Raw genomic sequence first — 113,271 nt, forward strand, 5'->3', positions numbered from 1 at the left:
CCTGATCGACCGGCCGGCTTGGCCGTAGAGCTTGGCTACGACGCGCGCCGGCCGGTCGATCAGGCGGCCCGTTTCAGCCAACAGAATGTTGCAATCTGACCGGGAAAGGCTCTAGTCGTAGGAAAAGACAGGAGGAATGCCCTTTGAACGGTTACGTGCTCGACCCCAGGCTGGAAAATGACAGCGTCAGCATCATGGTCACCGGCCTCTGCGATCTGAGATTGTCGAAGGACGCCCGCTGGCCCTGGCTCATTCTCGTGCCGCGCCGGGCTGACATCACCGAAATCTTCGAGCTGACGCCGCTCGACCAGGTGCTGCTTGCCTTCGAGACGGAGCTGGTCGCCAAGGCGCTGAAGAAGATCACCGGCGCGACAAAAATCAATATCGGGGCTCTTGGCAATATCGTCCGCCAGCTTCATGTTCATGTCATTGCCCGCTTCGAAGGCGATGCCAACTGGCCGGGTCCCGTCTGGGGCTTCGGGCGCGCGGAGCCCTACGAAGACGGAAAGAGAGACGAATTTACAGCGAAGCTGCGGGAAGCCCTTTCATGAGTCATTCGCTTTTCGATTCGGATGTGCCGCATCCGGAACCCAGCAATCTCACGGCCTTTGCCGCCAACGACCTCAACCGCGATTCCGAGCATCGCGACGAACAATCCGTCGAAAAGGCGCTGGCCAAGGAAGGCACCCATATCTTCGCCTTCACCAGGGATAAGCTGGTGCTGAAGCATGACGGCCAGGTGCTCGACCCGCTCTTTGCCCGCTACGAGCTGCAGGAATTGCAGCCGGATTGGGACGAGACCGTGCTTCTCGGTTACCGCAAGACCGGCGAGCCGCGCCTTGCCGTTCCCGTCGGCATCGACGTCGACGACCTCACCAGCCACTATAAGCCTGCCGACGGTCGCACCCTGTTTCGCGAAATGCTGATCGACGAGGTATTGCTCGGCGAATTCGCCCAGGCCGCGAGCCTCATCCGCTGGAATGGCGACAATCGCTTCTGCGGCCGCTGCGGCTCGGCGATGGAGATCCACATCGGCGGCTACAAGCGCGTCTGCGCCGCCTGCGAACACGTGATCTTCCCCCGCACCGACCCCGTCGTCATCATGCTGACGGTCGACGAGCAGCGCGATCTCTGCCTGCTCGGGCGCAGCCCGCATTTCGCGCCGGGCATGTACTCCTGTTTGGCCGGCTTCGTCGAACCCGGCGAGACCATCGAGAACGCCGTGCGCCGCGAAACGCTGGAGGAATCGGGCATCCGCACCGGCCGTATCCGTTACCACGCCTCGCAGCCCTGGCCGATGCCGCATTCGCTGATGATCGGCTGTTACGCCGAGGCGAAATCCACCGAAATCAGCCGCGACGAGACCGAGTTGGAGGATTGCCGTTGGTTCACCCGCGAGGAAACGATCGAGATGCTGGAACGCCCGAGCGCGACAGGCAGGGCCTCTCCGCCGAAAGGGGCGATCGCCCACCGCCTGATGCGTGATTGGGTGGAGTGGAAGCGCTAGCGCCATGCCGATCGCCCGCTCGGAACGGCTGCTGACGCTGCTCCAGACGCTCCGGCGTTACCGACGCCCGGTGACCGGCACGGTGCTGGCACAAGAGACCGGCGTCAGCCTGCGCACGCTCTATCGCGATATTGCCAGCCTGCAGGCCCAGGGCGCGATGATCGAAGGTGAAGCCGGCATCGGCTATGTGCTGAAGCCCGGCTTCATGCTGCCGCCGATGATGTTTTCCGAAGAAGAGCTGGAAGCATTGGTGCTCGGCTCGCGCTGGGTGGCCCGCGCCGCCGAGCCGCGCCTTGCCGGCGCCGGCGCCGATGCACTGGCCAAGATTGCCGCCGTGCTGCCGGCCGATATGCGCGAGATGATCGATTCGGCGGCACTTTTCGTCGGTCCCAAACGCAGGGACGAGGACAAGGCTGACGTTTCGGCCATCCGCAGGGCGATCCGCCTGGAGCGTATCCTCGAACTGCATTATGGCGACGAGCAGGGCCGTATCTCGCGCCGCCGCGTCTGGCCCTTCGGGCTCGGCTATTACGAGCATGTGCGCGTCCTCATGGCCTGGTGCGAACTGCGCCAGGATTTCCGCCATTTCCGTACCGATCGCATCATCGACATGGCCTTGCACGAGGTGCGTTATCCGCGCCGCCGCACAGTGCTCCTCAAGGAATGGCGCGAGACGCAGGACGTGCCGATGGAGAACTGAACGCTGCTGCCATAAACTGTCAGCAGATGGAGTTATTATCAGTGCCAATCCACCAGGAAGGAGTACTGATCATGGTAACGCCTCCAGCCATTCATTTCACCAACGACCGTTTTGCGGCCGAGTCCTTTGCCGATGTCATTTCGGCCGAGACTTTTGCCGATGTCCACCAGTCAGCGCGCTCCGGCCTGCTGCACCTGATCATGAACATTTTCCGATTTCGCAGAGGAGACCGCACCGGCCTCGACCTTGAAGCGACACCGGATTACCGGAAGCGCGACCTCGGCTTCATCGACGGACGCGACCCGCGCCGCGAGGACCGTTTTCCGCTTTAGGCCGTGCCTATCCTTATTAACATTCCACCCGACGAGAACGGGGCGTTGCGATCGCTGCGCCCCGTGCACTCTGCTGCCATTCATTGTCAGCAGGTGATCTCTCGCGGCGCCATTCCACAACAACGGGAGAACCAAAATGACCAGCCCCAATCTTATCATTCTTTACGTCAAGGACCCGGGTGAAAGCGCCAGCTTCTACCGGAACCTCTTGAACCGCGAACCGGCCGTGGAAGCGCCGAATTTCGTCGCCTTTCCGCTTGAGGGCGGCTTCACGCTCGGCCTCTGGCGGCGCAGCAAGGTCGAGCCGCAACCCTCCGCCATCGGCAACCGCGGCGAAGTGGCGTTCATGGTCGAAGGAGAAAATGCCGTCGCCAAACATTACGAAGACTGGCGCCAGCGCGGTCTGCCGATCGCCCAGGAACTGACCGAACTGGATTTCGGCCCGACCTTCGTCGTGCTCGATCCGGATGGGCATCGGCTGCGTGTCTGTGAACCGGATAAATGAATTTTGGCGCTCTGATTGTGGGGGCTTTGTCTCACAATCTCGTCGTGCCACATCCGCCCCCCTCTGCCCAGCCGGGCATCTCCCCCACAGGTGGGGAGATTGGCTGGCCGCACCGGCTTCCCAAGCAATCAGCGTTGCAGCACGGCGAAACGGTAGATGAGCAGGAAGGCCAACCCACTTGTGATCTCCCTCCTTGTTGTGGGGGAGATGCCCGGCAGGGCAGAGGGGGTCTACTTGCACCCCTGGACCCGCTGTTTAAAGCAGGCCTCGCATCGCATGCCCCTTGTAGACGCCGAGGATGCGGACTTTCTCGGAAAAGAACCGCAGTTCCTCCAAGGCCCGGCGCACGTTCGGATCGTTCGGATGGCCTTCGATATCGGCGTAAAACTGCGTCGCCACGAATTTTCCGCCGAGCTGGTAGCTTTCCAGCTTCGTCATATTGATGTTGTTGGTGGCAAAGCCGCCGAGCGCCTTGTAGAGCGCGGCCGGGATGTTGCGGACGTTGAAGACGAAGGTGGTGACGACCTTTTCTTCCGCCGAATTCCGTTGCGCCCATTCCTCGTCTCGGGACAGGACGACGAAGCGGGTCACGTTGTTTTCCGTATCCTCGACATTTTCGGCGATGATCTCGAGCCCGTAGAGATCGGCGGCAAGGCGTGGCGCCAAGGCGGCCATCGAGCGGTCGCCGGTTTCCTGCACGAGTTTCGCCGCCCCCGCCGTATCGCCGGCGATCACCGGCTTCCAGCCATTGGCACGAACGATCTTGCGGCACTGGCCGAGCGCGTGGATATGGCTGTGCACCGTGCGGATCTCGTCCTTGGTAACACCGGGCAGCACCATCAGCTGGAAACGGATGGGCATGAAATATTCGCCGATGATGTGCAGCCGCGACTCCGGCAGCAGATGGTGAATATCGGCGACGCGCCCTGCGATCGTGTTCTCGATCGGGATCATCCCGATATCGGCGTCGCCGTTGTCGACCGCCGTGAACGCGTCCTCGAAGGTCTGGCAGGGCAGCGGCTCCATGGTCGGAAACATGTCGCGGCTGGCCATGTCGGAATTGGCGCCGAATTCGCCCTGAAAGGCGATCCTGTTGGTCTTGATGTTCATGATGGTTCCGTCAGTTCGACTTTGCGGAGAGGATGCGCCGCGCTTTTTCGAGGTCGGCGGGAGTATCGACACCGAGCGGAACCGTGTCAACGATCTCGGCGTCGATGCGCATGCCGGCTTCCAGCGCCCGCAGCTGCTCCAGCGATTCGCGCTTTTCGAGCGTCGAGGGGCCGAGCGAGACGAACCGTTCGAGCGCCGCGCGCCGATAGGCATAAAGGCCGATATGATGGTAGAGCGGCCCCTGGCCGTAAGGCGCGGTTGCCCGCGTGAAGTAGAGCGCGTGCAGCCGGTTGGCGGAAATCGGCGAGCCGACGATCTTGACGATGTGCGGCGCGGTTTTGTCTTCCTCATTGTCGATTTCGGTCGTCAGCGTACCGATATCGACCGCCTCGATCTCGAGCGGGCGCAAAGCCGCGCGCACCGTTCCCGGATCGATCGTCGGCAGATCGCCCTGGATGTTGACGATGATTTTCGCCTTTCCCTCCGGATCGACTTTCGTCAGCGCCTCAAAGATCCGATCGGAACCCGATTGGTGGTCCACGCGGGTCATGACGACTTCGAAGCCGGCGGCGGCCACGGCCTCGAACACTCGGACGTCGTCGACGGCGACGACGACACGGCCGATGGCTGCCTCCCTGGCGCGCATCGCCACCTGCACGATCATCGGCAGACCGCAAATATCGGCCAGCGGCTTGCCCGGAAGCCGGGTGGAGGCCATGCGTGCCGGGATCAATACGAGCACGCCGTCTAAATTTGAATCACTCATTGTTCGGGCCTTCTATTCCGGGCTGAAAAGTGTCAAAAAGTCTCACGCACAAGACCATTTAGACAGTTGCAACGATCAACCAAAAGACATAGGTTCCGCGCGATTTCAAGATGGTCCGGTTTATGGTCTGCCGGCTGCAAGGGGAGCATTGCAGATGAATTCATACGTCAATACGGCCGTTGGGGCGCTGCTCGGAACGATTTTCGTTCTGATGTCTGTCTCCATCGCGTCCGAAGGGATCTTCCATTCCGAAGCACCGGAAAAGGAAGGTTTCGCGATCGTTGCCGAAGAGGCGCCCGCTGCTGGCGGTGAGGCTGCGCCTGCCGTTGCCGTTCCGATCGCGCAATTGCTCGCTTCTGCAGATGCCAAGGCCGGTGAAACTGTCTTCAAGAAGTGTCAGGCCTGTCATGACGGCGCCAAAGGGGGACCGAACAAGGTCGGTCCCAACCTCTTTGGTGTCGTAGATCGCCCGATCGCCTCGCATGCAGGCTTCGCCTATTCCGCTCCCATGAAGGATTTCTCCAAGGGTGGCAGCGAGAAGTGGACCTTCGAAAATCTCAACAAGTTCCTGCTGGCGCCAAAGAAGGACATTCCGGGCACCGCCATGGGCTTTGCCGGTCTGGCGAAGGATCAGGACCGCGCCAACGTCATCCTCTACCTGCACACGCTTGCCGATTCGCCGGGACCGCTGCCGGATCCGAACGCCGCGACGCAGTAACGCGCCAGACAATCGCAAGACATCGAAGCCCGGCCCGCAAGCCGGGCTTTTCTTTGGTGCGGATATCAGCTCAGGCGCCGAGGAAATAGGCCCAGAGCGAGACCGTGATGGCGCCCAGCGCCGTCGTCACGGTGATCGTCGAGGCGGCCAGGCTGTGACCGACGCCGAAGCGATTGGCGATCAGCCAGGCGTTGACGCCGGTTGGGACAGAGGAGGTCAGCACGATCGCTGCCGTCCATTCGGGGCTGAGATCGAGCAGATGGCTCGCCGCCCAGACGCAGCCGGGCAGCAGCAGCAGCTTCAGGCTCGAGGTAACGCTGGCGATGCCGAGATTGCCGGAGACGCCGTATCTCTCCAGCGCCATGCCGAGCGATATCAGCGCCGCCGGACCGGCAATGCCGGCGATCTGCCCGACGACCGTTGCTGCCGTTGCCGGCATGGTGAGACCGGAAAGGTGCATGGCCATGCCGGCTGCAAGGCCGATCACCAGCGGGTTGCGCACGAGATTGACGGCGATCTGGCGAAGCACCAGTACCATGCTGCGATCGCTCTTGCCGGCGATCTTGCGCTCGGCATGCTCCATCAGCACCGTGCCGGCGACCATCATCACCGGCAGATGCACGGCAAGCAGGATCGACAGCGCCACCAGCCCTTCGTCGCCGACAGTCCGCTCGACCAGCGGCAGGCCGATGAAGATATTGTTGGCGAAGGCCGAGGAAACGCCGGCCAGCACGCCGATCCGTTCGTCGCGGCCGAAGAGGCGGGTGGCGGCGATATGGCCAGCCGTCCAGGTGATGGCGACGCCGGAAAAATAGACGATCCAGAGGCGGAAGGGCGAGGCGCCATGAAAATCCGCCTCGGCGATGGTGCGGAAGAGCAGAAGCGGTACGGCGATCTTGAAGACGAATTCGCTGAGCGCTTCGCCGACATTCGACGCCATCAATCCGCTGCGAACGATCACCCAGCCGATGAGAATCAGGATGAAGACGGGAAGGACGTCGAAAATGATGGCTGACATAGGGGAGGCTGCTCTGCGCGGGGGAGTATACGACCTCTACAGCGCCGCGTCTTTTCGAGAGGCGCAAAGGACGCTGTAGTACTTTTGAATTAAGGATTATGCAGTAGCAGCAAACGGCTTGGAATGAAAAGGCAATAGCCGCCCGATCCGGCAGCCCGGGCATCCGAAAGCAAAAAAAGCGGGCACAGCCCGCTTTTCCGCTCCGGCCTTTGCCGGATATCCGGATCACGAAGCTGCCAGTTCATCCGTGGTCAGCATCGCGCCGGTAAGATCGAAGGGATCATCCCTCGTGCGCCCGGCTGCAACTGAAAGCTGCTTCATGCCGGTCTTCCTGCGAGGATTTCTAGATATTGAAAATGACAGGGACATGACGAACAGGCGGCACTTTTGCGAAGAAATAGAGAAGCCATCCACCATTTATCCTTCCAAACCGCGGAAATTTCGCTAATACCAAACCCCGGCTATCACAAACTCCGGGACCCCCCATTTCATGACAAGATTCGATGTTCTGACAGTCGGCAACGCAATCGTGGATATCATTGCCCGTTGCGACGACCAGTTCCTCATTGACAACCAGATCACCAAGGCGGCGATGAACCTCATCGATGCCGAACGCGCCGAACTCTTGTATTCGCGCATGGGACCGGCGCTCGAAGCTTCCGGCGGCAGCGCCGGCAACACGGCGGCGGGCGTGGCGAGCCTCGGCGGCAAGGCTGCCTATTTCGGCAACGTCGCCCAAGATCAGCTCGGTGACATCTTCGCGCACGATATCCGCGCCCAAGGCGTCCATTACCAGACCCGGCCGAAGGGCACCTTCCCGCCGACGGCGCGTTCGATGATCTTCGTCACCGAGGACGGCGAGCGTTCGATGAACACCTATCTCGGCGCTTGCGTCGAGCTCGGCCCGGAAGACGTTGAGACCGACGTCGTGGCCGACGCCAAGGTTACCTATTTCGAAGGTTATCTCTGGGATCCGCCACGCGCCAAGGAAGCGATCCTCGATTGTGCCCGCATCGCCCATGAAAACGGCCGCGAAATGTCGATGACGCTGTCGGACAGCTTCTGCGTCGACCGTTATCGCGGCGAATTCCTAGATCTGATGCGCTCCGGCAAGGTCGATATCGTCTTCGCCAATCGCCAGGAAGCGCTGTCGCTCTACGAGACCGACGATTTCGAGGAGGCGCTGAACAGGATCGCCGCCGATTGCAAGATCGCCGCCGTGACGATGAGCGAGAATGGCGCCGTCATCCTGAAGGGCCGCGAGCGTTTTTACGTCGATGCGATCAGGATCAGGGAAGTGGTCGATACGACAGGTGCCGGTGATCTTTTCGCCTCCGGCTTCCTCTATGGCTACACGCAGGGACGCTCTCTCGAGGATTGCGGCAAGCTCGGCTGCCTGGCTGCCGGTATCGTCATCCAGCAGATCGGCCCGCGCCCGATGACCTCGCTTTCCGAGGCCGCCAAACGGGCAGGGCTTATTTGAAGGCTTCGCCGGGATAGGCACCCCAGATTTCCGACTGCGCCACCCAGCCCGAGGCGCCGTCGGATTCGGCACGGCACCAGTCGCCGTTGCATTCGCCGATCGTCAGCATCACGCCGGGTTCGAGCTTGGCGACGATCGAGGCGGAGGGCTGCGCCTCGCGGCGCAGATTGACATAGATGCCCTTGCCCTTGGTCTTCATCCACGGGGCGGCAATCGCCGCGCGCTGGCCTGACAGCAGCGACTGGTTGACCCAGCCTTCGGTGCCGTCGGCATCGCGGATGCGGCGCCAGTTGTCGTATTCCTGGATGATCTCCACCGGCAGGCCGGATTTCAGGTACATCCACGACACCGCGTAATCCGTTCCCGGACCGATGCGCAGGTTGACGCGCTTGGATTTCAGCGTGACGAAGCGCGGCAATGGCAGTCCGCTTGGCCCCTTGGCCGCCTGCGCATGGGCGAACCCGACGGTTCCCATGGACGCAGCCAGAGCGACGGCAAGGGCGAGGCAGGACTTCAGGACTTTGCTGCGCATGGAAGTTTCCGTTTGCTCGAATTCGCGGGCAGGCCCGGCCTGCTCGCGCTCCGGGCTCTGACATTCCCCGGCTGCACCACGAGTTTTGTTTGTCTTCGCGTGCGGGTCTGGTAGAAAATGCCCGGAATGGGAAAATTATCACCCCTCTTGGTTAAAGACCTCTGAACAAGGCACCACAGGCAGCCATGACAGCGAAGAAAAAACCGAAGGTCTACATCACCCGCAAGCTGCCGGATGCCGTCGAAACCCGCATGCGCGAACTCTTCGACGCCGAGCTGAACATCGACGACGCACCGCGCTCCGTTCCCGAGCTGATCGCTGCGGTCAAGACCGCCGATGTGCTGGTGCCGACTGTCACCGATCGCATCGACGCGGCGCTGATCGAACAGGCGGGACCGCAGATGAAGCTGATTGCGAGCTTCTCCAACGGCACCGATCACATCGACGTCGAGGCGGCGGCGCGCAAGGGCATCACCGTCACCAACACGCCGAACGTCCTGACCGAGGACACCGCCGATATGACCATGGCGCTGATTCTCGCTGTTCCGAGAAGGCTCGGCGAAGGTGCGCGCGTGCTGACTGACAAGCCCGGCGAATGGGCAGGCTGGTCTCCGACCTGGATGCTCGGCCGGCGTATTCACGGCAAGCGGATCGGCATCGTCGGCATGGGCCGCATCGGCACGGCGGTGGCCCGCCGCGCCAAGGCTTTCGGCCTGTCGATCCATTACCACAACCGAAAGCGCGTCAATCCGGCCGTCGAGGACGAGCTGGAGGCGACCTATTGGGAAAGCCTCGACCAGATGCTTGCCCGCGTCGACATCGTTTCGGTCAATTGCCCGTCGACGCCGGCGACCTTCCATCTGATCTCGGCTCGTCGTCTGGCGCTGCTGCAGCCGACGGCCTATCTCGTCAACACCGCGCGCGGCGACGTGGTCGATGAAGCTGCGCTGATCAAGTGCCTGAGGGAAGGACGGATCGCCGGCGCCGGCCTCGACGTCTTCGAGAACGAGCCTGCAGTCAACCCGAGGCTCATCAAGCTCGCCAATGAGGGCAAGGTCGTGCTGCTGCCGCATATGAGTTCGGCGACGATCGAAGGCCGCATCGACATGGGCGACAAGGTCATCATCAATATCCGCACCTTCATCGACGGTCACAGACCGCCGAATCGGGTACTGCCAGGGCGTTAGAGCGCATCTCAGGATCGAGATGCGCGAGGCGCATCAAGACACAAGGACCTTGCGCATCTCGATGAACGTCGTCCTGGCAAAGCCGGGATGGGCCTTTTCGGCGGTTCTGGAAAATCCCCAGGCGGCAAAGACGGCGTGGTTGTCGGTAAGTTCGATCCGCGTTTCCAGCCGCAAGGCGGGAAGGCCGAGCGCCGCAGCGGTCTCCTCGGCAATTGTCAGCAGCCGTTTGCCGAGGCCCTTGCCCTGCACCTCAGGCAGAACGGCGAGCTTGCCGACATACAGACAATCGGCCTCCGGCCGCAGGAAGAGGCAACCAATCAGTTTTTCGCCGTCGATGGCGACATGGCCGATCTCGGTCCCGGCCTTTTCGGCCAGTGATGCGGTCGTCAGCTTGAGCGCCGAAGATGGCGGGTCGATCCTGCCATTCATGGCGGCGAAGGCGGAAAGGATCAGCGCCAGCAGTTCATCCCAGCGCGTGAAAGTCTGATCAAGCGGAAGAATCGTCATCCGGCCTGTCTCTCTGTTGTACGGCGTCGTTTGTAGCGGATGGTGTCGAAGCGGGCCGAGAGTGCGTCGTAGAGCAGCAATCGTCCGACCAGCGGTTCGCCGGTGCCGGTGACGAGTTTGATCGCCTCCATCGCCATCATCGTGCCGATGACGCCGGTCAGCGCGCCGATGATGCCGGCCTCGGCGCATGCGGGAATCAATCCGGCCGGCGGCGCTCCCGGAAACAGGTCACGATATCTAGGGTTGGGCGTTCCGTCCTCAGCCGTTTCATAGGGCTTGAGAACCGTCAACGAGCCGTCGAAGCGCCCGACGGCGCCGGTGACGAGCGGAATGCGCGCTTCATCAGCCGCATCGGCGGCGGCATAACGGGTGTCGAAATTGTCGGAGCCATCGATCAGCAGATCGAAGCCTGAGAGCTGACGGCGGGCGGCCCCCGGGCAGAAGCGTTCCTCGAAGCGGATCAGTCGGACATGCGGATTGAGCCTGGCGATGGCGAAAGCAGCGCTCTCCGTCTTCAATTCGCCGATCGTACCGGAATCATGGATCACTTGGCGCTGCAGGTTCGACAGCGACACCCGGTCGTCGTCGACGATCCCGAGCGTGCCGACACCGGCTGCGGCCAGATATTGCAGGACCGGCGCACCGAGGCCACCGGCGCCGATCACCAGCACGCGGGCGGCTTTCAGTTTCTGCTGGCCGGCGCCGCCGATCTCGGGCAGCAGGATGTGGCGGTGATAGCGAGCGATTTCTTCCGGGCTGAGCGGTTCCATGGCGCCGATGTTATCATGACGCCCGACGCCTGGAAAAGCCGCCTCCGTCATTCGAACACCCTTCCGTCGGCCACCGTGAAAAATTGCGCCCTGTCGCCGAGTGCTGAAAACATCGCGCGATCCGTTCCGGTCATGAAGGCCTGGCCGCCGAGCCCGTCGATAAGGTCGAAGAGCGCGGCGCGGCGGCCCTCGTCGAGATGGGCCGCGATCTCGTCGAGCAGCAGGATCGGCGCATGGCCGGTGAGATTGCCGACGAGCCGGGCATGCGCAAGCACCAGGCCGACAAGCAGCGCTTTCTGCTCGCCGGTGGAGCAACGCTCCGCCTCCATCGCCTTTTCGCGGTGATGCACGATGAGATCGGCCCGGTGCGGCCCCTCAAGCGTGCGCCCCGCGCCGGCATCGCGGTAGCGGCTCTCCGCCAGCATCGCCGCATAGTCGTCCTCAAGGTCGACCGAGGGGCGCGAGAACTGACCGTCCATGAAGCCCGAAAGCTGCAGCGATGCCGAAGGGAAGGGCGACGTTTCGCGGGTTTCCTCGATCAGCCGGGTCAGCAGGCCGAGCATCTCCTGCCGGGCGAGCGCCATGGCGATGCCGAGGCTTGCCATCTGCTCCTCGATGCCGGCAAGCCAGGAGGGATCGAAGCGGCCTTCATCCAGCAATTTGTTGCGGCTGCGCATGGCGCGCTCGAAATCGCTGGCGCGGCGGCCATGGGCGGGATCGAGCGATAGCACCAGCCGGTCGAGAAAGCGGCGCCGGTCGGAAGAGGCGCCGGTAAAGAGGCCGTCCATCGCCGGTGTCAGCCAGAGAAGACGCAGATGGTCGGTCAGTTCGTCGGCAGTCTTTGCCGTCGTGCCATTGATGCGCAGCTTTCGGGCGGTGGTCTCCTCGCCCGTTTCGATGCCGGTGCCGATCTCGACGTCGCCCTCCATGCCGTCGAGCGCGGCGAAGATCGAAAAGCCGCCGGCCGCGCCGACGCGGGTAATGTCGCCATAAGCAGCGCGGCGCAGACCGCGGCCGGGCGAAAGCAACGAGACTGCCTCCATGAGATTGGTCTTGCCGGCGCCGTTGTCTCCCGTCAGCACGGCATGCCGACCATCAAGGGTAAGGGCCGCCGCCACATAGTTGCGGAAGTCTGTCAGCTTCAGACGGGAAAGAGAAACCTTGTGCGGCATCGAATGTCCGGAATCGTAAAGCGTGACAGCTAAGCCGAAGCGGCGCTGATGGCAAGGCTGGCAGCTATTTGGCCGCGGATCGCGTACCGCCGGTGCCGCAACGCAGAACATATATTCCAGATGATCCCGTGACCGAAATCCCTGTGTCCGACGCCGATGGAACGGCTAGGACGCTTTGGAAATTCATTTAAAAATACAACCATCGTAGATGGCCTGACATCGCCAAACCGATCCGTCGACAGTCATTGCCAATGTCTTCCAGCGCCGGATATTCAAGGTTTGCCGCCATCCTCCAAGGCTACTGACGTAACGTAAAGCCCAAAAAAAGTTGGTTGAATTTTGCAACTGCAGGGTTGAGTTATCCGGTGCAAACGATATGGTAAACGGACCGTTTATGTATAAGAGAGTGATGAAGTGCCAGATCCGGTTGATATTATCGTCGGTCGCAACGTCAGACAGTTTCGCGCCCTTCGCCGTGTTTCTCAGCTCGAGCTTGGCGAAGCACTCGGACTGACTTTCCAGCAAATCCAGAAATACGAAAAGGGGGCGAACCGCGTTTCCGCCAGCAAGCTGCATCAGATCGCGGTTTTTCTCGACGTCGAGATCTCTGCTCTCTTCGAGGGTGCCGGCATGTCGCCATTCGGCAGCCGTGTCGAACTCAGCCCCGACGCCTATGCGCTTGCGCTGAGCTACGACAAGCTGAACTCACCGGCAGGCAAGGAAGCGGTCAAGACCATCGTCAACCTCATGACGGGCGAAGCGGCCGAAACCGCCGCCTGATTCCACCGCAGCAGGGATCACGGTTCGCACGGAAAAGCACGACCTATTCAAGGTCTGGATGATTTCCGGACACCTGCGGGTGTGTGCAGCAATATTGGGGGGATGACGTGCATCAGGACAAAGACCGGAAGCAGACCGCCTGATTGAGGTTCGATGCCGCGCGCTTCAGTGAATCTCGCATTCGTGCAGCGCCATCAGCAGATCGTCCTGCGTCTGGTGGCCGGCATGATAGAGGTCGATCGCGATGTTGGCGATGGAAAGGCCTTGCTGGCTGCGAAGCTTGATGTTGCGCTCGGCGCACCATGTGTAGATGGCGCCGGCAAGAACGTCGACGTCTTCGGACTGAGATGAAAAGGCTGGCGCCATGGCTGATACCCTTGGTTTGTTTGTTCCCGCTAGCGCTAAGGACGCTCTATCACTTTGATTTTGTGCATGACCCCGAAATCGATTCTGATCCCCGGGGTCATGCACTGACGGCAGAGACTGAATTCATTTGGAAAACTTGCAAGCGACATTATCTGGCTGCGTTAACGCAAGTCGTCGTCCCGCCCGCCGCCGTATCGATCCGGGACAGATTCGCCAGCATGGACGGCGAATGTCGCAAATTGAGGCATGTCGCGCGAAACTGTAAAGCGGTCTTGCGATAACGACATGCGTAAAAACAAAGACTTAAAGCGCAAGGAGCGAATTTGAAAGATCGCGTCGCGCTTTAGGATTCCTGGAACAAAAAAGCCGGAGACGTTTCCGTCCCCGGCTTTTGTAATGGGCATGTCGATCGCGGCTCAGCCTTCGAAGAATTCCTTCATCCGGGCAAAGAAGCCCGTCGATTCGGGATTATTCTCCTTGGAGGAAAGCTGCTCGAATTCCTGAAGCAGTTCGCGCTGACGCTTGGTGAGCTTTTGCGGCGTCTCGATCTGGATCTGGATGTAGAGGTCGCCTGTCTGCACCGAACGCAGCACCGGCATGCCCTTGCCCTTGAGGCGGAACTGTTTGCCGACCTGGGTGCCCTCGGGCACGGTGACGCGCGACTTGGTGCCGTCGAGCGTCGCCACGTCGAAGGTGCCACCGAGCGCGGCCGTCGTCATCGAGATCGGAACGGCGCAATAGAGATCGGCTCCGTCGCGCTGGTAGAATTCATGCGGTTTGACGGACAGGAAGATATAAAGGTCGCCTGCCGGTCCGCCGCGGGCCCCGGCCTCGCCTTCGCCCTGCAGCCGGATGCGGGTGCCGTCCTCGATGCCGGCGGGAATATTGACCGAGAGCGAACGCTCTTCCGTCACCCGGCCCTGGCCGTGGCACTTCGGGCACGGATCGGGAATGATCTGGCCGCGGCCGTGGCAGGTCGGGCAGGTCCGTTCGATCGAGAAGAAGCCCTGTGCCGCGCGCACGCGCCCCGTTCCCTGGCAGGTGCCGCAGTTCTTCGGCTGCGTGCCGGGCTTGGCGCCTGAACCCGAACAGACGTCGCAGGTGATCGACGTCGGAACGCGGATCTGCGCCGTCTTGCCGGAGAAAGACTCCTCCAGCGTTATTTCCATGTTGTAGCGAAGATCGGCGCCGCGTTCGCGGCCGCCCGACGAGCGCTGGCGCGCGCGCCCTCCACCCATCATCTCGCCGAAGATATCCTCGAAAATGTCGGAGAAACCGCCGCCGGCAAATCCGCCGCCACCGCCGCCCATGCCGCCATGCTCGAAGGCCGCATGACCATAGCGATCATAGGCCGCCCGCTTCTGCGGGTCCTTGAGCATCTCGTAGGCTTCGTTGATTTCCTTGAACTTCCGTTCGGCGTCCTTGTCATCCGGGTTCTTGTCCGGATGGTATTTCATCGCCAGTTTGCGAAAGGCGCTCTTCAGCTCTTTCTCGTCCGCCGACTTGGCTACACCCAGAGTTTCGTAAAAGTCCGCTTTTGCCATTAAGGATTAAACCCCGGAAATGGATTTCCGGCTGCCATGGTGAGCAGCCGGATCAGATGTTGAAGCATAGCCACGCCGTCGCGGATTACGCGGACTTCTTGCGGTCGTCGTCCTTGATTTCCTCGTAGTCGGCATCGACGACATTGTCGCCATCTTCCGCGGAGGCATCACCGGCAGCGCCGCCTTCGGCCTGCTGTGCCTCATAGATCGCCTGGCCGAGCTTCATCGACACTTCCATCAACGTCTGGGTCTTGGCCTTGATGTCGTCGGCATCGGGCTCGGACGCTTCCGACGCCGTCTTCAGCGCGGCGATCGCATCCGAGATCGCGGTGCGGTCGGCCTCGGAAACCTTGTCACCGTAATCCTTCAGCGACTTTTCCGAGGAATGGATCAGGCTTTCGGCCTGGTTCCGGGCTTCGACGGCCTCGCGGCGTTTCTTGTCCTCGGTGGCATGGGCTTCGGCATCCTTCACCATCTTCTCGATGTCGGCGTCGGAAAGACCGCCGGACGCCTGGATGCGGATCTGCTGTTCCTTGCCGGTGCCCTTGTCCTTGGCCGAAACCTGGACGATGCCGTTGGCGTCGATGTCGAAGGTGACTTCGATCTGCGGCATGCCGCGCGGCGACGGCGGCAGACCGACGAGGTCGAACTGGCCGAGCAGCTTGTTGTCGGCAGCCATTTCACGCTCGCCCTGCGAGACGCGGATGGTCACGGCCTGCTGGTTGTCTTCGGCGGTCGAAAACGTCTGGCTCTTCTTCGTCGGGATCGTCGTGTTGCGTTCGATCAGGCGGGTGAAGACACCACCGAGCGTCTCGATGCCGAGCGACAGCGGCGTCACGTCGAGGAGCAGGACGTCCTTGACGTCGCCCTGCAGAACGCCGGCCTGGATGGCGGCGCCAAGCGCTACCACTTCATCAGGGTTGACGCCCTTGTGGGGCTCCTTGCCGAACAGCTGCTTGACGACTTCCTGTACCTTCGGCATGCGGCTCATGCCGCCGACGAGAACCACTTCGTCGATTTCGGCAGCAGTGACGCCGGCATCCTTGAGCGCTGCCTTGCACGGCGCGATCGTGCGCTGGACGAGATCGTCGACCAGGCTTTCGAGCTTGGCGCGGGTCAGCTTCAGCGTCAGATGCTTCGGGCCGGAGGCGTCGGCGGTGATGAACGGCAGGTTGATTTCGGTCTGCTGCGAGGACGAAAGCTCGATCTTTGCCTTTTCCGCAGCTTCCTTGAGGCGCTGCAGGGCAAGCTTGTCGTTCTTCAGGTCGATGCCGTTGTCTCTCTTGAACTCGGCAACGAGATATTCGACGAGACGCATGTCGAAGTCTTCACCGCCGAGGAAGGTATCGCCGTTGGTGGACTTCACTTCGAAGACGCCGTCGCCGATCTCGAGGATCGAAATATCGAAAGTGCCGCCGCCAAGGTCGTAGACGGCAATCGTCTTGCCTTCTTTCTTGTCGAGACCGTAGGCAAGCGCTGCAGCAGTCGGCTCGTTGATGATACGCAGGACTTCAAGACCGGCGATGCGGCCGGCATCCTTGGTTGCCTGGCGCTGCGCGTCGTTGAAGTAGGCGGGAACGGTGATGACGGCCTTCTCGACCTTCTCGCCGAGATAGGATTCGGCGGTTTCCTTCATCTTCTGAAGGATCATCGCGGAAATCTGTGCGGGCGAGTAGCCCTTGCCATTGGCTTCGACCCAGGCGTCGCCATTGTCGCCCTTGACGATGGTGAAGGGAACGAGGTGCTTGTCCTTCTCGACGGTCGGATCTTCGTAGCGGCGGCCGATCAGGCGCTTGACTGCAAAGAGCGTATTCGTCGGGTTGGTGACTGCCTGGCGCTTGGCCGGCTGGCCGACGAGGCGTTCGCCATCATCGGAAAATGCCACCATGGAAGGGGTCGTACGCGCACCTTCCGCGTTCTCGATGACCTTCGCGTCCTTGCCGTCCATAACTGCGACGCAGGAATTCGTCGTTCCGAGGTCGATACCAATTACTTTTGCCATGTCATTCTCTCCTTGAAGCAAGCTGTGGGAACCCCGAGAAGGCATTTCCCTGACAGCCCCTTACGGGATGGGTCTACTTAAGATTACGCAATCGTGATTGCGGTGATGCGGCGTATATAAGGAGCGGTTTTCTGGACTGCAAGGCGAGAAATGGCCCGGAATCCAGCAAAACGAATGTGTTGCATTCAATTTTGACAGTAGCCGGGAAAGAGGTCGCCCTGTGTCCGGAAACCGGCCGATTTCTGAAGCATGTCGCGCAAAACCGTGTAGCGTTTTTGCGACAACGACATGCGTAAAACAAAGACTCAAAGCGCGAGGCGCGAATCCGAAAGATCATGGCGCGCTTTAGAGCATCGGGCGTGGGCCGGGCATGCAGCAAAGATCTCACTGGCCCATGATCAGATCGAGCAGCGTCGTGCGCCGCGGCTGGACGGAAGAGGTTGTCTGCGGGCCCCCGACATCTCCAGGCGGCACCATGCCCTCATAGTTCGAACCTCCGCCTTCGGCAATGTCTGCGGGAGGAATCGGGCCATTGCCGGAGCTCACCGCCTGCTGCCGGGCAGGCGCTTGCGGATAGCGGTTTGCATTGTCGTCGCCGCCGAAGACGCCGGAAATGATGCCGCCGATCGTCGATGGCGGCGCCTCGGCCGTCATCGGTTGTCCGCTGCCCAGCTGCCCATCGCCCGGTGCCTGCACCATCGGCTGACCATTGTTCGGATCGGCGATCAACTGGCCGTTGCCGAAGAGCGGTGCCGGCGAAAGACCCTTGTGAGCGGCGATCATGAATTCCTTCCAGGCCTTGGCCGGCAAGCCGCCGCCGGTCACTTTCTTCATCGGCTTGCCGTCGTCATTGCCGAACCAGACCCCGGTGGTGAGATTGCTGGTGAAGCCGACGAAGAGCGCGTCGCGCGAATTCTGGGTGGTGCCGGTCTTTCCCGCCGCCTGCCAGCCGGGGATCTTGGCGCTCTTGCCGGTGCCATTGTCGATGACGCCCATCATCATCGCATCCATCTGGGCGACGATCTGCTCGGACAGCACGCGCGGCGGGCTGTCATAGGTATTTTCGTAGAGAACCTTGCCCTCGGCGGTCGTCACCCGGCGAATGACGTGCGGCGTCGCCTTGTAGCCGCCGTTCATGAAGGCGGCATAGGAGGCGGTGAGTTCCATCAGCGACACCTCGGACGTGCCGAGAGCGATCGAGGCGTTCGGCTGCAGCTCGCTTTCGATGCCGAGCCGGTGGGCAAGCTTGATTACCTGATCCGGCCCGTCATACATCACCAGCTGGGCGGCCACCGTGTTCAGTGACTTGGCAAGCGCGGTCGCCAGCGTCACTTCGCCATTGTATTTTTTCTCGTAATTTTCGGGCGTCCAGTCGCCGATCCGGATCGGCGCGTCGTTGAACACCGAAAAGGGCGTCAGCCCCTTCTCGAGTGCTGCGGCATAGACGAAGGGCTTGAACGAGGAACCCGGCTGGCGTTTGGCCTTGACGGCGCGGTTGAACTGGCTCGTCGCATAATCCCTGCCGCCGACCAGCGCCCGGATCGCGCCGGTGCCGTCGATCGAGACCAGGGCCGCCTGCGAGGCGTCGAGCTTGCCGCCCTCCTTGTCGAGTACGTCGACCAGCGATTGCTCGGCCTTCTTTTCCAGCGACTTGTCGATGGTCGTATCGACGATGACGTCTTCCTTGACGTCGCCGATCAGACCCGGCAGCGCGTCCATCACCATGTCGGCGACATAGTGCCCGGCGCCCGACCAGTAACTCTTGGCCGAAGCCGGGGTCTGCGACATCGCCGTCTTGACCTCGGAATCGGTGATGAAACCCTGTTCGCGCATCGCCGCGAGTACAAGCTGGGCGCGTGCATTCGCAGCTTCCGCATCGCGCGCCGGCGAAAGCCGCGACGGCGCCTTGAGCAGGCCGGCGAGTACCGCGGCTTCGCCGAGGTTCACGTCACGCGCCGATTTGTTGAAGTAGCGGCGCGAGGCGGCCTCGACGCCATAGGCGTTCGATCCGAAGAACACCCGGTTGAGATACATCGCCAGGATCTGGTCCTTGGTGTACTTCTGCTCCAGCCAGAGCGACAGCAGCACCTCCTGCACCTTGCGTTCCAGCGTTCTTTCAGGCGAGAGGAAGAGGTTCTTGGCAAGCTGCTGGGTCAGCGTCGAGCCACCCTGGACCATATGGCCAGCCGTGAGATTGGTCACGATCGCCCGGCCGAGGCCGAGCGGATCGACGCCGAAATGCGAATAGAAACGCCGATCCTCGATGGCGATGACGGCTTCCGGAATATAGGGCGACATGTTTTCGAGCGACAGCGCCTCGCCGCCGGTCGCGCCGCGATTGGCAATGACGCTGCCGTCGACAGCGGTAATCTTGACGTTCGGCGGCCGCTCCGGGATCGCCCATGTGCTGGCGCTCGGCATGCGCGAGCCATAATAGACCACGAGCCCGGCAACGCCGATGCCGGCCCAGATGAAAAGCACGACGCACCAGTAGATCATGCGGCGCATGAAGCCGAACAACCCGCCGCCTTCACGCTCCCGCGGCTCGCGCCGTCGCCGGGGGGCGGGGCGCTGCGGCGGGGGTTTCGAGCCGCCGCGGCGCGGAGATCGGCCTCCGGCGATGCGGTCGTCGGCATCGAGCGAGAATTCGTCATCGTCGCGTGCCGGGCGGCCGCTGAAGGAGGGTTCTATTCTGTCGCCTGATCTGCTTCTGCCTGCCATCGCGGACCGGTCACACCCCATGTTCGATCGCGAAGCTAGCTTCGCATAACGGCGCTCTTCTGCAGCGCCGCGCGTCTTTTCAGGCGCACAAAGGACGCTGGAGCACTTTGAGTGCCGCCGTGATCATCCGACTGAACTGTAAATGCGGCGATTTAACGGGGTGTTAATAATGGAAAGTAAAGCAGACAGCGCCGCTCAGAACTGGCGGGCCTCGTAATCGTCGAGCGTTTCCGGATCCTGCTTATATTCCCACTCGCCCAGGTGAAAGCGGCGCCAGATCTGGCCGGAAGGGTTGAGGTTAGCCCCATCGGTGAGGCGCACAGGTAGGATAGGGTTGTGTTTATGCCAAACGGTAACATCTGTGGCGGCCGCCCGAGGGGCGAAAAGCCCGAAGAAAGCCAGGTAGTCTTGCGTCATCAGGGTCCAGCCTTGAACGGATCAAGATCGATCCGCAACTTCACAAGAATGCAATAAAGAATCCCGCAAAACAAGAGCATCGCGATGGCCTCACATCAAATTGTCGGTGACCGCATTCGAGGATCGATGCTCCCCCCGGCTCTTATCTTGCGCTCACCGGCCAAGCCGCACGTGCGTCACGTGAATCACTGATGATACGACGCATTTTTCAGTGCCGGGCGTCTTTTTGAGAAACATAAAAAATGCTGCAACACATTGAATTGCCGCATTTTGTTTCGTCAAATCGGTTCTGCTTCAAGGAAATATGCAGCAGGTGGAACCAATAGGCTTCGCGATTGTTTATGAAGAAGCGGGACAGCCCCTCACGTCCCGCGAATGATCGGCCGTCTCCCCTCAACGCGTGCCGATCGACATCAGGCCCGGTGCATCTCTCCCAAGGGAGCGCCGGGCTTTTTCTTGGATGTTTGCCCTTGGCTTGGCAAACTTGGAGGGCGGCGCGGCCGCCCCTTTCTATTCATTCGTCGCAGGTGGGATCGCCGGGGCGGCAATCAAAATCCCTGCGGTCCGGCCTGCGATCATCGCCTCTCCGGTCGTCCCTCTGCCGTTCACCTCTTTGCCGATCGTCCCTTTGATTGTCGTCGCGCCAGTCACGATCTCGGTCGCGCCCATCGCGGTCGCCATCCCGCTCGCGCCAGTTGCGGTCGCGATCCCGGTTATCCCGATCCCGATTGTCGCGGTCGCGGTAGTAATAATCCGGGCCGCGGCTCCAGCGGTCACGGTCGCGATAGAAATCGCGGTTGCGGTAATAGCGGTCCCAGTAATTGTCGACGCTGAAGCGGATAACTGGAATGCCGAGCGGACGGTAATATTGCGGGCCGACATAGATGCGGCGCTGCTGGTAGAGGGCCTGCACGTACTGGCCGGAAACCCAGCCGCGGCCGCCGTAGAATTCGACGTCGCACCAGTTGACGTCGGAAAGGCATCCGCGGATCTCGACGGAAGAACCGGCGGGTATGACGGCAACGGCAGGATATCGGGTGCTCGGACCGGCACGCATGTTGACATTCGCCGTCGAGTAGCCCTCGGCAGCCTGCGCTATGGCGGGGACCAGCATAAGCAGGCCGGCAACTGCGATTTTAACAAAGAGATTTTTCACGCTTCTCAGTCCTTGTTGGCACGTTTTTCAGGCAGCGCTTGGCCGCGTTTCCTTGGCATATGCCACTGAAACAAAAGATAGAGTGATCGCCCGCAGGTGTTTAGGGCGGTATCATTCACCTTATCTTTCAACGGCTTATAGTCGCTCGCGATGAACGTAGCTTGAACGGCGAAATGTCGGTCATCGCTCCTGGAGCCGCGAGTGGTGCTTCCGGCAAGGGCCGATACCGTTAACGGCCCGTTAACCTTTCGGCGGCAGTCTCACTGCAATACCCGCTTGCTCCTTGACCACGGATGAACTGGCACTGAGATGAGCGGATGACGAAAGGCCGGGTCGAACCGGCCTTTTTGTTGTGCGCCTTTGCTGGCACGCCGGCATGCAAGGCGTGCCACTTCAGTTCAGGCAGCGAGCGCCTGAAGAATCCGCACCCAGGAGCGGATGCCCTTGTGGTAGGAGACGAGCTCGTATTTCTCGTTCGGCGAGTGGATGCGATCGTCGCTGAGGCCGAAGCCGACGAGCAGCGATTCCATGCCGAGCATCTTCTGGAAATCTCCGACGATGGGGATCGACCCGCCCATGCCGATGACGATGGCGGGTTTCGGCCACTCGTCGGAAAGCGCGTTCTTCGCCTTGGTGAGAACAGGCGAATCATAGGAGAGATGGATCGCCGGCGAGCCGCCATGCGGATGGAACTCGACCGAGCAATCGGCGGGAATCTTCGCGCTGATATAGCTGCGGAAAGCCTCGCGAATGGCGGCCGGATCCTGCGTGCCGACGAGGCGGAACGAAACCTTCGCCGAAGCCTTGGCGGCGATCACCGTCTTGAAGCCTTCACCGGTATAGCCACCCCAGATGCCGTTGATTTCGGCGGTCGGCCGCGCCCAGGTGAGTTCCAGCACCGAACGGCCCTTTTCGCCGGATGGGATGGAGAGGCCGACTTCGCCGAGGAAGCTCTCCGCGGTCTTGCCGAGCGTTTCCCATGACGCCTTGATGTTTTCAGGCGTTTCCTCGACGCCGTCATAGAAACCGTCAAGCGTAATGCGGCCCGTCTCGTCATGCAGACCGGCAAGAGCCTCGACGAGAATATGGATCGGATTGGCGGCCGCGCCGCCGAAGAGACCGGAATGCAGGTCGCGGTCGGCGGCCGTCACGATCACTTCCTCGCCGACGAGGCCGCGTAGCGCTGCAGCGATCGCCGGCGTGTCGCGGTCCCACATGCCGGTATCGCAGACCAGCGCATAATCGGCCTTAAGCTCTGCGGCATTGGCTTTGAGGAAGGGCTTCAGGGACGGCGAGCCGGACTCCTCCTCGCCCTCGAAGAGAATGGTGACGCGGCAGGGAAGCGCGCCGTTGATCTCCTTATAGGCGCGGCAAGCCTCGACGAAGGTCATCAACTGGCCCTTGTCGTCGGAGGTGCCGCGGCCGGTCAGGATCTTGCGGCCCTCGCCGACATCCTTGATCGAAGGCTCGAACGGGTCGTTTTCCCAGAGCTCGATCGGGTCGACCGGCTGAACGTCGTAATGGCCGTAGAAGAGAACATGCGGCGCATCGGCCGAAGCGCCGGCATGGTGGGCGACCACCATCGGATGGCCAGGCGTATCGCGCACGGAGGCCGTAAAGCCGAGCGTCCCGAGATAGCCGACGAGCCATTCGGCGGCCTTTCGGCATTCGGCTTTATAGGCGGGATCGGTGGAAATCGACTGGATGCGCAGAAGCTCGAACAGCCTTTCGAGACTCGTGGAAAGGTTCTGATCCGCGCGCGCAAGCACCTGTTGTACATCCGTCATTTTCGACTCCTTTTTGAAATTCGGCCGGACGATAGACCAAACCAGGAAGGCAGGCGAGGCGGAAAAGGTAAAAATGGGCGGCGCGAAATGCCGGCCGGGAATAGATTAATATCAGGAAGGTTTGCTGGATAATATAAAAGAGAATTCTAATTCAATTTACAGTTATTTAGCACAACCTAAATAGCCTGACCGAATTCAGCTGTGCGAGGTTCGGATGTTTTCGGTCATTACATGTATTCGGGACAACCACGATTGGCGGCTGGTGCTTGTGGCGGCCGCGGTCTGCCTGGTCGGCGCTATGGCGGCTATGCTGCTGCTTTCCCGCGCCCAGGAATGCGATGCCGGGCGGCGCAAGCTCTGGATCGGCGCCGCGGCTTTTGCTTTCGGCACCGGCGTATGGGCAACCCACTTCATCGCCATGCTGGCCTATGACGGCGGCATGCCGATCGGCTACCAACTGGGCCTGACGGCGCTTTCTTTCCTCCTGTCGGTTGTCGGTTCGTGGGCGGCGATCCTCGTCGCTTCGGAAAGCCGCGGCAGGTTTTCTCGCATCCGCGGCGGCGTCCTGATGGCGCTCGGCATCGCCTCCATGCACCTGACCGGCATGCAGGCGATCGAAACGCAGGCGGCAATCCTTTATGATCCCTTCATGACGCTGAGTGCGGTTCTCGCAGGAGCGCTGTTGTCGAGCGCCGCCTTCCACGCCTTTTTCCAATTGAAGGGACTGAGGCGGCTCCTCGCCTCGTCAATCACTTTTGTCCTCGCGATCTGCGCTCTCCATTTCATCTCGATGGCCAGCATCACGCTCGTACCGGATCCCGGCAAAGAGGTTCCGGCAACGGTGCTCGACGCCAGCCTGCTTGCTGCGATCGTCGTGGTGGCGGCGACGACGCTCATTCTCATTGCGCTCGCAGCGGTCTTTATCGAAAGCCACCTGACGGATCTGAGGGGGCTCGCGAATGCCTCGCAGGAAGGGCTGCTGATCCTGCGGGAAGGCCGGATCATCGATGCCAATGAACGCTTCCAGGGGCTTTCCGGCTGGAAACTTGCCGATCTTGCCGGCAAGGCGCCCTTGGCTGTTTTGTCCGCTATTCAGGGGACTGGGCAGAACAGACCCAGCGAGACGCTGCTCAACACCAGGAACGGCAGGGAGATCGCCGTCGAAGTGACCGCGAGCAGGATCGTTTATCGCGGGCACAATTGCGAGGTGCTGGCGGTGCGTGATCTCACCGAGCGCAGGCAGGCCGAGGAGATGATCGAGCATCTCGCCCACCACGACGTCCTCACCGATCTGCCGAACAGGTCGCTGTTCGATACCCGCATCCGGCAGGCGCTGCAGATGGCAGAACGAAAGAACAGCGAGGTTGCCCTCTTCTATCTCGACCTCGATCGCTTCAAGGCCGTCAACGATATCTTCGGTCATGCCGAAGGCGACCGCATTCTCCGCAAGGTCGCCTCGATCCTGCGCCGCGTGGCCGATGAGAGCGATACGGTCGCCCGCCTCGGCGGCGATGAATTCGCCATCATTCAGCCCGCCGGGCAGCAGCCGGCGGCGGCGCAAAAGCTTGCGGCTGATATCCTCGACGAATTCGCTGCCGAGATGGACACGGCGCGTGACCCGACCGCCGTCGGCGTCAGCGTCGGCATCGCACTCTATCCCGCGGATGGGGCTGCTGCTGAAGAACTCTGCAACAATGCCGATACTGCACTCTACCGCGTCAAGCATGACGGTCGCGGCAAGGTCTGTTTCTTCGACGCGGAAATGGATAAGGCGGCACGGAACCGCCGCCAGATCGAAAGCGAACTGCGCCATGCGATCATCCGCAACCAGATCCATGTCAGCTATCAGCCGATCCTCGATGCGCTGAGCGGCGAGATCGGCGGCTACGAGGCCCTGATGCGCTGGAACCGGCCAGGTCACGGCTTGACCGAGCCCGATATCTTCATCCCGATCGCCGAGGAAAGCGGCTCGATCGTGCAACTCGGCGAATGGGTGTTGCAGCAGGCCTGCAGGGAGGCTGTGCGCTGGCCGCTGCCGTTGATGATCGCCGTCAATCTCTCGCCGGTGCAATTCATGCTGCCGAACCTCTGCGAGCGGATCGAGGCGATCCTCGCCGAAACCGGGCTTGCGCCCAGCCGGCTGGAGCTCGAGATCACCGAGGCGGCCCTCATTCGCGATCGCGACCGGGTGATGACGACGCTGCTGCGGCTGCACAAGCTCGGCGTGCACATCGTCATGGATGATTTCGGCACCGGTTTTTCCTCGCTTTCCAACCTGCGTTCATTCCCTTTCGACAAGATCAAGGTCGACCGCAGTTTCACCGGCGTGCTGGAACATGATGCGGCGGCACGCTCGATCGTGCGCGCCATCATCGGCCTTGGTCATAGCCTCGGAATGCCTGTCGTGACGGAGGGCGTGGAAACCGAGATGCAGCGCCGGATTGTCGTCGAGGAAGGCTGCGCGCAAGTGCAGGGCCTTTTACTCGGCAAGCCGGATATCGAGCCGAGCATCAAGCTTGCCGCCCACGAAAACCTCCTGACCGCACAGATCGAAACCGGCGTGTCCTCATTGCGGGGCGCACATGGTGCTGGCGAGTGATCTTACAGCGCCGCGCGTCTTTTCAGACGCGCGCGAAGGACGCTGTAGCACTTTGTGGACTGCTGCATAATTTTATCCTTAAATCGATTCCGATTTAAGGAATTATGCAGTGGTCAGAGCGTCTTGGCGTTTTCCAGAAGCCGGCGGATATATTCAAGCGTCAGCTCGCGCTCGAAAACCCGGAAACCTTTAAACAGCGCAAGATCGGCCTCGCGCGCGGTTTCGATCGCCTCGGCCTCCACGGCGCGGGCCTTCGGCGTCAGGAAGATCAGTTGCGCCCGCTTGTCGGATGGATGCGGCCGGCGTTCGATCAGCCCGTCGCGGACCATGCGCGAAAGCGTATTTGCCATGGTCGCCTGCTCGATATCGACCCGCTCGAGAAGCTGTTTCTGGGTCAGCCCGTCCTCGGCCCAGAGTTCCAGCAGAATGGGGAACTGCCCTGGAGAAAAACCGAGCCCGACCGCGCGCTGGTGCAGCGAGCGGGCAAAACCCTTCGCCAGCTGGCTGGCAAGGTAGGCTCCCGAATCCATGCGGTTAAATCCCATGACTGCAAGTTAGGCTCAAAACCATGCCGGAGACAATGCAGCAAATCGCATACGATGCTCCATAACATGCAAGCGGCGATCAGAATTTCGAGTGTCTCGAAAAAACAAAAGTCGCCATGGCCTGGAGGTTGGCCATGGCGACTTTAAAGTGGGGACAAAGGCCCGGAGAGGGGGATAAGGCCTTTGTCCAAGCCTGACGCGGCGGGGGACAAGCCGGTAATCAGACCCGCGGCGCGATCAAGCGCCGGTGACATGGATTTGTGGCTTAGAATGTGGTTTTTCAAGGGAGGGCCATCGTTACAAATCGGTAACAGTTTGGTGAGCCGGAATCCCTGCCGCACAATTCCTGAGATCGGAATCGATGGAAGGATAAAATTATGCAGCAACGCCAAGTGCTCAGCATCCTTTGCGCGTCCGAAAATGCGCGTGGCAACGCAGCGCTCCGAACACCATAATCCTTTTCGTGCGCCGAACTTTATGCCGAACTCTATATGGACCTCGTCCCATGCCCGCGCTATCCATGCACGCATGAAAAAAGGCGATCACCTCTTCCTAGTCGATGGTTCCGGATTCATCTTCCGGGCGTTTCATGCCCTGCCGCCGCTGACCCGCAAGACCGACGGCCTGCCGATCGGCGCCGTGTCCGGTTTCTGCAACATGCTGTGGAAGCTGCTGAGGGATGCCCGCAATACCGATGTCGGCGTGACGCCGACACATCTTGCCGTCATCTTCGATTATTCCGCCAAGACGTTTCGCAAGGATCTCTACAACGCCTACAAGGCGAACCGCTCCGCGCCGCCGGAAGAACTCATCCCGCAATTCGGCCTTATAAGAGAGGCGACCCGCGCCTTCAATCTGCCTTGCATTGAGACCGAAGGCTTCGAGGCCGACGACATCATCGCCACCTATGCCCGCCAGGCCGAGGCGACCGGCGCCGATGTCACCATCGTCTCCTCCGACAAGGATCTGATGCAGCTCGTCAGCCCCAATGTCCATATGTATGACAGCATGAAGGACAAGCAGATCGGCATTCCCGATGTCATCGAGAAATGGGGCGTGCCGCCGGAAAAGATGATCGACCTGCAGGCCATGACCGGCGATTCGGTCGACAATGTCCCTGGCATTCCCGGCATCGGCCCGAAAACCGCCGCCCAACTTCTCGAGGAATACGGCGATCTCGATACGCTGCTCGAACGCGCCACCGAGATCAAGCAGGTCAAGCGCCGTGAGACGATCCTCGCCAATATCGACATGGCCAGGCTCTCACGCGATCTCGTGCGGCTGCGCACCGATGTGCCGCTCGATCTCGATCTCGACGGGCTGGTGCTGGAACCGCAGAACGGTCCGAAGCTGATCGGCTTCCTGAAGACGATGGAATTCACCACGCTGACGCGCCGCGTCGCCGAAGCCTGCGATTGCGATGCCGGCGCCATCGAACCGGCGATCGTCCGCATCGAATGGGGTGAGACGGCCCGCGGCCCGGATCTCGATGCGGCCGAGCCTGAGCCCGTTGCCGGCGGCATCCCCGACGTTTCCGGCGAATCCGTGCCGGTGCCGCCGCGTGCAAAGGCGAAGACCGCGGTCGAGGGCGCCTTTTCGCCCGCCGATCTTGCCAAGGCGCGGGCCGAGGCCTTTGCGACGCTGCCCTTCGATCATTCGACCTATGTCACGATCCGCGATCTGGCGACCCTCGACCGCTGGATCGCCGATGCGCGCGCCACCGGCCTCGTTGCTTTCGATACCGAGACCACCTCGCTGGATGCGATGCAGGCCGAGCTTGTCGGCTTTTCGCTGGCGATCGCCGACAATACGGCTGATCCCACCGGCACGAAGATCCGTGCCGCCTATGTGCCGCTCGTCCATAAGAACGGCGTCGGCGATCTGCTCGGCGGCGGCCTTGCCGAAAACCAGATTCCCATGGGCGATGCCCTGCTACGGCTGAAGGCATTGCTGGAAGACGAATCGGTCCTCAAGGTCGCCCAGAACCTGAAATACGATTACCTGCTGATGAAGCGCTACGGCATCGAGACCAGGAGTTTCGACGACACGATGCTGATCTCCTACGTGCTCGATGCCGGCACCGGCGCGCATGGCATGGACCCGCTCTCGGAAAAATTCCTCGGCCATACCCCGATCCCCTACAAGGACGTGGCGGGCAGCGGCAAGGCGAACGTCACCTTTGATCTGGTCGATATCGACCGCGCCACCCGCTATGCCGCCGAAGATGCCGAGGTGACGCTGCGCCTCTGGCTTGTGCTGAAGCCGCGTCTGGCGGCCGCGGGATTGACCAGCGTCTACGAACGGCTGGAGCGGCCGCTATTGCCGGTGCTGGCGCGCATGGAAGCGCGCGGCATCACCGTCGACCGACAGATCCTGTCGCGCCTCTCCGGCGAGCTGGCCCAGAGTGCAGCAAGGCTGGAGGACGAGATTTACGTGCTGGCCGGCGAGCGGTTCAATATCGGTTCGCCGAAGCAGCTGGGCGATATCCTGTTCGGCAAGATGGGCCTTGCCGGCGGCAACAAGACGAAGACAGGCCAATGGTCCACCTCCGCGCAGGTGCTCGAGGATCTGGCCGCCGCCGGTTTCGAATTGCCGCGCAAGATCGTCGACTGGCGCCAGGTCACCAAGCTGAAATCCACCTATACCGACGCACTTCCGGGTTACGTTCACCCCGAGACAAAGCGGGTCCACACCTCCTACTCGCTGGCATCGACGACCACGGGGCGCCTGTCCTCGTCCGAGCCGAACCTGCAGAACATTCCGGTGCGCACCGCCGAAGGCCGCAAGATCCGCACCGCCTTCATCTCGACGCCTGGCCACAAGCTGATCTCTGCCGACTACAGCCAGATCGAACTGCGCGTGCTTGCCCATGTGGCCGAGATCCCGCAACTGACCAAGGCCTTCGAAGATGGCGTCGACATCCACGCCATGACGGCGTCGGAAATGTTCGGCGTGCCGGTGGAAGGTATGCCGGGCGAGGTGCGCCGCCGCGCCAAGGCGATCAATTTCGGCATCATCTACGGCATCTCGGCCTTCGGGCTTGCCAATCAGCTTTCGATCGAGCGTTCGGAAGCCGGCGACTACATCAAGAAGTATTTCGAGCGTTTCCCCGGCATCCGCGACTATATGGAAAGCCGAAAGGCCATGGCGCGCGACAAGGGTTACGTCGAAACGATCTTCGGCCGCCGCATCAACTATCCCGAAATCCGCTCTTCCAATCCATCCGTGCGCGCCTTTAACGAGCGTGCGGCGATCAACGCGCCGATCCAGGGCTCGGCTGCCGACGTCATCCGCCGGGCGATGATCAAGATAGAGCCGGCGCTTGTTGAAGTCGGCCTTGCCGATCGCGTTCGCATGCTGCTGCAGGTGCATGACGAACTCATCTTCGAGGTCGAGGACGAGGATGTCGAAAAGGCGATGCCGGTCATCGTCTCGGTCATGGAAAACGCCACCATGCCGGCGCTGGAAATGCGCGTGCCGCTGAGGGTCGATGCCCGCGCTGCCACCAATTGGGACGAGGCGCACTAACGGCTTCCCCAAAAATCGCAAAGATTTTTCTCGCCACCAGAACTCATTGAAAGTGCAGCGATTTATCCCAAGGGGTCGTATCGGAACGATACGGCTGGAAGGAACTTATTAACCTTCCTTTTCTATCCCGGTAGGGTCGTAATTTGCAAAGCATGAGTGAGTAGCGGACGCATGCGTTTTCCCAGAACCAATTTGACGGATGCCGGAGATTTTTCCAGCGAGATTGAAACGGACCTTCCGGAGGAAAACCCAGGGGAGAAGCCGGCGGCACCCATCTGGCAGAGCAACTTTTCCCTCGCGCCGAATGTCCGTTTCACCCGCACGCCGGAAACGCTGATCAGCAGGCGGCGCGCGCCGAATGAGCCCGTTCGCGATGATTCGCAGATTGGACAGCAGGCGATACGGACAGAGCCGGTTGCCGTCGACGTGCCGTTCGATATCTATCTGCCGGAGCCGGACGACATTTCCGCAGCACCGCACAGGATCGAACTGCAGCAGTCACCTTTGCTTGACGAGCCCAGCGCGCCGGCTTTCCGCGCCAGCGCCGAGCTTTCCTCCATTTCGGATTTCGCCTTCTGGGAAGTCATGGCCTTCGAAGAGGCCGAGCCGGTTCGCGCGTCCCCGTTGATATCGTTCCCGAAGACCGAGACCTCGCCCGAATCGATCACGTCGCTGTTCCGGATCATGGAATGGCGCCCCGGCCGGCCGGCCCCGGCTCCCGTCGTCTCTCGCCCGGCCCCGCAGCCTGCCGCGGTCTCCGCAAAGGTCGCCGTGCGACCTGCGGCCGCAATATCCCTGGAAAAGCCCAGGCGCATTCCTGTCGAGGCACCGGTCATGCTCGCACCTCAGGCGGCGCCAACCCCTCAGCTCGCGCCAGCCCCTAACATCGCATCAGCACCTCAGGCCGCGCCGGCGCCGCAGCGCACGCCGCCCGTCGCTGCGGTCCTGCCATCGCCGCGCCTGGCCGCGAGGCCCGAAAGGATCGACGCATCCGGCTACGAATTCCCGCCGCGTGCCCTTCTACAGGAGCCTCCGGAACGCCTCGGCGAGATCATGTCGCAGGAGACGCTGGAGCAGAATGCCGGGCTTCTCGAAAGCGTGCTGGAAGATTTCGGCATCAAGGGCGAAATCATCCATGTCCGTCCGGGCCCCGTCGTCACCCTCTATGAATTCGAGCCGGCGCCGGGCGTGAAATCGTCGCGTGTCATCGGCCTTGCCGATGATATCGCCCGCTCGATGTCGGCGCTCTCGGCCCGCGTTGCCGTCGTCCCCGGCCGCAACGTCATCGGCATCGAACTGCCGAATGTCACACGCGAAACCGTTTATTTCCGCGAGATGATCGAGAGCCAGGATTTCGAGAAGAGCGGCTACAAGCTGGCGCTCGGCCTCGGCAAGACCATCGGCGGCGAGCCTGTCATTGCCGAGCTCGCCAAGATGCCGCATCTGCTCGTCGCCGGCACCACCGGTTCCGGCAAGTCGGTCGCCATCAATACGATGATCCTGTCGCTGCTCTACCGCATGACGCCGGAACAGTGCCGGCTGATCATGGTCGACCCGAAGATGCTCGAACTCTCCGTCTATGACGGCATCCCGCATCTGCTGACGCCCGTCGTTACCGATCCGAAGAAGGCGGTCATGGCGCTGAAATGGGCCGTGCGCGAAATGGAGGAGCGCTATCGCAAGATGTCGCGCCTCGGTGTCCGCAACATCGACGGTTACAACGACCGCGTCGCCCAGGCCCGTGAAAAGGGCGAAACCATCCATGTCATGGTCCAGGTCGGCTTCGACAAGGGCACCGGCACCCCGATCGAGGAAAGCCAGGCGCTGGACCTGACGCCGATGCCTTATATCGTCGTCATCGTCGACGAGATGGCCGACCTGATGATGGTCGCCGGCAAGGACATCGAAGGTGCGATCCAACGACTCGCCCAGATGGCGCGAGCCGCCGGCATCCATCTGATCATGGCGACACAGCGTCCGTCGGTCGACGTCATTACCGGCACGATCAAGGCAAACTTCCCGACCCGCATCTCCTTCCAGGTAACCTCGAAGATCGACAGCCGCACCATTCTCGGCGAACAGGGCGCCGAGCAGTTGCTCGGTCAGGGAGATATGCTGCATATGCAGGGCGGCGGGCGGATTTCCCGCGTCCACGGCCCCTTCGTCTCGGATGTCGAGGTCGAAAAGGTTGTCGCCCATCTGAAGACCCAGGGCCGCCCGGAATATCTCGACACCGTCACCGCCGATGAGGAGGAAGAGACGGAAGAGGAAGAAGCGGGCGCCGTCTTCGATAAGAGCGCCATGGCTTCGGAGGATGGCAACGAGCTTTACGAACAGGCGGTCAAGGTCGTCATGCGCGACAAGAAGTGCTCGACCTCCTACATCCAACGTCGCCTCGGCATCGGCTACAACCGCGCCGCATCACTAGTGGAACGCATGGAAAAGGAAGGCCTCGTCGGCCCCGCCAACCATGTCGGCAAGCGCGAGATCGTATCGGGACGGGGCGACGGCGAGTAATCGCCGGCTGCCAGGGCGTCTGACGGATTCCTGTTTTACATCATCGAGGCGGCCAGCCGAACCGTCTCGCTGACAAACTCGGTCTTTCCGCCGGTATAAAAATCCCAATCGCCGTCTGCCTCCGCAGCCAGCCGGCGCTTCAGATCGGCATAGACCTTGGCCCTCTCGGGGTGATCCCTGAGATAATCGCGAAACAGAATGCGCTCCCGATGCGCGTAATTATTGGGTCCGCAAAGATAGAGCTTGAAGCCATAAGCTTGATGATCGCGGGTGAAAGCCCATCGTTGCTCTCCTGTATCGCCGTGGAAGACGAAGTCGGCAACGCGCACCATCTCGATCGCTGCCGGCAGGAACGCGTCGGATATCATCACCGCATCGAGGTCGATCTTCGGCTTGGCCGGCAGGCCCGGCACCGAGGTGCTGCCGATATGATCGATGGAAAGCAGGCGATCACCGAGCAAGGCGGAGACCTCGGTGCTGATCTCGGCAAACAGCCGCGGCCAGGAAGGATCGTAGTCGACCACTTTGATGGCGCGCATACCCTTCCTCTCGATCTGTTCAGGTCGCCTTGGTCAGCAATCCGTCGAGGATCTCGATCATCTTCTGCTCGGCCTCTTCGAGCGAGCCGCTATTGTCGAGCTCCACCACGTCATATTCGCCGCGCACCGTCAGCGGTCCGCGGGCAAGCCGGGCCATGATATCCTCATGCGTCTCGCGGCCGCGCGCCTCCAGCCGGCCGGCGAGCACTTCGGGGCGGGCGGTGACGTTGATGACCTTCAGCCGCGGGAATGCGGCCTGGAAACGGTGAAGCGCCGAGCGTGAACCGTTGGCGACGACAATGTGACCTCGTGACAGCGCCACCGAAACCTCGGCCGGAATGCCGTATTTCAGGCCGTGCGCTTCCCACCAGACGGCGAAGGAGCCTGACTGTTCCATGGAGGCAAAACCTTCGAGGGAGACGGAAAGATGGTCTTCGCCGCCGGCGTCACGGTGACGGGTGATGACGCGACGGACGAAATGCACATCGTCGCGGCCCTTGAAACGCCGGGCCGCGAGGTTCATCAGCGTGTCCTTGCCAGCGCCGCTCGGTCCGACGACGACGACCATGATGCCGCGCTCGGCTCCGGCTCCGGGGTGGGGTTCGTGCGACATCATGCGACACGGCGTCCCTGGCGCCAGACCGAGCGTGTCACCGGCACGCCGTGCGAACGGTGGACGCGCACGAGATCGGCGCGCAGCCCCGCCGCGATCCGGCCGCGGTCATCGAGGCTGACGGTACGGGCTGGCGTCGACGTGACCATGGCGATCGCCTTCGGCAGGCTGATGCTCTCGACTTCGTCGGCGAGGATGAAGGGCGCATGCAGCAGGCTGAGCGGCACGTAGTCGGAGGAAAGCACGTCGAGCACGCCCATCTCGGCAAGGTCGCGGGCGGCGATATTGCCGGAATGGGATTTGCCGCGCACGATGTTCGGCGCCCCCATCAGCACGCTCATGCCATGTCCGTGCGACGCCCGGGCGGCGTCGAAGCTGGTCGGGAATTCGGCCAGGCGCACGCCGTTGTCGATCGCCTCGTCGACATGCGAGAGCGTCGCATCATCATGGCTTGCCACGGTGATGCCGCGCTCGGCGCAGACCTTGGCGATGGCGTTGCGGTGCGGCGTCGAATTGCGTGCCGATTCTGCCTGGCGCTTGGCGACGAAACGCGCGAAGGCCTCGTCGCTGAGCCCCCGCTTCTTCTGGTAGTAGAAAATATACTGATCCATCGTCTGGAATTGCCGCTGGCCGGGCGCATGATCCATCAGCGAGACGAGCCGCACATGCCGGTCGTTTTCGAAATCGGCGAAATGTTCGAGCACATTGTCGGCCGAGACCTCGCAGCGCAGGTGGATGAGGTGCTCGGCGCGCAGCCTGCCTTCCGTCTCTGCCGACTGGATGGCATCGGCCATCTCGCGCATCTCGCCATGTTCGAAGCCGCCGTCCTCGTCCGCCCCCATACGCAGGCAGTCGAACACCGTGGTGATGCCTGATGTGACGATCTGGGCGTCATGCGCCTGGATGGCGGCAGTCTTGTTCCAGCGAATGCCGGGGCGCGGCTGATAATGCCCTTCGAGATGGTCGGTGTGCAGCTCGACAAGGCCGGGAATGATGTAGTCGCCTTCAAAATCTTCGCCGGCTACCGAGTTGCCCTCGGAGATATCGGCGATCTTCCCGTCGCGAATGAGGATCGAGCCCGAGAGGATGTCGTCCTCGAGAACGATGCGGGCGTTGGAAAACACGGTCTCTTTGCTCATGGCGTCAGGTCTTTCAGCTTTTGGCGCCGGCAAGCGGCAGCCAGGAATGAACTTTGAATGGGGCGCCGCGCGTCTCCTCGATGAAAACGGCAAGGCCGGAAATCGAAAGCGGCCGGCCGGTGAAATCGGCAAAACGCTCGGTCAGGATCGCTTTCATCACCGCGGCGCGTGTCTCGGGCACCTGGCCGCTCAGTGTCATGTGAAAGCCGAAATCCTCCATGACGTAAGGATAACCCCAGCGTTGCAGATGGGCGCGCTGGCTGTCGCTGAGCTTCTCCGGGTTGCGCCGCACCATATCGGCCTCGGAAAGTGCTGCGCGGAACGGCTCGAACGACCTTACCACCTTCGCGGCGAAATCCTGAAGCGGTTGATGAAGAGAACCGGGAACGAGGGCAAAAAAACGGCCGAGCTGGCCAAGCACCAGCTCAGGAATCTCGAAGGCTTGCGTGCGCCGGGCAAAATCCTCGGCAACGGCCATGAGATCCTTCTCGGTGACGGAGGAGGCGAGCGAAAACGGCGCCTTGATCGTGGCGTGAAAGCCGTAGCGGCGGGGGTCGGCGGTCAGCTCGAACTGTTCTGCAGCACCCAGCTGCTCATATTCCGGTGCAGGATAGGTCTCGCCGGTGAAGGCATTGCGGCCGAGCCAGAGCGAGGCCGCGCCGGTCAGGGGATCATCCTTCGGCGGCGAGAAATAGAGAGCGTAGCGCAAGGCTTTTATCCTGGGGATCGTCCAACGGGGAGCGCACAGTGCAGTGATTTGGCGGCGAACCGCAAGCAGGCTTCCGGCTAAAAGATTTCCGTGACAGAATGATGATGGCGGCGGCAGCGCCACCCCCTTTGATCGATGGATCAGTGGGTTTTCGTGCCCATCAGCCGGTGGCGCAACGCGTTCGAGGCGGCGTCGAAAAGGAAGACGACGATCAGGATCAGGATGACCATGTAGGCGACGTTTTCCCAGTTGGCGTTGGTGCGCATGGCCTCCCACAGTTTCAGGCCGATGCCGCCTGCGCCGACAGCGCCGATGATGGTCGCGCCGCGCACGTTTGATTCCCATTGGTAGAGCGTCTGGCTGACGAAGACGGGAACGATCTGCGGCATAATGCCGTAACGATGAACGAGTATGTTCGATGCGCCAGTCGACCTGACGCCTTCGCGCGGCTTGTTGTCGATATTCTCGAGGCCTTCGGAATAGAGTTTGCCGAGCGAGCCGGTCTCGGTGAGGAAGATCGCACCGCTGCCGGCAAGCGGGCCAGGGCCGAAGGCCCGTGTCAGGAACAGCGCCCAGATCAGCATGTCGACCGAGCGCAGAAAATCGAAGAAGCGCTTCAGCACCTGGTTCAGCAAACGGTTCGGGGTGATGTTGCGCGCCGCCATGAAGGCGAGTGGGAAGGCGGTAAGCGCGCCGAGCAGCGTGCCGAGGAAAGCCATGACGATCGTCTGGAAAAGCTTGGTCCAGACGTCGCCGTGCTGCCACTCGCTGTTGTTCCATATATCGTCGAAGGCGAGCGACAGGTTGGACTGGTCAGGTTTGGTGCGCGGGCCGGAAACGATGAGGCTGACGACCTCGCCGACCGGCTTGTCGAAAAAGGACGATTGCGTGTCGAAGATGAAATTCGCCCAGCCGATGAAACGCTTGCGGATCTTCACCCGGTCGACGGAAATGCTGACATTGCCGGCAAAGCCGAGATCGGCCAGCACATTGTCGTCATAAACAGTCATCCAGCCGGGCACCGGTCCGACGACTTTCGGCGCACCGCTCGAAACTTCGACCGGGACGCTCACGCCATGCGCGGTCACGATCGTCTCGCTCTTCGAGACGGTGACGCTGCGGCTAGTGCCGCTGATCGAAACGGTGATGCTGCCATCCGGGTTGTTGACCAGCCAGTCCGGATGCGGATTGTCGCCGAGCGGCGAGAAGCGCGGATAACGGATGTCGATTGAGCCGTCACCCTCGATGCGGAATTCCGGCTGAACGTCGTAGCTCACCCATTGGCTGAGATAGATGCCGACGCGCTCCCAATGGGCTTCGGCGAAAAGCTTCGGCAGGTCGAAGAACCAGACGGCATAGAGGCTGTAGAGCAGCGTCGTGATGAGGATCATCAGCCCGCCGAAACGCTGGCGGAACGACCGGTGGAAATATTCCGGATAGCGCGTTTCTATCTCGTGCATGCGGTTTGCGTCGATCACCGTCATGGCGGCCTCAATGTTGCAGGAGGAAGGCGTGCTCGCCGACCAAGCGACGGCGCAGCCATGCGGAGAACTGGTCGACGGCGACGATCGTCACGAACAGCAGGAGTACGAGCGCCACCGTCTTGGCGCCGAAGCCGCGCGAGATCGAAAGCTTCAGCTCCTCGCCGATGCCGCCGCCGCCGACGGCGCCGATGATGGTCGAGGCGCGCACGTTGATCTCGAGGCGCAGCAGCGCATAGGAGGTGAAATTCGGCAGCACTTGCGGCAGGGCGGCAAAACGGATGCGCTCCCACCAGTTGGCGCCGACGGCTTTCATGCCCTCATGCGGCTTCATGTCGATATTCTCGGCCACTTCGTAGAAGAGTTTGCCGAGCGCGCCGATCGTATGCAGGGTGATGGCGATGATGGCGGCAACCGGCCCGATCGACAGGATCGCCGAAAACAGCCCGGCAATGACGATTTCCGGGAAGGCGCGCAGGAACTCCATCAGCCGCTTGGTGAAGATGCGCAACGGCCATGAATTCGTCAGGTTGCGCGCGGCAAAGAAGCTCAAGGGAACCGCAAAGACGAAGGCGATGATCGTCGAAATCAGCGCCACGTTGATCGTGACGATCATCAGCTCGAAATATTCGGGAATGTAGAAGGCGCCCCAGACGTAGACGCGGCCCCTGTCGAAATTGAATTCCTCGCCGCCCTTGTCGTTGACGCTCGCTATGTCGAACAGCGCGCGCCAGACGTCGTGCCAATCCTTGGGAATGAGCCAACTCAGGAAGTCGAAGAGATGCGGCAGGCGGTCGAAGAAATGGCCGGCATTGCTCTCGTCGGCGAAGCGGACGGAGCTGATGAAAGCCGCAATCAGGATAACCAGGCCGAGAACGGTGTAGAGGCGGCGCTTGGCGACCATCCGGTCCCAGGCCGTGCCGATCTCCTTGGTGCTCTGCATGTGCGGCTGTGTATCGGCAATAGTCATCAACGCCTCGCCTACTGCATAATTCAAGTGCTTCAGCGTCCTTTGCGGCTCTCGAAAAGACGCCTGGCGCTATAGTCGCAAGATAAAGGGCGGCCGTTTCCGGCCGCCCCGCATTCAAAAGACCGATCAGCCGCCGATGGCTGCCTTGCGGACGTCGACAACGGCGTTGTAGAAGTCGTGCTTGACCGGGGCGTAGCCCTGGTAATCGCCGCCTTCGACAGCCGTGAAGCACTTTTGATCCTTCGCCGGCAGAGCCGTGAAGAAGGCTGCAAGCTTCGTCTGCCACTCTTCGCCGAGAGCGTTGCGAACGACGAGCGGGCCGTTCGGGATCAGCGGCGAACGCCAAACTTCAACCAGCTTGTTCGGATCGACGGCGCCCTTGTCGACTTCCTTGCGGAAGGTGCCGGAGGTGTAGCCGTCCTTGAAATCGCCGATGCCCGAGCTATCGTCGACGGCGATGTCGACTTTGCCGTCATAAGCGGCAAGCAGGTTGTTCTCATGGCCGCCGTTGAACTGCGTCGAGGCGAAAAACTTGTCGTTCGGCATGCCCGTGTCCTTCGGGATCTGGGTCAGCGGAACGAGGTAGCCGGAAGTGGAATCCGGATCGGCGTAGCCGAGTTTCTTGCCCTTGGCGTCCTTGATGGACTTGATGCCGGAGGACTTCAGAGCGAGGCCGATCGAGTAATAGCCCGTCGAGCCGTCCTTCTGCTGCGTCGTCAGGATCGGCGTGACAGCCTTCGGATCCTTGATGTAGACCGCGGCGTAGCCGGAGGCGCCGAGTTCGGCGAAGTCGAGCGTGCCGCCGAGCAGGCCCTGGATCACGCCGTCATAGTCGGCGGCCGGGAAGAGCGAAACCTTCTCGAAGCCGAATTCCTGCTTCAGGTGGTCGGCAAGGCAGGCATAGTTGCGCAGGCGGTCGGTTTCGTTTTCGCCGCCGAGGATGCCGATGCGGAATTCCTTGAGTTCTGCAGCATGGGCAGCGCCGGCGAGCGCGAAGAGCGCCGTTGCCGCAAAGAGTGCTTTCTTCAACATGTTCTCTCCTTTTGACCGGTGTCCCCGGCCTTCCCGTTACGAAGAAGTGTGCCCTTGACGCGGGCGCTCGATCGCAGCCGTCTCTCTCAGAGACCGGCCAGTGCCAGCGGTTGGGTGCCGGCGGATTGATTGTCTGCCCGCTCGGGGGCGATATTGATTGAGGTCGAGGTCACCGTTTCGTCGATGCCGGCGCCGTCCTTGTCGGTCCCGTAGATTTCCTTCACCGCTTCGGCGGTCAGCTCCGAGGGCTGGCCGTCGAAGACGACGCGGCCGCCGGCCATGCCGACGATGCGCTCACAATAGTTGCGGGCGGTATCGAGCGTGTGAAGGTTGGTGATGACAGTGATGCCCTCGCGCTCGTTGATATCGCGCAGGGCATCCATAACGATCTTGGCGTTCAGCGGATCGAGCGAGGCGATCGGTTCGTCGGCGAGAACCATTTTCGGGTTCTGCATCAGCGCGCGGGCAATGGCCACGCGCTGCTGCTGGCCGCCGGAAAGCGTGCCGGCTGCCTGCAGCGCCGTCTGCTCGATGCCAAGGCGTTCGAGTGCCGCGATCGCATGCACGCGTTCCTCGCGGGTGAAGATGTTGAGCAGGCTCAGAAGCGTCGAGCGGTGGTTGAGGCGGCCGAGCATGACATTGGTGAGAACGTCGAGGCGCGGCACCAGGTTGAACTGCTGGAAGATCATCGCGCAGTCGCGCTGCCAGTTGCGCAGTGCCTGGCCGCGAAGCCCGGAGACCTCGACGCCGGCGAAATGAACGGAGCCTGAACTCGGCTCCTGAAGGCGGTTGATCATGCGCAGCAGCGTCGACTTGCCGGCGCCGGAGCGGCCGATGATGCCGACCATCTGGCCTTGGGGAATGGCAAGCGTGACGGAATCGACAGCGAGCTTTTTTCCGAAACGACGTGTGACATTCTTCAGCTCGAACATCATGCTCTTCCCTTGCGATCCAGGCCTTGGTCAGCTTCGCATTAGTCCCGCTTGATGAACCTCGCATGTCATATTTGTGTAAGTCCTGTCACAATTCTTCGCCCCTATATCGGGGGTTTTATCCGCCGTAGCGGGACAGGAAATCTTCCGCGTCCAGGTTGCGAAAATCCTGGAGCGCCTGGCGCAGCCGGTCATGCTCCCAATCCCACCAGGAAAGCCTGTCCATCCGTTCGCCGACCTCTCTTGGAAAGCGCTCGCGGATGAGTTTGGCCGGTACGCCGCCGACGATCGTATAGGGCGCGACGTCCTTAGCGACGACGGCGCCGGCCCCGATCACCGCGCCGTTACCGACGTTGACGCCGGGCAGGATCGTCGCCCCGTGGCCGATCCAGACATCGTTGCCGATCGTCACGCGGTTTGCGCGCCGCCAGGCGAAGAAGTCCGTTTCCACGTCGCCGTCCGGCCAGTAGTCGGCGGCGCGATAGGTGAAATGATGCAGCGTCGCGCGCCAGGTCGGATGGTTGGTGGCGTTGATGCGCACGGCGGCGGCGATATTGACGAACTTGCCGATCGTCGCACACCAGACGGAGCCATCCTGCATGATGTAGGAATAGTCGCCGAACGTGGCCTCGCTGATGCGGCAGCGTTCAGAGACCTCCGTATAGCGCCCGAAAGTGGAATCGCTGACGGATGCCGTCTCATGAAAGTACGGCTCGATGCCAAGCTTGCGGCTCATGCAGCGATCTTTCTGGGTGAGAACTGCTGGACGTCGAGGATGCGGTCGGCGACGGCTTCGCGCACTTCTTCGTCGTGGAAGATGCCGAGAAGAGCCACACCCGCCTTCTTCTTTTCCGCGATCATGCCGACGACGACGGCACGGTTCCTGGCATCGAGCGAGGCCGTGGGTTCGTCGAGAAGCAGGATCGTGTGCTCGGTGATGAAGCCGCGCGCGATGTTGACGCGTTGCTGCTCGCCGCCGGAGAAGGTGGCGGGCGGAAGCTGCCAGAGCGTTTCCGGCAGATTGAGCCTGGCAAGCAGGGCGCCCGCCTTTTCCCGTGCCGTGACGGCGTCCTCACCGCGTGCCAGCAGCGGTTCGGCAACCACATCGATCGCCGCAACGCGCGGCACGGTGCGCAGGAACTGGCTGACATAACCGAGCGTATCGCGGCGGACGTTGAGCACGGTGCGCGGATCGGTGGAGGCGAGATCGACGATGCGTCCGTCGTGGCTGATGAGGATCTGGCCGGTGTCGACGGCGTAATTGCCGTAGATCATCTTGAGCAGCGAGCTCTTTCCGATGCCCGATGGGCCGCCGAGCACGACGCATTCGCCCGATGCGACGGAGAAGGCGACATCGGAGACGACAGGCAGCCTGATGCCGTCGCGCAGGTGCATGGTGAAGCTCTTTGAGACTTCGGAAACGACGAGGGGCGTTGCCATATTCTTCTTCCTTGGTTTCGGGCCTCAGACCTGCAGGATCGAGGAGACGAGCAGCTGCGTATAGGGTTCGCGCGGGTCGTCGAGCACGCGGTCGGTGAGCCCGTGTTCGATGACGTAGCCATCCTTCATCACCATCATCCGGTGCGAGAGAAGGCGGGCGACGGCGAGATCGTGGGTGACGATGATGGCCGAGAGGCCAAGATCGTTGACGAGGCCGCGCACGAGATCGAGCAGGCGCGCCTGCACCGAGACGTCGAGGCCGCCGGTCGGCTCGTCCATGAAGACGAGGCGTGGGCCGGTGACGAGGTTGCGGGCGATTTGCAATCGCTGGCGCATGCCGCCCGAAAAGGCGCGCGGCTGGTCGTCGATGCGGTCGGCGTCGATCTCGACGCGTTCGAGCCAGTCGATCGCCGAAGCGCGGATCTTGCCGTAGTGCCGGTCGCCGATCGCCATCAGCCGTTCGCCGACATTAGCGCCGGCAGAAACGGTCATGCGCAGGCCGTCGGCCGGGTTCTGATGCACGAAGCCCCAATCGGTGCGCATCAGGAAACGTCGCTCGGCCTCGTTCATGCGATAGAGATCGCGGTAGCTGCCGTCGCGCATGTGATATTCGACGCTGCCGGTGCTCGGCAGCAGCCGGGTAGAGAGGCAATTGAGCAGCGTCGTCTTGCCGGAGCCGGATTCACCAACGATGGCGAGCACTTCGCCGGGCCAGAGCTCGAAGGAGACATCGCGGCAGCCGATACGGTTGCCGTAGAATTTCGAAACGTCATGGACTTTGAGAAGCGGGGTGTCGCTCATTCTGCAGCCTCCCGGGCCAGCATATCGCCGACATGGCCGTGCACGCGGCGGTCTTCGCAATGATCGGTGTCGGAGCAGACAAACATCCGCCCGCCCTTGTCGTCGAGAACCACTTCGTCGAGATAGACGTCCTCGGCGCCGCAAAGGGCGCAGGGTTTGCCGAAGCGCTGGATCTCGAAGGGATGGTCTTCAAAATCCAGGCTGACGACATCGGTATAGGGAGGCACGGCATAGATACGCTTTTCGCGGCCGGCTCCGAAGAGCTGCAGTGCGTCCGACTTGTGCATCTTCGGATTATCGAATTTCGGCGTCGGCGAGGGATCCATGACATAACGGCCGTGCACCTTGACCGGATAGGCATAGGTGGTAGCGATGCGGCCGTTGCGGGCGATATCCTCGTAGAGCTTCACATGCATGAGACCGTATTCCTCGAGCGCGTGCATCTTGCGGGTCTCGGTCTCGCGCGGTTCGAGGAAGCGCAGCGGCTCGGGGATCGGCACCTGGTAGACGAGCACCTGGCCGACCCTAAGTTTTTCCTCGGGAATGCGGTGGCGCGTCTGGATGATCGTCGCATCCTTGGTATGCGTCGTCACCGCGACATTGGCGACCTTCTGGAAGAAGGCGCGGATCGAAACGGCGTTGGTCGTGTCGTCGGCGCCCTGATCGATGACCTTCAGCACGTCATCAGGTCCGATGATCGAGGCCGTCACCTGCACACCGCCGGTGCCCCAGCCGTAGGGCATAGGCATTTCGCGCGAGGCGAACGGCACCTGGTAACCGGGAATGGCGATCGCCTTCAGGATGGCGCGGCGGATCATCCGCTTGGTCTGTTCGTCGAGATAGGCGAAGTTGTAGCTGGCCAGATCGGTCATTCGGCGGCTTCCTTCATGTCTTCGCCACCGTTGCGGGCGGCTTCGAATTCGCGGCGCATGCGGCGGACGAGATCGAGTTCGGCCTGGAAGTCCACATAATGCGGAAGCTTCAGATGCTCGACGAAGCCCGTCGCCTGGACGTTGTCGGAGTGCGAGATGACGAATTCCTCGTCCTGTGCCGGTGCGGTGATATCCTCGCCGAGCTCTTCGGCGCGAAGCGCTCGCTCGACCAGCGACATCGCCATCGCCTTGCGCTCGCTCTGGCCGAAGACCAGGCCGTAGCCGCGGGTGAATTGCGGCGGTGCCTTGGCCGAACCCTTGAACTGGTTGACCATCTGGCACTCGGTGATCTGGATCGTGCCGAGCGAGACGGCGAAACCAAGTTCCGGCACGTCGAATTCCACCTCGACGTCGCCGATGCGGATTTCACCGGTGAAGGGGTGGTTGCGGCCGTAGCCGCGCTGGGTGGAATAACCGAGAGCCAGCAGGAAACCCTCGTCGCCGCGGGCAAGCGCCTGCAGGCGGAGATCCCGGGTCATCGGGAATTCCATCGGCTCGCGGGTCAGGTCGCCGATCTCGTGATCTTCCGGCATGTCGCCGTCGGCCTCGATCAGGCCTTCCTCGCCGAGGATCTCGGAGACGCGCATGACGCGGCCGGTCTCGGCGGCACGCTGAGCAGGCGTCTCGACCGCCTCGTCCGAAAGCAGCGAGGGATCGAGCAGGCGATGGGTATAGTCGAAGGTGGGCCCAAGAAGCTGGCCGCCCGGCAGATCCTTGTAGGTCGCCGAGATGCGGCGTTCGATCGTCATATCAGCCGTGTCGAGCGGCTTCGAATAGCCGAAACGCGGCAGCGTCGTGCGGTAGGCACGCAGCAGGAAGATCGCCTCGATCATGTCGCCCCGCGATTGGCGAATGGCGAGGGCTGCGAGCGTGCGGTCGAAAAGCGAAGCCTCAGCCATGACACGATCGACGGCGAGCGCCAGCTGCGCCACGATCTGTTCTATGCCGATCGCCGGCAGCGAACGGTCGCCGCGGCGACGGTCGGCCAGCAGGCGGTGGGCATTGGCGATGGCGGCCTCGCCACCCTTGACGGCAACATACATGAGCTCAGATCTCCGTTGCTGTGATCTTGGTGGTGCGCGGCAGGCAGAGGAAACGCTTGCCCGCCGTCAGCACGATGTCGACGCCGCGCGGAAAGAGCGCACGGTTCTCGGTCCAGAGCCGCAGGAAGGTCTCCGGCAGGCCGATAGGCGCCATCTCCGCCACACTCTGGATGCCGGGACCCATCAGCGCCAGCCTGCGGCCGCCCTCGAGTTCGGCGAGTTCGATGATGAGGGTCGTCGAGCGGTCGGGATATTCCTGCGTACCTGACGCAAAGAGGCCGAAGGAGGAAAGTGCGGTGCCGGCCTCGGTGAAGGCAAAGCGCGCTTCGGCCTTTTCGGTGGTCAACGGCGCGCCGGTATGGAAGCCGAGCCACTCCGGCACGGCGGATTTCGCCAGTCCCTGGGAAAGCCAGACGGGCGTGTCGTGGTCGCAAAGCGTCAGCGCGATCGTGCCGGCGGCGATGCCGAGCGGCGCCGGCGGAGCGACGTCGGGCTGGACGGTCTGGATCGTGCCGGGGCGCGCCATGCCGTCCATCAGCATCTTGAAGACGCTCTGTGCGTGGAAGACCGGCTCGGCAAAGCCGCCGGTCAGGGCATCGGTCTTGAGAGCCATCAGTCGTCCCCCCGCACCATGGTGAAGAAATCGACGCGGGTTGCTGCCGCCTCGTCCGCCTTGCGGCGTTCGGCATCGGCGATCCGCTCAGTGATCGGTAAAAGCAGGGCCCGTTCGACGAGATCCTGCGTCGATTCCTCCTGCCAGAGCGCGTCGAAGATCGCCGCAAGCCGCGCCTTCTCGCGGTCGGTGCCGAGCGCCTGAGCATGGCCGACCGCGCCGGAGTCGAGCCGGACGGTCGCCCGCGTTACGGTCACCTCGCCGAGATTGAAGGGAGCGCCGCCGCCGCCGATGCGTCCGCGCACCATCACCAGCCCGGTCTCCGGTCCGCGCACCGGATGGGCCACAGGCTTTTCCGGCAATGCATCGAAGACCGCCTGAAGTTCGCCCCGCTCCGCCCGCGCCAGCAGATCGGCGGCGCGTTTGCGCCCGGATGCCGTCTGTGACGCAGCGTCTGTCCTGTCCGCTGATATCATCGCCGCTTCCCTTAAAATGTCTATTGATATAGACAACTATACAAGATATACTTAGCTCTAAATCGATGTCGTGACAAGCGTGTGACATCACGAGTTAAATGGGTGGCAGGGGATGGAATGGCGGGATTGAAGCAGGTGCAAAGGCAAACCGGGGTGGCGCTCTGGCGCCAGATCGCCGATCGGATTCGCGAGGCGATCAGCACCGGAGCCTATGACGAAACGGGAATGGTGCCGCCGGAAACCATGCTGGCGCTGCAATTCGGCGTCAACCGGCATACGGTGCGCAGCGCGCTTGCCGCACTTGCCCAGGAAGGTATCGTGCGTGCGGTGCAGGGCCGCGGTACCCTGATCGAGCGCAAGGAGCGGCTGAATTTCCCGATCAGCCGCCGCACGCGTTTCACCGCCGGCATCGGCGATCAGGCCCGTGAAATGCGCGGCCTTCTGCTCGATGAGGCGAAGGAGGAGGCGAGTGCCGAGATCGCCCGCTGGCTGGGCCTGACGCCGGGAGAGGAGGTGATCCGCCTGGAAACATTGCGCCAGGCAGACAAGCGGCCGGTTTCAAGGGCGACGAGCTGGTTTCCCGCCAAACGCTTTGCCGGTATCGGTGAGGCTTACCGGACGGGGGAATCGATCACTAAGGCTTTCGCCGAACTCGGCCTGCCGGATTACGTCCGGGCGACGACCGAGGTGACGGCAGCCCATGCCAGCGCAGCCGATATGGCCGACCTCGAACTCACCCCCGGCGCGATCCTGCTGATCGCCAAGGCGATGAACACCGATCTTGAGGGTGTGCCGGTGCAATATTCGATCAGCCGCTTCGCGGCCGACCGGGTGCAGTTCACGATCGAGAATTGAGCGCCGTTCCCCGCCGTGGCGGGGAAGATCGGCCGATCAATGCGCGCCCGACATATCGCCGAGCACTTCCTTGGAAGCGACGGTGGAATCCGCCTTCAGCGTGTAGACCATCGGCACGCCGGTCGCGAGGTTGAGGGCGAGCACACCTTCTTTGCTCAGCTTGTCGAGCACCATGACAAGCGAGCGCAGCGAATTGCCGTGCGCGGCAACCAGCACCTTTTCGCCCCTGAGCACACGCGGCAGGATCTCCGTGAGGTAGTAGGGCCAGACGCGGGCGCCGGTGTCACGCAGGCTTTCACCGCCGGGAGGCGGCACGTCATAGGAGCGGCGCCAGATATGCACCTGTTCCTCGCCCCATTTGGCGCGTGCATCGTCCTTGTTGAGGCCGGAGAGGTCGCCGTAGTCGCGCTCGTTCAGCGCCTGGTCGCGGATCGTCAGGAGATCGGGCTGGCCGACCTTGTCGAGGATGAGCTTCAGCGTGTGCTGTGCACGCACCAGCACCGAGGTATAGGCGACGTCGAATTTGATCCCGTATTCGGCGAGCGCCGCACCGCCTGTATTGGCTTCCCGGACGCCGAGCTCGGTCAGATCGGGATCCTTCCAGCCGGTGAAGAGATTCTTCAGGTTCCAGTCACTCTGGCCGTGGCGAACGAGGACGAGGGTACCGCTCATGAATATGCCTCCGTAGTATCGTTATGAGGAAGAAAGCCCGAGCACGTCGAGCATGGAATAGAGACCCGGCTTCTTGTCACGCGCCCAAAGGGCCGCCTTGATGGCGCCGCGCGCAAAGATCGAGCGGTCGGCCGCGCTGTGCGATAGGGTGACGATTTCGCCTTCGCCGGCAAAAAGCACGGAATGCTCGCCGATGACGGAGCCGCCGCGCAGCGTCGCAAAGCCGATCGTGCCCGCTTCGCGGGCGCCCGTATGGCCGTCGCGCACCCGGACCGACTTCGAGGCAAGATCGATGCCGCGCCCCTTTGCCGCGGCCTCGCCGAGGAGAAGAGCGGTGCCGGAAGGCGCATCCACCTTGTGCTTGTGGTGCATTTCCAGGATCTCGATGTCCCAGTCGACAGAATCGAGCGCACGCGCTGCCTGTTCCGCGAGCACGCCGAGCAGATTGACCCCGAGGCTCATATTGCCCGACTTGACGATGCGGGCATGGCGCGCCGCCGCGGCGATCCTGGCATTGTCGTCGTCCGAACAGCCGGTCGTGCCGATGACATGGACGATGCGGGCCTGCGCGGCGAGGCCTGAGAATTCCACTGTTGCAGCAGGCGAGGTGAAGTCGAGCACGCCTTCGGCATCGAGAAAAGCGTTGAGCGGATCGTCGCCGATGATGACGCCGGTCGGGCCGAGACCGGCGATCTCGCCGGCATCCTTGCCGACGAAGGGCGAGCCGGCGCGCTCGACCGCGGCATGCAGGCTTACTCCCTCGATCGAATGGATGAGCCGGATCAGCGTCTGCCCCATGCGTCCTGCTGCGCCAACCACCACCAGTTTCATCGCAGCATCGCTCATGTCAGTCTCGCCAGCTTAGTTTGAATCGGAGGCCGAAGGCCTCTGCAGATTGTTGAGGCGAGCGTAAAGACCGTCGCTGACCTTCGCAAGCGTCTCGTGATTGCCTTCCTCGACGACGCGGCCCTGCTGCATGACGACGATCTTGTCGGCGCGCACCACGGTCGAAAGCCGATGGGCGATGACGACGACGGTGCGTCCGCTCATCGCTTCATCGAGCGCCTTCTGCACGGCGGCCTCGGATTCGGTGTCGAGGGCCGAGGTCGCCTCGTCGAGAAGCAGGATCGGCGCATTGCGTACCAGGGCGCGCGCGATCGATAGCCGCTGCCGCTGGCCGCCCGAAAGCGTCACGCCGTTTTCGCCGACCGGCGTCTCGTAACCTTGCGGCTGTGCTGAGATGAAATCATGCGCATAGGCAAGCCGCGCCGCCTCCTCCACCTCGGCATCGGTCGCTTCCGGCCGGCCATAGCGGATATTGTCGCGGATCGTGCCCTCGAACAGATAGGGCTGCTGCGAGACATAGGCGAGTTGCTGGCGCAACGACTTCTTGGTGATGTGGGCGATATCTTGCCCGTCGATCAGGATTTCTCCCTCGCGCGGATCGTAGAAGCGCGGAATGAGGCTGATGACAGTGGATTTGCCGGCGCCGGACGGCCCGACCAGCGCTGTGGTGGCGCCGCCCTCGGCGGTGAAACTGACGCCGCTGAGTACGCTCTCATTGCCGTAGGCGAAGGACACATTGCGGAATTCGATTCTTGCCTGCGTCACCGTCAGCGGCCGGGCATCCGGCAGGTCGCGCTGGCGCGGTTCCATGTCGAGCAATTCATAGATCATCCGCGCATTGACGACGGCGCGCTCCATCTGCACCTGCAGGCGGGCAAGCCGGCGGGCCGGGTCATAGGCAAGCAGCAGCGCCGTGACGAAGGAGAAGAAGGCGCCGGGTGGCACATTGAAGTAGATCGAGCGGTAGGCGGCATAGGCAAGCACGCTGGCGACGGCAAAGCCCGCAAAACTTTCAGTCAGAGGAGAGGTGCGCTCGGAAAGTCGGGCAATCCGGTTCGCCCGGCTTTCGGCGCCCTTGATGAGCTTGTTGACCTTGCGCTCCAGCTCTTCCTCCATCGTGAAGGCTTTCACGATGGCGATGCCCTGGATCGTCTCCTGCATGGCGCCGAGAACGTGGCTGTTCAGGTGCACGGCCTCGCGGGTCGCCGAGCGCAGCCGCTTGGAAACATAGCGCAATGCATAAAGCAGCGGCGGCGCCATGATGAACACGGCAAGGCTGAGCAGCGGATCCTGGATGATCATCACGGCGAGCAGCGAAACGAAGGTCAGCAGGTCGCGCACCGTCGAGGTGATCGTCAGGTTGAGCACGTCGCGGATGCCGCTGACGTTCTGGCTCACCTGCGCGGCGATATGGGCCGAGCGCGCCTCGCTGAAGAAGCCGACCGAAAGCGTCATCAGATGCGCATAGAGCCGGCGCTGGTAGCGGGCGACGATATCGTTGCCGACCCTGGAAAGCGCCACCGCCTGGCCATAGCTCGCAAAACCGCGCAGCACGAAGGCGATGAAGATTGAAAGACAGATGATCCAGACGACGTCCGCGCGCCGATTGGCGAAGGCCTCGTCGATGATCGCCCGCATGATCCAGGCGGTAAAGGCCGTCGAAAGCGCCACCACGATGAGGCAGGCGATCGCAAAGACATAGCCCCACAGATGGTCGCGGCCGTTTTCAGCGATGATGCGTTTCAGGATGCCGGTTACGGTATCGCTGCTGACGCTCTGCGTTCTGCTTTCCGCCGCTTCCAAATAGGTTTCCTGTCTCGGGCCAAGCGCCCCGCGAGGGCGACACGCACTTTTGCCGGGGTCTATAAAGAGTTGGGACCGGTTTGGCTAGAGCGCCGCGCGTCCGGATAGGAGGCGCCAGGCACGCTCCATTTGCTTTGCGCGCCGGGTTAGCGGCGCCAGCGGCGGCCTTCCGTCGAGACGCCGAAATTCGCCGGCATGCGCGCATAGGAGGAAAGCCCGGCAAGCGCTGCCAGCGGATGTGTCACCACATAGGTCGGGATGGTGCGAAGCAGCGCCGTATGCGGCGCCTTGTCCTCGAAGGCGATGCGGAATTCCGGCCTCTTCAGTGCCGGGATGATTTTCTGCGAAATGCCGCCTGAGAGATAGACGCCGCCGCGCGCCATGAACACCATCGCCATGTCGCCCGCCACGCGGCCGAGGTAGGTGGCAAACAGCGAGACGGTCTCTATGGCTGCCTTGTCGCTGCCGGCAAGCGCGTGCGAGGTGATATCGGCTGGATCCTTCATCGTCGGCTCGATGCCATCGACCACGCAGATGGCATGATAGAGGTTGACGAGGCCGCGGCCGCAGAGAATCTGTTCGGCCGAAACGCGGCCTTCGATCGTCTCGATATGCGGGAAGATTTCATAATCGCGCTTGCTGCGCGGCCCGAGATCGACATGGCCGCCTTCGCCGGGAACCGGGATCCAGCTGTGCTGGGCATGCACGAGCCCGCCGACGCCGAGGCCGGTGCCCGGTCCGAGCACGACGCGCGAGGCGATCATGTCGCCGGTGGCGTCGCCGATGCGTTCGCGGTTTTCATCCGAAAGTGCGGCGATCGCCAGCGCCTGCGCCTCGAAATCGTTGACGACGAGTACGTCCTCGATACCGAGGCTCTCGATCATCGTCTTTGGCCGCACCACCCAGTCGCAATTGGTCAGTGGGATTTCGTCGTCGTTGATCGGGCCGGCGACGGCCAGGATCGCCGAGCGCGGCTGCACGGCGGTCTTGTCGAGTACGCCGTGCTGGATCGCTTCGTCGATCGTCGCGAAATCCGCCGTGCGCACGTTCGGAAACTGCTTCGGCTCGGCATAGGCATCGGTCAGGATGGAGAAGCGGGCATTCGTGCCGCCGATATCGCCGATCAGGATCGGGAAAGGCAGCGGAGCGGTGCTGTTGTTCGGTTTTGGCATGGCCGGTTCCGTGCTGATCAGGCTTTAAGTGTGGGAAGAAGTTTTATAGCGGTCGCGTGGTTGAGCGCCATCGGAATATCGTAGACGATCGCCAGTCGCATCAGCGCCTTCACGTCGACATCGTGCGGCATCGGCGTCAAAGGGTCGACGAAAAAGATCAGGGCGTCGACCTCGCCGGTCGAAATCAGCGCGCCGATCTGCTGGTCGCCGCCGAGCGGGCCGCTTTTCAGCCTGACGACGTCGAGATCGGGAGCGGCGTCGAGCACCCGCCCGCCGGTCGTGCCCGTCGCGACGATCTTCCAGCGCGAGAGAATGTCCCGGTTGGCGCGGGCGAACGCCGCCATGTCGTCCTTCTTCTGGTCATGCGCGATCAGCGCAAGGCATTTGCCGCCGGCCATGAAGTGAATCTCCGCCCCAACAATTCAATCGATTTGACCGCTGTATACCAAGAATTTGCGATTTGAAAGACAGCGCATCCGCCCCTTCATTGGATCGCCGGCTTGTCGTTCGGAACCGGGCCGACATCCGGCAACGCGCCATCGGCGCCGTCAGCCGACGCGGCTGCCGGAGCGGCGGCGAGCGCGGTTGCGGCGGAGGGTCCGCCATAGGTGGCGGCCTGCATCGAAGCGACGGAAGCGGCATCGAGCGCGGCGGCGCAAGCGTTGGGCAGATCGGTGACCATCATCTCACGCGGCGGCTTGGGCGGCTTGGCGCCGGGCTTGGGCGGTTTCGGCGGCGCCCAAGGCGCCGGCGTGAACCAATAGGCGAGCGACTTGTCGCAGCCGTCGCCGGCGGGGACAGGAGCTTGCGGCGTGCATCCGGCAGCGCCCGGCGGGCATTTGATGCGGATGTGGAAATGCGAGTCATGACCGTATATCGGCCGGAGCTTACTAAGGTTGGTTCGGTCGCCGGCCCAGGTGTCGCACATCTTCTTCTTGATCGCCGGATTGACGAAGATGCGCTCCACTTCGGGATAGCTCGCCGCGAGCATCAGCAGCCGCGCGTGCGATTGCGTCCACACCTTGGGGTCGACGGTCAGGAACTTGCCCTTCTGTAGCATGGTGGTGAAGGGCAGATCCTGGCGCTCCTCGGCCGTCATGCGGCGCGCCGGCATCGGGCTAAACCAGATATCGGCATCGAGGCCAATCTGGTGCGAGGAATGGCCGTTGAGCATCGGCCCGCCGCGTGGTTGCGCGATATCGCCGACAAGGATGCCCGGCCAGCCGGCATATTTGACCGCATCCTGCGAAAACCGCTCCAAGAGCGCGATCATGGCCGGATTGCCCCAGCGACGGTTGCGCGAAAGCCGCATCGCCTGCCAGGTCGGCCCGTCGGTCGGCAGCGCCACCGCACCCGTCATGCAGCCCTTTGCGTAAAAGCCGATCGGCTGTGCCGGCCCCTGCGTCGGCAGGTCGACGGCGCCGAACTGCCCCTTGGCGCTGCCCGGGCTCGGCGTCTTCTGCTCAGCGCCGACGTCGCCAACGGCAAGGCCTGCGCCGATCGCGCCGGCGAGCGCCAGTGTGCCTAATGTCCTGAAAGCTTGGGCGAAGCCGAAAGCCATGCTGTTCCCTTAATTCGTTGTCGAAGTGATTTGCACTCGAATCTATCCTGAAAAGCGATTTTGGTGAATCGATGATTTGCTGGACGGGCGCAGCAGGGGCCGGTGACGGAACGCCGCAGCGCCTCAGGCATTGACAGGAGCTGACCTTTGACAGGAGCTGGCGGCTCAAAATGTCGCGAGCCGGCAAAAACCAGACTCTCTCCTGTTTTTCGCCCCTATTTCTCGTATTGTCGTATCCATCAATATTCAGGGGAAATGGGAATGGCGGCTTTGTGGTCGAAAATCGGTCTGTTTCTGTCGCTTGCGGGTGCTCTGGTGCCGCGGACGGCATTGGCTGAGGGCCAGCCGTTTCAGATCGGAAGCTCGGTCATCAGCGAGATGAAGTACAAGCCGGGCTTTACTCATTTCGACTATGTGAACCCTAATGCCCCGAAGGGTGGAGACCTGCGCCTTTCCGCGAGCGGGGCCTTCGACACCTTCAACCCGGTACTTGCCAAAGGCCAGGTGGGAGTAGGCCTGACGCTCGTATACGACACCTTGATGAAGGCGGCAGATGACGAGCTGCTTGTCTCCTACGGCTTGCTCGCCGAAGGGCTGTCCTTCCCCGCCGATGTCTCGAGCGCAACCTTTCGCCTGCGTAAGGAGGCAAAATGGGCAGATGGTCAGCCGGTAACGCCCGAGGATGTCATCTTCAGCCTGGACAAGACCAAGGAGCTAAACCCCCTTACCGCGAACTACTACCGGCACGTGGTGAAGGCCGAAAAGACCGGTGATCGCGACGTCACCTTCACCTTCGACGAGAAGAACAACCGGGAGCTCCCGAATATTCTCGGCCAGTTGGTGGTCGTGCCGAAACATTGGTGGGAGGGGCAGGGACCGGACGGCAAGCCACGCGATATCTCAAAGACGACGCTCGAGCCCGTGATGGGTTCGGGACCTTACAAGATTGCGTCCTTCTCCCCCGGCGCGACGATCCGCTACGAATTGCGCGATGACTATTGGGGCAAGGACCTCAATGTGAATGTCGGCCAGAACAATTTTCGCAATGTCATCTACACCTATTTCGGCGATCGGGATGTCGAGTTCGAAGCGTTTCGCGCCGGCAACAGCGACTACTGGCAGGAGACCACGGCTGCCCGCTGGGCGACGGGATATGATTTCCCCGCGGTGAAGGAAGGACGTGTCAAGAAAGAGGAGGTTGCAAACCCGCTGCGCGCCACCGCCATCATGCAGGCTCTCGTGCCCAACATGCGACGTGACCTCTTCAAGGACATCAGGGTCCGCGAGGCGCTGAACTATGGACTGGATTTTGAGGAGCTGAACCGAACCGTTGCCTTTAACAGTTACAAACGCATCGACAGTTATTTCTGGAATACCGAACTCGCCTCGTCCGGCCTTCCACAAGGTAGAGAACTGGAAATTCTGCAGGGCATGAAGGATAAGGTTCCGCCCGAAGTCTTCACCACGCCCTATGCCAATCCGGTCGGTGGCGATCCGCAGAAGAGCCGTGATAACCTCCGCAAGGTAATTGCGCTTCTCAAAGAAGCCGGCTGGGAGATCAAGGGCAATCGCATGGTCAATACCAAGACCGGCCAGCCGATGAGCTTCGAGATCCTGTTGTCGAGCCCCATGCTAGAGCGCTGGGCGGTGCCCTATGCCAGCAATCTCAAGAAAATCGGCATAGATGCGCGCGTGCGGACGGTCGATGCATCGCAAGCGGTCAATCGCGAACGCAGCTTCGATTACGACATGATCTGGAATGTCTGGGCGCAGACGATGAACCCTGGCAACGAACAGTCCGTCTATTGGGGCTCCGGTTCGGTCAATCAGCAGGGGTCTCAAAATTACGCAGGCATTGCCAATCCGGCTGTCGATGAGCTCATCCGCATGATCATCTTCGCGCCGAACCGCGATGAACAGGTCGCGGCGATCAAGGCGATGGACAGGGTACTGCTTGCAAACCACTACGTCATCCCGCTGTTCTACCGCGGTACCCAGAACATCGTCTATTGGAACACGATCACCCATCCCGCCGAATTCCCGGCCTATAGCCTAGGCTTCCCCGATGCCTGGTGGTCGACCTCGGCGAAATGAGCGGGCTTGCATTGAAGGCGGCCTCGGCTCCAAATGGCGCAAGCGAATCACGACAAGCCGGTACGGCCGGCAAGGGAAGGCTGGCGGATTGAGCAGCATCGGACTGGACGGCAGGCAGACAAGAAGAAGATTTCCGGAGGCTGAAGGCTGATGGGCGCCTATGTCATTCGCCGCCTGCTTCTGATGATCCCGACCATCGTCGGCATCATGGCGATTTCCTTCATCGTCATTCAATTCGCGCCGGGAGGCCCGGTCGAGCAGGTGATCGCCCAATTGACCGGCCAGGCCGATGGCGCCGATCAGCGCCTGTCCGGTGGCGGTGACCTGATGGGTGACGGAGGAGGGGACGAAGGCTCCAGATATCGCGGCGCCCAAGGGCTCGATCCTGAACTGATCGCCAAGCTCGAAAAACAGTTCGGCTTCGACAAGCCGCCGCTGACGCGTTTTGGCGAGATGATGTGGAATTACATCCGCTTCGATTTCGGCGAGAGCTTCTTCCGCAACACCTCCGTGCTCGACCTCATCAAGGAGAAGCTGCCGGTGTCGATCTCGCTTGGCATCTGGATCCTGATCTTCTCCTATGCCATTTCCATCCCGCTCGGCATTCGCAAGGCGGTCAAGGACGGATCGACCTTCGACGTCTGGACCTCGGGTGTCATCGTCGTCGGCTACGCCGTCCCGAGCTTCCTCTTTGGCATTCTGCTGATCGTGCTTTTCGCCGGCGGCTCCTTCTACGACTGGTTTCCGCTGCGGGGCCTGGTTTCCGACAATTTCGATCAGCTCGCCTGGTGGCAGAAGCCGCTCGATTATTTCTGGCACCTCACCCTGCCGCTGATCTCGCTTTCGCTTGCAGCCTTCGCGACGACGACCTTGCTGACCAAGAATTCCTTCATCGAGGAAATCAAGAAGCAGTATGTCGTCACCGCCCGCGCCAAGGGTCTGAATGAGCGGCAGGTGCTTTACGGCCATATTTTCCGCAATGCCATGCTGATCATCATCGCCGGTTTCCCCGGCGCCTTCATCTCCGCCTTCTTCACCGGATCGCTGCTGATCGAAAATATCTTCTCGCTCGATGGCCTCGGCCGTCTCGGTTATCTCTCGGTGGTCAACCGGGATTATCCTATCGTCTTCGCCACACTCTACATCTTCTCGCTGCTCGGTCTGTTCGTCAGCTTGATCTCCGACCTGATCTACACCTGGATCGATCCGCGCATCGATTTCGAGCGGAGGGATGTCTGATGGACGCCGCCGCAAATCCTGTCACTGCAACCCCCGTCAAGCCGCCGCGCAAGGGGCTGCTGTCGCCGACCAACATCCGTCGCTGGAAGAATTTCCGGGCGAACGGCCGCGGCTACTGGTCGTTGTGGCTTTTCCTGCTGCTGTTCGGGCTCAGCCTGTTTGCAGAATTCCTCGCCAACGACCGGCCGGTCATCGCCTCCTACAAGGGCGAAATCCTGTTTCCCGTGCTGATCGACTATCCCGAGGAGAAGTTCGGCGGCTTCCTCGCAGAAACCGACTACCGCTCCTCCGTCATTGCCGACGAGATCAACGCCAATGGCTGGATGATCTGGCCGCCGATCCGTTATTCCTACCGCTCGGTCAATTCGAACATTCCGCATTCGGCGCCCACCGCCCCGTTCTGGCTGATGACGAAGGAGGAGCGCTGCGCCGGCTATCCGCAAGGGATGAACGATCCCGCCTGCACCCTCGGCAATCTCAACTGGCTCGGCACCGATGACCAGGCCCGAGACGTGCTCGCCCGCGTCATCTATGGTTTCCGCATATCGGTGCTCTTCGGCCTGGCGCTCACCATCTGCTCGGCGATCATCGGCGTCACGGCAGGTGCGGTGCAGGGCTATTTCGGCGGCTGGACCGACCTCCTGCTGCAGCGTCTCATCGAAATCTGGTCGTCGATGCCGGTGCTTTACATCCTGCTGATCATCGCCGCCATTCTGCCGCCAGGCTTCTTCGTGCTGCTCGGCATCATGCTGCTCTTTTCCTGGGTCGGTTTCGTCGGCATCGTGCGCGCCGAATTCCTGCGCGCCCGTAATTTCGAATATGTCCGCGCCGCCCGCGCGCTCGGCGTCAACAACCGCACCATCATGTGGCGGCACATGCTGCCGAACGCCATGGTCGCGACGCTGACCTTCCTGCCCTTCATCCTGTCCGGCTCGATCACGACGCTGACGTCGCTCGATTTCCTCGGCTTCGGCATGCCGCCCGGCTCCCCTTCGCTCGGCGAGATGATCGCCCAGGGCAAGACCAACCTGCAGGCGCCCTGGCTCGGGCTGACGGCCTTCTTCACCATGTCGATCATGCTTTCCCTGCTGATCTTCATCGGCGAAGCCGTGCGCGATGCCTTCGATCCGAGGAAGACGTTTCAATGAGTGACATGACAGAACCCCTTCTTTCCGTCCGCGATCTCTCGGTTGCCTTTCATCAGGGCGGCGAGACCTCGCTCGCCGTCGATCACATTTCTTTCGATATCGCCAAAGGCGAGGTCGTGGCGCTCGTCGGCGAATCCGGCTCCGGCAAGTCGGTCTCGGCCAATTCGATCCTGCGGCTTTTGCCCTATCCCTCCGCAAGCCATCCCTCCGGCGAAATCTTCTTCAAGGGCAAGGACCTCTTGAAGGCCTCGGAGCGGGCACTGCGGGAAGTGCGCGGCAACGACATCACCATGATCTTCCAGGAGCCGATGACCTCGCTCAATCCGCTTCATACGATCGAGAAGCAGATCGCCGAGATCCTCGCTCTGCACCAGGGCCTTACCGGCCAGCCGGCGCGTGAGCGCGTGCTGGAATTGCTGAACCAGGTCGGCATCCGCGAACCGGAAAAGCGGTTGAAGGCCTATCCGCACGAACTGTCAGGCGGCCAGCGCCAGCGCGTCATGATCGCCATGGCGCTCGCCAACCGGCCGGAGCTGCTGATTGCCGACGAGCCGACCACCGCCCTCGACGTCACGGTGCAGGCGCAGATACTCGAATTGCTCCGGCAGTTGAAGGCCGTCCACGGCATGTCGCTGCTGTTCATCACCCATGATCTCGGCATCGTCCGCAAATTCGCCGATCGCGTCTGTGTCATGACCAAGGGCAAGATCGTCGAAACCGGCACCGTCGAGGAGGTCTTCTCCAATCCGAAGCATGACTATACCCGCCATCTTCTCGCCTCCGAACCACGTGGCGAGCCGCCGCTGGCCGATCCGTCGAAACCATTGGTGATGGAAGGTTCGGACATCCGCGTCTGGTTCCCGATCAAATCAGGGCTGATGCGCCGCGTCGTCGATCACGTCAAGGCCGTCGATGGCATCGATCTTTCGCTGCGCGCCGGCCAGACACTCGGCGTCGTCGGCGAATCCGGTTCCGGCAAGACCACACTCGGCCTGGCGCTCACCCGGCTGATCTCGTCGCAAGGGCGGATCGCCTTTGTCGGCAAAGATATAGCCGGCTATTCATTCAGCGAGATGCGGCCGCTGCGCAACCAACTGCAGGTCGTCTTCCAGGATCCCTATGGATCGCTGAGCCCCCGCATGTCGGTCGGCGATATCGTCGCCGAAGGGCTGAAGGTGCATGAGCGCTCCCTGACATCAGAAGAACGCGACCAGCGTGTCTGCTGGGCGCTGGAGGAGGTGGGTCTCGATCCGCTGACCCGCTGGCGTTATCCGCACGAATTCTCCGGCGGCCAGCGCCAGCGCATTGCCATTGCCCGCGCCATGGTGCTGAAGCCGCGCTTCGTCATGCTCGACGAGCCGACCTCCGCGCTCGATATGAGCGTGCAGGCCCAGGTGGTCGATCTCCTGCGCGATCTGCAGAAGAAGCACGATCTCGCCTATCTCTTCATCAGCCACGACCTGAAGGTGGTGAAGGCGCTCGCCAACGACGTCATCGTCATGCGTTTCGGCAAGGTGGTGGAGCAGGGCCCGTCAGCGGAAATCTTCCGCGCACCGAAGGACGATTACACCCGGGCGCTGATGGCCGCCGCTTTCAACATCGAGGCGGTGCCGACGCCCGCCGTACAGCAATAAAAGAAGATCATGCCCGCAAGCCCCCCCGTTCTCGTCGATATCAAGTTCAATCCCGAAGGCGTCGCCCGCGTGCTGAAGACCGCCTTTGCCGACCGCGGCAGCATCAATCTCGCCGATCCGGCCGATCAGGCGCGCGATCTCCGCGCGGTCGAATATGCGCTCCTCTGGAAACCGGATGCCGACCTTTTCGCGCGGGCGCCGAACCTGAAAGTGATCTTTTCGGGTGGGGCCGGCGTCGACCATATCATCGGCATGGCGGGCCTGCCCGAGATCCCGATCGTCCGCTTCGTCGACCGCAGCCTGACGACCCGCATGAGCGAATGGGTGGTCATGCAATGCCTGATGCATCTGCGCGGGCAATACGCCCATGATAGCCACCAGCGCCAGCGCCAATGGGCAAAATTGATCGCGCCGGAGGCGGCGGAAGTGACGGTCGGCGTCATGGGCCTCGGCATTCTCGGGCAGGATGCGGTCGCCAAGCTGAGAGTGATGGGGTTCAACGTCATCGGCTGGTCGCGCAGCCGCAAGCAGATCGATGGCGTCGAAACCTTCGATGCCAGCGAGTTGGACAGCTTCCTCGCAAGGACCGACATCCTCGTCGGCCTGCTGCCGCTGACGCCTGAAACAACAGGTTTTTATAACGCCCGGCTGTTTGCGAAGCTGCGCCGCGACTGCGCGCTCGGGAAGCCGGTCTTCATCAATGCCGGCCGCGGCAAGAGCCAGGTCGAGGCCGATATCGTCTCCGCCATCCGTGACGGTACCCTCGGCGGCGCTTCCCTGGATGTCTTCGAGGCGGAACCGCTTGCATCAGACCACCCATTGTGGGACTTGCAGAACGTCTTCATCACGCCGCACGATGCGGCCGTCTCCGAAGAAAACGCGCTGTTTCAGCATGTCGAGACGCAGATCGCTCGTTTCGAGCGCGGCGAGCCGCTGCAATTCGTGGTCGACCGCGCCGCCGGCTACTAAAGCATGTCGCGCAAAAGTGTGCTGCGGTTTTGCGATAACGACATGCGTAAAAACAAGGACCTAAAGCGCGAGGAGCGAATCTGAAAGATCGCGACGCGCTTTAGTTTAGGCTTTCGGAACCTTCCAGACAGCCACCCGTTTCCTCTGCGGAAATTCTTCGCAGCCGGATCGGCCGGTCAAGACAGCGGAAGGAGACGATGATGGCCCATCAGACGGAAACACGCTGGGAAAAGTCGGATGGCAAGCTCCGCAAGGAACAGCAGATCCCGCCGGTGAAGGCAAGGCAGGGACGCATGGGTTATCGCATCCTGACGGTGCTGATCGTCGCGCTGGTGCTTGCTTTCGTGGTCTGGATACCGGTCGAGATCTGGGGAAATCGCGAGGCAAACGAGGTGGCACCGCAACAGCCGGGTCAGCAGCTCCAGTCGCAGCAGCCGGCTCCGGCTCCCGCGCCGGCGCTGCAGAATGGGACTGCCGTTCCAACCGAAACGCCGAACACCACGCCGGCCGCTCCGAATGTGGCACCCGCAACGCCGGCCCAATAATCGTGAGCAAAACCATGTTCACGTCCCGCCGCCACACCGCGGCGGGACGTTCATTGTTTTGTCTGGACTTTAGCCGCCGATTTTTCGATAAGAAGGCGCACGAGCCGGTTTTGTGCGCCGGCCGGGAACTTGGCAGTACCCAGGAATTTGGCAGCACCTGACCGGAGTGGACAGGGGCGGGAGTTTGATGGCCAGGACCGATATCGCAAGACGCGTCTACAATCACGCCTGGAAACTCGATCCGATCATCCGCAGTCTGATCGATACCGACTTCTACAAGCTTTTGATGCTGCAGATGATCTGGAAGCTTTATCCGAACGTGAACGCTTCCTTCACCCTCATCAACCGCACCAAGCGTGTGCGTCTGGCCGAGGAGCTCGACGAAGGCGAGTTGCGCGAGCAGCTCGATCATGCCCGCACGCTGAGACTTTCCAAAAAGGAAATGATCTGGCTTGCGGGTAACAGCTTCTATGGTCGCGCGCAGATCTTCGAGCCGGAGTTCCTTGCCTGGCTTTCCAATTTCCAGCTTCCCGAATACGAGCTGTCGAAGAAGGACGGCCAGTATGTGCTGGATTTCCACGGATCGTGGAAGGAAACCACCATGTGGGAAATCCCGGCGCTCGCCATCGTCAACGAGCTGCGCTCGCGCTCGGCGATGAAGGCGCTCGGTCCCTTCACCCTCGATGTGCTCTATGCTCGCGCCAAGGCGAAGATGTGGTCGAAGGTCGAACGGCTGAAGGAATTGCCGGGCCTGCGTATCTCCGATTTCGGCACCCGCCGCCGCCACAGTTTCCTCTGGCAGCGCTGGTGCGTCGAGGCGCTGAAGGAAGGCATTGGCCCGGCTTTTGCCGGTACCAGCAACGTATTGCTGGCGATGGATTCCGATCTCGAGGCCGTCGGCACCAATGCTCACGAGCTGCCGATGGTGGCCGCCGCCCTTGCCGAAACCGACGAGCAGTTGCGCAACGCGCCCTACAAGATCCTGCGCGACTGGAACAAACTCTATGGCGGCAACCTTCTGATCGTGCTGCCCGATGCCTTCGGCACCGCCGCCTTCCTGCGCGATGCGCCGGAATGGGTCGCCGACTGGACCGGTTTCCGCCCGGACAGTGCCCCGCCGATCGAAGGCGGCGAGAAGATTATCGACTGGTGGAAAAAGATGGGCCGCGATCCGCGCCAGAAGCTGCTGATCTTCTCCGACGGTCTCGATGTCGACGCCATCATCGATACCTACAGGCATTTCGAAGGCCGCGTGCGCATGAGCTTCGGCTGGGGCACGAACCTGACGAACGATTTTTCCGGCTGCGCGCCGATCGAGATCTCCGGGCTCAACCCGATCTCCGTCGTCTGCAAGGTCAGCGACGCCAACGGCCGTCCGGCGGTGAAGCTCTCCGACAACCCGCAGAAGGCGACCGGCGACCCGGCCGAGGTCGAACGCTACCTGAAATTCTTCGGCGCCGAGGACAGGATCGATCAGACCGTTCTGGTATAGGTCCGGGACAAGGCGTCGCCATCCCGTGACGCATTGGCATGCCCTGCCATCGCATCCTCGATCGACCAACCGAAGCGCCAGGCGTCGAACATCGAGTACCATTCCTGGAAATCGGTTATCGGCAGGATATCCGGCTTCGACATCGGATTGTCGGCCAGACTGCGGCCACGCGCACGGTCCCGTACGCCACGCTCCTGCATCTCAAGCAGATCCTCGAACATCGTTACCCCCGGTCTTTACCCGATGGATTCATGCAATCATCCTAATAAAGCATTGTCGAGTCCGGATGCGAAAGTTCGAGTTTTTCACAGGATTAGCTCCAATTCGCTAGTTCTGGCGATAATGGAAACGGGAACTCGCCTGACGGCGTTCGAAACCATGCACGTTCAGCAATATGCTTCACGAGCGTCGTGACGGGGAGGCTCGGCTTCCTGGCTGGGGTCCGCCGCCGAGCCTCCCGGCTGGCCGACTTTGAACTGGCCGGCAGCGCCGGCAAGTTGCCGCTTTTCCGCAGGCGTGATCCAACCCAGATGATCTCGAAGGTTAATCGCCGGTTAATATCCACCGGTGTCTTCCCGAACCCGCACAAACCTGCAACGCGGGCGACAGCGGCGCGCGTCTTTTCAGACGGGCAAAGGACGCTGCAACACTTTCAATGCCGCCTAATTTTGTCCTGCAGGAGCGGCAACCTCTCGGGTTTTCAGGCAGCCAATCTGCGAAACCGGGTTCTGATCCGGTCGAGATAATAATGGCCGGGAGACGGCGCCGCCGTCATTGCATGGGCTTCCGAGGTTGGAACGCCTTCGAACAGACGTTCCTCGCCATTCTTGAAACAAATCCTGAGTCGTCCGTCGTCCTGGCTGAAATAGACGGATTTGATGATCTTCGACTTTACCGAAAGTTCTTCCACCTGTTTTACCTCTGTTTTTTAATTTGGCAGAAGGTAAACCCAAACGTGCAAAGACGCGGTGAAGCCGCATGGTAAAAATTCAGGAATCTTTCGACGATTAAAACCTCGTAGCGTCATCGGAGCGACGGGTTCGAGAGTCTCGAACGTACGCTTGCGAGTGGGGCATTTCGTTGCTCCGTCTCGCACACGTCCGCCGCGGCAAAGGCCTGTTTCCGCAATTTGGTCGGAACTCGAAATAAGATCAAGCCCGATCAGATTTCGCCAATCCGGCAGAGAAGGCCGTCAGCAAGGCCTTTCCCTGGCCCCAGTCCTCAAGGCCGCTTTGCCCGTTGATATGGCCGAAAGGACCGATCGCGACAAGACCGCTGCCCCACAGATCCGCTCGTGCATGGGCATGGTCGAGCGTGCCGAAGGGATCATCGGCGCTTGCGATGATCAGAGTGGGGAAGCGCACCTTTTGTGACGGTGGATCGGCGAATCCGGCCGCCTCCTCTGGGAATGACGCGGACTGCGGGTCCGGGACCGCCACAAGAAACGCTCCGGCAACGGCAAGCGAAGAAACCTGCTGCCAATGAGCGACCAGCAGACAGGCAAGGCTGTGGGCGACCAGCAGGGGAGGGGTCGCCGATGCGCCGACGGCGCGCTCCAGTGCTGAAATCCAGTCCGCCAGGGCGGGTTTTTCCCAATCGGCTGGTTGAAAACGTCGCATTTCCGGGTTCGACCTTTCCCAGCGTGTTTGCCAATGAGCCTCGCCCGAACCGCCAATCCCCGGCAATATGATGATGTCCTTCATGTCTTTTCCTCTGATCATCCGCGCAGTTGAAAATGATGCATTTTCATTTGCTTCGGAATGAATGATCATCGGAAAACCGCGTCTCTTTCCGATGATTTTAAGGTGACCCCCATGGCTTTTCAGGAAAACAATCGGGTGCTGCTCGATCCAACCGATATCGCCATTATCGAGGCGATGCAGGAAAATGGACGCATTGCGATTTCCGAACTCGGTCGACGGGTCGGGCTCTCTCAGCCGGCAGCGTCGGAACGGGTCAAGCGGCTGGAAGATCGCGGCATCATTGTCGGTTACACCGCCCGGATAGACCCCACCGCTCTGGGGATTGGAATGACGGCTGTGCTTCGCTTACGCACGACGCATGAGCATATCAAGGCCTGTCTGAAACAGTTCGCGGAGATGCCGCAGGTCATGGAAGTATTGCGCCTCACCGGAGAGGACTGTTTTCTCTTGAAGGTGCTGGTTCCGTCGCCGGGGGAGCTGGAAACGATCGTTGACACGATCGCGCGTTTTGGTGCCGTAACGACATCTCTGGTGTTGCGCAGCGAGAATCCGAAACCGATCGGACGCGCCCTGCTGCAGCGCTCTTGAGAATATGCGGACGACCAGCTTGTTCCAGCGAGCGTGCCGCCAAAACGCTTCCGCGTCCCGCTCTCGATACGGTTTGAATCAATATTGAGAATGAGGGTATGGCGGACAGGGTGGGATTCGAACCCACGGTACGCTTTCACGTACACACGCGTTCCAGGCGTGCGCCTTAAACCACTCGGCCACCTGTCCTTTTTTGGCGTTCGCGCCCAGGGTAGGAGCAAATCGTCGGAACGGCGCGATATATACCGATGAATTTTTGCCGATCAACCTAAATCTAACAGTTTTTTGACTTCTTCGGATAAAACTCGCCTCGGCCCATCCATTGTGCTTCACCTCATCGACGACTATGTAATTCTCTAGGTGGAGAATGGCGCGGCCGGCCGGAATTGTCCGGCATATCGAGCGTCGGAGGAATTGATGCGTTTCCTGTTGCGTCTGGCGAGTCTTGTCGCGCTTGCGGCGGCCGTTATTGCCGGGACCATTGATTCGATCCAATCGGTTGCGGCGTCCTCCGTGGTGATGACGCCGATCTCCGATGCCTGGCAGGATGTCAGCCCGACAACGCTGACGTCGCTGCAATCCTCCCTTTCCTATTATATCCACCCGCGTTTCTACGCCCTCATCTTCCAATGGCTGATGCTCCAGCCGGCTTTTGCCGTTTTCCTGGTGATCGCGCTACTTCTGTGGATGATCGGCTACAAGAAGCCGCAGGTGGCCGGTCGCTTCACCGCATAACAAAGCTGGTTTGCCGGCACGATCGGGCGAGAGATCCGGGTGGGCATCCGCCCGCTCTTCTACCTTTGTATTTGCGCCTGATTGGCTAGAAAATCCGCATTCCGATGCAAGGAACGTCCAAAAATCAGCCCCGAAGAGCTGATTTTCGGCAATCGCTGCAAATCTTTACCAGCTGAAAAATTTCTGGTGAATTTTTCCTTGAGCCATGCAAGGATGCGCGCAGCCAGGCCTCCGGGGGGAGGTCGGTGGTTCCGCAGACATGCCCGAAAAGGGCTTGCGGGAGGACCCCTAACGAATAGCAACAACAGGGCTGCACAATGAAAAAATCCCTTCTCACTCTCTTTGCCGTGGCTGCCATGTCGACGACGGCGCTTGCCGCCGATGTCAAGCCGGCGCTGGTTTACGGCACCGGCGGGAAGTTCGATAAGTCCTTCAACGAGGCGGCCTATAACGGTGCCGAGAAGTTCAAGGCCGAGACCGGCATTGCCTATCGCGACTTCGAGCCGACGGGCGATACCCAGGGCGAACAGGCCATCCGTAACTTCGCGAGCCGCGGGTTCAATCCGGTGGTTGCCGTTTCCTTCGCCTGGACCTCGGCCATCGAGAAGGTTGCAGCCGAATTCCCGGATACCAAATTCATCATCGTTGACTCCGTCGTCGACAAGCCGAACGTCCGCTCGGTTGTCTACAAGGAAGAAGAAGGCTCCTACCTCGTCGGCGTTCTCGCCGGCATGGCCTCCAAGACCGGCAAGGTCGGCTTCGTCGGCGGCATGGACATCCCGCTGATCCGCAAGTTCGAATGCGGCTACGAGCAGGGCGCCCGCTCCGTCAAGGCCGATATCGAAGTGTTCCAGAACATGACCGGCACCACGGGCGCCGCCTGGAACGACCCGGTTCGCGGCGGTGAGCTGGCCAAGAACCAGATCGACCAGGGCGCGGACGTCGTTTATGCGGCAGCCGGCGCCACCGGTCTCGGCGTTCTGCAGACGGCGGCCGACAACAAGAAGCTGTCGATCGGCGTCGACTCCAACCAGAACCATCTGCATCCGGGCTCGGTCCTGACTTCGATGGTCAAGCGCGTCGATCTCGCCGTCTACAATGCCTACAACGACACCAAGAACGACAAGTTCACCGGCGGCGTCCAGGCGCTCGGCGTCAAGGAAGACGGTGTTGGCGCCGCGATCGACGACAACAACAAGTCGCTGATCACGCCGGAAATGCAGGCTGCCGTCGACAAGGCCAAGGCTGACATCATCGCGGGTACCATCAAGGTTCACGATTATACCTCGGACAACGCTTGCCCGAAGTGATCCGCGCCCGAAAGTGATGATTGAGATCGGGCGTATGGCGGAGGGGATTTTCGCCATACGCCCTTTTCTTATTTGGAGCCTGCAGTGACAGATAAGCCTGCTATCGAGCTTGTCGGCATCGACAAGAAATTCGGCGCCGTTCATGCCAACAAGGACATCAACCTCATCGTTGCCAAGGGGACGATCCATGGCATCATCGGCGAAAACGGCGCCGGCAAATCGACTTTAATGTCGATCATCTATGGTTTCTACCATGCCGACAGCGGCGAGATCCGGGTTAACGGCAATCCAGTCACCATCCGCGACAGCCAGGCGGCGATCGCCACCGGCATCGGCATGGTGCACCAGCATTTCATGCTGGTCGATAATTTCACGGTTCTCGAAAACATCATGCTTGGCGCCGAAGGCGGTATGCTGCTGGCCAGGGGCGTCGCATCGGCCCGCGCCGAGCTCAAGCGGCTGGAAACGGAATATGGTCTGGAGGTCGATCCGGACGCGCTGATCGAAGAGCTCCCGGTCGGCCTGCAGCAGCGTGTCGAGATCCTGAAAGCCATGTATCGCGGCGCCGAGATCCTGATTCTCGACGAGCCCACCGGCGTATTGACGCCGGCAGAGGCCGATCATCTCTTTCGTATCCTCAAGGTGCTGCGCGACCAGGGCAAGACGATCATCCTCATCACCCACAAGCTGCGCGAGATCATGGCGATCACCGATACGGTTTCGGTCATGCGCCGCGGCGAGATGGTCGCGACCCGCAAGACGTCAGAAACGACGGTGGAGGAACTCGCCGAGCTGATGGTTGGCCGCCGCGTGCTGCTGCGCGTGCAGAAGGGCGAGGCGAACCCGCAAGCCGCCGTGCTGTCCGTCCGCAACCTCACGGTCAAGGACAATCGCGGCGTCACCATGGTCGACAACGTCTCCTTCGACGTGCGCGCCGGCGAGATCGTCGGTATCGCCGGCGTCGCCGGCAATGGCCAGTCCGAATTGCTGGAGGCGATTGCCGGCATCCGCAAGCCGACCTCCGGTGAAATCCTTCTCGACGGCCAGACGATCGACAAGGCCGATCCGGCCCGCCTGCGTGATCTCGGCCTCGCTCATATTCCCGAGGACCGCCACCATATGGGCCTGGTGCTGAAATTCGAGGAATATGAAAATTCCGTGCTCGGTTACCATCGACGTCCGGCCTACAGCAAAGGCCCGCTGCTCGATCTCGAAGCGATCCGCAAGGATGCGATGGAGAAGATCGAGAAATACGATATCCGCCCGCCGAACCCGCGGTTGAAGACGGCGAATTTCTCCGGCGGCAACCAGCAGAAGATCGTCGTCGCACGCGAGATCGAACGCGATCCGAAGATGCTGATCATCGGCCAGCCGACACGCGGCGTCGATATCGGCGCCATCGAATTCATCCACCGCCGGATTATCGAGATGCGCGACGCGGGCAAGGCGATCCTGCTCGTCTCCGTCGAACTCGATGAGATCCGCTCCCTTTCAGACCGTATCCTTGTCATGTTTGCCGGCCACGTCGTTGGCGAGAAGACGCCTGATGCCGGTGAACAGACCCTCGGCCTGATGATGGCCGGCATTGCCGCATGAGGCCTTTATGAGCACTGCTTCCGTTCCGTTACCAAACTGGATCAACTACGGCCTCATCCCGCTTTTGAACCTCACCGTCGCCTTCCTGATCTCCGGCTTCGTCGTCTGGCTGATCGGCGAGAGCCCGCTCGATGCGCTGTCGCTGCTGATCCAAGGCGCGCTCGGCAATGGCGAAGGCATCGGCTTCACGCTCTATTACGCGACGAGCTTCATCTTCACCGGCCTTTCCGTCGCGGTGGCGATCCATGCCGGACTTTTCAACATCGGTTCCGAAGGCCAGGCCTATCTCGGCGGCCTCGGCTGCGCACTGGTGGCGCTGGCGCTCGATCGTTACGTGCCATGGTATGTGACGATGCCGATCGCGGTCGTCGGCGCTGGCCTGTTCGGTGCGGCCTGGGCCCTCATTCCGGCCTTCCTGCAGGCAAAGCGCGGCAGCCACATCGTCATCACGACGATCATGTTCAACTATATCGGCGCAGCACTGATGGTGTATCTCCTGGTGCATGTGCTGATCGTACCGGGCAAGATGGCTCCAGAGACTCGCACCTTCCTCGAAGGCGGCCAATTGCCAAAGCTCGGTTGGGTTATGCAGCTGTTCGGCGCCAAGCTGGGGGCTGCCCCGTTCAACGTCTCCTTCATCATTGCGCTCGTCGTCAGCTACCTCGTTTGGTTGCTCGTCTGGCGCACCAAGCTCGGTTTCGAGATGCGCACGCTGGGCGTCAGCCCGACGGCGGCCGCCTATGCCGGCATCCCCTATGCCCGCACCGTGATCATCGCCATGCTGCTCTCCGGCGCGCTTGCCGGCATGATGGCGCTGAACCCCGTCATGGGCTCGTCGGCCCGTCTGCAGGTGGAATTCGTCGGTGGTGCCGGCTTCGTCGGCATCGCCGTCTCGCTGATGGGCCGCAACCATCCGCTCGGCATCATCGTGGCCGCGATCCTCTTCGGTATCCTCTATCAGGGAGGCGACTGGGTCTCCTTCGAAATGCCGAATATCACCCGCGAGATGATCCTCGTCATCCAGGGTCTGGTGATCCTCTTTGCCGGCGCGCTGGAATATATGTTCCGGCCGGCGATGGTGCGCCTCTATCAGCAGTTCAAGCGCGGTTAAGGAGCGGGCGATGGATTATTATGACATCTTCATCAGCGTTCTGAGCTCGACCATCCGCCTGTCGATCCCACTGATCTTCACCGCCCTCGCCGGTCTGTTTTCGGAACGCGCCGGCATCTTCGATATCGGCCTCGAGGGTAAGATGCTGGGCTCGGCCTTTGCCGCCGCCTGCGTTGCCTATCTCACCGATTCGGCCTGGCTCGGGCTCGGTGCCGGCATCCTCTGCTCGGTGGCGCTGAGCCTGGTGCACGGCTTTGCCTCGATCACCAACCGAGGCAACCAGATTGTGTCAGGCGTGGCGATCAACTTCTTCATTGCAGGCATCACCATCGTGCTCGGTCAGGCCTGGTTCGGCCAGGGCGGGCGCACGCCGCAACTGGTGCCGGATTCGCGCTTTGCGCCGATCATCCTGCCGGGCGCCGATGCCGCCCGCGACATTCCGATCGTCGGCCCGCTTTATGCCAATGTCATATCCGGCAATAATATCCTCACCTACCTCGCCTTCCTCGCCGTGCCGTTTTCCTGGTGGGTGCTTTACCGCACACGTTTCGGCCTGCGGCTGCGCGCCGTCGGCGAAAATCCGGGCGCGGTCGATACGGCCGGTATTTCCGTTGCCTGGCTGCGCTACCGCGCCGTCATGTGTGCCGGCATTCTCTGCGGCTTTGCCGGCACTTATCTCGCCATCGCCCAGTCCGCCGCCTTCATCAAGGACATGTCGGCCGGCAAGGGCTACATCGCGCTCGCCGCTCTCGTCTTTGCCAAGTGGAAGCCGGTGCCAGTCATGTTTGCCTGCCTGCTCTTCGGCTTTCTCGATGCGCTGGCAAATTTCATGCAGGGAAAGCAGGTGCCGCTGATCGGCGAAGTGCCGGTTCAGGTCTTCCAGGCGCTGCCCTATGTCCTCACCTGCGTCCTGCTTGCCGGCTTCATCGGCGTCGCGACCCCGCCGAAAGCCGGCGGTGTGCCCTATACGAAGGAGCGTTGATATGTCTCACGATCTGTTCGAAGCCGCCCGTGGCGCTATGGCCTTTGCCCATGCGCCCTATTCGAAATTCCCGGTTGGCGCGGCGATCCGCGCCGAGGACGGCAAGGTCTATACCGGCGCCAACATCGAAAACCTCTCCTTTCCGCAAGGCTGGTGCGCCGAGCCGACGGCGATCGGCGCCATGATCATGGGCGGCGCCAAGAAGATCGTCGAAATGGCGGTCATTGCCGAAAAACTGCCGCTCTGCCCGCCCTGCGGCGGCTGCCGGCAGAAGATCTCCGAATTTGCCTCCAAGGAGACGAAGATCTACCTCTGCGATGAGGCGGGCGTGAAGAAGACCATGACGATGGAAGAGCTTCTTCCCTTCAGTTTCGAGACCGAACTCGGATGAAGGCGACCGTCAACCTGCTTGCCGCGTTGCTCGGCGGCATCAAGCCGCGCCACGGTATCGTGCTCGGCTCCGGTCTCGGCTCTCTCGTCGGTGCGCTGGACGGCGCCGTGCGTGTTCCCTATCGCGACCTGCCGGGCTTTCCCGTCAGTGCCGTCTCCGGCCATGCAGGCGAAGTCGTCGCCGGCCGTCTCGGCGGCGTGCCTGTCGTCATGCTCTCCGGCCGCGTGCATTATTACGAGAGGGGCGATGCCAACGCCATGCGCCTGCCGATCGAGGTGCTGAAGGCGCTCGGCGTCGAAGCGCTGATCCTGACCAATTCGGCCGGATCGTTGCGTGACGACATGCCGCCCGGTTCGGTGATGCAGATCACCGATCACATCAACTATTCCGGCATGAACCCGCTGATCGGCGAGGAAAGCGATCACCGTTTCGTCGGCATGACCAATGCCTATGACGCGGGCCTTGCCGCGGCGATGCAGCGGGCAGCGGCAAAGCTTAAAATCGAGCTGGCGCAAGGTGTCTATATGTGGTTCTCCGGCCCGAGCTTCGAAACGCCGGCCGAAATCCGCATGGCGCGCATCCTGGGCGCCGATGCCGTCGGCATGTCGACGGTGCCCGAGGTCATCATCGCAAGAATGCTGGGCCTGAGGGTTGCAGCCGCCTCCGTTATCACCAACTATGGGGCAGGCATGACCGGCAATGAGCTCAGCCATGAAGAAACCAAGGACATGGCGCCCATTGGCGGCGCCCGTCTCGCCGCCATTTTGAAAGACATGATTGCGGCTGGATCAGGATGATTTTAGGCCGGGTCGGCCTAAAATCTGAATCCTGTTCTAAATAGATAATTAGAACATGGTGCCGAAACCGCGCGCACTTTGCGGCTTCATGCTCTAGAGGATGCGAAGATGAATAGCCATTCCAACCGGGAGACGGCGGCTGTCGCCCTTTCTCTTCTCGATCTCACGAATTTGAAGGATGATTGCACCGAGGCGCAGATCGACGCGCTCTGCGCCCGGGCGCAGACGCCCTACGGCACCAGCGCTGCGATCTGCATCTGGCCGCGGTTCGTCGCTCAGGCCCGCAATATCCTCGGCACCGGGCACGCCGTGCGGATCGCGACCGTCGTCAACCTCCCCTCCGGCGATATGGAAGTAGCCGATGTCGCCGCTGAAGCACGCGAGGCGATTGCCGATGGCGCCGATGAGATCGATCTGGTCATCCCCTACCGCAAGCTGCTCGCCGGCAACGAGAAGGCGGTGACCGACATGGTCAAGGCCGTGCGCGTCGAATGCGCCGGCCCCGTCCTGTTGAAGGTCATTATCGAGACTGGCGAACTGAAGGATGCCGCACTGATCCGCCGTGCCTCCGAACTCGCCATCGAAGCCGGCGCCGATTTCATCAAGACCTCCACCGGCAAGGTCGCCGTCAATGCGACGCTCGAAGCCGCCGACATCATGATCCGCGCCATTCGTGAAAGTGGACGCAAGGTCGGCTTCAAGCCATTAGGCGGCATCGGCTCGGTGGCCGATGCCGCGCTCTATCTGAGCCTTGCCGAAACCATCATGACACCGGACTGGGCGATGCCGTCGACGTTCCGCTTCGGCGCTTCCGACCTGCTCGACGATATCCTGGCGGTTCTGAGCGGAACACAGTCGGCACCGGCTACGGCGTCGGGCTACTGAAATGATTCCGCAGGAGATCATCCGGCGTAAGCGCGATGGTGACGAGCTCGACGCCGCCGAAATCAGCTCCTTCGTCGCGGCACTCGCCGCCGGTCAGTTGTCGGAAGGTCAGATCGGCGCATTCGCCATGGCCGTCTGGTTCAAGGGCATGTCGCGAACCGAAATCGTGGCCCTGACGCTGGCGATGGCCGACTCCGGCGACAGGCTGCAATGGGACGATATCGACCGCCCGATCGCCGACAAGCATTCGACCGGCGGCGTCGGCGACAATGTATCTCTGATGCTGGCGCCGATCGCCGCCGCCTGCGGCCTCGCCGTTCCGATGATCTCCGGGCGCGGCCTCGGCCATACCGGCGGCACGCTGGATAAGCTCGAATCCATTCCCGGCTATATGATCACCCCGGACGCGGACCTGTTCCACAAGGTCGTGAAGGAGGCGGGATGCGCCATCATCGGCCAGACCGGGACTTTGGCGCCTGCCGATGGCAGGCTCTATGCCGTGCGCGACGTGACCGCCACCGTCGATTCCATTCCCCTCATCACTGCCTCTATCCTCTCGAAGAAACTTGCGGCGGGGCTCGAGACGCTGGTGCTCGACGTCAAGGTCGGCAACGGCGCCTTCATGGCCGATCGCGGCCAGGCGGAGATCCTGGCGCAGTCACTGGTCGAGGTGGCCAATGGCGCAGGCGTGAAGACCTCGGCCCTGATCACCGACATGAACCAGCCGCTCGCCGATAGTGCCGGCAATGCCGTCGAAATGCGCAACTGCCTGGATTTCCTGGCAGGCAGAAAGGCCGACACGCGGCTTGAGACCGTCGTTCTTGCTTTCGCCGCCGAGATGCTGGTGAAATCCGGTATCGCCGCCTCGTCTGATGAAGCCGAGAGGATGGCGCGGCAAGCCCTGTCATCGGGAAAGGCGGCCGAGGTCTTCGCGCGCATGGTGTCCATGCTCGGCGGCCCGGCCGATCTCATCGAAAACCCCGACCGACACCTGGCCAGGGCGCCGGTCGCAAAGCCTGTTCGGGCCGCCCGATCCGGCTGGCTAGCCGCCTGCAATGCGCGCGGTATCGGCGTCAGTGTCATCGATCTTGGCGGCGGAAGACGCCACCCCGCGGACCGGATCGATCATCGCGTCGGGTTCTCCGAACTCCTGCCGCTCGGCACCCGCGTCAATGCCGGCGAACCGATCGCGCTGGTTCATGCCGCCGACGAAGCCGCGGCGGAAAGGGCAGCTGCGGCACTTGCCGCGCACTATCGCATCACCGAGGACAAGCCGGAGCTGACACCGGTGATTGCCGGCCTGATCTGACGCGGTTTACTGCTTGAGGCTGAGCGAACCGTCGGCGACGGAATAGGAGGCGAGCTTCTGCAAAAAGCTCATGCCGACCAGCGTCGTCGTCAGCGCATCGTCCTTCAGGACGAAGGCTTCGACCTCACGCACGCGAATACCGCCGATCTCGACCCGGTCGAGCGTCACATGCGCGGCCTTCGTCCGGCCGTTCGCGGTGTTCACCCCATAGCGGAAATCGAGCTGGTTGGCGGTGAAGCCCAGCCGGCGGGCGAGCGTCTCGTTGAGCGCCACATAGGTGGCGCCGGTATCGATCAGGCCCTGCACCGGCTTGCCGTTGATCTTGAAGCTGCCGGTATAATGGCCCTGCGCATCGGCCTGAAGGCGGATCGCATTGCTGCCGTAGACGGGCTCCGGTGCGACCGGCTGCTCGGTTTCGGTCGATACGTAATTGGCGGAGAGAGCGTCAGCGGGCTGCTGGCTGGTGCTTCCGAAGAAGGAAGGCACCTGTGTGGCGAGCACTGCGGCGATGCTGGCGAATAGGACGGTACGCACGAGCATGAAACAGAAATCCTTCCTGTATAAACCCGGCTTCATGCAGGGCCTCATGCTCCAAGCTTGTTAAACCTCAAGTGCTGATAAGTTGCTAAGATCGACGCCAAAAGGCCGGGAATGAACCCCCGGGCCGTAAAGTCCTTCGATTTGGTAAAGGAATGCTGAAATTACTTGGTGCCGTACATACGGTCGCCGGCATCGCCGAGGCCGGGCATGATGTAGCCCTTCTCGTTGAGATGACTGTCGATCGATGCGGTGAAGACGGGAACATCGGGATGCGCGGCGCGGAAGTTGCGGATGCCTTCCGGCGCGGCAAGCAGGCAGAGGAAGCGGATATTGTGGGCGCCGCGCTCCTTGAGCTTGTCGATCGCCGCGATCGAGGAATTGCCGGTCGCAAGCATCGGGTCGACGACGATGATCAGCCGCTCGGCTACGTCCTCCGGCGCCTTGAAGTAATATTCGACCGGCTGCAGCGTCTCGTGGTCGCGGTAGACGCCGATATGCGAGACGCGGGCGGACGGCACGAGATCGAGCATGCCTTCGAGCAGCCCGTTGCCGGCGCGCAGGATCGAGGCGAAGACCAGCTTCTTGCCCTCGAGGATCGGCGATTCCATCGTTTGCAGCGGCGTCTCGATCGTTTCCATCGTCAGTTCGAGATCGCGGGTCACTTCGTAGCAGAGCAGCGTCGAGATTTCGCGCAGCAAACGCCGGAAACTTCCCGTCGATGTCTCCTTGCGCCGCATGATGGTGAGCTTGTGCTGCACAAGCGGATGATCGATGACCGTGACGCCGTCCATGGGGAAGCCTTTCATTCTTTCTATCGAATGTTTCTTTCACGGAAATTGGCCCGACCGCAAGAGTGGCGGCCAATTTGCGTCGATCTTCCCCAGTCTCTGGGGTCTTTAAAGCCGGGCGAGCAAGTCCTTGCGCGTCTGCTCGTCGACGAAGGCCGCTTCGATCGCCGTGCGCGTCATCGCATCGATCTCGGCGTCGCTGAAGCCGAAAGCTCCGGCGGCAAGTTCATATTCCCGCTTCAGTGAAGTATAGAAGAATGGCGGATCGTCCGAGCTGATCGTCACCCGCACGCCCGCTTCCTTCAGTCGCCGCAGCGGATGGGACGCGAAATCGGGAAACACCCCGAGCGCGATATTGGAGCCCGGGCAGATCTCGAGCACGGTGCCGAGGTCGGCAAGCCGCTTCACTAGGTCGAGATCCTCGATGGCGCGCACGCCGTGGCCGATGCGCGAGGGGCGCACCGCATCGAGCGCGTCGGCGACACTGAAGGCGCCGCAGACCTCGCCGGCATGGATGGTGAGCCCGAGGCCGGCATCGCGGGCGATATCGAAGGCGCGGGCATAGTCGGCCACACGGCCCATGCGCTCTTCGCCGGCAAGGTTGAAGCCGGTAATCAAAGGATTGTCCGCCTTTGCTGCATATTCGGCAGCACCGATTACGCTTTCCGGACCGAAATGCCGCTCGCCGGTGACGATCAGCCGGGCCTCGATGCCGCTCTTTTCCCTGGCCCGCCGGATGCCTTCGCAGATACCGGATATATAAGCATCGGCGCCCAGCCCGATGCGCTTGCCGTGGTCGGGCGAAACGATGAGCTCGCTGTAGATCGTATCGATGCCGGCGAGTTCGTCGAGATAGGTTTCGGTCAGAAGCGCATAATCCTCCTCGGTTCTGTAGACCTCGGAAACCTTGTCGTAACATTCGAGGAAGCTTGCGAAATCATGCCAGACATAGGCGCCGTCGCGAAGCTCAGCGCTGATGTCGACGCCATATTTCCGTGCCTGCGCCGCGGTCAGAGCTGGCGGTGCCGCACCCTCCAGATGGCAGTGCAGTTCGACCTTCTTCAAATGCGATGTCACAGAAAACTCCTTCCGTGCGGTCCGGCCGGGATGCCGAGATGCCGTGCGATGCTCTCGCCGATATCGGCATAGCTGCGTCGCACGCCGATCGAACGCGACCGGATGCCGGGGCCATAAGCGATGACAGGCACGCGTTCGCGCGTATGGTCCGTGCCGCGCCAGGTCGGATCGCAGCCATGATCGGCGGTGAGCACGACGAGATCGCCGGGCTTCAGTTTCTTGTGGACTTCGGGCAAGCGCGCATCGAAGGCTTCGAGTGCCGCGGCATAACCCGGCACGTCGCGGCGATGACCGTAGATCATGTCGAAATCGACGAAATTGGTGAAAACGAGATCGCCGTCCTCAGCCGCGTCGATCGCCGAGAGCGACGCATCCATCAGCGCCTCGTTGCCATTCGCCTTGATGACCCTGGAAATGCCCTGATGTGCGAAGATGTCGCCGATCTTTCCCACAGCATGCACATGCCGGCCATGCTCGATCAGCCGATCGAGCAGCGTCGGCTCCGGCGGCAGGACGGAGAAGTCGCGCCGGTTTCCGGTGCGCTGGAAAGTAGAGGCCGACTGGCCGATGAAAGGCCGGGCGATGACGCGGCCGATATTGTAGGGATCGAGCAGCCCCCGGGCTAGACGGCAGAAGGCGAGCAGACGATCGAGGCCGAAATGCACCTCGTGCGCCGCGACCTGGAAGACCGAATCCGAGGAGGTATAGCAGATCGGCTTGCCGGTGCGGATATGTTCCTCGCCGAGCCGGGCGATGATCTCCGTTCCCGAGGCATGGCAGTTGCCGAGGATGCCGGGCACGTCAGCCTCCCTGCACAGCGCCTCGATGAATTCCTGAGGAAAGGCGTCTCCCTCCGTTGGGAAGTAACCCCAATCGAAACTGACAGGTGTTCCCGCGATCTCCCAATGGCCCGACGGCGTATCCTTGCCGCGGGAAACTTCGGTGGCGGCGCCATAAATGCCGTAGACCTTCTCCGGGAGAGGCATGCCGGCCGGAAACCTGCCGGAGGCGGATCGCGCGATATGCATCAGCCCGAGTTCCGACATGTTGGGCAGGGAAAGCGGCCCTTGGCGCAATCCGGCGCGGTCTGCGGCTCCGGCTGCGCAGAACTCGGCGATATGGCCAAGCGTATCGGCGCCCTCGTCACCATAAGCCGCCGCATCCGGCGCTCCGCCGACGCCCAAGGAATCCAGAACGAAAAGAAAGGCACGCGCCATTTTACACCTGAAAGAACCGATCGCCGACCTCCGGATCTCGGAGATGGCTCGGGCCCAGCCATATAATGCTGTGGCCGGCTTGGCAAATTACAGCGCCGCGCGTCTTTCAGACGCGCAAAGGACGCTGTAACACTTTGAATTGCTGCACGACTCCTAAATCGATTTCGATTTGCGAGTTATGCAGCAGAGAAGAGCAGGAAGGGCCGTCAGCAGTCGCCGCAGGGGATCGAGTCGCCTTGCCGCTGGCGGTAGAAATAATTGCGGCTGATGGTGATCGTGCGCATGCCGTCCGGCATGAAGTTCGGCGCGAACAGGAACATCGTATAGGGGATGCTGACCTCGGTACGAACAAGGAAGCTGTTCGCCGTCTTCATGTCGGTCGGCACGTCGCTCACCGCGGTGTTCTTGGCATAGGGCACCGTCCCGTCTTGCGCCCAGGACCAGAGCACTTTCGCATTGGCGCCGGCGTCGATGCTAATCCCGGTGATCTTCATCGTCAGCGACGTCGTGTTGTAGGGCAGGAAGATTGCGTTTGCGACCGATGGCATTTGCGCAAGCGCACTCTTGGTGACGGATTGCTGCTGGGTGATGAGGTCCGCCACCGTTCCTGCGGCGCGTGTCACCCGCTTGCTGACGCTGAGGCCGACCGTAATCTCGAAAGCGCCGATATAGAGCATGACGAGCACGGGAAAGAGGATCGCGAATTCGATCGCTCCGGCGCCCTTGCGGTCGCGGGCCAGCCGCCGCACCGTCAGGACCAATCTGGTGAACGGGTTGCGCAACGCCATTATGGATACTGCTCGTTCTGGAAAGCCGCGGTCCCGACGATCAGATATTGCCTCGGCATCGAGGCGTCGGTGGGACGTATGGTGGTGATGTAAGGCCGGACCAGGTCCGCGGTGATTTCCCAGCGATAATAAGCGCGCAGCATGTTGATCGTGCCGGCGCCGCCCGGCGCATATTTGAAGGCAGCCGTGTTGATGTCGGCATATTTGTCGGTGGAAACCTTGGGGATCGTCGTCGGAATGGCCGAGAAGGTGCTGAACGTCTGCACATCCAGGTAGAGCTTGCTCGGTGTGGCGACTTCGGTCGCCGAGCAGCGGATCAGGATCGAGATCTCATCGCAGAAAGCCTGGCGGAATTGCGCCTGGTTCATATCGGTCGTACGGCCGAGATTATAGGTGATCTGCCCGGTTCGCATCCGGCGGCTCATCGTATCAACGCCGTTGGAGACGAGTTCCTCTGCGGCGAAGGCGACGAAAGTTTCGAGGATTGCGAAAATCACCAGGAAATAGGGAATGGCGAGCAGGGCGAATTCGATCGCCGCAGCACCCTCGCGTGAGCGGGCGAGAGCGCGAAACCGTAAGAAACGGAACGGCGCAAAAGCGCGCCCCTTATCCGTCTTCTGATCAATTACCGTCATTAGCCTGGACCCGAGCGATATTTTCCAGTCGCCAGCCTAAGGTCCGTTCGTTGATTTTCCGTTTCAACCTGACACGACGATTTTAACGAATGGTCGAGAAAGCTGAAGGTAAAGCCACTTAGGGCGAGGTTGCCCCGGTGGCCGCCTGCTGCGCATGCTGCTCGCAGTTCGGCGTGCAGGATAGCACGGAGCGCTGGGTCTGCCGGTAGACGCGCACCGTATTGCCCTCGTCGATCGACACCAGGATGCGTTCGTCGAGGATCGCGTTGCCGTCGGCATCGAGGAGGACCAGATTGGTGGTGCCGAAGCTGCGTCCCGTGAGCACGATGGTCTTGGCGTCGGCCACGGTCGCATCGGCAACTGCGGCATTGCCGACAATCACCTTGCTGACAGGACGATCGAGCTTCAGCACGCGCGCGTGATCCATGTAGACGCGCAGCATGTCATCGTCTGCGGCCGCGGATACTCCCGAAATACCGAAAACGGCGATCATGCCGGCAAAGAAAATGGTTTTGCCGCTCGATGACATTGGGTCCTCTTTCACGATCACAGCGCAATATCTGCATAGAATGGAAAAAATTGGTGAACGAAGCCTTAAGCCTACCACTCTGTTCCGGGATGAAGCGTAATGATCCGATTTGGTACGGCTTTAAGACGGCGCACGCCCCGGTTGGAAGCAGAATATGTGCTATTTCCGGATGAATACAGCGGTTATTCCAGGAATATCGTTAAATATTGAGCGAAGTGCGTAAGAAAATACTGACTCTACAGGGGCATGTTGTCTCGTTCACATGTCGTTAACTCTTTTCCTTAAGCCGATGGAAACGGCCATTCGCTAGGTTGCAGTCATCCGATCAACGGCAAACAGTTGGCGGACGTGCTGAACATCAACTGGAGTTAGGAGTAACCATGACCAAGCTTTTTAGCCGTTTTCTGAAGGATGAATCCGGCGCGACCGCAATCGAATACGGCCTGATCGCCGCCCTCATTTCCGTAGCCCTCGTGGCTGGTGCCACCACGCTCGGCACTAAGCTCAACGACACGTTCGTTGGACTCGGTACGAAGCTGACCAACGCTACGACGAAGACCACTCCTTAATAACTGGAGCGTAGCTCTGGTTTAGAACGATCAGGCTCACGAGCGAACCGCCGTGAGCCTATTTGTCTTGAATTTGGGCAGGTGAGAAGATGATCGTAGCCGCAATCCTTCTGATTTTTCCGCTCTGCCTTGCTTTTGCGGCCATATCCGATCTGTTGACGATGACGATCCCGAACAGGGTATCGTTGATCATGGTGATTTCATTCGCCGTGTTGGCGCCATTGAGTGGAGTGGCTCTTCCGGCAATCGGAATGCATGCGCTGGGCGCCGCCATCGTGTTCGGCATTTGCTTTGCCCTGTTTGCGCTCAATGTGATGGGCGGTGGAGATGCGAAACTTTTGAGCGCGGCCGCGCTCTGGTTCGGTTGCGAGCCTGCTCTGCTGACTTTTCTGGCCTATATCAGTGCCATCGGCGGCTTGGTCACGTTGGCGATCCTGTTGATCCGGTCACAGTCAAATACGATATTGGCCATCGGCCTTCCCATCCCCAATTCGCTGCTGCTTGCCAAGAAGGTTCCTTACGGCATCGCGATCGCGATCGGCGGCTTCATGGCCTTTCCCTCCTCGCCGCTCTTCATCGCCGCGCTGGAAAGCCTGAAATAACGGCATTTTAAATGCCCGTTAACTTAAAATGTAAGCATTCCATTAACCATAATTATACCAATTGCTGAGCATTCTACAGGGCGAACATATCGTGCCCTGAGGAATGATCGATGAAACCGGCCCGCCTTATAATTCTAGCTGTCGCCGTGGTGGCAGCCGGCCTTGCCGGTCTCCTGGCAATGCAAATGGCGGGCAGTGGCGGTGTCGTTACCCAGGTCCGCTCGGTCATCGAGAAGGAACCGACCGTCAACATCCTCGTCTCGAGCGCCAATCTGTCGGTCGGCGCAAGACTGGACGACAAGTCGGTGCACTGGATGGCCTGGCCGCAGGGCGGCGTCGTTCCCGGCCTCATCACCGAAGCCGACAAGCCGGATGCGATCAAGGATCTGCAGGGCGCCGTCGTGCGTCTGCCGATCTTCGAAGGTGAACCGATCCGGCCGGAAAAGATCGCCGATTCCAGCAGCCGCATCCTCTCCTCGCTATTGCCGGCCGGCAAGCGCGCCGTCGCGACCGAGATATCGGTGGCAACCGGTGCCGGCGGTTTCATCCTGCCGAATGATCGCGTCGACGTCATCATGGTCCGCAAGGGCACTGAGTCCGACAAGCTCATCACCGAAACCGTGCTGAGCAATGTCCGCGTCCTCGCCATCGACCAGCAGATCCAGGAAAAGGACGACGGCTCGAAATCGGTGGTCGGCACGACCGCGACGCTCGAGCTCACGCCCGATCAAACGAAGGTTCTTGCCGTCGCCCAGCAAATGGCAGACCGGCTGTCGCTCGCGCTGCGCTCGGTCGCCGATGCGCAGGAGCAGGATACCAGTGCCGCCGACTATCTGCTGAGCGGCGACAACGGCAGTGCGATCATCCAGGTCATCAAATCGGGCGCCATCGTCACGGACGCCGGCGCCGCGCCGAAGGCGGAGTAAAGGACGTGCAAATGGGCAATTCAACGCGGCGCGCCGGACCTCTCCTGACAGGCTGCCTTTCGCTGGCGGTCGGCGTCTCCGGTATAGTGCCGGCCTCTTTCGCCCCGCTTCTCGGCGCAGGCGAGGCGCGCGCCGATTCCGATAGCTTGGTCCGGATCTCGCAGACCGGCTCCAATGCCCATCGCCGGCTGAAGATCGGTCTCAACAAGGCCGTCGTCGTCGATCTGCCGGACGATGCGCATGATATCCTCGTCTCCGATCCGACCATGGCCGATGCCGTGACCCGCACCTCGCGGCGCATCTACCTGTTCGGCAAGAAGGTCGGCCAGACGAATATCTTCGTCTTCGGCGCCGGTGGACAGGAGATCGTCAATCTCGACATCGAGATCGAGCGCGACGTCTCCGGCCTCGAAGTCAATCTCCGCCGCTTCATTCCCGACTCCAACATCAACGTCGAAATCGTCTCCGACAACATCGTGCTGACCGGCACGGTGCGCACGCCACAGGATGCCACGCAGGCGGCCGATCTGGCGCAGGTTTTCCTGAAGGGCGGCGAGGCGACGACCAGAACCGAAACGGCATCCGGCACCGGCGGCGACAGCTCGGTGGCGCTCTTTGCCGAAGGTCGCCAGAGCTCGCAGGTCGTCAACCTCCTGCAGATCGAGGGCGAGGACCAGGTCACCCTCAAGGTGACGATCGCCGAGGTCCGCCGCGAGGTGCTGAAGCAACTCGGCTTCGACAATCTGGTTTCCAGCTCCTCCGGCATGACGGTCGCCCAGCTCGGCAGCCCAAGCGCCGACAGCGCGACGGCGACGGTCGGCGGCGGTCTGGCGGCGCTCTTCAAGAGCTCGATCGGCAAATACGACATCTCGACCTACCTCAACGCGCTGGAGCAGGCCAAGGTCGTCAAGACACTCGCCGAACCGACGCTGACGGCGATATCGGGTCAGGCCGCGACCTTCAATTCCGGTGGCCAGCAGCTCTATTCGACGACCGACAACGACGGCAACGTCACTGTCGTCCCGTTCAACTACGGTATCAACCTTGCCTTCAAACCGGTCGTACTGTCGTCGGGCCGCATCAGCCTGCAGATCAAGACCAATGTCTCCGAACCGGTAGCCGGCAGCGGCAATGCCACCTATCAGCGCCGTTCGGCGGAAACCTCGGTGGAACTGCCCTCGGGCGGCTCGATCGCGCTCGCCGGCCTGATCCGCGACAATGTTTCCCAGACGATGGGCGGCACACCCGGCGTTTCGAAGATCCCGCTGCTCGGTACGCTCTTCCGCCAGAAGGGGTTCGAGCGTCAGGAAACCGAACTCGTCATCATCGCAACGCCCTATCTGGTGCGCCCGGTGGCGCGCAATCAGCTCAACCGGCCGGACGACAATTTCAGCCCTGAGAATGACGGTGCGACCTTCTTCCTCAACCGTGTCAACAAGGTCTATGGCCGCCGCGAGGCGCCCGTCGCCGATGCGCAGTTCCACGGCTCGATCGGGTTCATCTACAAATGAGCGGGGCGCGAGCGGCAGCGATGGCAGAAAACAGAGATCAGGCGATGGCCCATATGAATGCGACGACACCTCGCCTCGGAATCTCGAAGGCGCTTTTTGCCACGGTTGCCATGTCGGCGGCGATACTTTCTGGATGCGCCGGCCCGCATGACCAACTGACGACCGGCGGCATTCCGGACGATTACCGCGCCCGCCACCCGATCATCGTCACAGAGGCGGAGCAGACGGTGGATATACCCGTCGCCTCCACCGATCGCCGCCTGACCATCGCCCAGCGCGACCTCATCCGCGGCTTTGCCGCAAACTACATCTCGCGCGCTTCAGGCCCGGTTTACGTGCTGTCGCCGCAAGGCTCACCCAATTCGGCCGCAGCCTATCAGTTGCGCAATCAGGTTCGTGCCGAGCTGACATCGAGAGGGATTGCAAGCTCGAAAATCGTCAACACCTCCTATGCCGCGATCGGTCCCGGCGATGCGGCGCCGATCCGGCTGAGCTTTACCGGCACCACCGCGGTCACCACGCAATGCGGTCAGTGGCCGAAGGACATCTCGAACGATTTGACCAATCAGAACTACTATAATTTCGGCTGCGCCTCGCAGAACAACCTCGCCGCCCAGATCGCCAATCCGGAGGATCTGGTGGCGCCCCGCGGCATGACCCCGATTGACGCGCAGCGGCGTAACAATGCCATCCAGGAATACCGGACGACAACGACGACGATCGAAGATGTCGGCAGCGACAGTAGCTTCTGAGGCGGAACGGGACGATGAGCGCGATCGAATACGAAATCAGGAATCCCAGCGAGCTTCGCAACGCCGAGGAGGCGGTGCGCATGGCGGATCTGGAAAACATGCGGCCGCTGCCGCGCATCTCCGTCCATGCTTTCTGCGAGAGCGAGGCCCTGCAGCATGTCATGGAACGCTGCGCCAATGATCGGCGCGTCGCGAAAGTCAGCATGCGCATCACCAGCGGCGGCATCGCCGCTGCCGCCAATATGTTTTCCGGCGCCCCGACGCCGAACCTCATCATCCTTGAGACCAAGGCGAATGCCGCGAACCTGCTAGGCGAACTTGCGCCGCTCGCCGCCGTCTGCGATCCGACGACCAAGGTCGTCATTATCGGCTATTACAACGATATCGGGCTTTATCGCGAACTCATCCGCAACGGCATTTCCGAATATATGGTTCAGCCCGTCGCCATGCCCGATATCCTCACGGCGATGGCCTCGATCTTTGTCGATCCGGACGCCGAGCCGCTCGGCCGCAGCATCGCCTTCATCGGCTCGAAGGGCGGCACCGGCGCTTCGACCATCGCGCATAATTGCGCCTTCGGCATTTCCAATCTCTTCTCCACCGAGACGATCCTCGCCGATCTCGACCTGCCCTATGGCACGGCGAACATCGACTTCGATCAGGATCCGGCCCAGGGCATCGCCGAAGCGGTCTTCGCACCCGATCGTCTCGACGAGGTCTTCCTCGACCGCCTGCTGACGAAATGCTCCGAGCATCTGTCGCTGCTTGCGGCACCCTCGCTGCTCGACCGTGCCTATGATTTCGACGGCCAGGCCTTCCAGCCGGTGCTCGACGTCCTGCAGCGCAGCGCGCCCGTCACCGTGCTAGATGTTCCGCATGCATGGTCGGAATGGACACGCTCGGTGCTGTCGAGCGTCGACGAGGTGGTCATCGCAGCGGTTCCCGATCTCGCCAACCTGCGCAACGCCAAGAACATGCTGGACGCGCTGCGCAAGATGCGACCGAACGACCGGCCGCCGCATCTCATCCTCAATCAAGTCGGCATGCCGAAACGGCCAGAGATTTCGCCGTCGGATTTTTGTGAGCCGCTGGAGATCGATCCGATCGCGATCATCCCCTTCGACATCAATCTTTTCGGCAACGCCGCCAACAGCGGCCGGATGATTTCCGAAGTCGACCCGAAGTCGCCGACGGCGGAAACCTTTTCGCAGATATCGCACATCGTCACCGGCCGGGTCGCGATCAAGAAGGCGAAGAAAGGCGGCCTGCTGGGCCTCCTGAAGCGCAAGTAGACGATGAGCAATTCCAGCAAAACTGTGCAGCGGTTTTGCGTCCGGAATTGCGTGAAAACAAAAAGATAGTGCATTTCCTTGACTCGGAGAGATCGGGAAATGTTCTAGAACGAGCAGATTGGATCGAGTGGCATGTTTGGAAAACGCGGAAACGAAGGTTCCGGAAAGGTCGGGGGGGCGATTGCTCCGCCGCTGCCGGTTCCGGCCGCCGCCCCTGCGGCCTCTTCCCCCTCCATTCTGGTCGAACCCCCGCGCGAGTCCGCACGCCAGCAGGTGACGTCACCGCCGATGCAGACGCCGCAGCGCAAGCGCCCGGCTCGCACCGATGAATATTACGACACCAAGGCGCAGGTCTTTTCCGCGCTGATCGATACGATCGATCTCTCGCAGCTCTCCAAGCTCGACGGCGAAAGCGCCCGCGAGGAAATCCGCGACATCGTCAACGACATCATCACCATCAAGAACTTTGCGATGTCGATCTCCGAGCAGGAAGAACTGCTTGAGGATATCTGCAACGACGTCCTCGGCTACGGTCCGCTGGAGCCGTTGCTGGCGCGCGACGACATCGCCGACATCATGGTCAACGGCGCTGGCCAGACTTTCATCGAAGTCGGCGGCAAGACGATCGAATCCGAGATTCGTTTCCGCGACAATGCACAGCTTCTCTCGATCTGCCAGCGCATCGTCAGCCAGGTCGGCCGCCGCGTCGACGAATCGAGCCCGATCTGCGACGCCCGCCTGCCGGACGGTTCGCGCGTCAACGTCATCGCGCCGCCGCTGTCGATCGACGGGCCGGCGCTTACCATCCGTAAGTTCAAGAAGGACAAGCTGACGCTCGATCAGCTCGTCCGTTTCGGTGCAATCACGCCGGAAGGCGCAACCGTGCTGCAGATCATCGGGCGCGTACGCTGCAATGTCGTCATTTCAGGCGGCACCGGCTCGGGCAAGACGACGCTTCTGAACTGCCTCACCAACTATATCGACAGGGACGAGCGCGTCATCACCTGCGAGGATACCGCCGAACTGCAGCTGCAGCAGCCGCATGTCGTCCGTCTCGAAACGCGCCCGCCGAATATCGAAGGCGAGGGCGAAATCACCATGCGCGATCTCGTTAAGAACTGCCTGCGCATGCGTCCTGAGCGCATCATCGTCGGCGAAGTGCGCGGACCGGAGGTTTTTGACCTGCTACAGGCGATGAACACCGGTCACGACGGTTCGATGGGCACGATCCACGCCAATACGCCGCGCGAATGCCTGAGCCGTATCGAATCGATGATCGCCATGGGCGGCTTTACCCTGCCGGCAAAGACGGTGCGCGAGATCATTTCCAGCTCGGTTGACGTCGTCATTCAGGCGGCGCGCCTTCGCGATGGTTCGCGCCGCATCACCCAGATCACTGAGGTGATCGGCATGGAAGGTGACGTCATCATCACCCAGGATCTGATGCGCTACGAGATCGAAGGTGAGGACGCGAACGGCCGCCTGATCGGCCGGCACATATCGACCGGCGTCGGCAAGCCGCATTTCTGGGATCGCGCCCGCTACTTCAACGAGGAAAAGCGCCTTGCCGCCGCCCTCGACGCGATGGAAGCGAAAACGAAGGAATAGGCGAGATGTTCGGGTTCGATCCGATAGTGTTGGCAATCGTCGTCCTGGCCGCCGTCTCCGCGGGCGCGGTGTCCTATGCCTTTTTGTTTTCCCGGATCGAGACTGACAAGAAATCGGCAAGCCGCATCAACCGCGTCAAGTCGGCCGAAAGCGACCGTGTCAAGGTCAAGGCTGCCCGCGACCGGGTGCAGGAGCTGTCGAAGCGCCGCAAGTCGGTGCAGGACAACCTGAAGGACCTGGAAAAGCGTCAGCACGAAAAGACCAAGAAGAGCCTGTCGATGAAATCCCGGCTGGTGCAGGCCGGCCTGACGATCACGGTGGCGAAATTCTATCTCGTCAGCGCCATCTTCGCCTCCGTGCTGCTGCTCGTGGCCTTCATCGTTGGTGTATCGTGGATGGTCATGGTCGGTGTCGCCGTCGTCGCCGGTCTCGGCCTGCCGCGCTGGGTCATCGGCTTCCAGATCAAGCGCCGCCAGAACAAGTTTCTCAACGAGCTGCCCAATGCACTTGACGTCATCATCCGCTCGATCAAATCGGGCTTGCCACTCAATGATGCGATCCGTCTTATCGCAACCGAGGGCACCGAGCCGGTCAAGAGCGAGTTCCGGCGGGTCATTGAAGCGCAGCAGGTGGGTCTCAGCATTTCCGATGCCTGCGCCCGCATGACGATCCACATGCCGCTCCAGGAAGTCAATTTCTTCGCCATCGTCATCGCCATCCAGTCGCAGGCCGGCGGCAATCTGTCGGAAGCGATCGGCAACCTCTCCAAGGTCCTGCGTGATCGCAGGAAGATGAAGGCCAAGGTTACCGCGCTCTCGATGGAAGCCAAGGCGTCGGCATACATCATAGGCGCTCTGCCCTTCATCGTCGCGACCCTCGTCTACCTCACCTCGCCGAGCTACATGATGATCCTTTTCACCGATCCGCGTGGCCATTTCATCATGGGTTTCTCGGCAATCTGGATGTCGATCGGCATTTTCGTCATGCGCAAAATGGTCAGTTTTGATATCTAGCCGGAAGGAAGCACCATGTCGCACGACCTTGCCGCAACGCTCACCAATCCGAGCATGCTGATCGCACTTTTCGTGGCGATTGCCGTCTTCGCTACTTTTTATACGATCGCTGTTCCCTTCTTCGAGCGCGGCGATCTCAACAAGCGCATGAAGGCCGTTTCCACAGAGCGCGAGCAGATCCGTGCCCGCGAACGCGCGCGCATGAACACGGAAACCGGCGCCGGCAAGGCCTCGCTCAGGAGCCAGAACAACCGCTCGGTCCGTCAGATCGTCGAGCGCTTCAACCTGCGCAAGGCGCTGGTCGACGAAAACACGGTCAACAAGCTGCGTGCCGCCGGTTTCCGTTCGGAGAATGCGCTGAATAGCTTCCTCGTGGCGCGTTTCCTGCTGCCTTTCCTTTTCCTGGCGCTTGCTGCCTTCTGGGTCTTCGGTCTCGGCAATCTCGCCGAAAAGGGCACGCCGATCCGCCTCTTTGCCGTCATCGGCGTCGGTTATCTCGGCTTCTACGCACCGAACATTTATATCTCCAACCGCATGGGCAAGCGCCAGCACTCGATCAAGCGCGCCTGGCCGGATGCGCTGGACCTGATGCTGATCTGCGTCGAATCCGGCATCTCGATCGAGGCCGCGATGCGCCGTGTGTCGGAAGAACTCGGCGAGCAGTCGCCGGCGCTTGCCGAGGAGATGGTGCTGACCACGGCCGAGCTCTCCTTCCTGCCGGATCGCCGCGTAGCGCTCGAAAATCTTGCCACGCGCACCCAGATCGAGCTGGTACGCTCGGTGACGCAGGCGCTGATCCAGGCCGATCGCTACGGCACGCCGGTCGCGCAGGCGTTGCGCGTTCTCGCCCAGGAAGGACGCGACGAGCGTATGAACGAGGCGGAAAAGAAGGCGGCCGCGCTGCCGCCGAAACTGACGGTGCCGATGATCCTGTTTTTCCTGCCGGTGCTGATCGCCGTCATTCTCGGTCCGGCCGGCATTCAGGTGGCAGACAAGTTCTGACGATTACGCCGGCCCCGGAAAGCGGATGCCGCTTTCGGCAGAGACGCTGTTGCCTCAAGGGCCGTCGGCCGATCGCGGCCTTCAAACACGCGTGACCGCCGCCGGCATAGCTGGTAAATGGGATGGACGACCATTGGCAAGCGCGCGGATGCAGCCGCAGTGCCCCTGGCGCTCGTTCAACCCAAAAGAGAGGTCTCCGATGTCTTCTGCCGGCATTTTCATCAGCATCATGGCAGCCCTGGCGGTCGGCGCGATGAGCCCCGGCCCGAGCTTCGTCGTCGTCTCCAGGATCGCCATCTCGCGTTCGAGGCTGGATGGCCTTGCGGCCGCGCTCGGCATGGGCGCCGGCGGTGTCGTTTTTGCCGTGCTGGCGCTTGCCGGGCTGACGGCGCTGCTGTCTCAGTTCGAATGGCTCTATGTCCTGCTGAAGGTCGCAGGCGGCGCCTATCTCGTTTATATCGCGGTCAATATCTGGAGGAGCGCCGGTCAGCCGCTCGAAGTCTCTGACGCCGTCAACGGCAACCGCGCACTGAGATTGAGCTTCACGACCGCCCTGCTGACCCAGCTCAGCAACCCGAAAACCATCATTGTCTATGCCAGCCTCTTTGCGGCACTTCTGCCGAGAACGGTGCCGCTCGATCTCATCGTCGCGCTGCCGCTCGGCGTCTTTGCCGTGGAGGCCGGGTGGTATTCGATCGTGGCCTTCGCCTTTTCGGCCCGCCATCCGCGGCGTCTCTATCTTGCCGCCAAGGGCTGGATCGACCGGGCCGCCGGTGCCGTCATGGGCGGCCTAGGTTTGCGTCTCATTCTTTCGGGCCTGAGCGCCCGCTAAAGCATGATGCCGAAAAGCGTGCGCGGTTTTCGGACGACATCATGCTCTAATTCTTTAAATTACACATGATCTCTCCGAAGCCGTAAGCCTTTTCGACAATATGATTCGGTCAATTGGTGTTGCTGTCGCCGGCTAGCTGCGGCGTCTTGTCCTTGGCGGCGAGTTTCTGCCAGGAATTCTGCTGCGAGAGCATGCCTCTGAGATAGGCGACATTGGCATCGGCCTGTTGCGGCGAAAGTTCGCGCCGGGCGATCTGCTCGGCTTCCGGGAAACGCCCCTGCAGGCCCACGACGAGGGCAAGGTTCTGCCTGACGCGGCTGCCGGCGGTCGGCTGGCTGGCGGCGGAGCGCAGATAGGTTTCGGCCGTGCGCAGATCGCCGGTCAGCACATAGGACATGCCGAGGTTGGAAAGGATGGAGGGCTCGTTCGGCTGGATGTCGAGCGCGTCGCGGTAGCGCTGCCGGGCATCGCTTGCCCGGCCCATCTGGTCGAGGATCGCGCCTTGGGCCGAGATCAGCTTCCAGTCCGGACGATCCGGCGTCTGGGCGCGGCCGATCGTGTCGAGCGCCTGCTGGAACTGGCCGGCCGCCGCCTGTGCCTTGCCGTAGGCGGCCAGCACGTTGCGGTCGCCGGGATTGGCGATCGCCACCTGCTGCATAACGGCGAGCGCCTGCGTATCGCGGCCGTTCATGCGCAGTAGATTGGCGTAGTTGACGCCGGTGACGGGATCGCGCGGGTTCTTTTCATAGGCCTGGCCGAGCCGGTCCGTTGCCGAGCGCAGCTCGGTCGCGTCCATCTCTTCGACCGGCTTGGTGAGTTTCGGCACCGAGCCCGTTGTCATCCGGTCCTTGGTCGTCGAGCAACCGGCAAGTGCCAAGACGAGCAGCGATGCCGCAGCGCCCTGCAGGATACGATTGGTGAATGTGGTGGTGAGCGAGGCAGGCATGGCGCGTTCCTGGATTCCGAAATCGGCGCCTGACCTCGAAGCGGAACAGGGAAAGGTTTGACGCGTAATCTTCGCTCCAGCAATAGTCTGTTAACCCTAACAGACCGTTAAGGAACGATTCCCTGCGACCGCCGAAGGACAATCATGGCCCCCTATCAGTTCATCGAGAGACCGAGCCCTTTCAACACGAAGGGCGGTTTGACGCTGCCGATCTTTGCCGTCACGCCTGCCCATATCGAGACCGGCACGATCGATCCGATCGCGCTCGATTGGGCGCGCAGGGCAGGCTACAAGGCCGAAAGCGGGTCGCTGCTGCTGATCCCGACGGCCGAAGGCCATCTCGGCGGCGCGCTTTACGGCCTCGGCACCAATCCATCCGAGCAGCCTTACATCACCGGCAGGCTCGCCCGTGCGCTGCCGGCCGGCGACTGGCACATCGAGACCGCGCCGCTGACGGCAAATCGCCTGGCCCTCGGCTTTGGCCTCGGCAGCTACCGTTTCGACCGTTACAAATCCGAAAAATCGCCGGCGGCGACGCTGATGATCCCCCGCGATGCCGACGCCGCCGACATCAAGCGCCAGCTCGCCGGCGTCTTTCTCGCCCGCGACCTCATCAATACGCCGACGAACGACATGGGTCCGAACCAGCTCGAGGCTGTTTTCCGCGGCCTGGCCGGGCATTACAAGGCGGAGATATCGGTTATTACGGGCGACGACCTGCTCAAACAGAATTTCCCGCTGGTCCATACCGTCGGCCGCGCCAGCGCCGATGCGCCGCGCCTTCTCGAGCTGCGCTGGGGCAAGAAGGGCCATCGCAAGGTGACGCTTGTCGGCAAGGGCGTCTGCTTCGATACCGGCGGTCTCGACATCAAGCCCGCCGCTTCCATGCTGCTGATGAAGAAGGACATGGGCGGCGCGGCGAATGTCATGGGGCTTGCCTTGATGATCATGGACGCCAAGCTGAAGGTCGACCTGCGCGTTATCGTTCCGGTCGTCGAAAACGCGATCTCGTCCAATGCCTTCCGGCCCGGCGACATCTACCGGAGCCGCAAGGGCCTGACCGTCCAGATCGACAATACCGACGCCGAAGGCCGTTTGATCCTTGCCGATGCGCTTGCCTATGCCGACGAGGAAGAGCCAGAACTGTTGATCGACATGGCGACGCTGACCGGCGCCGCCCGCGTTGCCCTTGGTCCGGATCTTCCGCCTTTCTTCACCGATGACGCCAATCTGGCGCATGACCTCACCGAAGCGAGCCTGGAAACCGACGATCCGATCTGGCGCCTGCCGCTCTATTCCGGCTACGAAAAGGATATCCGCACCAAGTTCGCCGACCTCACCAACGCACCGGCCGGCGGCATGGCAGGGGCGATCACCGCCGCCCTCTTCCTGAAGCGTTTCGTCAGCAAGGCGAAGAGCTGGGCGCATTTCGACATTTACGGCTGGGCCCAGTCCGAACGGCCGCATTCGCCAGGCGGTGGCGAAGCACAAGCAATCCGCGCGCTCTTTCACCATATCCGCGAGAGCCTGCGCTGACGCCATGTTAAAGCGCGTCGCTGAGGCGCATCGCATGATCCCTGTTCACGCGCTGCGCCTCGCTGCCGATCGTTAAAATTTTATTCACCTTGCCGGGCGGCAATTTCTGCCGCCCCTTGCATGTGCATGGCAACTGCCGGAAAATGGAACGTTAGCGTAACGATCTTCCGGAGGGGCCGTGCCGATCGAACTGACCGCCTCGCAGGCGCTGGGGCTCTGGCATGGCGTGGCGCTCGATCAGGTCCGCCACGACGACCGCGATTTGACGTTGCGCCAGATGGCGATCCTGCTGCATATTTATCTGGTGCCGCCGCCGCACACCGTGCGCGGGCTTGCCGCCACGCTTGAGGTCACCAAGCCGGTCATTACCCGTGCCTTGGATACGATGGGCGAGATGGGCCTGGTCGATCGTGTGCGCGACGATGCCGACCGGCGCAATGTGATCATCAAGCGCACTGTCGGCGGTGCGCTTTATCTGGAAAAGCTCGGCGATCTCATCCGAGATCAGGCCCGCCGGTTGCCGATCTGAAAGGAATGCGAATGACGATGCTCGACCGCCGCCTGCATGCCTATAGGTCTGATCTCGCGGAAGCGGGGCTCGAAGGCAAGGTCGAGGCGTCGCGTTTTACGGAAGGCGCCCCGGCCCGCGTCGCCGTCCCGGTCGTGGCCTTGCGTCCCGAACCGGACCTTGCCCGCGGCATCGATACCGAAATGCTTCTCGGCGAGGACGTGACGGTTTTCGATCGTGCCGGTGGCTGGTGCTGGGTGAAAGCCGCCTCGGACGGCTATGTCGGTTATGTCGCGGCGGACGCGCTCTTGGAAGGCCGGCCGGCGCCCACCCATATCGTCACCGTCCAGCGCAGCTTCCTCTATCCCGAACCGGAACTGCGCAAGCCCCACCAGGCGATCCTGTCGATGGGAAGTCGCGTTCATGTCGCCGGCGAGGCGGAAGCGCGCGGCAATCGCTATGTCGTGCTCGAGGACGGAACGGCGATCTTCGCCAAGCATGTCCAGCCGATCGGCGCTCTCGACGGCGCCGATTACGTGGAGGTCGTCGCCCGTTTCCTGGAAACGCCCTATCTCTGGGGCGGGCGTTCCGGCCTCGGCATCGATTGCTCTGGCCTCGTCCAGCTGGCGATGCTGATGACGGGCAGAGCTGCGCCACGCGATACCGATATGCAGGCGGCAGGCCTCGGCCAGCCGATCGATCGATCCGAACTCCGCCGTGGCGACCTGGTATTCTGGAAGGGTCATGTCGCCGTCTTCGAAGATCCGGAAACCATTCTGCACGCCAACGGCCATAGCATGACGGTGGCGCGCGAGAATTTCGCGGCCGCGGTCGAGCGCATCGGCTGGCTCTACGAGCAACCGACCGGCTATCGCCGCCCGATCAGCTGATCAGCCGATCGGAGGCTGCGGCCAGGATCTCACTCCGCCCGTCCTGTCCTCGAAAGCTTTCGACAGTCTCAGCACCCGCATGTCGTCGAAACGCGGCCCGACGATCTGCAACCCGATCGGCATGCCCGAGCGGGAGAAACCGCAATTGATCGAGGCGGCCGGCTGCTCCGACATGTTCCACGGCACCGTGAAACCGATATGCTCGAACGGCAGGGCCGGATCGTTGGTCGGCGATGCCCATTCGGCCGGATAGGAGATGATCGGATTGGTCGGCGAAAGCAGGGCGTCGATCTCGGTAAACAGCCGTCCGCAGCTCTTGCGCATCTCGATCGTCTGATTGAAGCCCCTGACCGCATCGACACCGCTGATGTCGGCGCCGCCCATCGCCCAATCCCTGATATAGGGCAGGATGCTGTCGCGCCTGTTATCGTCGAGTTCGGCGATATCGCCCCACAGCCGGGATCGCCAGAAATTGTCGAGCCCATCCAGCATGGCGCGTGTCAGCACCGGCTGGACCGATAGAATGGTCGCGCCGGCCGCCTCGAACTGTTTCGCCGCCGTTTCGACCGCGGCCCTGATCTCGTCGTCCACCGCAAGCCCGCAGCCGGCATCGAGCATCAGCCCGATCTTCATGCCTGACAGGTCGATATCGAGATCCATCCAGTTGAAATCGTTCGGCGGCAGGCTGGTGCCGTCGCGCCAGTCTGGCCGTGACAGCGTCGCCATCGAAAAGGCCGCATCCTCGACGGTGCGCGCCATCGGTCCGACGCAGCGCCCGACATAATAGGGATCGGCTGGAACACGCCCATGGCTCGGTTTGAAGCCGAAGATGCCGGTCCAGCCGGCGGGAAGGCGCACCGAACCGCCGATATCGGTGCCGATATGCAGTGGTCCATAACCGGCCGCCGCCGCTGCGGAAGCCCCAGCGCTCGATCCGCCCGGATTCTGCGTGATGTCCCAGGGATTGCGGCTGAGAGGATGAAAGCTCGAAAGGCCGGAGGACAACATGCCGTAATCGGGGCAGGTGGTCTTGGCGAAGATCACCGCGCCGTCTTCCCGAAGACGGGCGGCGGCCGGCGCATCCGCGTCCGCGGGTTTGAGTTCCACTGCCCTCGTGCCTGATGGCACCGGCTGGCCCTTTGTGGCGATGAGCTCTTTCAGCGTCACCGGGATGCCGTCGAGGGCACCCAGCGTTTCTCCCTTCGCCCAGCGCTCCGTCGACGCTTTCGCCTGGGCGCGCGCCAATTCCCGATCGTAGAGGTAGAGCGCCGCAATCGACGGTTCCCAGGCGGCGATATGGTCTTCGAGGGCGAGCCAGTATTCGAGGGGGGAGAGGCTTTTATCGGCGAAGTGCTGCCTGAGTTCGCGAATGGTAAGGTCGGTTTCGATCATGGCATGGTCTTTCGGGCGTTTCATCTTGGGAGAACATCAGCGGCTTGCCTCGCGCGGGTCGAGCAGATCGCGCAGACCGTCGCCGAGCATGTTGAAGCCGAAGACGGTGAGCGCGATGGCAAGGCCGGGCAGGATCGCCAGCCAGGGGGCGAGCGCCAGATAGGTTTGCGCATCGGCAAGCATCCGGCCCCAGGTCGGCGCCGGCGGCGCCATGCCGAGCCCGAGGAAGCTGAGACCCGCTTCGGTGAGGATCGCCAGCCCCAGCTGGATCGCGCCGTGCACGATGATCTGGCTGATGATATTCGGCAGCACATGGCGCAGCGAAATGGTCAGGCGGGTATTGCCGATGGCGCGCGCCGCCGTCACATAGTCGCGGCTCCAGGCCTGCAGCGAGGTCGCAAGCGTCACCCGGGCAAAGACCGGGATCATGAAGACGGCGATCGCGGTGATCGCGGTGAACCGCCCTGGCCCGAGAAAGGCGCCAAGCACCATGGCCGACAGGATCGGTGGCAGCGCGAAGATGACGTCGCAGATGCGCATCAGCAACGCCTCGAAGGGACCGCGGATCGCCGCTGCCGAAATGCCGGCGATTGAGCCGAGCGTCCCGCCGATCGCAACCGCTGTGATGGCGATCGATAGTGAATTCCAGCATCCCGCCATCAGCATCGAAAGCACATCGCGGCCGAACTGGTCCGTGCCGAGCAGGCCGAAGGCAAGCGGCGGCTGCAATTTATGAATGATCTGCATTTTCGCCGGCGGCAGCGGCGTCCAGACCAGCGACAGCAGTGCCACGGCGGTGAGCAGGCCAATGATGACGACCCCCGAAATCAGGTTCATTCGCCGGCTAAGTCTAAAGACCCGGCGGCGGCTGATAATGGCGGTGGACACGATCGGTGCCATGCGTCAGGCCGCCTTTCTCATCCTGGGATCGATCGCCAGGTAGGAGAGATCGACAATGAAATTCATCACGATGACGAGGCCTGCGAAGAACAGCACGACATCCTGCATGACGATGATGTCGCGCTGAGAGAGCGCCTGAAGGGCGAGCCGCCCGAGGCCAGGCAGGTTGAAGACGTTTTCCACCAGTACCGCGCCGGCGACGAGAAAGGTGAATTGCAACCCGATCATCGTCAGGATCGGGATCAGCGCATTCGGCACGATATGGCGCCACAGCACCGCACTGCGTGACAGCCCCTTGGCGACCGCGGTACGGGCAAAATCCTCATGCATCGTGTCAAGCACCGCCGAGCGCGCCACCCGCGTCAACACGCCCGCCTGCGGCATCGCCAGCGCGACGGCGGGCATAACCAGCGCCTGCAATGCGGGCTGCAGGCCGGCGCTCCAGCCCGGGAAACCGCCGGCCGGCATCAGCCCGAGCATCGTCGAAAACAGGATGATCAACAGCAGCGCCACCCAGAAGGCGGGCACGGCGATGCTGATCTGCGAAAACAGCGTCGCGATGACGTCGAAGACACCGCCGCGGCGCGAGGCGGCCAGCACGCCGAGCGGCAGGGCAATCGCCACCGAAAGCACGATCGCCATCAGCGCCAGCGGCAGCGTTACCGCCAGCCGCTCGACGATCAAACCCGCGACCGGTACGCCATAGGTGAGCGAATTGCCGAGATCGCCGGAGAGCACGCCGGCCAACCATTGCCCGTAGCGCATCAACAGCGGCTGGTCGAGGCCGAGACTGTGACGGAGCGCTGCAAGGGTTTCCGGTGTTGCCGAGGTGCCGAGCATGATCGAGGCGGGATCGCCGGGCAGAAGGTCCATAACGGCGAAGATCAGCAGCGAGACGACGACGAGCGTGACGATGAGACCGGCGAAGCGGCGGGCGAGGAGTGGGATCATGCGTGCCACGCTTTCGATGTGGCGCGGCTGCTACCACCCGACGCACCGACGGTGAGTTTGGCTAGAACGCCGACCCCACTCTCCGTCATCCTCGGCCTTGAGCCGAGGATCCATGCCGCGGCTGCTGGTGGATGGGGTGTGGATGCTCGGCTCAAGGCCGAGCATGACGGAGAACGGGGCGGGCGGAAGGAGCCATTCACTGTGCAGGCGTTCGTGGCAGGAATGCTACCCGCCAGCGAAACCAAACAATGTCGGCCCGGGCTGAACTGGTTTGGTGGGGAATGGAGAGGGCTGCGCACTACATCGATCAAATGCATGTCGGATCTCTCCAAGGCCCACGGCGTGCCAACCATCCCGGCCCGGCCTACCTTTGTTACTCGTCCCAGGAAACACCAGACAGCACGTTGGAAGGGATCGGCTCGTTCTCCCACAGGCCCTTCAGCTTTTTGTCCCAGACGCCGAGTTTCGGCATGACGAAGAGGTAGAGCGCCGGCACGTCCTCGGCGAGGATCTTCTGCGCTTCGCCATAGATCGCATTCTGCGCGGCGGGATCGGTCGTCTCCTGGACCTTCTTCATCAGCGCGTTGAAAGCGGGGTTCTTGTAATTGAAATAATAGGGATCACGGGCATAGATGTCGATATCGAGCGGTTCGGCATGGGCAACGATCGTCATGTCGAAGTTGCGGTCCTTCATGATGTCCTGGACCCACTTCGCTGGAAATTCCGTCGGCTCGATATTCATCGTTACGCCGATCTCGGCAAACATCGCCTGCATCACCTGAGCGCTGCGCGGCGCATAGGCCATCTGCGGCGATTTGATCGTGAAGGTGAAGCCGTTGGGGTAGCCGGCTTCGGCAAGCAACGCTTTCGCCTTCTCGACGTCATAGGGCAGCACGCCTGTCATGTCCTGATAGCCCGGATCGTTCGGCGTGTAGTGGCTGCCGATCGGTGTGCCGAGGCCGGACCATGCGCCGTCGATTACCGTCTTGCGGTCGATCGCCATCATCAGCGCCTGGCGGACGCGTTTGTCGTCGAAAGGCTTCTTGGCAGTGTTCATGCCGGCAACGACCTTGAGTTCGGTATTGCCGATCTTGGTGACGAGCCTCGCATCGCCGTCGAAAGAACTCATCAGCTCGGGTGCGGCAAATTCCGGAAAGGCATCGAGATCACCGGATTTGAGTGCAGCCGCCTGCGCCTGCGGATCGGCAATGAAGCGGAAGGTCACCTTGTCGAGCTTGGCGGCCGCATCCTTGTTCCAGTAATCGGCATTCCTGGCGAGTTCGACCTTGTCGCCTTTTGCCCAGCTGACGAATTTGAAGGGACCGGTGCCAACAGGTGTCGTCTTGTCGTCGGCAGCCGTCTTCGGTGCGACCATCACCGAGGCTGGCCAGCCGAGCCAGTAGATCAGGCTGCCGGTCGGGGCCGAGAGATGCAGCACCAGCGTTTCGGCATCAGGGGTATCGATCGAGGCGATCGAGGCGAAGAAGCGCTTCTGCGGATTGACGGAATCGGCGCCGCGGGCGCGGTCGAGCGAAAACTTGGCGCTCGCGGCATCGAAGGCCTCGCCGTCATGAAATTTGACCCCGGTCTGCAGCCTGAACGTATAGGTCAGGCCATCGGGAGAGATGTCCCAGCTTTTCGCCAGCTGCGGCTGGATCTTACCGGCCTGGTCGATCGTCACCAGCCCCTCGAACACGTTTTGCCAGGTCACCTGGCCGATTGCGACGGGTGCCGCGATCGTCGGGTCGAGACCGGTCGGCTCGACGCTCATGCCGAGATTGAGGGTGGTCTTCGCCGCCTCCGCCGGCGTCATCGCCGTCATCACCAGGCCGGCCGAAAGCGCGGCACCGAGCGAAAGCCGCCGGGCGAAACGCGCTGAAGGCGCAAACGAAAGCTTGATCATCATGTTCCCTTGTCTGGCCGCGCGTCGATGACGAAGGCCTATTTGCGAATAGAGTGACACTATGCCAGTGCACACACAATGACGATTTTGTGTGCTCAGTGTAGCCGAAAAAGCTACACCGTAAATCCGCGCGCGATGCAAGCTCGAAGCGTCAGTCTTTCACACCGGCCCGGCGGTTCGTGCGCTCGCGCATGAACCTCTCGATGAAGTCGAGCAGTTTCGTTGCGGCGAAGGATAGTTGACGATCCGGGGCGACGCAGAGATCGACATGGGTGCGGATGCCGGTTTTGCCGGCCAGCGGAATGGCAAGGAGCTGACCCGCCTCGATCTCGCGGCGGACGGTCAGCGCCGGTAGCAAAGTGACCGCAGCCCCGCTGAGCACCAGTTCCTTCAGCATTTCGAGCGAGCTGGTGACGAAGACGGGATCGAGGCTCAGCCCTTCCTTCTCGAACAGCGCGTCGAAGGCCTGGCGGAAGCCGAAGGATTGGTCCGGTAGCGCCAATGCATAGTCGGCAAGCGTCCTCAGCGAGATCTCGGAAAGTGCTGCCGCCGGATGCTGCGGCGTGGCAATGAGATCATAGGCGATCTCGGAGCGCAGCCGCACCTTGGTGCCGGACATCGGTGGCGCAAAAAGCGTCACCGCAATATCCGCCTCGGCGCTGTTGACGGCATCGACCGCCTGCCGCGCGCTGGTGATCGTCACGTTAAAACGCAGTTTTGGATATTTCAGGCTGAATTCGGCAAGCGCAGGCGCCAACAGATTGGCGACGGTGGCGCCATTGGCATAGATGCTGACACGGCCGCGCTGCAGGCCCTTCAGGTCTTCGATCAACTGCTGCACATGATCGAGCTCGCGCAGGGTCCGGCCGGCGCGGGCGGCAAGCAGCTCGCCGGCGGCCGTCAGCTTGACGCCGCGGGCGCTGCGTTCGACGAGCGGCGCGCCAAAATGATATTCGAGGTTCTCGATCTGCCGGCTGATCGCCGTCGGCGCGACATTGAGGTTCTCGGCCGCCTGGCGCATCGAATTGGTCCTGACCAGCTCGTCGAAATACATCAGCGCCCGGATCTGCATTCACGTCTCTCCGCCATTCGGCATATTGGATCTGTAGAGAGTCTGACCCTATTCAATCAGCTGCTGCTCGCATAGCGGTCGCGCCACGCCTTTTGCGCGCCCTCGACCGGCAGCGCGGTCGCAGCGTAGACCCCTCGGGCGATTGCCCGCGCCATGACGAGGGTCGCAAGGTGGCACAGCTCCATCAGGCTTGCCATGTCGTCTCTTCGATGCTGGGCCGTCGAAGCGGCAAAGACGGTATCGCCATCGAGCGGCAGGTGCGCCGGCAGTAGTGCCCTGGCAAACCCGTCATGGCCGGCAAGCGATAGCCGGTGCGCCTCGGTCTTTGTCAGCTGCGCATCGGTCACCACTGCGCCGATCGTCGTTGCCGGCGTGTTCATGCCCTTGAGCCGCATCCGGTGGTCGGCCACATCAGGCATGCCGAGCCCGCCGAATTCCGCGTCTTTTTCAAAGGGTGCCGCCCAGAAATGCGGCCCGTCGCCGATCGTTGCCGAACCGAGCGCATTGACGGCGACGATCGCCGCGACACGATGCCCGGCGCTGCTGACGGCGCTGGCCGAGCCGAGCCCGCCCTTGACGGTGGCCGTCGTCGCTCCCGTCCCGGCACCTGTCGTGCCGAGCGCGAATGTGCCCTTGGCCGCGGCCTGCAGTGCCGTATAACCCATGTCGCGATAGGGCGAGTGAAGGCCCCAATCCTTGTCGCCGCCGTTCAGCAGGTCCATCAGGATCGCCTGCGGCACGATCGGAATGCGCACCGACCCGACGGCAAAGCCGCGGCCGAGTTCGCGCAGGCCCGCCTGCACGCCGCCGGCGGCATCCAGCCCGAAGGCCGAGCCGCCGGAAAGCACGAAGGCATCAACGGCATTGACGGTCATCGACGGATCGAGCAGGCCGGTGTCGCGCCCGCCTGGCGCACCGCCGAGCACCGTGCCGGATGCGACGGCCGGTTCGTCGAAAACGATGACCGTGACGCCGGAACCGAGCGCAAGGTCGGTTGCATGGCCGACGGAAACGCCTTCGATGTCGGTGATGAGGTTGAGAAGATCGGGCAAGGGCGGATCCTTATCACGGAAAGGTGGCCGGTAGGACTGTACTGCATAATTCCTTAAATCGGAATCGATTTAAGGGTAAAATTATGCAGCAATTCAAAGTGTTACAGCGTCCTTTGCGCGTCTGATAAAGACCCGCGGCGCTGTAATGCCCTCAAAAAACAAGACCGGCCCCATTTGGCGGGACCGGTCGGACATCGGGAAAAGCCGCGAATGCTGATCGCGGCCTCATGCCCTCAGGCATGAAGCGGCTTCGGATGACGGCGGGTCATCAGGTCATGGATGGCCAGCCGCACCTCGTCCGGCGAGCCGAAACGCTGCTCGTCGAGGTCGTGGACATGAAATTTCACGGCGATGAACTTCAGCCGGTCTTCATCGGGAATGACGATCCCGACGGGAACGCCTGCATATTCGATAACTTGCTTCTTCATAGATAGAACTCCTGCCGCACAACATGCGCAGCCATGGCGAATTGACTTGTCTGGTACCGTTGAAAGGAGGACGAACGTCACATTCGACAGTTCGGGCGGGAGAGGGCGCCCGGACGGTCATTGCCAAGCACAGATCGCCTAAGGAGATCGGCGAGAATATCGATGTCTATCATGCTCGTTCCTTGTGTTGGCGTTGCACTTGAGTGGTCCCGGTAGAGCCCAGGGCCGGTGAAGGTTGCCTTCGATAATCCACTAACTTGGTAGAGATTACCCGACGGCCTATCAGAAACATATTCCGAAACGTGTCAAAATATCGACGATCCGAAAAAATTCATTCCGTCGTAGCCCGAACTTACAGAAAGAAACATATCAGCTCTTCGTTAAATTCGTATGACAGAATCGGAAGTTCGATTGATCACAGCGGCAGACATAGGAAGCCTTGCCGTATCCGGCAATGGCCGTTTCATTAAAAATCGACATGCCTCGAAATGACCGATTTGGTTAATGTTGGAAGCCCTGTGTCACCAGCCTTCTTCGAGCACTTTCTCCAGCATGTCCGCGAAGAAATCGGCGCTGTCGATGCTGAAGCAGAGCGGTGGTTTGATCTTCAGCACATTTTGGTGATCGCCGGTCGGCTGCATGATGACGCCGAGTTCGAGAAGCCGGTCGCAGATTGCAGCCGTCTCTTCCGTCGCCGGCTCCAGCGTCGTTCTGTCGCGGACGAATTCGAGGCCGAGATAGAGGCCCATGCCGTGCATGGCGCCTGCAATCGGATGGCGGTCGATCAGCGCGGCAAGCCGCGCCTTCAGGTGATCGCCGACCGTCCGGGCATTTTCCTGCAGCTTTTCCTCGGCCATGATGTCGAGCACCGTCATGCCGGCGACGCAACTGACCGGGCTGCCGCCGGTGGAGGAAAAGAAAGTGCCCTCCTTCTCCAGCGATTGCGCGATCTCCCGCGTGGTGATGACGGCGCCGAGCGGATAGCCGTTGCCCATGCCCTTGGCGATAGTGATGATATCGGGCACGACCCCTTGCTGCTCGAAGCCCCAGAAATAATGTCCGAGTCTGGAATAACCGACCTGCACCTCATCGGCGATGCAAAGGCCGCCGCGGGCGCGCACTTGCGCATAGATTTCCCTGAGATAACCGTCCGGCAGTGGAATGCCACCGGCATTGCCGTAGACCGATTCGGCGATGAAGCCTGCAAGGCCTTCGCCCGCAGCATCAATTGCCTCCAGCACCGGCGTCGCCATGCCGAGATAATCCGCTGCCGTATCGGGACCACGGAAGTCGCCGCGATAGGTATTCGGCGAAACGACGGTATGCACCCAGTCCGGCCGGGTGGTCGGTGCCTGCGGATTGTCGGCGATCGAGGTGGAGACGGCATCGCTCGCCGCCGACCAGCCATGATAGGCTTCGAGCAGGCAGAGCATGTTGCGCGCGCCGCTATAGGCTTGCGCGAGCCGAAGCGCCAGATCGTTGGCCTCGGAGCCGCTGTTGACCAGGAAGACCGCGTCGAGCCCGTCCGGCGACAGAGCGGCGAGGCGTTCGGAAAATTCCGTGATCGCGGCATAGTGGAAGCGCGAATTCGTGTTGAGCCGCAGCCATTGCGCGCCGATCGCCGCCGCGAGCTTGGGATGGCCATGGCCGAGAATGGTGACGTTGTTGACCATGTCGAGATAGGCGCGGCCCTCGACATCGAACAAATGCTCCTTCCAGCCGCGCTCGATCTGCGGCGGCGCCGCATAATAATTCTTCTGCGGTCTTGCGAGATGCGCCCGCCGCCTGGCGAAGAGCGCGGCGGTTTCAGGTTGCGGCGCATCCGCTTGCGGGCTGAGAAGCAACGAAGGCGAAGGGCAGAGCACCGACCAGGCCGCCGCCGCGCGCGGTGAGGCAAAGAGCGGCGGTTCGAGACCGGCGACGCTGCAAAGCTGGACGCGCAGCCCGCCGAGCGACGACGCCTCTCCGAAAACCGTGCCGAGCGAATCGCCGGCGGCAATCTCGGCTCCATCCTCGACCGAGAGGTCCAGCCCATCGAGATGCACGGTCATGTTGTCGCCGGCGAGCGTCAGATGCTGGTCCTTCCAGCCGATGCGGCCGGCAAAGGGCGCGGCAATCGCGCTGCCTGCGGCAAGGCATATGTCGACATGCAGGGCGCAGGTCGCCTGTCCCTTCGCAGTTCCCGCGCGGGAAAGCCGATATTCGCCGTAGCGCGTCGCTGCCGTACCGTTTTCGGTTGCCATGCGGGCAAGCAACCGCCAGTCCATGTCGGTATTCAGCCAATTGCCGGCGGAAAAATGCGAGCTCCGCACCCCAAGATCGACATAGGCGATCCCGGCGGGATCGATGTCGGGCAGCAACGGCAGCCATCCCGATGTTTCCGGCGTGGCGACATCTGCGCCGGCTGCCTTGAGGATCGCCGCTTCCATGAGATCGAAGGGAACCGACATCGCCGTATCGAAGATCGCCCGTTCGCGGTCGAGATTGTCGCGGACATAGTCGTTGTCGGGATCGACCGAAATCTGCTGCTCGCCGCTGGCGACGAGAATGACCGCGCGGGCGACGATCAGTGGCCAGAGCGCCTTCAGCTCCTCGTCGCTCAGCGGATAGATCGCCTGATAAGCGGTGACGGCAGGCAGGATATGAAAAGGGTCGCCATCCGCCTGATGCAGCAGCGAAGCGCAGGTGACGGCGAGGTCGCCGACCAGCCAGCCGCGGATGATGTCGCCGAAATCGATCACCCCGTCGGGGATGATATGGCCACGGGCGTCACGGTGGCCGACGACATTGTCGCCGGTGACGTCGTGATGCACGGCCTGCAGCCGAAGCGACGGCGCCAACGGCTGGATGCGGCGGACGGCCATCACCATGGTCTTGGCGATCCGGTCGCGCGCCGCACTGTCGGTGATGGCCGAAAGCAGCTGCACGGCAACGGGACCTGCTCGTCTGAGATCCCATTGCAGGCTGCGGTCGAGACCGGGATGGTTGAAATCGGCAAGCGCCTGCGCCAGTCTCGCGCAGAGCGCCCCGAGGGCCGCCACGGAAGCCGGCGCCAGATAAGTCAGCGCCGTCAGCCCCTGGCCTTCCAGATATTCCAACAGCCGGACCTGATAGCCCTGCCCGCGCACGGTAAGGACGACGATCTCCCGCCCGTCATTGGTGGTGACCACCTTCGGAACGCGCGGCGCACCTTGCCTGTTTTTGAGGTGATGGATCGCCGCATTCTGTGCTTCGAGCTCGCGGACGTCGTAGGCGGCATGGCAGATCTTCAGGACGTAGCGACCCCTATCGCTATCGACGCGATAGTTGCGATCCTGCTGGCTGCCGAGTTCGGCAAGCCTGCCGGAGAGGCTGTAATGAGCAAGGAGGATCTTTTCCGCGTCGGTGGCGGTCACGTCGGGGCGCGGCAGCGCCATGCGATCAACAAGCGCCTCGTCGGTCACGACACCTCTCCCGCAGCATGATTCGATTACCTATTGCAGGCGATAATCAAGCACTTGCCGCTGTCAGGCAACGGGGATTGTCGTTTGCCAGGAAAAGAGATGCAGGGCTGAGCTCAGCCCATGCGTTCGGAGGCGTAACCGCCGGGGCTTGCCGGGAAGACCACGGTGCGGTTGCCGTTCAGGAAGGTGCGGTGATGGATATGGGCGTGGATGGCGCGCGCCAGCACCTGGCTTTCGACGTCGCGGCCGATCGAGACATAGTCGTCGGGCGACTGCGCATGGGTGATGCGCGCCGTGTCCTGCTCGATGATCGGGCCTTCGTCGAGATCGGCGGTGACGTAATGCGCCGTCGCTCCGATCAGCTTCACGCCGCGTTGATAGGCTTGTTTGTAAGGGTTGGCGCCCTTGAAGCTTGGCAGGAAGGAATGGTGGATATTGATGATCTTCCCGGACATTTTCTGGCACATGGCATCCGAAAGCACCTGCATGTAACGCGCCAGCACAATCAGTTCGGTGCCCGTCTGTTCGACGATATCCATGATCTGGCCTTCGGCCTGCAGCTTGTTCTCCTTCGTCACCTTGATGTGGTGGAAGGGAATGTCGTGGTTGACCACGACCTTCTGGTAATCGAAATGGTTGGAGACGACGCCGACGATATCGATCGGCAGCGCGCCGATCTTCCAGCGGTAGAGCAGGTCGTTCAGACAATGGCCGAAGCGCGACACCATCAGCAGCACCTTCATGCGGGCATTGCCGTCATGGATCTCGGCATCCATGGCGAACCGCTTACAGATCGGCTCGAAGCCTTCCTTGAGTTCGGCAAGCGGCACGCCTTCCTCGGAGATGAAGCTGACCCGCGTGAAGAACCTGCCGGTATCGAGATCGTCGAACTGCGAACTATCGACGATATTGCAGCCCTTGTCGGCCAGATAACTCGAAATCGCCGCCACGATGCCGCGCGTCGACTTGCAGGATACCGTCAATACGTAACTTGTCATGTCTTTCCCTCTTCCCTCTCCAAGGCCGCCGCTGTGCTTAGATCAAAGCCCGGACCGCGAATAGGCCGGCGCACTTTCATTCATGCGACAAATTGCAAGATAAACCATCACGTTTGTGCAAGTTCTGTCATTGTTCAGTCTGAAGCTTAGGAGAAGTTGCGCGAAAAACTGTACCGTCAGCGCCGCTTGGATGCGTATTCTCGCCTTCGACGCGCTTTAGGCCGGCGGCCGGCTCGCCACCGCAACCTTCCGGCGGCGCGGCGAGGTGATCTCATGGATGATCGCACCGCCGATCGACGAGAGCACCAGCGAGAGGATCACGAAGAGCACCGGCTGCTGCAGGATGCCGATTGGCAGGCGGTCGGCGGCGACCCTGAGAAAAGCCAGCGTGAAGGCGTGGGTGATATAGATGCTGTAGGAGCAGTCGCCGAGATAGTTCAGCCATCCGATCAGCGGCAGCCTGGAAAAATCGATGGAGATGGCGCCGTAGACGATGAAGATCGCCGGGATTCCCCAGGCATAGAACCGGCTGTCCGGCGGCATCAGCGCCTCGTTGATGGAGAGAAACGCAAAGCCCATGGCAAGGGCCGCCCAGGCCCAGCGGTTCGGCAGAAGTATCTTCTGCCCGTAGAGCCAGCCGAGCACGACACCGGCGAGGAATTCCAGCATGATCGGCTCGCGGTAGAACCGGGTCATAGTCGTTTCCGGCAGCAGCCGGCAGGCGATCAGGATGACGGCAAAGACGGCAAACATCGCCGGGATGCGCCGAACTTCCTGTAGCGGCAATAGCAGCGCGAAGACGAAGTAGAAAAACATTTCGTAATTCAGCGTCCAGCCCGGAACGACGACAGGCGTGATCGTGCTGGGATCGGCAGGATTGCTCCACGGCAGGAAGAACAGCGAGGCGATGAGATGCGGCAGGTCGAACACCGTCGATTTCAGCAATGACGGTGCCACAAGCGCCACCGTCGCTGAAAACAGCGTCGCCAGCCAGTAGAGCGGCACGATCCTCTTGATGCGCCGGCGGGCGAAATCGATCGGGCTCATCGCGCGTCCGCTCGTCGTCAGCCACATCACGAAGCCGCTCAAGACGAAGAAGATGTCGACGCCGGTTTCGCCATAGACGAAGGCGGTGGCGTCGACCGCGGGATTGACCTTGGCAAGCTGCAATATCGCGTGGAAATAGACGACCATCAGCGCCGCGATGGCGCGCAGATACTGAAGCTGGACAAGCATCTTGCTCCCTCGGGCGTCGGTCTCAGCCGCGCCGCTGCGGTCAACTCAATACATCTGCCGGACGACCCTGCCGGATGCGCGGGCTGTCGTGGAAACGCATATATCCGACGACGAACCAGAGGAGACCGGCGATCTTCATCGAGAAGACCGCGGTTCCCCCGATCATCATATTCAGAAAAATGAAAAGAGAAAGTGAATGGGCGCAGCGCCGCTGCGCTGCCGTGCGCCCGGCGGGAAAGAGGCAGACGAACAGCCACAGGGCGATGACGCCGAAGATCGTCGCCGCGTAGATCAGGTAGACATAGCCGCTGTCGGCGAATTCGGCGACCCGGTCGACCGAAAGCCCAAGGACGGCGAGCGGATCGAGTTCCATGATCTTCTTCATCGTCAGGTTGATGCGGCCGGTGAAGTTGTCGCCGGTCGCGTTGGGTTTCAGGACATAGACGAGGAAGCCCGCAGCGACGATCAGCGGCATCAGCGCCAGATTGAAATTCTTCGGGATCTTCGGAAAGACGAAATAGCCGACGATGCAGGCAAAGCAGAAGATCAGCATCGTGCGCGTGTCGTTCGTCACCAGGATCAGCACGGCCGTGCCGATCATCAGCAGCCGGTCCCAGCGGCCGAGCTTTTCCCACATCGAAATCAGGTAGACGGCGATCACGCCGCAGAAATTGGCAAGCGACACCTGCTCGAGGAAGATCGACGAGGAACGGTGGTCGATGATCCCGAAGGAGAAGCGCTCGGGAAAACCGAGCGCGTTCTGGAAGAGCCCCGTCGTGTTGTAGCTCAGCGGCAGCAGCCCGCGCGTATTGGCGAAATAATCGGACGGGTGGACGATGCTGACATAGAACGGCACGCTGACGATCTCGAAGATCAGGAAGATCATGACGGCAAGGCTTGCCCAGCGAAAGGCGAGCTTCATCGTTTTCTCGTTGCTCCAGCCCCCGAGCCCGGTAAAGCAGAAGATGATCAGCACGTTGCGGAAGTGATCGATGAACAGCATGCGGTTGAGCACGCTGACATAGATGGTAACAATGAGTGTGAACAGCAGGAACAGGAAGGCCGGAAGGTCGGTCTCGTAGATCCCCTTATGCAGGATATAGATGATGGCGCTCGCCATGATCAGGCCTTCGCTGGCGGCGACATGCGTTATCGAGAGCGGCACGATGTTGTGGTTGATGAAGCCGAGAATGCCGTTGTAGAGCACGGAGAGCAGGCCGAGCCAGAGCACCGTATGATCGGTACGCGATGCCTCGTGGACGGCATCGAGCCGGTTGCCGGCTACAGTGCCGGCTACAGTGAATGTTGCTGTCCTCTGATCGACGACCGCCATGCTCATTTCCCCGCAGGCTTGACGGCGGAGCAAGTGCCGGCACCGGCTTTTGCCACCTCGGCAAGAAGCCGCATCTGCGGCCGCTCGGGACCCTTGCGCGGCTGGACGTTGAACGGCTCATCCGCCGGCCACCAATCGCCGGCGGCCCAGTAGGACCAGCCGAGCCAGACGTCGCTATTATCAGACATGGTGGTGTAGATTTCGGTCAACCCGCTCATGCAGTCCTTGTCGGCGGAGGCGCCGAATTCGCCGAGAAAGCCGCGCTTGTGGTTCCGCTTCAGCCAGGCGGTTACCCCAGCGATCGCCTCGACCGCAGCAGTCGAGCCTTCGCAGGTCGGATGGGTGCCGGAGGAGTCGGCGTCGAGATACTGGTGGACCTCATAGGCGTAGAAATCGAGCGGATCGCGCACGCCGAGCATCACCGTGCCATTGGCGCCGCCGATCACATCCTTTTCCCAGCTGCCCGCGCCGCTCCATGCCGTGCCCGGCACCAGGATGAGGTTGCGCGCGCCGACGGCGCGGATACTGCGGATCGCGGCATTGGCGGCATCCAGCCAGTCCGTCGCCTTGATGTCGTGCGGTTCGTTCATCAGGCCGAAGAGAACGCCATCCTGATTGGCGAATTCGACGGCGAGCCTTGCCCAGAAATCCCCGAAGGCGGCATCCGTCGCCGGCGCCGTGCCGACCTGGGTCTTGTCGTAATAGCCGAAATTATGCGGGTCGAGCAGAACCGCCATGCCGTGTTTGCGGATCAGGCCGATCGTATCTTTGATTCGCTTGAGCTCATCCTCGTCGAGCCGCCCGCCGAGCGCCGGCTGCAATCGTTCCCAGCGGAAGGGCAGCCGGATGATCGTCATGCCTTTTTCGGCGAAATAGCCAATCGTGGCTTCGCTCGGATAGGTGTAATTGGTGCCGTAGATGCCGCCGCGCTCGCCATATTCGCCGCCGGACAGATTGACGCCCCGGTAGCAGGGGGCCTCAGTCGCAAGGGCCGGCGACGGGATCAGAGCGGCTGCAAGCAGCAGCGCTGTCAGATGTCGTGTCGTCTTCATGGGCATCCTCGCTATCGCGGCAAATCGCAACATCGGCGTCGCTGGCTTATTTTAACGGTCCGTTAGCTAAGAATTTCTAAAGTATCGGCACCTCGGCTTCAGTCTTTCACGCTGGGCAGGACACGAGTGCGCGTATGAACCAGTATGACAGGAACAGGGTAAGCCGGCTCCCTGGCTGGCGCAGTTTTGAGCCATCTCAGACTGCGCCGGAAGGCGTGCGCATGCGCAGTCCTGTCATTCGCCCGGATGATTTCGTCCGGCCATCGCCCGAACCCGCCCCGCCCCCCTTCGTGCCGCCGGCAAGCATTGCCGAAACCCGCCAATATGAGCGTCCGGCGCCTCCGCCTCCGAAACCGCCCGTCGTGGACGCGCCGCCGAATGCAGCGTTCGCACCTGCCGCACCGCTTCTCGACCTCCGCTTGAGTATCGCCGCGATCTGGAGCCGGCGGCTGATCGTGTTTGGCCTGGCGCTTCTCGGAGCCCTCGCCGGCGGAGTGGTGGCGCCGCTCATCGCCCAGAAATTCACCGCCGTCAGCAGCCTCTATTTCGATCCGCGCCAGATCGGCCTTGCCGATGCGGGCGCGCAATCGTCGGGTCCCTCGCCGGAAATGATCTCGGCGCTGATCGACAGCCAAGTGCAGATCCTGACCTCGGGCAATGTGCTGCGCCGCGTCGCCGAAGCCATGAAGCTCGACCAGGATCCCGAATTCACCGGCGGCCGGACGGACGGCGCCGCCGTGATCGGCACTCTGCAGAAGGCGCTGGTCATCACCCGTGAGGCCAGCACCTATGTCGTCTCGCTGGCTGCCACGACCAACGATCCCGAAAAATCCGCAAGGCTTGCCAATCAGGTCGTCACCTCCTTCACCGAGGAAGAAAACAGCGCCTCGAACGGCATTTACGAAAACACCTCCTCGACGCTCGATGGACGCCTCGACGACCTGCGCCAGAAGGTGCTGGAAGCCGAGCAGGCAGTCGAAACCTTCCGCGCCGACAACGACATGGCCGCGACCGAAGGCAACCTGATCTCCGATCAGCGGCTCGTCTCGCTGAACACGCTGCTGGTGACGGCGCAGGAAAAGACCATCCAGGCAAAGGCGCGCGCCGATGCCGTCGCCAATCTCCGCGTCGAGGACATCGTCGCCGGCAACCAGATGGAGGGCGGCGTCACCTCGCCGCTCGTCAGCCTGCGTCAGCAATATGCCACCCAGGCCGCCGCCGTCGGTAGCCTCGAAAGCCAGATGGGCACGCGTCATCCGCGCCTGCAGGCGGCCCGCTCGTCGCTGCAGAGCATATCAGGCGAAATCAAGGGCGAATTGCAGCGTCTCGCCACCTCGGCAAGGGGCGAATACGAGCAGGCCAAGGCCGCCGAGGACAGCATCGCCAAGGAGCTTGCAGTGCAGAAGGCGCTGCACGCGACTTCGTCCGACAAGCAGGTGGAATTGAACGAATTGCAGCGCAGGGCGACCGCGGCGCGCAATATTTACGAGACGGTGCTGAAGCGCTCCAGCCAGACGAGCGAGGAGCAGAGCCTCAACCAGAGTAACATTCGCGTCATCTCGCCGGCCGAGCCGCCGGTCAAGGCCGACGGTCCTGGAAAGACGATTCTATTGATTGCCGGCGTCATCGGCGGTTTTCTCGCCGGTTTCGTCGTCGGCGCCGGCTTCGCGATCCTCGCCGGCCTCTTCGGCCATCCGGTCATCAGAAGTTATTTCAGGAAGTCGCCCGCTGCGGCCGCTTGATGACGGTCGTCGGTTTCCCTACATCGGGGAAGCGGACTATAGAGCAATTCCAGGAAAAGTGCGAAGCGGTTTTCCGTCCGGAATTGTGTAAAACAAAAAGTTAGAGCGGTTCTGCGTTTCCGTGAAAAGCTGAACCGCTCTAGTCGGCAGGAGAGTTCCCATGCGGCTGTTGATGATGCTTTTTATATCGTTCGTTGCCGTGCCTGGCCTCGCCCCGGCCTCCGCCTTTGCCGTCGACTGGACGAAATCCGTCGATTCGGGCGTTCAACCCCTCTATCCCTATAAGGGTCTTCCCGGCGTCAAGGCGCAGCCGGACAAGAAGGAAGAGGAATCCTACAATTGCCGCACGGAAACCGTCCAGGTCCGCCGCCGTTACGACGAGATCTTCCGCTCGGGCGGCATGCCGACGCTGATGTATGTCTGCGAACGCGACGGCTTCGTTACCACAGGTGGCAAAGTTCCGCTCCGCGGCCACTATCAGCCGGTGCGGTGAGGGCCGGAAGCGGAAAGCGCCGGCTTGATCGTTTTCAGGCTTCCAGCCAGACCAGTTGCAGACCCGACTTGTGCAGGTGCGGCATGTTGCCGATCGCGGCACGCGCCTTCAGCGGATTGAGGCCGATGAACAATGCCTCCGCATCTTCGGCAATTGCAGTCGGTGCAATGACAGGATGGCCGAAATGCACTGCGTTCTGCAGATTAGGATTCTGGTCGAGGAAGGCCGTCAGCTCGACATCGTTGCCGATACGGCTGAAGATCCAGCTGCCATAAAAGCCGGCGCCATAGATCGCGACCTTGCGCCCACGGAAGGTGTCAGCCCGTTTTTCGAGATAGGCAGCTGAAGCCCGCCAGAAATCGCAGATCTCCAGCCCGCGCTCGACGGCTTGCTGGACGAGAGTGGCGTCCTGCTCTTGCTTGACCGGTGTTTCGCTGCGAACCGCAACGGCAAAAAAAGCGCCGGGGAAGGAGGTCGTGTCGATCACGGACACTTCAAAACCGCCGGCGGCAAGCGCCCGGCGCAGCGATGCCTCGCTGAAGTGGTTGATATGGTCGGCCACCGTCATGTCGCCAGGATTGGCCGAAACGTCGGGCATCGAAAGCAGCAGGGTGCCACGCGGCTTCAGCAGCTTGTGTATTCCGCGAATGAAACCAATCGGATCGGCCACATGCTCGATGACGAAATGGCTCATCGCCGCATCGAAGCGTCCGTCCCAGGCTGCTGGAACCTCGTAGGTCGCCTGCGCATTCGGCGCGATCCAGCCATTCCAGGCTGAAGCGTAATCGGTAGAAACATCGAAAACGTAGGGTTCGATATCCGGCCTTGCAGCAACGATCTTGTGTAGCGTATCGGCCTTTGCCGCGCCGTAGTCCAGAAGCGTCGCTGCCTGTGGAAGGTCGAGCAGGTTGCGTGCAATCTCGGCCTGATGGTCCGTCCGGTAAATGACGGTGCCGTCGGGTTTGACCGCAAAGATCTGGTCATGGCCCTCGCTGTTGAGCGAAATGCGGTAGCCGGTATCGTAGAAGGTCTCGATATCGGGGATCTCGTCGCATTGCGCATGGCCGCACCTGTCGCAGACGTAGACGCGTGTCGGAATGTCGAGAAGGGTCATGATTGAGGTGAGGGCGGGCGCCGGCGCTTCATAGGCCGGCGCCGCAATCTTCCCACCGCAGACGCGGCAAGCCGTCATTCAGCAGCCTCGCGCTGAACGGACAGCTCGGGAAGCACGTCGGCAAACTTGACGCCGGCAGCAAACGAGCCTTTCCAGCCGATTCTGATACCGACCGGCTCGAGGTAATTGAAATAGCGGAACTGGATGCTCCAGCGCGGCGTAGTCGAGACGTTGTGACCCGACTGGTGCAACGTCAGGAAATCCATTAGCACGAGGTCGCCAGGATTCGTCAGCGGTGCGACGTGCTTGTAGCGGGAGAGGCGTTCTTCGGCGCGGTCGAGATGCAGAGCATAGGCGCCCGTCTTGCCGGCGCCGGCATCGTCCTCGTAAACGGGGACCAGGCCTTCGGCATGCGAGCCTTCGGCGATCTGTACCGGGCCCATATCCTGCGTGACCGGTAGGAGTGGCGTCCAGAAGACCACACCGTCGACGCTACGCAGTTGGCCGGGGAATTCCTGGTGCCACTGCGCGCGGAATTTTTCTTCGCCCGGGTTGTCGATGCGGATGCCGTAGCCGCCAGCGGCAATGCCCGGAACACTGTCCGGACGCAGCACCTTGAAGGCTTCGTCGTTGGTGATGTTGGTGACGAGGCGCATGAAAGCAGGGATCTGCTTTATCGCGTCATAGACCTCGCCGCCCCACGCGCGGTTCTTGGCGATCAGCTTCGGATAGGCGACGGTCATTGCGTCATGCGTGGTTTCGGTTGGGGCGTCGACGCCATGCTTCCTGCAGATCAATTCGAGGATTTGGCGGATGCCTTCCTGGATCGGCGCGATGTCGGCGGTCGGATCGTAGAAGCCGCGCATGACGAGGTAGCCCTTGGTATCGAAATCCGCGCGCTGGCTGTTGGTGATCTTTGCGTTTGCATTTGTCATGATGTGACCGTTTCCTCCTTCAGGAAGTCTTGCCACGCTACCGTGGCCGGGATGAGACAGTTACGCGCCTCCGAGCCCGTTCGGGCGATAAGATCGAGTACAGAAACATACGGCGTGAACGTGCCGACTGGCTGGGGCCAGGGCGTGCGGCTGTAGTTCATGTATTCCACCTGCACGCCGGCGCGTTCGAAGGCCGCGTGGTCCATATAGTTTGCCGCGCCATGACCAGTGAGATAGCGGGTGCCGCCGGCCTTCAGCACGATGTCGAGCACACGCTGCGAGGAAGTGCCGTCGACGCCCATCTCGCTGGTCTTCTCGATCTTCCGGTTCGTGCCGATGCCGAGATAGCGGGCCGGTTCCTCGATGCTGGCGATCAGCAGCTCCAGCAGGGAGGAATGCCGGTACACGCTGTCGAAGATCGAGAGCGCATCGTCGATGAAAGGTGCGCCAAGCAGCGACTGGCGTAACAGTACGCGGTGGCTGGTCCTCCAGTTGTCTCCCGCCGCCGCGAGCTCGGAAATCTTCTGGAAGCTGCCCTTGCCGGCGAGTGGGATCGTCATCCAGCAGCGGTCGTTACCGCGCAGAAGCTGGATGCGGTTGGTGAAGCTGCCCTTCGAGAACTGGGTATCGTCGAGATAGATATAGCTGTCGGCGATCATGAGCTGTTCGAAGAAGCCCGGCCAGGGGAACAGCATCGGTTGGGTTATGACGACGGCAGTCATGTCACTCGTCCTCCAGTCGCCGCTCGAACAGCAACACGTCGCGAGTCATGCCATTGGCATCGGTGAAATGCGCTTCGAGAAGACCGACTTCGCGATAACCGAGCGATAGATGCAGCCCGACAGAGGCGCCGTTGTCGATGTCGATTTCGGCCATCAGCTTGCGAAGGCCGAGCCCACGGGAGGCATGGAGCGCAAGTTCGACGAGGGCCGCACGCCCGAGCCCGAGGCCGCGTGTCTCTTCTGCCAGAACAAGTCCGCCGTAGCCTGTCGCGTTTCGGCGATGGACCTGGGTGATCTGCGCATAGCCGGCAGCCTTGCCGCTGGCCTGGTCCTCGATGATAAGAAATGCCCCTCCCGTCTCGCTACGCCGCCGCTCGATCCAGGCGTCGAGTGCTGCATCATCTGTCGCGTCGGGCACCGTCAGCAGACGTGACTGCAGCGTGCTGTCGCGGCGGAGGGAAAAGAGCAGTGGCCGGTCGCCATCCACTACCGCGCGCAGTCTGACCGAGGCTTGGTGC

At 61.7% G+C, this 113,271-nt stretch carries 108 protein-coding genes and 1 tRNA gene (1 of these 109 only partly in view); 45 read left to right on the plus strand and 64 right to left on the minus strand.

The window, feature by feature from the left end:
* Positions 1-143 precede the first annotated feature (143 nt).
* The 5 genes from GFM02_RS25625 to GFM02_RS25645 all read left to right on the plus strand — a co-directional run bounded on the left by GFM02_RS25625 (position 144) and on the right by GFM02_RS25645 (position 3,044).
* Positions 144-551 carry an HIT domain-containing protein gene (locus GFM02_RS25625; protein WP_168323164.1) on the plus strand — a complete coding sequence of 136 codons (408 nt, stop codon included), beginning with the start codon at positions 144-146 and terminating at the stop codon, positions 549-551.
* Complete coding sequence (gene nudC / locus GFM02_RS25630) at positions 548-1,507, plus strand: NAD(+) diphosphatase (protein WP_131665376.1); 960 nt, start codon at positions 548-550, stop codon at positions 1,505-1,507. Before GFM02_RS25625 ends, nudC begins: the two co-directional genes overlap by 4 nt.
* 4 nt (positions 1,508-1,511) lie before the next feature.
* Entirely contained in the window at positions 1,512-2,207 is a 696-nt protein-coding gene (locus tag GFM02_RS25635; protein ID WP_168268189.1) for a helix-turn-helix transcriptional regulator, read from the plus strand.
* 71 nt (positions 2,208-2,278) lie between these two features.
* Complete coding sequence (locus GFM02_RS25640) at positions 2,279-2,539, plus strand: hypothetical protein (RefSeq protein WP_168323165.1); 261 nt, start codon at positions 2,279-2,281, stop codon at positions 2,537-2,539.
* A gap of 136 nt (positions 2,540-2,675) precedes the next feature.
* A complete protein-coding gene (locus tag GFM02_RS25645; protein ID WP_020052345.1) occupies positions 2,676-3,044 on the plus strand; it encodes a VOC family protein in 369 nt (122 codons plus the stop codon).
* 255 nt (positions 3,045-3,299) lie between these two features.
* On the opposite strand, the gene GFM02_RS25650 is transcribed toward GFM02_RS25645, so the two are convergent.
* Positions 3,300-4,154 carry a prephenate dehydratase gene (locus GFM02_RS25650; RefSeq protein ID WP_003544355.1) on the minus strand — a complete coding sequence of 285 codons (855 nt, stop codon included), beginning with the start codon at positions 4,152-4,154 and terminating at the stop codon, positions 3,300-3,302.
* Positions 4,155-4,164: 10 nt separating this feature from the next.
* Positions 4,165-4,920 (minus strand): 3-deoxy-manno-octulosonate cytidylyltransferase, encoded by a 756-nt coding sequence (locus tag GFM02_RS25655; RefSeq protein ID WP_168323166.1) that lies wholly within the window; start codon positions 4,918-4,920, stop codon positions 4,165-4,167.
* Positions 4,921-5,074: 154 nt separating this feature from the next.
* On the opposite strand from GFM02_RS25655, the gene GFM02_RS25660 reads away from it, so the two are divergent.
* Positions 5,075-5,638: a c-type cytochrome gene (locus GFM02_RS25660; protein WP_168323167.1), complete on the plus strand. Its 564-nt coding sequence runs from the start codon at positions 5,075-5,077 to the stop codon at positions 5,636-5,638.
* 70 nt (positions 5,639-5,708) lie between these two features.
* On the opposite strand, the gene GFM02_RS25665 is transcribed toward GFM02_RS25660, so the two are convergent.
* The gene (locus tag GFM02_RS25665; protein ID WP_168323168.1) at positions 5,709-6,656 is read right to left on the minus strand and encodes an AEC family transporter; all 948 of its coding nucleotides are present in this window, start codon (positions 6,654-6,656) and stop codon (positions 5,709-5,711) included.
* 490 nt (positions 6,657-7,146) lie between these two features.
* On the opposite strand from GFM02_RS25665, the gene GFM02_RS25670 reads away from it, so the two are divergent.
* On the plus strand, positions 7,147-8,139 hold the full coding sequence (locus tag GFM02_RS25670; RefSeq protein WP_020052350.1) for an adenosine kinase: 993 nt from the start codon (positions 7,147-7,149) through the stop codon (positions 8,137-8,139).
* Here GFM02_RS25670 and GFM02_RS25675 read toward each other — a convergent pair.
* The gene (locus tag GFM02_RS25675; RefSeq protein WP_168268182.1) at positions 8,132-8,671 is read right to left on the minus strand and encodes an SH3 domain-containing protein; all 540 of its coding nucleotides are present in this window, start codon (positions 8,669-8,671) and stop codon (positions 8,132-8,134) included. The two genes, GFM02_RS25670 and GFM02_RS25675, sit on opposite strands and share 8 nt — an antisense overlap.
* A gap of 185 nt (positions 8,672-8,856) precedes the next feature.
* Between GFM02_RS25675 and GFM02_RS25680 the strand changes: the two genes are divergently transcribed.
* Positions 8,857-9,858 (plus strand): 2-hydroxyacid dehydrogenase, encoded by a 1,002-nt coding sequence (locus GFM02_RS25680; RefSeq protein WP_011649963.1) that lies wholly within the window; start codon positions 8,857-8,859, stop codon positions 9,856-9,858.
* Positions 9,859-9,891: 33 nt separating this feature from the next.
* Here GFM02_RS25680 and GFM02_RS25685 read toward each other — a convergent pair whose 3' ends face one another.
* Genes GFM02_RS25685 through recF form a run of 3 tightly spaced genes read right to left on the minus strand, consistent with a single transcriptional unit; the run spans position 9,892 to position 12,307 of the window.
* Positions 9,892-10,365 (minus strand): GNAT family N-acetyltransferase, encoded by a 474-nt coding sequence (locus tag GFM02_RS25685; protein WP_168323169.1) that lies wholly within the window; start codon positions 10,363-10,365, stop codon positions 9,892-9,894.
* Positions 10,362-11,186 carry a molybdopterin-synthase adenylyltransferase MoeB gene (locus GFM02_RS25690; RefSeq protein WP_168323170.1) on the minus strand — a complete coding sequence of 275 codons (825 nt, stop codon included), beginning with the start codon at positions 11,184-11,186 and terminating at the stop codon, positions 10,362-10,364. The genes GFM02_RS25685 and GFM02_RS25690 overlap by 4 nt, the downstream gene beginning before the upstream one ends.
* Positions 11,183-12,307 carry a DNA replication/repair protein RecF gene (gene recF, locus GFM02_RS25695; protein WP_065282610.1) on the minus strand — a complete coding sequence of 375 codons (1,125 nt, stop codon included), beginning with the start codon at positions 12,305-12,307 and terminating at the stop codon, positions 11,183-11,185. The genes GFM02_RS25690 and recF overlap by 4 nt, the downstream gene beginning before the upstream one ends.
* 414 nt (positions 12,308-12,721) lie before the next feature.
* Here recF and GFM02_RS25700 point away from each other — a divergent pair, with 414 nt between their 5' ends.
* Entirely contained in the window at positions 12,722-13,087 is a 366-nt protein-coding gene (locus GFM02_RS25700) for a helix-turn-helix domain-containing protein (RefSeq protein WP_020052355.1), read from the plus strand.
* Between the two features lie 165 nt (positions 13,088-13,252).
* On the opposite strand, the gene GFM02_RS25705 is transcribed toward GFM02_RS25700, so the two are convergent.
* From GFM02_RS25705 to GFM02_RS25735, 7 genes are all read right to left on the minus strand, one after another.
* Positions 13,253-13,453: a hypothetical protein gene (locus tag GFM02_RS25705; protein ID WP_018244284.1), complete on the minus strand. Its 201-nt coding sequence runs from the start codon at positions 13,451-13,453 to the stop codon at positions 13,253-13,255.
* A 416-nt stretch (positions 13,454-13,869) separates the two neighbouring features.
* Positions 13,870-14,997, minus strand: a complete 1,128-nt coding sequence (gene dnaJ, locus GFM02_RS25710) for a molecular chaperone DnaJ (protein WP_011649969.1) — start codon at positions 14,995-14,997, stop codon at positions 13,870-13,872.
* A gap of 85 nt (positions 14,998-15,082) precedes the next feature.
* The gene (gene dnaK / locus GFM02_RS25715; RefSeq protein ID WP_168323171.1) at positions 15,083-16,999 is read right to left on the minus strand and encodes a molecular chaperone DnaK; all 1,917 of its coding nucleotides are present in this window, start codon (positions 16,997-16,999) and stop codon (positions 15,083-15,085) included.
* A gap of 384 nt (positions 17,000-17,383) precedes the next feature.
* The gene (locus GFM02_RS25720; protein ID WP_168323172.1) at positions 17,384-19,720 is read right to left on the minus strand and encodes a transglycosylase domain-containing protein; all 2,337 of its coding nucleotides are present in this window, start codon (positions 19,718-19,720) and stop codon (positions 17,384-17,386) included.
* A gap of 195 nt (positions 19,721-19,915) precedes the next feature.
* Positions 19,916-20,137, minus strand: a complete 222-nt coding sequence (locus GFM02_RS25725) for a hypothetical protein (protein WP_027682216.1) — start codon at positions 20,135-20,137, stop codon at positions 19,916-19,918.
* Between the two features lie 514 nt (positions 20,138-20,651).
* A complete protein-coding gene (locus tag GFM02_RS25730; protein ID WP_168323173.1) occupies positions 20,652-21,293 on the minus strand; it encodes an SH3 domain-containing protein in 642 nt (213 codons plus the stop codon).
* Between the two features lie 398 nt (positions 21,294-21,691).
* Entirely contained in the window at positions 21,692-23,080 is a 1,389-nt protein-coding gene (locus tag GFM02_RS25735; protein ID WP_168323174.1) for a dipeptidase, read from the minus strand.
* A gap of 214 nt (positions 23,081-23,294) precedes the next feature.
* Here GFM02_RS25735 and GFM02_RS25740 point away from each other — a divergent pair, with 214 nt between their 5' ends.
* The gene (locus GFM02_RS25740) at positions 23,295-25,679 is read left to right on the plus strand and encodes a bifunctional diguanylate cyclase/phosphodiesterase (RefSeq protein ID WP_168323175.1); all 2,385 of its coding nucleotides are present in this window, start codon (positions 23,295-23,297) and stop codon (positions 25,677-25,679) included.
* 113 nt (positions 25,680-25,792) lie between these two features.
* On the opposite strand, the gene GFM02_RS25745 is transcribed toward GFM02_RS25740, so the two are convergent.
* Positions 25,793-26,209, minus strand: coding sequence for a MarR family winged helix-turn-helix transcriptional regulator (locus GFM02_RS25745; RefSeq protein WP_168304647.1), 417 nt, complete (start codon positions 26,207-26,209; stop codon positions 25,793-25,795).
* Between the two features lie 543 nt (positions 26,210-26,752).
* Between GFM02_RS25745 and polA the strand changes: the two genes are divergently transcribed.
* A complete protein-coding gene (polA, locus tag GFM02_RS25750) occupies positions 26,753-29,752 on the plus strand; it encodes a DNA polymerase I (RefSeq protein WP_168323176.1) in 3,000 nt (999 codons plus the stop codon).
* A gap of 171 nt (positions 29,753-29,923) precedes the next feature.
* Positions 29,924-32,269 carry a DNA translocase FtsK gene (locus tag GFM02_RS25755; protein WP_168323177.1) on the plus strand — a complete coding sequence of 782 codons (2,346 nt, stop codon included), beginning with the start codon at positions 29,924-29,926 and terminating at the stop codon, positions 32,267-32,269.
* 35 nt (positions 32,270-32,304) lie between these two features.
* Here GFM02_RS25755 and GFM02_RS25760 read toward each other — a convergent pair whose 3' ends face one another.
* From GFM02_RS25760 to phnG, 15 genes are all read right to left on the minus strand, one after another.
* Positions 32,305-32,808: a GrpB family protein gene (locus GFM02_RS25760; protein WP_168323178.1), complete on the minus strand. Its 504-nt coding sequence runs from the start codon at positions 32,806-32,808 to the stop codon at positions 32,305-32,307.
* 19 nt (positions 32,809-32,827) lie between these two features.
* On the minus strand, positions 32,828-33,424 hold the full coding sequence (phnN, locus tag GFM02_RS25765) for a phosphonate metabolism protein/1,5-bisphosphokinase (PRPP-forming) PhnN (protein WP_168304651.1): 597 nt from the start codon (positions 33,422-33,424) through the stop codon (positions 32,828-32,830).
* Positions 33,421-34,560 carry an alpha-D-ribose 1-methylphosphonate 5-triphosphate diphosphatase gene (locus GFM02_RS25770; protein ID WP_168323179.1) on the minus strand — a complete coding sequence of 380 codons (1,140 nt, stop codon included), beginning with the start codon at positions 34,558-34,560 and terminating at the stop codon, positions 33,421-33,423. Before GFM02_RS25770 ends, phnN begins: the two co-directional genes overlap by 4 nt.
* Positions 34,561-34,573: 13 nt before the next feature.
* Complete coding sequence (locus GFM02_RS25775) at positions 34,574-35,269, minus strand: DUF1045 domain-containing protein (protein ID WP_168323180.1); 696 nt, start codon at positions 35,267-35,269, stop codon at positions 34,574-34,576.
* A gap of 140 nt (positions 35,270-35,409) precedes the next feature.
* Entirely contained in the window at positions 35,410-36,753 is a 1,344-nt protein-coding gene (gene phnE, locus GFM02_RS25780; protein ID WP_168323181.1) for a phosphonate ABC transporter, permease protein PhnE, read from the minus strand.
* 7 nt (positions 36,754-36,760) lie between these two features.
* Positions 36,761-37,720, minus strand: coding sequence for a phosphonate ABC transporter, permease protein PhnE (phnE, locus tag GFM02_RS25785; RefSeq protein ID WP_020052371.1), 960 nt, complete (start codon positions 37,718-37,720; stop codon positions 36,761-36,763).
* Between the two features lie 126 nt (positions 37,721-37,846).
* Positions 37,847-38,752: a phosphonate ABC transporter substrate-binding protein gene (phnD, locus tag GFM02_RS25790; RefSeq protein WP_168323182.1), complete on the minus strand. Its 906-nt coding sequence runs from the start codon at positions 38,750-38,752 to the stop codon at positions 37,847-37,849.
* Positions 38,753-38,838: 86 nt separating this feature from the next.
* Complete coding sequence (gene phnC / locus GFM02_RS25795) at positions 38,839-39,684, minus strand: phosphonate ABC transporter ATP-binding protein (RefSeq protein ID WP_168323183.1); 846 nt, start codon at positions 39,682-39,684, stop codon at positions 38,839-38,841.
* 118 nt (positions 39,685-39,802) lie between these two features.
* On the minus strand, positions 39,803-40,420 hold the full coding sequence (locus tag GFM02_RS25800) for a DapH/DapD/GlmU-related protein (protein WP_168323184.1): 618 nt from the start codon (positions 40,418-40,420) through the stop codon (positions 39,803-39,805).
* Positions 40,417-41,124 carry a phosphonate C-P lyase system protein PhnL gene (phnL, locus tag GFM02_RS25805; RefSeq protein WP_168323185.1) on the minus strand — a complete coding sequence of 236 codons (708 nt, stop codon included), beginning with the start codon at positions 41,122-41,124 and terminating at the stop codon, positions 40,417-40,419. The genes GFM02_RS25800 and phnL overlap by 4 nt, the downstream gene beginning before the upstream one ends.
* A 24-nt stretch (positions 41,125-41,148) precedes the next feature.
* The gene (gene phnK, locus GFM02_RS25810) at positions 41,149-41,925 is read right to left on the minus strand and encodes a phosphonate C-P lyase system protein PhnK (protein ID WP_003544413.1); all 777 of its coding nucleotides are present in this window, start codon (positions 41,923-41,925) and stop codon (positions 41,149-41,151) included.
* Positions 41,922-42,797: an alpha-D-ribose 1-methylphosphonate 5-phosphate C-P-lyase PhnJ gene (locus GFM02_RS25815; protein WP_168304660.1), complete on the minus strand. Its 876-nt coding sequence runs from the start codon at positions 42,795-42,797 to the stop codon at positions 41,922-41,924. The genes phnK and GFM02_RS25815 overlap by 4 nt, the downstream gene beginning before the upstream one ends.
* Entirely contained in the window at positions 42,794-43,900 is a 1,107-nt protein-coding gene (locus GFM02_RS25820) for a carbon-phosphorus lyase complex subunit PhnI (protein ID WP_168323186.1), read from the minus strand. Before GFM02_RS25820 ends, GFM02_RS25815 begins: the two co-directional genes overlap by 4 nt.
* Positions 43,901-43,904: 4 nt before the next feature.
* Positions 43,905-44,513 carry a phosphonate C-P lyase system protein PhnH gene (phnH, locus tag GFM02_RS25825; protein WP_168323187.1) on the minus strand — a complete coding sequence of 203 codons (609 nt, stop codon included), beginning with the start codon at positions 44,511-44,513 and terminating at the stop codon, positions 43,905-43,907.
* Positions 44,513-44,989, minus strand: a complete 477-nt coding sequence (gene phnG, locus GFM02_RS25830; RefSeq protein ID WP_168323188.1) for a phosphonate C-P lyase system protein PhnG — start codon at positions 44,987-44,989, stop codon at positions 44,513-44,515. Before phnG ends, phnH begins: the two co-directional genes overlap by 1 nt.
* Positions 44,990-45,106: 117 nt before the next feature.
* Here phnG and phnF point away from each other — a divergent pair, with 117 nt between their 5' ends.
* Entirely contained in the window at positions 45,107-45,844 is a 738-nt protein-coding gene (phnF, locus tag GFM02_RS25835) for a phosphonate metabolism transcriptional regulator PhnF (RefSeq protein ID WP_168323189.1), read from the plus strand.
* Between the two features lie 36 nt (positions 45,845-45,880).
* Here the strand turns inward: phnF and GFM02_RS25840 are convergent, their stop codons facing one another.
* The 6 genes from GFM02_RS25840 to mepA all read right to left on the minus strand — a co-directional run bounded on the left by GFM02_RS25840 (position 45,881) and on the right by mepA (position 51,898).
* Complete coding sequence (locus GFM02_RS25840) at positions 45,881-46,516, minus strand: 2,3-bisphosphoglycerate-dependent phosphoglycerate mutase (protein WP_168323190.1); 636 nt, start codon at positions 46,514-46,516, stop codon at positions 45,881-45,883.
* A 21-nt stretch (positions 46,517-46,537) separates the two neighbouring features.
* Positions 46,538-47,362 (minus strand): 4-hydroxy-tetrahydrodipicolinate reductase, encoded by an 825-nt coding sequence (gene dapB / locus GFM02_RS25845; RefSeq protein WP_168323191.1) that lies wholly within the window; start codon positions 47,360-47,362, stop codon positions 46,538-46,540.
* A 15-nt stretch (positions 47,363-47,377) separates the two neighbouring features.
* A complete protein-coding gene (locus tag GFM02_RS25850; RefSeq protein ID WP_017962779.1) occupies positions 47,378-49,165 on the minus strand; it encodes an ABC transporter ATP-binding protein in 1,788 nt (595 codons plus the stop codon).
* A gap of 146 nt (positions 49,166-49,311) precedes the next feature.
* A complete protein-coding gene (locus GFM02_RS25855; RefSeq protein WP_168323192.1) occupies positions 49,312-50,337 on the minus strand; it encodes a glucokinase in 1,026 nt (341 codons plus the stop codon).
* A 17-nt stretch (positions 50,338-50,354) separates the two neighbouring features.
* Positions 50,355-50,735: a methylglyoxal synthase gene (locus tag GFM02_RS25860; protein ID WP_020052384.1), complete on the minus strand. Its 381-nt coding sequence runs from the start codon at positions 50,733-50,735 to the stop codon at positions 50,355-50,357.
* 86 nt (positions 50,736-50,821) lie between these two features.
* Positions 50,822-51,898, minus strand: coding sequence for a penicillin-insensitive murein endopeptidase (gene mepA / locus GFM02_RS25865; protein ID WP_168323193.1), 1,077 nt, complete (start codon positions 51,896-51,898; stop codon positions 50,822-50,824).
* A gap of 261 nt (positions 51,899-52,159) precedes the next feature.
* Between mepA and GFM02_RS25870 the strand changes: the two genes are divergently transcribed.
* The 7 genes from GFM02_RS25870 (at position 52,160) to pncB (ending at position 61,019) form a co-directional block, all read left to right on the plus strand.
* Positions 52,160-53,992 carry an extracellular solute-binding protein gene (locus GFM02_RS25870; RefSeq protein ID WP_168323194.1) on the plus strand — a complete coding sequence of 611 codons (1,833 nt, stop codon included), beginning with the start codon at positions 52,160-52,162 and terminating at the stop codon, positions 53,990-53,992.
* Positions 53,993-54,142: 150 nt separating this feature from the next.
* Complete coding sequence (locus tag GFM02_RS25875; RefSeq protein WP_017962784.1) at positions 54,143-55,231, plus strand: microcin C ABC transporter permease YejB; 1,089 nt, start codon at positions 54,143-54,145, stop codon at positions 55,229-55,231.
* Positions 55,231-56,379, plus strand: coding sequence for an ABC transporter permease (locus GFM02_RS25880; protein WP_020052388.1), 1,149 nt, complete (start codon positions 55,231-55,233; stop codon positions 56,377-56,379). Before GFM02_RS25875 ends, GFM02_RS25880 begins: the two co-directional genes overlap by 1 nt.
* The gene (locus tag GFM02_RS25885) at positions 56,376-58,013 is read left to right on the plus strand and encodes an ABC transporter ATP-binding protein (protein WP_168268132.1); all 1,638 of its coding nucleotides are present in this window, start codon (positions 56,376-56,378) and stop codon (positions 58,011-58,013) included. Before GFM02_RS25880 ends, GFM02_RS25885 begins: the two co-directional genes overlap by 4 nt.
* A 9-nt stretch (positions 58,014-58,022) precedes the next feature.
* Positions 58,023-58,982, plus strand: coding sequence for a 2-hydroxyacid dehydrogenase (locus GFM02_RS25890; protein WP_168268129.1), 960 nt, complete (start codon positions 58,023-58,025; stop codon positions 58,980-58,982).
* A gap of 197 nt (positions 58,983-59,179) precedes the next feature.
* A complete protein-coding gene (locus tag GFM02_RS25895) occupies positions 59,180-59,527 on the plus strand; it encodes a hypothetical protein (RefSeq protein WP_205930466.1) in 348 nt (115 codons plus the stop codon).
* A 187-nt stretch (positions 59,528-59,714) separates the two neighbouring features.
* Positions 59,715-61,019, plus strand: a complete 1,305-nt coding sequence (gene pncB, locus GFM02_RS25900) for a nicotinate phosphoribosyltransferase (protein WP_020052392.1) — start codon at positions 59,715-59,717, stop codon at positions 61,017-61,019.
* Here the strand turns inward: pncB and GFM02_RS25905 are convergent.
* From GFM02_RS25905 to GFM02_RS25915, 3 genes are all read right to left on the minus strand, one after another.
* Positions 61,001-61,240 (minus strand): CrpP-related protein, encoded by a 240-nt coding sequence (locus tag GFM02_RS25905; protein ID WP_168268127.1) that lies wholly within the window; start codon positions 61,238-61,240, stop codon positions 61,001-61,003. The genes pncB and GFM02_RS25905 overlap by 19 nt on opposite strands.
* 479 nt (positions 61,241-61,719) lie before the next feature.
* Positions 61,720-61,929 (minus strand): KTSC domain-containing protein, encoded by a 210-nt coding sequence (locus tag GFM02_RS25910; protein WP_020052394.1) that lies wholly within the window; start codon positions 61,927-61,929, stop codon positions 61,720-61,722.
* Between the two features lie 241 nt (positions 61,930-62,170).
* Positions 62,171-62,791, minus strand: a complete 621-nt coding sequence (locus tag GFM02_RS25915) for an RBBP9/YdeN family alpha/beta hydrolase (RefSeq protein WP_168323196.1) — start codon at positions 62,789-62,791, stop codon at positions 62,171-62,173.
* A 42-nt stretch (positions 62,792-62,833) separates the two neighbouring features.
* Here GFM02_RS25915 and GFM02_RS25920 point away from each other — a divergent pair, with 42 nt between their 5' ends.
* Positions 62,834-63,310, plus strand: coding sequence for an Lrp/AsnC family transcriptional regulator (locus GFM02_RS25920; RefSeq protein WP_168323197.1), 477 nt, complete (start codon positions 62,834-62,836; stop codon positions 63,308-63,310).
* A 99-nt stretch (positions 63,311-63,409) separates the two neighbouring features.
* On the opposite strand, the gene GFM02_RS25925 is transcribed toward GFM02_RS25920, so the two are convergent.
* Positions 63,410-63,499: transfer RNA gene (locus GFM02_RS25925), tRNA-Ser, on the minus strand.
* 228 nt (positions 63,500-63,727) lie between these two features.
* Here GFM02_RS25925 and GFM02_RS25930 point away from each other — a divergent pair.
* The 9 genes from GFM02_RS25930 to deoA all read left to right on the plus strand — a co-directional run bounded on the left by GFM02_RS25930 (position 63,728) and on the right by deoA (position 72,426).
* Positions 63,728-64,045 (plus strand): hypothetical protein, encoded by a 318-nt coding sequence (locus GFM02_RS25930; protein WP_168304671.1) that lies wholly within the window; start codon positions 63,728-63,730, stop codon positions 64,043-64,045.
* A gap of 317 nt (positions 64,046-64,362) precedes the next feature.
* The gene (locus tag GFM02_RS25935) at positions 64,363-65,355 is read left to right on the plus strand and encodes a BMP family lipoprotein (protein ID WP_168268121.1); all 993 of its coding nucleotides are present in this window, start codon (positions 64,363-64,365) and stop codon (positions 65,353-65,355) included.
* 84 nt (positions 65,356-65,439) lie between these two features.
* Complete coding sequence (locus tag GFM02_RS25940; RefSeq protein WP_168323198.1) at positions 65,440-66,951, plus strand: ATP-binding cassette domain-containing protein; 1,512 nt, start codon at positions 65,440-65,442, stop codon at positions 66,949-66,951.
* Positions 66,952-66,958: 7 nt separating this feature from the next.
* On the plus strand, positions 66,959-68,062 hold the full coding sequence (locus tag GFM02_RS25945; protein WP_168323199.1) for an ABC transporter permease: 1,104 nt from the start codon (positions 66,959-66,961) through the stop codon (positions 68,060-68,062).
* A 10-nt stretch (positions 68,063-68,072) separates the two neighbouring features.
* On the plus strand, positions 68,073-69,044 hold the full coding sequence (locus tag GFM02_RS25950) for an ABC transporter permease (RefSeq protein WP_020052401.1): 972 nt from the start codon (positions 68,073-68,075) through the stop codon (positions 69,042-69,044).
* Between the two features lies 1 nt (position 69,045).
* On the plus strand, positions 69,046-69,435 hold the full coding sequence (locus GFM02_RS25955) for a cytidine deaminase (protein WP_003544464.1): 390 nt from the start codon (positions 69,046-69,048) through the stop codon (positions 69,433-69,435).
* Positions 69,432-70,232: a purine-nucleoside phosphorylase gene (locus tag GFM02_RS25960; RefSeq protein ID WP_168323200.1), complete on the plus strand. Its 801-nt coding sequence runs from the start codon at positions 69,432-69,434 to the stop codon at positions 70,230-70,232. The genes GFM02_RS25955 and GFM02_RS25960 overlap by 4 nt, the downstream gene beginning before the upstream one ends.
* A 108-nt stretch (positions 70,233-70,340) precedes the next feature.
* Positions 70,341-71,117, plus strand: coding sequence for a deoxyribose-phosphate aldolase (gene deoC, locus GFM02_RS25965; RefSeq protein ID WP_168323201.1), 777 nt, complete (start codon positions 70,341-70,343; stop codon positions 71,115-71,117).
* A gap of 1 nt (position 71,118) precedes the next feature.
* Positions 71,119-72,426 carry a thymidine phosphorylase gene (gene deoA / locus GFM02_RS25970; protein WP_168323202.1) on the plus strand — a complete coding sequence of 436 codons (1,308 nt, stop codon included), beginning with the start codon at positions 71,119-71,121 and terminating at the stop codon, positions 72,424-72,426.
* A gap of 6 nt (positions 72,427-72,432) precedes the next feature.
* Here the strand turns inward: deoA and GFM02_RS25975 are convergent, their stop codons facing one another.
* The 7 genes from GFM02_RS25975 to GFM02_RS26005 all read right to left on the minus strand — a co-directional run bounded on the left by GFM02_RS25975 (position 72,433) and on the right by GFM02_RS26005 (position 78,000).
* Entirely contained in the window at positions 72,433-73,002 is a 570-nt protein-coding gene (locus tag GFM02_RS25975) for a TIGR02281 family clan AA aspartic protease (RefSeq protein WP_168323203.1), read from the minus strand.
* A 125-nt stretch (positions 73,003-73,127) separates the two neighbouring features.
* Positions 73,128-73,757: a uracil phosphoribosyltransferase gene (gene upp / locus GFM02_RS25980; protein WP_003544477.1), complete on the minus strand. Its 630-nt coding sequence runs from the start codon at positions 73,755-73,757 to the stop codon at positions 73,128-73,130.
* A gap of 105 nt (positions 73,758-73,862) precedes the next feature.
* Positions 73,863-74,831, minus strand: coding sequence for an adenosine deaminase (locus tag GFM02_RS25985; RefSeq protein ID WP_168323204.1), 969 nt, complete (start codon positions 74,829-74,831; stop codon positions 73,863-73,865).
* Positions 74,828-76,048 carry a phosphopentomutase gene (locus GFM02_RS25990; RefSeq protein ID WP_168323205.1) on the minus strand — a complete coding sequence of 407 codons (1,221 nt, stop codon included), beginning with the start codon at positions 76,046-76,048 and terminating at the stop codon, positions 74,828-74,830. Before GFM02_RS25990 ends, GFM02_RS25985 begins: the two co-directional genes overlap by 4 nt.
* 206 nt (positions 76,049-76,254) lie before the next feature.
* A complete protein-coding gene (locus tag GFM02_RS25995; protein WP_168323206.1) occupies positions 76,255-76,836 on the minus strand; it encodes a TadE/TadG family type IV pilus assembly protein in 582 nt (193 codons plus the stop codon).
* Entirely contained in the window at positions 76,836-77,471 is a 636-nt protein-coding gene (locus GFM02_RS26000; RefSeq protein WP_168323207.1) for a TadE/TadG family type IV pilus assembly protein, read from the minus strand. The genes GFM02_RS25995 and GFM02_RS26000 overlap by 1 nt, the downstream gene beginning before the upstream one ends.
* A 118-nt stretch (positions 77,472-77,589) precedes the next feature.
* Positions 77,590-78,000: a pilus assembly protein N-terminal domain-containing protein gene (locus GFM02_RS26005; RefSeq protein ID WP_020052411.1), complete on the minus strand. Its 411-nt coding sequence runs from the start codon at positions 77,998-78,000 to the stop codon at positions 77,590-77,592.
* 380 nt (positions 78,001-78,380) lie between these two features.
* On the opposite strand from GFM02_RS26005, the gene GFM02_RS26010 reads away from it, so the two are divergent.
* The 10 genes from GFM02_RS26010 to GFM02_RS26055 all read left to right on the plus strand — a co-directional run bounded on the left by GFM02_RS26010 (position 78,381) and on the right by GFM02_RS26055 (position 88,107).
* On the plus strand, positions 78,381-78,569 hold the full coding sequence (locus tag GFM02_RS26010) for a Flp family type IVb pilin (RefSeq protein ID WP_077977203.1): 189 nt from the start codon (positions 78,381-78,383) through the stop codon (positions 78,567-78,569).
* Positions 78,570-78,658: 89 nt separating this feature from the next.
* Positions 78,659-79,171, plus strand: coding sequence for an A24 family peptidase (locus GFM02_RS26015; RefSeq protein WP_168323208.1), 513 nt, complete (start codon positions 78,659-78,661; stop codon positions 79,169-79,171).
* Positions 79,172-79,281: 110 nt separating this feature from the next.
* Positions 79,282-80,097 (plus strand): Flp pilus assembly protein CpaB, encoded by an 816-nt coding sequence (cpaB, locus tag GFM02_RS26020; protein WP_168323209.1) that lies wholly within the window; start codon positions 79,282-79,284, stop codon positions 80,095-80,097.
* A gap of 11 nt (positions 80,098-80,108) precedes the next feature.
* The gene (locus GFM02_RS26025) at positions 80,109-81,608 is read left to right on the plus strand and encodes a type II and III secretion system protein family protein (protein WP_168323210.1); all 1,500 of its coding nucleotides are present in this window, start codon (positions 80,109-80,111) and stop codon (positions 81,606-81,608) included.
* Positions 81,605-82,360 carry a CpaD family pilus assembly protein gene (locus tag GFM02_RS26030; RefSeq protein ID WP_168323211.1) on the plus strand — a complete coding sequence of 252 codons (756 nt, stop codon included), beginning with the start codon at positions 81,605-81,607 and terminating at the stop codon, positions 82,358-82,360. Before GFM02_RS26025 ends, GFM02_RS26030 begins: the two co-directional genes overlap by 4 nt.
* Positions 82,361-82,374: 14 nt before the next feature.
* Positions 82,375-83,652 carry an AAA family ATPase gene (locus GFM02_RS26035; protein ID WP_077977208.1) on the plus strand — a complete coding sequence of 426 codons (1,278 nt, stop codon included), beginning with the start codon at positions 82,375-82,377 and terminating at the stop codon, positions 83,650-83,652.
* 132 nt (positions 83,653-83,784) lie between these two features.
* Positions 83,785-85,260, plus strand: coding sequence for a CpaF family protein (locus tag GFM02_RS26040; protein WP_168323212.1), 1,476 nt, complete (start codon positions 83,785-83,787; stop codon positions 85,258-85,260).
* A 5-nt stretch (positions 85,261-85,265) separates the two neighbouring features.
* Positions 85,266-86,273: a type II secretion system F family protein gene (locus GFM02_RS26045; RefSeq protein ID WP_168323213.1), complete on the plus strand. Its 1,008-nt coding sequence runs from the start codon at positions 85,266-85,268 to the stop codon at positions 86,271-86,273.
* A gap of 15 nt (positions 86,274-86,288) precedes the next feature.
* Positions 86,289-87,275, plus strand: a complete 987-nt coding sequence (locus tag GFM02_RS26050; RefSeq protein WP_168323214.1) for a type II secretion system F family protein — start codon at positions 86,289-86,291, stop codon at positions 87,273-87,275.
* A gap of 199 nt (positions 87,276-87,474) precedes the next feature.
* Complete coding sequence (locus GFM02_RS26055) at positions 87,475-88,107, plus strand: LysE family translocator (RefSeq protein WP_072640004.1); 633 nt, start codon at positions 87,475-87,477, stop codon at positions 88,105-88,107.
* A 109-nt stretch (positions 88,108-88,216) separates the two neighbouring features.
* Here the strand turns inward: GFM02_RS26055 and GFM02_RS26060 are convergent, their stop codons facing one another.
* Complete coding sequence (locus GFM02_RS26060; protein WP_168323215.1) at positions 88,217-89,053, minus strand: tetratricopeptide repeat protein; 837 nt, start codon at positions 89,051-89,053, stop codon at positions 88,217-88,219.
* A 144-nt stretch (positions 89,054-89,197) separates the two neighbouring features.
* Here GFM02_RS26060 and GFM02_RS26065 point away from each other — a divergent pair, with 144 nt between their 5' ends.
* The 3 genes from GFM02_RS26065 to GFM02_RS26075 all read left to right on the plus strand — a co-directional run bounded on the left by GFM02_RS26065 (position 89,198) and on the right by GFM02_RS26075 (position 91,987).
* A complete protein-coding gene (locus tag GFM02_RS26065) occupies positions 89,198-90,589 on the plus strand; it encodes a leucyl aminopeptidase family protein (RefSeq protein ID WP_168323216.1) in 1,392 nt (463 codons plus the stop codon).
* Positions 90,590-90,767: 178 nt separating this feature from the next.
* Positions 90,768-91,118, plus strand: a complete 351-nt coding sequence (locus tag GFM02_RS26070) for a MarR family transcriptional regulator (RefSeq protein ID WP_027669177.1) — start codon at positions 90,768-90,770, stop codon at positions 91,116-91,118.
* An 11-nt stretch (positions 91,119-91,129) separates the two neighbouring features.
* Positions 91,130-91,987, plus strand: coding sequence for an NlpC/P60 family protein (locus GFM02_RS26075; protein ID WP_168323217.1), 858 nt, complete (start codon positions 91,130-91,132; stop codon positions 91,985-91,987).
* On the opposite strand, the gene GFM02_RS26080 is transcribed toward GFM02_RS26075, so the two are convergent.
* From GFM02_RS26080 to GFM02_RS26135, 12 genes are all read right to left on the minus strand, one after another.
* Positions 91,988-93,379, minus strand: coding sequence for an amidase (locus GFM02_RS26080; protein WP_168323218.1), 1,392 nt, complete (start codon positions 93,377-93,379; stop codon positions 91,988-91,990).
* 36 nt (positions 93,380-93,415) lie between these two features.
* Complete coding sequence (locus GFM02_RS26085; RefSeq protein WP_163878946.1) at positions 93,416-94,279, minus strand: ABC transporter permease; 864 nt, start codon at positions 94,277-94,279, stop codon at positions 93,416-93,418.
* A gap of 3 nt (positions 94,280-94,282) precedes the next feature.
* The gene (locus tag GFM02_RS26090) at positions 94,283-95,230 is read right to left on the minus strand and encodes an ABC transporter permease (RefSeq protein ID WP_168323219.1); all 948 of its coding nucleotides are present in this window, start codon (positions 95,228-95,230) and stop codon (positions 94,283-94,285) included.
* 373 nt (positions 95,231-95,603) lie between these two features.
* Positions 95,604-97,133, minus strand: a complete 1,530-nt coding sequence (locus GFM02_RS26095; protein WP_205930468.1) for an ABC transporter substrate-binding protein — start codon at positions 97,131-97,133, stop codon at positions 95,604-95,606.
* Positions 97,134-97,284: 151 nt separating this feature from the next.
* Entirely contained in the window at positions 97,285-98,205 is a 921-nt protein-coding gene (locus tag GFM02_RS26100; protein WP_168304698.1) for a LysR family transcriptional regulator, read from the minus strand.
* 56 nt (positions 98,206-98,261) lie between these two features.
* On the minus strand, positions 98,262-99,257 hold the full coding sequence (locus GFM02_RS26105; RefSeq protein ID WP_168268060.1) for a P1 family peptidase: 996 nt from the start codon (positions 99,255-99,257) through the stop codon (positions 98,262-98,264).
* A 233-nt stretch (positions 99,258-99,490) separates the two neighbouring features.
* Complete coding sequence (locus tag GFM02_RS26110) at positions 99,491-99,685, minus strand: hypothetical protein (RefSeq protein ID WP_003544544.1); 195 nt, start codon at positions 99,683-99,685, stop codon at positions 99,491-99,493.
* A 521-nt stretch (positions 99,686-100,206) separates the two neighbouring features.
* Positions 100,207-103,128: an aminotransferase gene (locus GFM02_RS26115; protein ID WP_168323221.1), complete on the minus strand. Its 2,922-nt coding sequence runs from the start codon at positions 103,126-103,128 to the stop codon at positions 100,207-100,209.
* A 113-nt stretch (positions 103,129-103,241) separates the two neighbouring features.
* A complete protein-coding gene (purU, locus tag GFM02_RS26120) occupies positions 103,242-104,126 on the minus strand; it encodes a formyltetrahydrofolate deformylase (protein ID WP_130662642.1) in 885 nt (294 codons plus the stop codon).
* 216 nt (positions 104,127-104,342) lie between these two features.
* Positions 104,343-105,362, minus strand: coding sequence for an acyltransferase family protein (locus tag GFM02_RS26125; protein WP_168323222.1), 1,020 nt, complete (start codon positions 105,360-105,362; stop codon positions 104,343-104,345).
* Between the two features lie 40 nt (positions 105,363-105,402).
* On the minus strand, positions 105,403-106,695 hold the full coding sequence (locus GFM02_RS26130) for a hypothetical protein (RefSeq protein ID WP_168323223.1): 1,293 nt from the start codon (positions 106,693-106,695) through the stop codon (positions 105,403-105,405).
* 2 nt (positions 106,696-106,697) lie between these two features.
* The gene (locus GFM02_RS26135) at positions 106,698-107,747 is read right to left on the minus strand and encodes a glycoside hydrolase family 5 protein (protein ID WP_168323224.1); all 1,050 of its coding nucleotides are present in this window, start codon (positions 107,745-107,747) and stop codon (positions 106,698-106,700) included.
* Positions 107,748-107,881: 134 nt separating this feature from the next.
* Between GFM02_RS26135 and GFM02_RS26140 the strand changes: the two genes are divergently transcribed.
* Together GFM02_RS26140 and GFM02_RS26145 are read left to right on the plus strand one after the other, a co-directional pair.
* Complete coding sequence (locus GFM02_RS26140; RefSeq protein ID WP_168323225.1) at positions 107,882-109,489, plus strand: GumC family protein; 1,608 nt, start codon at positions 107,882-107,884, stop codon at positions 109,487-109,489.
* A gap of 160 nt (positions 109,490-109,649) precedes the next feature.
* Positions 109,650-109,982, plus strand: a complete 333-nt coding sequence (locus GFM02_RS26145; protein ID WP_168268049.1) for a hypothetical protein — start codon at positions 109,650-109,652, stop codon at positions 109,980-109,982.
* 34 nt (positions 109,983-110,016) lie between these two features.
* Here GFM02_RS26145 and GFM02_RS26150 read toward each other — a convergent pair whose 3' ends face one another.
* The 4 genes in view from GFM02_RS26150 to GFM02_RS26165 are tightly spaced (at most 1 nt apart) and all read right to left on the minus strand, a layout consistent with a single transcriptional unit that may run on beyond the window.
* On the minus strand, positions 110,017-111,174 hold the full coding sequence (locus GFM02_RS26150; RefSeq protein WP_168268046.1) for a class I SAM-dependent methyltransferase: 1,158 nt from the start codon (positions 111,172-111,174) through the stop codon (positions 110,017-110,019).
* The gene (locus GFM02_RS26155; protein WP_168268044.1) at positions 111,171-112,031 is read right to left on the minus strand and encodes a phytanoyl-CoA dioxygenase family protein; all 861 of its coding nucleotides are present in this window, start codon (positions 112,029-112,031) and stop codon (positions 111,171-111,173) included. Before GFM02_RS26155 ends, GFM02_RS26150 begins: the two co-directional genes overlap by 4 nt.
* A complete protein-coding gene (locus GFM02_RS26160; protein WP_168268041.1) occupies positions 112,028-112,753 on the minus strand; it encodes a WbqC family protein in 726 nt (241 codons plus the stop codon). Before GFM02_RS26160 ends, GFM02_RS26155 begins: the two co-directional genes overlap by 4 nt.
* Position 112,754: 1 nt before the next feature.
* On the minus strand, positions 112,755-113,271 hold the 3' portion of the coding sequence (locus GFM02_RS26165) for a GNAT family N-acetyltransferase (protein ID WP_246622109.1). Its footprint extends 38 nt past the window's final position; only the last 517 of its 555 coding nucleotides appear in the window; its start codon lies beyond the right edge, outside the window — the gene reads right to left on this strand; the stop codon is at positions 112,755-112,757.

It is taken from the genome of Rhizobium leguminosarum bv. viciae (genome assembly GCF_012276115.1).
Taxonomy (GTDB): Bacteria; Pseudomonadota; Alphaproteobacteria; order Rhizobiales; family Rhizobiaceae; genus Rhizobium; species Rhizobium leguminosarum_T.

Bases quoted from the DNA above. Each gene is read 5' to 3' on its own strand.
- nudC (WP_131665376.1), top strand. From the start codon at position 548: ATGAGTCATTCGCTTTTCGATTCGGATGTGCCGCATCCGGAACCCAGC.
- GFM02_RS25635 (WP_168268189.1), top strand. From the start codon at position 1,512: ATGCCGATCGCCCGCTCGGAACGGCTGCTGACGCTGCTCCAGACGCTC.
- GFM02_RS25640 (WP_168323165.1), top strand. From the start codon at position 2,279: ATGGTAACGCCTCCAGCCATTCATTTCACCAACGACCGTTTTGCGGCC.
- GFM02_RS25645 (WP_020052345.1), top strand. From the start codon at position 2,676: ATGACCAGCCCCAATCTTATCATTCTTTACGTCAAGGACCCGGGTGAA.
- GFM02_RS25650 (WP_003544355.1), bottom strand. From the start codon at position 4,154: ATGAACATCAAGACCAACAGGATCGCCTTTCAGGGCGAATTCGGCGCC.
- GFM02_RS25655 (WP_168323166.1), bottom strand. From the start codon at position 4,920: ATGAGTGATTCAAATTTAGACGGCGTGCTCGTATTGATCCCGGCACGC.
- GFM02_RS25660 (WP_168323167.1), top strand. From the start codon at position 5,075: ATGAATTCATACGTCAATACGGCCGTTGGGGCGCTGCTCGGAACGATT.
- GFM02_RS25665 (WP_168323168.1), bottom strand. From the start codon at position 6,656: ATGTCAGCCATCATTTTCGACGTCCTTCCCGTCTTCATCCTGATTCTC.
- GFM02_RS25670 (WP_020052350.1), top strand. From the start codon at position 7,147: ATGACAAGATTCGATGTTCTGACAGTCGGCAACGCAATCGTGGATATC.
- GFM02_RS25675 (WP_168268182.1), bottom strand. From the start codon at position 8,671: ATGCGCAGCAAAGTCCTGAAGTCCTGCCTCGCCCTTGCCGTCGCTCTG.
- GFM02_RS25680 (WP_011649963.1), top strand. From the start codon at position 8,857: ATGACAGCGAAGAAAAAACCGAAGGTCTACATCACCCGCAAGCTGCCG.
- GFM02_RS25685 (WP_168323169.1), bottom strand. From the start codon at position 10,365: ATGACGATTCTTCCGCTTGATCAGACTTTCACGCGCTGGGATGAACTG.
- GFM02_RS25690 (WP_168323170.1), bottom strand. From the start codon at position 11,186: ATGACGGAGGCGGCTTTTCCAGGCGTCGGGCGTCATGATAACATCGGC.
- recF (WP_065282610.1), bottom strand. From the start codon at position 12,307: ATGCCGCACAAGGTTTCTCTTTCCCGTCTGAAGCTGACAGACTTCCGC.
- GFM02_RS25705 (WP_018244284.1), bottom strand. From the start codon at position 13,453: ATGGCGCCAGCCTTTTCATCTCAGTCCGAAGACGTCGACGTTCTTGCC.
- dnaJ (WP_011649969.1), bottom strand. From the start codon at position 14,997: ATGGCAAAAGCGGACTTTTACGAAACTCTGGGTGTAGCCAAGTCGGCG.
- dnaK (WP_168323171.1), bottom strand. From the start codon at position 16,999: ATGGCAAAAGTAATTGGTATCGACCTCGGAACGACGAATTCCTGCGTC.
- GFM02_RS25720 (WP_168323172.1), bottom strand. From the start codon at position 19,720: ATGGCAGGCAGAAGCAGATCAGGCGACAGAATAGAACCCTCCTTCAGC.
- GFM02_RS25725 (WP_027682216.1), bottom strand. From the start codon at position 20,137: ATGACGCAAGACTACCTGGCTTTCTTCGGGCTTTTCGCCCCTCGGGCG.
- GFM02_RS25735 (WP_168323174.1), bottom strand. From the start codon at position 23,080: ATGACGGATGTACAACAGGTGCTTGCGCGCGCGGATCAGAACCTTTCC.
- GFM02_RS25740 (WP_168323175.1), top strand. From the start codon at position 23,295: ATGTTTTCGGTCATTACATGTATTCGGGACAACCACGATTGGCGGCTG.
- GFM02_RS25745 (WP_168304647.1), bottom strand. From the start codon at position 26,209: ATGGATTCGGGAGCCTACCTTGCCAGCCAGCTGGCGAAGGGTTTTGCC.
- polA (WP_168323176.1), top strand. From the start codon at position 26,753: ATGAAAAAAGGCGATCACCTCTTCCTAGTCGATGGTTCCGGATTCATC.
- GFM02_RS25755 (WP_168323177.1), top strand. From the start codon at position 29,924: ATGCGTTTTCCCAGAACCAATTTGACGGATGCCGGAGATTTTTCCAGC.
- GFM02_RS25760 (WP_168323178.1), bottom strand. From the start codon at position 32,808: ATGCGCGCCATCAAAGTGGTCGACTACGATCCTTCCTGGCCGCGGCTG.
- phnN (WP_168304651.1), bottom strand. From the start codon at position 33,424: ATGATGTCGCACGAACCCCACCCCGGAGCCGGAGCCGAGCGCGGCATC.
- GFM02_RS25770 (WP_168323179.1), bottom strand. From the start codon at position 34,560: ATGAGCAAAGAGACCGTGTTTTCCAACGCCCGCATCGTTCTCGAGGAC.
- phnE (WP_168323181.1), bottom strand. From the start codon at position 36,753: ATGACGGTGATCGACGCAAACCGCATGCACGAGATAGAAACGCGCTAT.
- phnE (WP_020052371.1), bottom strand. From the start codon at position 37,720: ATGACTATTGCCGATACACAGCCGCACATGCAGAGCACCAAGGAGATC.
- phnD (WP_168323182.1), bottom strand. From the start codon at position 38,752: ATGTTGAAGAAAGCACTCTTTGCGGCAACGGCGCTCTTCGCGCTCGCC.
- phnC (WP_168323183.1), bottom strand. From the start codon at position 39,684: ATGTTCGAGCTGAAGAATGTCACACGTCGTTTCGGAAAAAAGCTCGCT.
- GFM02_RS25800 (WP_168323184.1), bottom strand. From the start codon at position 40,420: ATGAGCCGCAAGCTTGGCATCGAGCCGTACTTTCATGAGACGGCATCC.
- phnL (WP_168323185.1), bottom strand. From the start codon at position 41,124: ATGGCAACGCCCCTCGTCGTTTCCGAAGTCTCAAAGAGCTTCACCATG.
- phnK (WP_003544413.1), bottom strand. From the start codon at position 41,925: ATGAGCGACACCCCGCTTCTCAAAGTCCATGACGTTTCGAAATTCTAC.
- GFM02_RS25815 (WP_168304660.1), bottom strand. From the start codon at position 42,797: ATGACCGATCTGGCCAGCTACAACTTCGCCTATCTCGACGAACAGACC.
- GFM02_RS25820 (WP_168323186.1), bottom strand. From the start codon at position 43,900: ATGTATGTTGCCGTCAAGGGTGGCGAGGCCGCCATCGCCAATGCCCAC.
- phnH (WP_168323187.1), bottom strand. From the start codon at position 44,513: ATGGCTCTCAAGACCGATGCCCTGACCGGCGGCTTTGCCGAGCCGGTC.
- phnG (WP_168323188.1), bottom strand. From the start codon at position 44,989: ATGATATCAGCGGACAGGACAGACGCTGCGTCACAGACGGCATCCGGG.
- phnF (WP_168323189.1), top strand. From the start codon at position 45,107: ATGGCGGGATTGAAGCAGGTGCAAAGGCAAACCGGGGTGGCGCTCTGG.
- GFM02_RS25840 (WP_168323190.1), bottom strand. From the start codon at position 46,516: ATGAGCGGTACCCTCGTCCTCGTTCGCCACGGCCAGAGTGACTGGAAC.
- dapB (WP_168323191.1), bottom strand. From the start codon at position 47,362: ATGAGCGATGCTGCGATGAAACTGGTGGTGGTTGGCGCAGCAGGACGC.
- GFM02_RS25855 (WP_168323192.1), bottom strand. From the start codon at position 50,337: ATGCCAAAACCGAACAACAGCACCGCTCCGCTGCCTTTCCCGATCCTG.
- GFM02_RS25860 (WP_020052384.1), bottom strand. From the start codon at position 50,735: ATGGCCGGCGGCAAATGCCTTGCGCTGATCGCGCATGACCAGAAGAAG.
- mepA (WP_168323193.1), bottom strand. From the start codon at position 51,898: ATGGCTTTCGGCTTCGCCCAAGCTTTCAGGACATTAGGCACACTGGCG.
- GFM02_RS25870 (WP_168323194.1), top strand. From the start codon at position 52,160: ATGGCGGCTTTGTGGTCGAAAATCGGTCTGTTTCTGTCGCTTGCGGGT.
- GFM02_RS25875 (WP_017962784.1), top strand. From the start codon at position 54,143: ATGGGCGCCTATGTCATTCGCCGCCTGCTTCTGATGATCCCGACCATC.
- GFM02_RS25880 (WP_020052388.1), top strand. From the start codon at position 55,231: ATGGACGCCGCCGCAAATCCTGTCACTGCAACCCCCGTCAAGCCGCCG.
- GFM02_RS25885 (WP_168268132.1), top strand. From the start codon at position 56,376: ATGAGTGACATGACAGAACCCCTTCTTTCCGTCCGCGATCTCTCGGTT.
- GFM02_RS25890 (WP_168268129.1), top strand. From the start codon at position 58,023: ATGCCCGCAAGCCCCCCCGTTCTCGTCGATATCAAGTTCAATCCCGAA.
- GFM02_RS25895 (WP_205930466.1), top strand. From the start codon at position 59,180: ATGATGGCCCATCAGACGGAAACACGCTGGGAAAAGTCGGATGGCAAG.
- pncB (WP_020052392.1), top strand. From the start codon at position 59,715: ATGGCCAGGACCGATATCGCAAGACGCGTCTACAATCACGCCTGGAAA.
- GFM02_RS25905 (WP_168268127.1), bottom strand. From the start codon at position 61,240: ATGTTCGAGGATCTGCTTGAGATGCAGGAGCGTGGCGTACGGGACCGT.
- GFM02_RS25915 (WP_168323196.1), bottom strand. From the start codon at position 62,791: ATGATCATTCATTCCGAAGCAAATGAAAATGCATCATTTTCAACTGCG.
- GFM02_RS25920 (WP_168323197.1), top strand. From the start codon at position 62,834: ATGGCTTTTCAGGAAAACAATCGGGTGCTGCTCGATCCAACCGATATC.
- GFM02_RS25930 (WP_168304671.1), top strand. From the start codon at position 63,728: ATGCGTTTCCTGTTGCGTCTGGCGAGTCTTGTCGCGCTTGCGGCGGCC.
- GFM02_RS25935 (WP_168268121.1), top strand. From the start codon at position 64,363: ATGAAAAAATCCCTTCTCACTCTCTTTGCCGTGGCTGCCATGTCGACG.
- GFM02_RS25945 (WP_168323199.1), top strand. From the start codon at position 66,959: ATGAGCACTGCTTCCGTTCCGTTACCAAACTGGATCAACTACGGCCTC.
- GFM02_RS25950 (WP_020052401.1), top strand. From the start codon at position 68,073: ATGGATTATTATGACATCTTCATCAGCGTTCTGAGCTCGACCATCCGC.
- GFM02_RS25955 (WP_003544464.1), top strand. From the start codon at position 69,046: ATGTCTCACGATCTGTTCGAAGCCGCCCGTGGCGCTATGGCCTTTGCC.
- GFM02_RS25960 (WP_168323200.1), top strand. From the start codon at position 69,432: ATGAAGGCGACCGTCAACCTGCTTGCCGCGTTGCTCGGCGGCATCAAG.
- deoC (WP_168323201.1), top strand. From the start codon at position 70,341: ATGAATAGCCATTCCAACCGGGAGACGGCGGCTGTCGCCCTTTCTCTT.
- deoA (WP_168323202.1), top strand. From the start codon at position 71,119: ATGATTCCGCAGGAGATCATCCGGCGTAAGCGCGATGGTGACGAGCTC.
- GFM02_RS25975 (WP_168323203.1), bottom strand. From the start codon at position 73,002: ATGAAGCCGGGTTTATACAGGAAGGATTTCTGTTTCATGCTCGTGCGT.
- upp (WP_003544477.1), bottom strand. From the start codon at position 73,757: ATGGACGGCGTCACGGTCATCGATCATCCGCTTGTGCAGCACAAGCTC.
- GFM02_RS25990 (WP_168323205.1), bottom strand. From the start codon at position 76,048: ATGGCGCGTGCCTTTCTTTTCGTTCTGGATTCCTTGGGCGTCGGCGGA.
- GFM02_RS25995 (WP_168323206.1), bottom strand. From the start codon at position 76,836: ATGGCGTTGCGCAACCCGTTCACCAGATTGGTCCTGACGGTGCGGCGG.
- GFM02_RS26000 (WP_168323207.1), bottom strand. From the start codon at position 77,471: ATGACGGTAATTGATCAGAAGACGGATAAGGGGCGCGCTTTTGCGCCG.
- GFM02_RS26005 (WP_020052411.1), bottom strand. From the start codon at position 78,000: ATGTCATCGAGCGGCAAAACCATTTTCTTTGCCGGCATGATCGCCGTT.
- GFM02_RS26010 (WP_077977203.1), top strand. From the start codon at position 78,381: ATGACCAAGCTTTTTAGCCGTTTTCTGAAGGATGAATCCGGCGCGACC.
- GFM02_RS26015 (WP_168323208.1), top strand. From the start codon at position 78,659: ATGATCGTAGCCGCAATCCTTCTGATTTTTCCGCTCTGCCTTGCTTTT.
- cpaB (WP_168323209.1), top strand. From the start codon at position 79,282: ATGAAACCGGCCCGCCTTATAATTCTAGCTGTCGCCGTGGTGGCAGCC.
- GFM02_RS26025 (WP_168323210.1), top strand. From the start codon at position 80,109: ATGGGCAATTCAACGCGGCGCGCCGGACCTCTCCTGACAGGCTGCCTT.
- GFM02_RS26030 (WP_168323211.1), top strand. From the start codon at position 81,605: ATGAGCGGGGCGCGAGCGGCAGCGATGGCAGAAAACAGAGATCAGGCG.
- GFM02_RS26035 (WP_077977208.1), top strand. From the start codon at position 82,375: ATGAGCGCGATCGAATACGAAATCAGGAATCCCAGCGAGCTTCGCAAC.
- GFM02_RS26040 (WP_168323212.1), top strand. From the start codon at position 83,785: ATGTTTGGAAAACGCGGAAACGAAGGTTCCGGAAAGGTCGGGGGGGCG.
- GFM02_RS26045 (WP_168323213.1), top strand. From the start codon at position 85,266: ATGTTCGGGTTCGATCCGATAGTGTTGGCAATCGTCGTCCTGGCCGCC.
- GFM02_RS26050 (WP_168323214.1), top strand. From the start codon at position 86,289: ATGTCGCACGACCTTGCCGCAACGCTCACCAATCCGAGCATGCTGATC.
- GFM02_RS26055 (WP_072640004.1), top strand. From the start codon at position 87,475: ATGTCTTCTGCCGGCATTTTCATCAGCATCATGGCAGCCCTGGCGGTC.
- GFM02_RS26060 (WP_168323215.1), bottom strand. From the start codon at position 89,053: ATGCCTGCCTCGCTCACCACCACATTCACCAATCGTATCCTGCAGGGC.
- GFM02_RS26065 (WP_168323216.1), top strand. From the start codon at position 89,198: ATGGCCCCCTATCAGTTCATCGAGAGACCGAGCCCTTTCAACACGAAG.
- GFM02_RS26075 (WP_168323217.1), top strand. From the start codon at position 91,130: ATGACGATGCTCGACCGCCGCCTGCATGCCTATAGGTCTGATCTCGCG.
- GFM02_RS26080 (WP_168323218.1), bottom strand. From the start codon at position 93,379: ATGATCGAAACCGACCTTACCATTCGCGAACTCAGGCAGCACTTCGCC.
- GFM02_RS26085 (WP_163878946.1), bottom strand. From the start codon at position 94,279: ATGGCACCGATCGTGTCCACCGCCATTATCAGCCGCCGCCGGGTCTTT.
- GFM02_RS26090 (WP_168323219.1), bottom strand. From the start codon at position 95,230: ATGATCCCACTCCTCGCCCGCCGCTTCGCCGGTCTCATCGTCACGCTC.
- GFM02_RS26095 (WP_205930468.1), bottom strand. From the start codon at position 97,133: ATGATCAAGCTTTCGTTTGCGCCTTCAGCGCGTTTCGCCCGGCGGCTT.
- GFM02_RS26100 (WP_168304698.1), bottom strand. From the start codon at position 98,205: ATGCAGATCCGGGCGCTGATGTATTTCGACGAGCTGGTCAGGACCAAT.
- GFM02_RS26110 (WP_003544544.1), bottom strand. From the start codon at position 99,685: ATGAAGAAGCAAGTTATCGAATATGCAGGCGTTCCCGTCGGGATCGTC.
- purU (WP_130662642.1), bottom strand. From the start codon at position 104,126: ATGACAAGTTACGTATTGACGGTATCCTGCAAGTCGACGCGCGGCATC.
- GFM02_RS26125 (WP_168323222.1), bottom strand. From the start codon at position 105,362: ATGCTTGTCCAGCTTCAGTATCTGCGCGCCATCGCGGCGCTGATGGTC.
- GFM02_RS26130 (WP_168323223.1), bottom strand. From the start codon at position 106,695: ATGGCGGTCGTCGATCAGAGGACAGCAACATTCACTGTAGCCGGCACT.
- GFM02_RS26135 (WP_168323224.1), bottom strand. From the start codon at position 107,747: ATGAAGACGACACGACATCTGACAGCGCTGCTGCTTGCAGCCGCTCTG.
- GFM02_RS26140 (WP_168323225.1), top strand. From the start codon at position 107,882: ATGAACCAGTATGACAGGAACAGGGTAAGCCGGCTCCCTGGCTGGCGC.
- GFM02_RS26145 (WP_168268049.1), top strand. From the start codon at position 109,650: ATGCGGCTGTTGATGATGCTTTTTATATCGTTCGTTGCCGTGCCTGGC.
- GFM02_RS26150 (WP_168268046.1), bottom strand. From the start codon at position 111,174: ATGACGGCTTGCCGCGTCTGCGGTGGGAAGATTGCGGCGCCGGCCTAT.
- GFM02_RS26155 (WP_168268044.1), bottom strand. From the start codon at position 112,031: ATGACAAATGCAAACGCAAAGATCACCAACAGCCAGCGCGCGGATTTC.
- GFM02_RS26160 (WP_168268041.1), bottom strand. From the start codon at position 112,753: ATGACTGCCGTCGTCATAACCCAACCGATGCTGTTCCCCTGGCCGGGC.